Raw genomic sequence first — 93,602 nt, forward strand, 5'->3', positions numbered from 1 at the left:
CCATTAGCTCAGTTGGTAGAGCATCTGACTTTTAATCAGAGGGTCGAAGGTTCGAGTCCTTCATGGCTCACCATTTTCGCGGAAGTAGTTCAGTGGTAGAATACAACCTTGCCAAGGTTGGGGTCGCGGGTTCGAATCCCGTCTTCCGCTTAATTACTAAGGGGCCTTAGCTCAGCTGGGAGAGCGCCTGCCTTGCACGCAGGAGGTCAGCGGTTCGATCCCGCTAGGCTCCATCTAATAGAGAAAGCTTACATCATATGATGTAAGCTTTTTTTGTGTTTAAAAAGACAACTTTCATACTTGTCATTTAAAATGGAGAAAACGTGAAAATAAAGGATGGGGATAATTATGAAAGTTGTTATTGCATCTGATTCATATAAAGAAAGCTTAAAAGCTATAGAAGTATGTGAAGCTATTGAAAGAGGTTTTGGAGCAATTTTTCCTAAAGCAGAGTATGTAAAAATACCAATTGGAGACGGAGGGGAAGGAATGGTTGATTCCCTTGTTGATGCTACAAGCGGGAGGATTATATCATTTCATGTGACAGGACCGCTTAGAGAGAGCGTACAAGCCTTTTACGGTATGTCTAAAGATAAAAAGACAGCGTTTATTGAAATGGCAGCAGCATCAGGCTTACAACACGTTCCAGCTAAAAAGCGAAACCCACTTATTACGACGACGAAAGGAACAGGAGAACTTATACTACATGCGCTAGACGAAGGAGCTGAGCATATCATTTTAGGACTGGGAGGAAGTGCTACAAATGATGGAGGAGCGGGTATGTTGTCAGCTTTAGGAGTCAGGTTTATAAATGGAAAAGGAGAAGTAATAGAGCCGTCTGGTGGAACGTTACATTCGATTGTCTCTATTGATTTTTCACAAATGGATTCACGCTTAAAGCATATAAAGATAGAAGCAGCATGTGATGTAGATAATCTGTTAGTTGGAATAAGAGGAGCATCTTTCGTATTTGGGCGACAAAAGGGTGCGGATGAAGAGATGATGAAAGAGCTGGATGAGAATTTAAAGCATTATGCGCATATCCTTAAACAATACCTATTTTGCGACGTATCTAAAATACCTGGTGCAGGAGCTGCAGGAGGTATGGGAGCAGCTGTTATTGCAGTGCTGAAAGGAAGCTTGCGGAGGGGAATTGAAATTGTATTAGATTATACAAATTTTGATAAGCATATAGAAGGTGCAGATTTAATTATAACTGGCGAAGGGAGAATAGATGAACAAACAGCATATGGAAAGGCCCCAGTAGGTGTTGCGGAGCGTGCAAAGCTTTTTCATATTCCTGTCATTGCGATTGGGGGATCAGTATCTCCGAATTACTCGGCTGTTCATGAAAAAGGAATTGATGCAGTATTTAGTATTACAACAAGTCCGATGACATTAGAGGAGGCATATAAAGTAGCAGAAGAGAATATTGAAATGACAGCAAAGAATATTGCAGCAGTGTGGAAAATAGCATCAGAAAAACACTTCTAAATGCGGGAGTGTTTTTTATTATTATCTAATAATAATGATAGTAGTTGTTTCATTAAGTTAACTTTATACATAGAATAGTCTTAACATTCGGATTTTGAAGCGGATATAAGTGAATAATTTGTATATCCATACAGAAAAATGTCGAGTTGAGTCAGACTATATAAAAGATTTAAAATATTTAGTGAAGGCACAAAAGGGGGATACTATCTATGAAAAAAGAAATTTCAGTTATTGGAGTTCCAATGGATTTAGGCCAGATGCGTCGTGGAGTTGATATGGGGCCGAGCGCAATCCGTTATGCAGGTGTAATTGAAAGAATTGAAGAAATTGGATATGACGTTAAAGATATGGGAGATATATGTATAGAGAGAGAAAAAGAAGTAGATGTAAATACAAGCTTAAGAAACCTTACACAAGTTGCAACTGTATGTAACGAATTAGCAAGTAAGGTGGATCATATTATAGAAGAAGGGCGTTTTCCACTTGTATTAGGTGGCGATCATAGTATCGCTATTGGTACATTAGCTGGTGTTGCGAAACATTATAAAAACCCAGGTGTTATTTGGTATGATGCACATGGCGATTTAAATACAGAAGAAACTTCACCATCTGGAAATATTCACGGTATGTCACTTGCAGCAAGTTTAGGGTATGGACATCCGGCGCTTGTAGATTTATACGGGGCATATCCAAAGGTGAAAAAAGAGAATGTTGTAATTATCGGTGCACGTGCATTAGATGAAGGAGAAAAAGACTTTATTCGAAATGAAGGTATTAAAGTATTTTCAATGCACGAGATTGATCGTATGGGTATGACGGCTGTTATGGAAGAAACAATCGCGTATTTATCTCATACTGATGGTGTGCATTTATCATTAGATTTAGATGGTCTTGATCCTCATGATGCACCAGGAGTTGGAACACCTGTAATTGGTGGCTTATCTTATCGTGAAAGTCATTTAGCAATGGAGATGTTAGCGGAAGCTGATATTGTTACATCTGCCGAGTTTGTTGAGGTAAATACGATTTTAGATGAGCGAAATAGAACGGCAACAACAGCGGTTGCTTTAATGGGTTCTTTATTCGGTGAAAAACTAAAATAAATGTAAGAAAAGCAACTGAGAAGTTGCTTTTTTTATTTGAAAATAGGCGTATAATAATGATTTATATTATACTGTACGATAAGAATGTTTGACATCTTACCAATTTAGACTAAAGGGGGTTGTTTGTAATTGTCGTTTGTTTCATGTATGGTATAATTAACTAGTTGTTGGAAATACATACAGATAGAGCATAAAACAATATTTCAATATATGGATAGAATTGCTCGTAAGTAGGAGGAAGGGTTAGCATGCCTTTTGAAGATACGACCATTTTGAAATATCTTAGTACGGCATTAGATATTGCCGTTGTATGGTTTATTATATATAAGCTAATTCTCATAATCCGAGGGACGAAAGCTGTTCAACTTTTAAAAGGGATTACAGTTATTATTGTCGTTCGGATGATCAGTATTTTCCTTGGATTGCGAACGCTATATTGGCTAACTGAACAAGTATTAACGTGGGGATTTTTAGCCGTTATTATTATTTTCCAGCCAGAATTGCGAAGAGCGCTTGAGCAGCTAGGACGCGGGAGTTTATTTTCGCGTACTGGAACTCATGAGGATGATGAGCCTGAAATGGTTGCAACAGCGATAGCGAAAGCAACGGAATATATGGGAAAACGTAGAATTGGTGCATTAATTACCTTGTCAAAAGAGACCGGTATGGGTGATTATGTAGAAACGGGTATTCCGCTAAATGCAAACGTATCATCGGAATTACTCATTAATATTTTCATTCCAAACACACCTCTTCACGATGGAGCAGTAATTATGCAAGGAAGTACCATTAAAGCAGCAGCTTGCTATCTTCCGTTATCAGAAAGTCCATTTATCTCTAAGGAGTTAGGAACTAGGCATCGCGCTGCAATGGGAGTTAGTGAAGTTACTGATAGCATTACAGTAGTTGTGTCGGAAGAAACAGGCCAAATTTCTTTAACGAAAAATGGTAAGTTGCATCGTGATTTGAAGACAGAACAACTGAAAGATATGTTGTTAGCTGAATTTAGTGCGAACGAAAAAACGACTTCTTCGTCTTTATGGAATTGGAGGAGAAAGCGTCATGGATAAGTTAATGGAGAATCATTGGTTTTTAAAGGGGATCTCATTACTATTGGCGTGTATGCTTTTTATGTCAGCGACTTTAACTGAAAAAAATACGACATCGGGGATACTACCTTTTGCAAATGATGCGAAAGAAACATTAACTAATTATGCTATTAACGTTAAGTATGATGAAGAGAAATATATTGTAAGTGGTATTCCGGCAGAGGGCGTTAAGGTGAAGTTAGAGGGTCCAAAGGCAGCAGTTGCTACGGCAAAAGCGAAAAAACAATTTGATATACCAGTTGATTTGAGAGGTAGCGAAAAAGGAACGTATGAAGTTTCTTTGAAAACGAATGGACTTCCAGATGATGTGAAAGGAACAGTTCAGCCATCAACAATTAAAATTACTCTTCATGAAAAAGCGAGAAAATATGTTCATGTAGACTTGAAATTATCAAATGAGGATCAGATGTCAGCTGGTGCTACGCTCGAAAAATCAAACATTAAACCTGATACGGTTGAGGTAGTTGGGACGAAAGAAGAAATTGAAAGTATTTCATCTGCTAAGGCGTATGTTGATTTAAAAGGTGTTAATAAAACTGTTACAAAAACACCCGAAGTGACATTATACAATAAAGAAGGCAAACGTTTAAATGTAAGAACAAGTCCATCTAAAATTAGTGTAACGTTGAATGTGGCGACGCAAGCTACGGCCAATAATACTGAAAAAACTGTTCCTATAACATATGCGAAAAAGGGGAGTTTACCGGAAGGATTGGCCGTTACAAATGTTAGCGTTGAGCCTAGAGAAGTAACGATAGCAGGTCCAAAAGATATATTGGATAATATACAATCGATAGAGGGGGTCGAAGTAGATCTTAGTCAATTGACAGAGTCTACAACATTCGATACCTCTGTTTTATTACCAAAGGGTGTAACAAGTGCGAAGCCAAATCAAGTAAAGGTTTCAGTAGGCGTACAAAAAACAAAACAAACGAAAACAAGAACGATTGATGGTATATCAATTCAAAAAAATGGACTTTCTAAAGACGTTACGGCCCAGTTACTTTCGCCGCAAGATGGGAAGATAAGCGTTGATATTTCAGGAGAAACAAGTATAGTAGATAAAATAACAGCTGCTCAAATAACAGCAGTGATTAATCTACAAAATGTGTCTCCTGGGACGAAGGATGTTGCTATTCAAGTGAGTGGCCCTGGTAATATTTCAATAGAGCCAAAACAAAAAAGTGCTAAAGTCACAATTGTGAAGAAAGAAAATCCTGATAAAGAAGTACAGGGTAACGGTGAGCAACCAAATTCAAATAATAATAAAGATAATCAAACTGAAAAACCAAAAAATCCTGAACCTGAATCTAAGCCTGATCCAGAAAAGGAAAAGGAGAAGGAACCGGAACAAAATAAAGATAAAGAAACTAGCCAAGAGCCAACAGTAGATAATCAAAAAGAGCCAGAAAAAGGAGCGAATCATAATGGGTAAATATTTTGGTACAGATGGAGTACGCGGGGTTGCGAATCAGGAGTTAACACCTGAATTAGCGTTCAAAATTGGACGTTTTGGTGGTTATGTATTAACAAAAGATACAGACCGTCCAAAAGTAATTATCGGCCGTGATACACGTATATCAGGACATATGTTAGAAGGAGCTTTAGTAGCAGGTCTATTATCAACTGGAGCAGAAGTAATGCGTCTTGGTGTTATTTCTACACCAGGTGTTGCTTATTTAACGAAAGCGTTAGATGCACAAGCTGGTGTTATGATTTCTGCATCTCATAATCCAGTACAAGATAACGGAATTAAATTCTTCGGTTCAGACGGTTTTAAATTAACAGATGAGCAAGAAGCAGAAATCGAAGCTTTATTAGACAAAGAAGTGGATGAATTACCACGTCCAACAGGTACGAACCTTGGGCAAGTGAGTGATTATTTTGAAGGTGGACAAAAGTATTTACAATACATTAAACAAACTGTAGAGGAAGATTTCTCAGGTTTGCATATCGCTTTAGATTGTGCGCATGGTGCTACATCTTCTTTAGCTCCGTACTTATTTGCTGATTTAGAAGCTGATATTTCAACAATGGGAACTTCACCAAATGGTATGAACATTAACGATGGAGTAGGTTCTACGCATCCAGAAGTATTAGCTGAATTAGTAAAAGAAAAAGGTGCTGATATTGGTCTTGCTTTCGATGGTGATGGTGACCGTTTAATCGCTGTAGATGAAAAAGGAAACATCGTTGATGGCGATCAAATTATGTTTATTTGTGCAAAGTACATGAAAGAAACTGGTCAACTAAAGCACAATACAGTTGTTTCAACAGTTATGAGTAACTTAGGTTTCTACAAAGCACTTGAAGCTAACGGTATTACAAGTGATAAAACAGCAGTTGGTGATCGCTACGTAATGGAAGAAATGAAGCGCGGAGGTTACAACTTAGGTGGAGAACAATCAGGACATATTATCTTACTTGATTACATTACAACTGGTGATGGAATGTTAAGTGCACTTCAACTTGTAAACATTATGAAAATGACGAAAAAACCATTATCTGAGCTTGCAGGAGAAATGACAAAATTCCCGCAATTACTAGTAAACGTTCGTGTAACAGATAAAAAACTAGCACTAGAAAACGAAAAAATTAAAGAAATTATTCGTGTTGTAGAGGAAGAAATGAACGGTGATGGCCGCATTCTTGTTCGTCCATCTGGAACAGAACCACTTATTCGTGTAATGGCAGAAGCACCAACACAAGAAGTTTGTAATGCATATGTACATCGCATTGTAGAAGTTGTGAAAGCGGAAGTTGGCGCTGAATAATTTAATAAATTTATTGAAAAGGAGCACAATAAGTGCTCCTTTTTCATATGTTTTATAGATGGTGAAAAAATTTTCATTGACGGTTTATCCATGTTTGTTATAAGATGGTCTTGTTCTTTTTCTCAAAGGAAATATTGTAAATTATAGAAGCGCCAGAACTACAAGTAGTGTAGTTGACGAGGTGGGGTTTATCGAGATTTCGGCGGATGGCTCCCGGTTGTTCATCACAACCGCAAGCTTTTACTTAAATCATTAAGGTGACTTAGTGGACAAAGGTGAAAGTGTGATGAGAGAAAAGGAACGGATACAAACTAGCTGTATAAGTATATACGGACTTAAACCCAATCGAGAGGAAGGTGAAAGCCGTTACAAGCTTACAGGGCTAGCAATATGTAATCCGTTTTTTAGTATAAATAAAAATGGTATCGGACTATGTCGTTACATGTTCGCAGAGCAGTGTAAGCATTTGTAACGGCGACTAAACATGTGTGGAATCGTAGGATTTATTGGAGAGCAAGATGCAAAGGAAATTTTATTAAAAGGTTTAGAAAAGCTAGAATATCGTGGATATGATTCAGCAGGTATTGCAGTACAAGCAGAGAACGGTGTTGTTGTATACAAAGAAAAAGGCCGTATTGCAAAACTTCGCGAAATCGTAGATGAGAACGTAGCAACAAGCGTGGGAATCGGTCACACACGCTGGGCTACACATGGTGTTCCGAGCAAAGTAAACGCGCATCCGCATCAAAGTACATCAAAGCGTTTTACACTAGTTCATAACGGTGTAATTGAAAACTATGAGTTAGTGAAGAAGGAATATTTACAAGATGTAACGTTCGTAAGTGAAACGGATACAGAGGTTATCGTACAGCTTATGGAACAACAAGTGAGCACAGGACTAAGTGTAGAAGAAGCGTTCCGTAATACGCTATCTCTTTTACATGGCTCTTATGCAATCGGATTACTTGATGCTGAAAATCCAAACATGATTTATGTTGCTAAAAACAAAAGCCCGCTATTAGTAGGTGTTGGTGACAACTTTAATGTTGTGGCGAGCGACGCTATGGCGATGTTACAAGTTACAGATCAATTTATTGAATTAATGGATAAAGAAATTGTAATTGTAACGAAAGAAAGTATTACAATTAAAAACTTACAAGGTGAAACGATTGAACGTGCACCGTTTACAGCGGAATTAGACGCAAGTGATATTGAAAAAGGAACATACCCTCATTTCATGCTTAAAGAAATCGATGAGCAACCACTTGTTATCCGTAATATAATTCAAAAGTATCAAGATGAAAATGGCGAGATTGAATTAGATCAAGACATCCGCAATGCGATTTTAGATAGCGATCGTATTTATATCATTGCATGTGGAACAAGTTATCATGCAGGTCTTGTTGGAAAACAATTTATCGAGAAATTTGCAAAAATGCCAGTTGAAGTGCATGTAGCAAGTGAATTCTCTTATAACATGCCATTATTAACAGAAAGACCATTCTTCATTTACATTTCACAAAGTGGTGAAACAGCTGATAGCCGTGCAGTACTTGTACAAACAAATGAAATGGGTCATAAAGCATTAACGATTACAAACGTACCTGGTTCTACACTTTCTCGTGAAGCGGATTATACACTTCCGTTATACGCGGGACCAGAAATCGCAGTTGCATCAACGAAAGCTTACACAGCACAGCTTGCAGTACTTTCAATTTTAGCTGCAGATATTGCTAAAGCAAAAGGTGAAGTTCTTGGTTTTGACTTAACACACGAACTAGGACTTGTAGCAAATGCAATGGTACAACTTTGTGATCAAAAAGAAGAAATGGACGCATTAGCAAAACAATTTTTAGCAACAACGCGTAACTGCTTCTTCATCGGACGTAGCGTAGACTTCTACGTAGGATTAGAAGGTGCGTTAAAGCTAAAAGAAATCTCTTACATCCAAGCAGAAGGATTTGCTGGAGGAGAATTAAAACACGGTACAATCGCTTTAATCGAAAATGGTACACCAGTTATCGCACTTGCTACACAAGAGCACGTAAACCTTGGAATTCGTGGTAACGTGAAAGAAGTAGTAGCACGAGGAGCTAACCCATGTATCATCTCAATGAAAGGCTTAGAAATGGAAGGTGACAGCTTCGTATTACCAGCTGTACACGAAGCGCTAGCACCGCTAGTAGCAGTTATTCCATTACAACTTATCTCATACTACGCAGCACTTCACCGCGAGTGTGACGTTGATAAGCCACGTAACTTAGCTAAGTCTGTTACGGTTGAGTAGGAGATTAGTAGGTTAGTAAATATAGTGTTAATGAATAATAAAGTTGTTTAAATATGGAAGTTCAACATCCGTTCGCTTATAATTAAAATAAGTGAACGGATGTTTTTTGTTTTTAAGGAGTGAGAGCAGTGGAAATCACAGTAGAAAAACTAGAACTTTCTAGTATTGATAAGCGCTTGGAACACTTATCTCAAGAACAAATTATTGATCTTATGAAAAAATATTATGATGGAGAGAAAGTTGCAAATATTTTAGAAGAGTATGAGATTAAGATTAGTGCATCTCAACTATATTCAATATTTCCTCCTGTAGCTACAGAGGAAAAGTGTGTCTATTGTGGATCAGTAATGGTGCAACCATGGGAATCTAAGTCATGGTCTACATACATAAACTCACATAAGAAGTATTGTATAAAGTGTGGACATGAAGATTCTCAATACTGTTATTGTACCTATTGTAAAGAAATTAGGGAAAAGGCTCGGTTAGAAGAAATTGAAAGAAAAAAAGCAACAATATCTAGTGTTTATGATGAGAAAAAATGGGCTTTAAAAGCAGAGATTGAATTAAGCTTAGAAGACAGACTATATTTAGCTGTAATTTTAAGGAGTTCATTGTCGGAAGATACTAGATATATAGAACCTTTAAATGAAGTGATAAGTAAATTAGCTCCAATTGAAGAATTTGAAATAGAAATCATTAAAACGTTAACAGGTAGAAAAATCTTAGTTCCACACGTGATATCTGATATAAATGCTTTTGATGTGACTTATAAAGAAGATGATACTTTTGAAATTGCTTACGGAATTTATAACGTTAACTATAGAATTAATATCGAACCATATGATTTGGATTACGATGAAATGATAAAAAGACTAATGTATCCAAGTCTAGATTCAGCTGAAAATTACAAAGAATTTTGTTTCAACATGTGGAAGAAAATTGCTTTAAATGAATGCCTACAATATCTGCTATATCAAATGGAAAAGGTTGGTTACTCATTTAATCCAGGGGAAAAAACAATTAGGGTGTTTGAACATCTACTAGAACATTTTTCTGTGTCACAAATATATGGAATTATTTATAGAGCAGTTGCTAATAGTACACAAAGGTATCAAGCAGGTGAAGTTACTAGGATACATGCTCAAAATTCTGTGATAACTTCATGTGAGGGCCATGGACAAAGAGCAATAGCTCAAGGGTGGAAGCTTTCATATTATTCTAGAATTAAAGATTTACCTGAGTCTTACATTAGCCAAGTTTTATATACATCAGTTATGCAAATTGCCGAGTTAGGGTTTTCTGAAAAACCTACTATAAATTTCTGATTATTTAAAGAGGTGAGATATCAATTGTATAATTCGAAAGGAGGTATAATACTTGAAGAGAAATTTCAAACTACTACACTATGTTGGATTATTAATAGCTTTTTCACCATTATTAATTTCAATGTTTTTTATAAAACAACAACTTGATTGGAAAATTGCAGTACCATTAATTTTATTCGGTGGTACACTTATGTTAATAGCAAAAATCCAAAAAAAAGAAGGCTGAATTCAGCCTTCTTTTTTAATTAATAATACCATTTGCCTAATTCTTTATAACTTAATATCTTAGATTTACCAGATGCTACAACTTGACCATTTTTATATAATAATGTTGAAACTTTATAGCTACCATTATTATGTCTATATAGAGTTTTTACAGCATAATCCCAGGTTTGATTACCATTTAAATAACCTATAATAGACGCCCCTAAACCTAACCAAAATCCGCCAGCTAATGAGTATAAACCTATAAGTAAACTTCTCTCATTTGCTGAATTTCTAACAGTTCTATTACTTACGTATTGATTATAGCCATCTCCACCACCAGGGTTAGGATTGACATATTGAATGTCACCATCATTACCTTTATTTAAAGCGCTTTCGTAAAGTGGTGTAGAAAAATTAGTAACATCTGCATTTACTGTTTCTTTTACATTTTTTTCAACTTCACTTGCTTGTGATATTGAAGGAAAAAAAGATACTACAGAAAATGCACAAGCGGTTGCTGTAACCCCAGATAATATTTTTTTAAAGTTTGTCATTCCATTCAATACCTTTTTTTGAATTATTTTCCTTTTCAAATTAAATGTTAAATTACATTTAATGTAAACGCAATGATAAAAAGTTGATAAAAAATAAACGGAATATTCAATTTATTTAACCGGAGTAATTACTTCGTTTTTAGGTGAAAGTGCTGGCTAGGGTCTGAGGGCTAGTACCAATAAAAGGAGAATTTTGTATGCCTAAGAAAAATACAACAAAGAAAAAGAAGATTTCCTGTAAATTAAGGAATCAATCCTTTCTTTGTTGTTGTTTAATATTAAATGTAGCTTCTTCAAAACAGTACAAATCTATTTTAAATATATATAGCTTTAAAATATATATACGAATCTGTACCCCTTTAGATATGTTATCTAAAGGGGTATTTTTATGCCGAAAAAGAACATCGAAAATTGGTAAGTGGATAGAACCCTATAGATTAAATTTTCACTTTATCAGATTTGGTTTTATTTATCTGAATTTTTCGTTAATATTTTAAGTATCCGTAAACAACTTCCTTTATTATGACAAAAAGAGACGAGAGATTTATGGACATTACAAGGGGGCATATTGATGAAAGTGAGTGAAAAAACATATTTAAGTATAGAAGAGATTATTTCATTACCAACCTTATCAAGTACCAATATAAGCGATGATGGCAAAAATGTAGCATTTGTTAAGAGGACAGCTAACTGGAAAGACAATACATATAGAAATCATGTATGGATATATGAAAAAGGTAAAGGGCAAAGTTATCCATTAACAAATGGGGATATAGATAGTACATGCCCATTATGGTCTCCAAATTCTAGGGATATTGCATACCTTAGCCCTGTTGGTAATGGGAAAAGTCAAATCTTCGTTAAGTCATTAGATGGTTACGGTGGGGTACAAATTACTAATGAGGAAGAAGGGATCAGTACATTCAAATGGGATCCTACCGGTAAAGGTTTTTATTATATTACACAGTCAAAAGAATGTGAGGAAATAAAGAAACGTAAGGAGCTATATGGAGATTTTCAACATGTAGGTAAGGAACATCAGAATAATTGTTTATGCTACATTGAAATAGAAAAAGTGATACAAAATGATAAAGAGGAACGAGAGAGTAACGGTGTTTATCAATTAACGGATGGTAAGGATTTTTATATCCATGACTTTGATATTTCAAATGATGGGAAAAAGGTTGTATGTATGGCTACACCAAGCCTAAACGATCATATGAATGGTGATCTATATATATTAGATGTTGAAGCTGAGGAACTACAAAAGATGAATGTAGATAGGTTGTTGGGCGGGAGCGTTTGCTTTTCTCCTGAGGGCAGTAAAATGTGCTACGCAGCAAGCATAAGAGAGAAGGAGTATTATAGAAACCATATACAAGAGAGTACATTAGAGATATATGATATGCATACTGGAGAGGTAATTCAGCCCTTAACAAACTTTGATAGTACGGTTATGCCATTACAGTGGACAGCTAAAGGAATTTTAATTAGATGGCAGGATAAAACGAATTATCGTATTGGATTACTAGCTGAAGATAGCACTATGGAAGTATTAAGTGACAACGTAGATGGTTTTATAATGGATGCCTCTATAACAAAGGATGGAAATCATATAACCTATAGTAAGGCTATAACAAATGAAACCTTTGAAATCTATTTGGATGATAAAAAAATAACGAATGAAAATAGCTTTTTCGACGGGAAGCTTAAAAGTAACAGGGAAATCATCTCGTGGAAAAATAGTGATGGTCTTGAAATAGAGGGTATTTTATCAATCCCAGTAGAGTTTGACGCAAATAAAAAATATCCTTTATTAGTAGTAATTCATGGAGGTCCGGCTTGGGCATCCTTTCCGATATTTTCAGACTGCTTCAATGAGAAATATCCGATTGAACAGTTTGTTGAAAAAGGCTTTATCGTTTTAGAACCAAACTATAGAGGAAGTTCTGGTTACGGTAATGAGTTTTTAAAAGCAAACTATAGAAAACAAGGAATTGCTGATTATGATGATGTTATATCTGGAGTGGATGCACTAGTTGAACAAGGGATTGTAGATAAAGATAGAGTAGGAGCTATGGGATGGAGTAACGGAGGATATATATCAGCTTTCTGTTCGACATTTAGCAGTAGATTTAAAGCTATTTCAGTTGGAGGCGGAATTACGAACTGGAGTACCCATTATGTAAATACCGATATCCCTTACTTTATTAGCATGTATTTAGGAAATAATCCATGGAATGACCCAGAGATATATAAGAAGACATCACCAATGACATATATTAAATCAGCCTGTACGCCTACGTTAATTCAACACGGAGAAAAGGATGTAAGAATTCCCATTACAAATGCATATGAGCTATATGAAGGATTAAGAGAAATGGAAGTTGATACAGAATTAATGATATTTAAAGGAATGGCATATAGTTCTGATCAGCCAGGAATGAATGTAGCTATTATGAAACAGAACTTGATGTGGTTTTCACATTATATTCTTGGGGAAAGTATGGAGGGATTTCGTACTATATAATGGATATTCGTACAGGGATTTTTCGTTGTGTAATCGGGTCAGATTGTTGTAAACTGTATGCAAACCATTATGATTATAAGGAAACGTAATTCGGAGGACGAATATGATAGCGAATAAAAATGAGTTATCTGTAGAACAACGTGAAGAACTATTAAAAGCATTACAAGCTCGTTTTGAGAAAAACATGAACCGCCATGAAGGTCTTGAATGGGCTAAAGTTGAAGCGAAGATAGAAGCTAATGCTGAAAAATTATGGTCACTTAATGAAATGGAAGTAACAGGCGGTGAGCCGGATGTTGTTGGTTATGATGAAGAGAAGGACGAGTATATTTTCTGCGATTGCTCAAAGGAGAGTCCTAAAGGTCGTAGAAGCCTTTGTTATGATCTTGAAGCGTTAGAAGCAAGAAAGAAGCATAAACCGGAAAATAACGTTATTGATGTGGCAACTGCTATGGGTATTGAACTATTAACAGAAGAACAATATCGACAGTTGCAACAACTTGGGGAGTTCGATATGAAATCATCAAGCTGGGTACAAACGCCTTCAGATATTAGAGAGCTTGGTGGAGCTCTATTTTGCGATTATCGCTTTGGACACGTTTTTGTGTACCACAATGGAGCAGATTCATACTATGCTGCTAGAGGATTTCGTGGTTCGTTAAGAGTTTAAATTTGGAGTAAGTAAGAAAAGAGCCTATACTTAGGCTCTTTTCTTATTATTTCTCTGGTTTTATATATAGATAGAAAATCTCATCTTTATTTAAAACAGCATCCAGTTCTCGGTCTGTATATTGTAATTTTGAATAAATCTCTTCAGTTAAATAGATGTTCTGTTGCTCTTTTTTTCTCTTTAAGTCAATGTATTCATTTAATGCGACTCTGAAAAACCATGGACGTATGTTATCCTCGGTTAAGCTATCTAGCAATGTGTATACTTTATAGAAAGTATTTTGGATGATGTCTTCTGCGCCTTCTTTTATAGCCCCTTTCGCTAGTAATAGTTTGAACACTTCCTCCCCTAAATTGATAAGATAGGAGGTCAATATATTTTCTTTTCTCATCATTTTTCCTCCCTACACTTATACAACGGATAGGTAATAGTAAATGTATACACTTAAATGCAAATTCGTTATTAACTACGTTTTATAGTACATGATACTTCATGAATAGGAGTAATCATTTCATTTTTTGAAATATTAAATCTTTAATGTTAAAATGAAATTTGGAGATATACGGAAAGGAGACAAGGACTCAATATGTGGATGAGCTTGTAATGAGTAGAAACTAGATAGATAAATTTTTCTCTCGTAAGTGAGGGTTTATTTAGCTATCTGTAAATCATGCAAGGACCGCATATTTGGCTTGTACATCCCTTTTGTAAGGATAATGTGTAGGGAAATTCATATCTCTTATATAAAGTATGCGTCCTTTAAATTGGAGGAGTATATGATGAATCAATTAAAAAATAAAATAGCAGTCGTTACAGGTGTAAGTCGTCTAGATGGTATAGGCGCAGCGATTTGTAAAGAATTAGCTGGAGCAGGATACGATATATTTTTTACGTATTGGACAGCGTACGATAAAGAGATGCCTTGGGGCGTTGATCAAAGTGAACAAATACAATTAAAAGAAGAGTTACTAAAAAACGGTGTGAAAGTATCGAGCATGGAGTTAGATTTAACTCAGAATGATGCGCCGAAAGAGCTTATAAATAAAGTTACTGAACAACTAGGTTACCCTCATATATTAATTAATAATGCAGCGTATTCTATGAATAATGACTTCTCTAATTTGACTGCTGAAGAATTAGATAAGCACTACATGGTCAATGTTCGTGCGACTACATTGTTAAGTAGTCAATTTGCCCGAGGATTTGATAAGAAATCTGGTGGTAGAATTGTGAATATGACTTCGGGGCAATTTCAAGGACCTATGGTTGGAGAACTGGCGTATGCAACAACGAAGGGAGCTATTGATGCTCTTACTAATTCGTTGTCAGCCGAGGTAGCTCATTTAGGAATAACAGTGAATGCAATTAACCCAGGTCCAACCGATACTGGCTGGATGACTGAAGAGATAAAGCAAGGATTAAAGCCGATGTTTCCTTTTGGCAGAATTGGTGAACCAAGGGATGCAGCAAGACTCATTAAGTTTTTAGTAAGCGAAGAAGCAGAGTGGATTACGGGACAAGTTATTCATTCAGAAGGTGGATTTAAAAGATAAAAAGAAGGTATCTCACACTGGTGAGATACCTTCTTTTTTAATCTTTCTTCAATCTTCGTGCAACACCATTCCCTAAAGACTGCAATCCTTGTACGAGGATAATTAAAATAAAGACAGTTGCATACATTACTTCAGGTTCATAGCGTAAATGCCCGAAGCGATATGCTAAGTCCCCTAGTCCACCAGCACCGACAAGACCAGCCATTGCTGTTGCGCCGATTAAGCCAATCGTTGCAATTGTTAATCCAAGTACAAGGGAGGGACGAGCTTCTTTCACCATGACGTGCCAAATAATTTTTATAGTAGAAACGCCCATCGCTTGGTAAGCTTCAATCACACCACGATCGACTTCTAATAATGCGGTCTCCATCAATCTTGCGATATAGGGAGCAGTGAAGACGACAAGCGGTACGATAACACCTTGCACACCAATGGATGTTCCCATTAGAAATTTTGTAAAAGGTAGAATGAAGAATAATAGAATGATAAATGGAAGAGAGCGAATGATATTAATAATTGTATTAAGAATTGGATAAATGATTTTGTTTTCTCGCTGTCCACCAGGTCTCGTTAAAACAAGTGTGACACCAAGTGGCAGTGCAATAAGGATCGAGATGAGTAATGAAATAGATGTCATTTGAAAGGTTTGTATGGTCGCCTCCCATATAACTTTACCCCATTCATCCAAAAAGGACTTGTTTTCCATGGTCTGTTCTACCTCCTTCTACGATGATTCCTTGTTCTTGTAAAAATGATAAAGCACGGTTGATTTCATTTTGTTCCCCTTGCATATGAATGACAAGTTTCCCGTATGCCTCATGTTTTAATTGAGTAATATTACCGGATAAAATATTCGGATATACTTGGAAACGTTTTGTAGCGATAGCTAATGCTGGTTCTCCTGAAGAATTTCCTATAAAAGAAAGAGTTACAATTTCACCAGTAGTTTGAAGTTCTTTTTGTACGTCTTCTGGAATTTTTGCTGCAAATGCACTATTTACAAATTTTTTCGTCGTTATATGTTGTGGGCTTGTGAATATATCCTTCACAGTCCCACTTTCGACTACTGATCCATGTTCCATAACAGCAACCCGGTCACATATACGCTGGATAACGTTCATTTCATGTGTAATTAATAAAATTGTGATCCCGATTTCTTCATTAATCTTTAATAAGAGGTCAAGAATAGAATCAGTTGTTTCTGGATCTAAAGCACTCGTTGCTTCGTCGCTTAATAACACTTCAGGTTCATGTGATAGTGCACGTGCAATGGCAACACGTTGTTTCTGGCCACCAGAAAGTTCACTTGGATAGGCATCCTTTCGAGTAAAAAGATCGACAATGCGTAAATACTTTTCTACTCTTTTTTCAATTTCTACTTTTGGAATGCCAGCAAGACGTAACGGTAATGCGATATTTTCATAAACGGTAACAGTTTTAAGTAAATTGAATCCTTGAAAAATCATCCCGATTTTTTGTCTCGCTTTTGCTAGTTCCTTTGCTGATAAAGTTGTTAAGTCTTGGCTGTTTACAATGATATTTCCTGTCGTTGGTTTTTCTAATAAATTTACACATCGAATTAATGTACTTTTGCCAGCGCCACTATATCCAATGATTCCAAATACTTCACCCTTTTTTACTTGAAGGGAAGTAGACTTAAGAGCTTCCACATTCCCTTTTTTTGTTGTAAATACTTTGGATACATTTTTCAATTCAATCATTATCGTCAGCTCCTACCAAGACGGTAAAACAGAACCATCAAATTTTTTCTCGATAAATTCTTTTACTTCTTTAGATTGATAAGCTTTCTTTAGTTTATTTATAACAGCATCATCTTTATTTTCAGTACGAACAACGACCCAGTTCACATATGGTGAATCTTTTCCCTCGCGGAAGATAGAGTCTTTTGCAGGGCTTAATTTTGCACCTAATGCAAAGTTTGTATTAATTGCAGCTGCTTTTACTTCACTTAGTTGTGTTGGTAATTGAGATGCCTCTAATTCAACAATCTTTAAATTTTTTGGATTTTCAATTACATCTTTCGCAGTCGCTTTTTCTGTAGCTTTTGGATCCACTTTTAAAACTCCTGCTTTTTCAAATAGTTTTAAAGCTCGAAGTTCATTCGTTGGGTCATTCGGTACAGCAATTGCATCGCCCTCTTTTAATTCTTTTACATCTTTTATGTCTTTAGAATATACGCCCATAGGGAATGTTACTGTTGAAAATACTTCGGTTAATTTCATATTACGTTCCGCTTTAAATACGTCTAAATATGATTTTGTTTGATAGCTATTTACATCAAGGCTTTTTTCATCGAGGGATACGTTCGGTGCTACATAATCATTAAATACTTTTATATCAATTTCGAGACCGTCTTTCGCTGCTACTTCTTTTACCTTTTCAAAAATTTGTTCATGCGGCCCTCCTGTTACACCGACAGTAATCTTTTTCTCATCTAACGCTTTTACTTCTTTATCTGAACTCCCGCTACATGCGCTTAATAATAATACAGCCCCACTTACAATGCTTAATAATACTTTCTTCATCTATAATTCCCCCTTAAATATACGTTCCAAAATAAAAAGCACCTCTCAAAAATAAGAGAGGTGCCGAATAGACAAAATAGATTCCTCTCTTATCTTCCAAAACGAAAACTCGTTTTGCAGGAATTAGCACCTTAGCTTATACGTTATAAGCTCGGTTGCCGGGCATCATCGGGCCAGTCCCTCCGCCACTCTTGATAAGAGTATGTGTATGTAGTTTTTTGATATGGTACTAATAGTAAATCTTACAAAAAGAATTGTCAACATTATTTTCTGAATATATTTTATTTTAAGGTAATCGAAACGTTACCTTTCTTATGTCCCTTTTCCACATACATATGAGCTTCAGCAATTTCTTCTAATCGGTAAGTTCTATCAATAACAGGTTTTAAATGTTCTGTTTCAGTTAGTTTTTTTAGTAGAATCATATCCTCTTTACTTACCTTTGCCATCATTCCATTAACAGATACATATATTCCATTAGGTGTTAATACTTGTTTACAAAAGGATTTTTTATATTTTCCAACTGCATCAAATATAACATCATAGTATTCCCCTCGCTTAGTAAAATCTTCTTTCGTATAATCGATTACTTTGTCAGCTCCTAAAGATTGCACGAGTTCAAAATTTGAATGACTACAAACAGCTGTAACGGTTGCGCCAAAATATTTAGCAAGTTGTACGGCAGCTGTTCCTACTGATCCAGATGCGCCATATATTAGTACTTGTTGCCCCCTTTTTATACGAGCCTTTCTTAGGAAGTGTAGTGCCGAAGTTGCGCCAAAGGGAATAACTGCTGCTTCCTCATACGTTACATTGGTAGGTTTTAATGCTACTAATCCACTTTCATGTACACATGTATATTCTGCATAACCACCGACATTAAGCTCTGTTAATGCAAAAATTTGATCTCCTTTTTTAAATTGAGTTACATCTGTTCCTATTTCTTCGATTTCGCCGGATAACTCTACACCGAGTATAGGCTTTCTCGGTTTTCTAAAACCTAATATGATCCGCATAGGAATCCAAAATAATAGAGGGCTATTAAATCCGCGTATTCTACAATCTCCAGTCGATACACTTGTTGCATGAATTTTAACTAATACTTCGTTCTTCTTAGGGGTAGGTTTCTCTATATTTTGAAGCTGAAGAACGTTAGGTGGTCCATACTGTGTGCAAATGATTGCTTTCATAATGACCTCCTGAAATGAGTTGTTGTTATTTATATCATATTTAAAGTCTTCATTAAACATGTCGCTATATAGCGAATATAGATTAAAATTTATATAGATTTCATAGGAAGAGAGGTGATATTATTTTGGGAAAGGGGGCGACAGTGTGAAAAAAATTATTTTTATTTCAAGTTTAGTGCTTGCAATCAGTCTAGGGGTAGGGTGTAGTAATGAGAAAACAGCAAAGACGGATGAGCCGAAAAAAGAATCAGTTCAAAAAGAAAAGGAATTAAAGGCGAAGGATGTTTTCAAGAAAACGAACGAAGCTTTTAAAAATGAAGAACATGTAACGATGACATATGGTGTAGGGGTAAAAGCTGAGGGAACAGAGATGGATATATTAAAGGCTAAGATGCAATTAGAGCCAAAGACAAAGAATTCTCGTTCTGAAATGAATATTTCCGGTACAGATGTTGTAGTGTATACTGTGGATGGTAAAGTTGCTGGTGAGGTAAAAAACCCTAATACGGGAGAAGTTATAACCGTACCAGAGGAGCAATTAAACGCTGGTGGAATGAAAGCAACTCAAGATATTATAGATAAGTTAGAAGTACCGGAAGTAGTTTTAGATAAAATGAAGATGGAGAAAAGCGGAGATAAATATAAACTGAAATTTACATTAAAAGGGCAAGAAACAGAAAGTATGTTAACTAGCATGGATGAAACGCAGAAGAAAATGTTACAAGCACAAAATGCGAAGATAGAAGAAGTGGATGCAGAATATATCATTACAAAAGATTTTAAATATGAATCAGCAAAGATAGACATGATTATGAGTAGTAATGGCAAGGATAAAGCACACATTATTACGAACGCAAAATATACGTCGTATGAAAAGTTTGATCCAATACAATTGCCAGCAGCAAAGTAACAGTTTTGATGAGGAGGGACCTAAAATAAGGTCCCTCTTTTTTATATTCTTTATTCATAGGAAAATAGGTACAATATGAAGAGGAAAAGATGTAGAAGAGGAGAGTGTCATTTGAAAAAAAGAAAGATAGCGGTGGTTATGATGGCTTATACAGTGTTGCTTGTGACATCTGTAAATACATATAAGGAGTAATTAAATCATCCGATTATGAGTGATGTAGGAAAGTTACTCCCGACAAAAATAAAACGTGTTGAAAGTGCTACGGATGAGCACTCGTTAATAAAATTAGTGCAAGATGCGAATGTTTCTGGGGAGAAGATTTCTATTGCTGGTATGCAACATAGTCAGGGCGGGCAGACATATTATCCGCATGGGACGATGCTTGATATGAAAGGGTATAATAAAATATTAGAATTTGATCCAGAGAAGAAGCGCATTACAGTTCAAAGTGGTGCCACGTGGAATGACATTCAGAAGAAAGTAAATCCATATGGTCTTGCTGTTCAGGTGATGCAGTCGCAAAATATTTTTACGGTTGGTGGTTCATTAAGTGTAAATGTACATGGTCGTGATATTCGTCATGAAGCATTGATTGATACAGTAGAGTCGTTTAGATTGTTAATGGCAGATGGTACGGTGCGTAATGTAAGTAGAGAAGAGAATGCGGATTTATTTCCTTATGTCATTGGCGGTTACGGGCTATTTGGTGTCATTTTAGATGTGACCTTAAAGTTAACAAATGATGAATTATATGAAACGCACACGAAAATGCTAGATTATAAAGAATACACGTCTTATTTCAAAGAGAAAGTGAAAAAAGATGAAAATGTTCGTATGCACTTAGCTCGTATTTCTGTTGCTCCAAATTCATTTTTAAGAGAAATGTATGTGACAGATTATACATTGGCACAAAACCAAAATATGAGGGAGGAGTATAGTAAATTAAAAGAAGAAACTATTATAGCAGCGCCTAAATTTTTACTTGGATTATCACGCTATAGTGATTGGGGAAAAGATACGTTTTGGGATATACAAAGAAGTTATTTTGAACGTACAGATGGAAAGTATGAGACGCGAAATAATGTTATGAGGTCAGATAGTGCCTTTATGGAATATGAAAATCCAAATAGGACAGAGGTGTTACAAGAATATTTTGTGCCTATAGATTCTTTCACGGAATACATAGATGATTTACGTAACGTATTAAATGAGGAAGAATTTAATTTGCTCAATATTACGGTTCGTTACGTGGAAAAGAATGAAAATGCAGTTTTATCCTATGCGAAAGATGATATGTTTGCACTGGTTCTTTTAATTAATCAAGGGCGTTCTGAACACGAGATAAAGAAAACAGAGAATGTTATTCAGAAGATGATTGATGTTACGTTAAAGCATAACGGTAGTTATTATTTACCGTATTATTCTTATCCAACGAAAGAACAGTTAAGGAGAGCATATCCTCGTATAGAAGAATTTCTTCAGAAGAAAAAAGAAGCGGATCCAAAAGAGAGATTTGTGAATTTATTTTATAGGGAGTATACGAAATGACATATAGAAGATTTGTAGCTTCACAAAGCATTATTATGATGGCTGGAAGTATGGTATTTCCTTTTTACATTCTATTGCTTCGGAATGTTGGAAATAGCTTCTCACAGTTTGGCTGGGCATATGGCTTATTTGCCTTAACTTCAGCTCTAGTATATCCGTTAGTTGGAAGAATCTCTGATAGAGTAGGTGATAGAAAGTTATTAATTATATACGCCTGGTCCATGGCGATATTAATGCTTTGTTTTCCTATTGCAACAGAAGTATGGCATGTATACATTCTTCAAATTTTAATGGGTATTTTAGGGGCTGTGCAGCGTAATACGGAGAAGACTTCGTTAGCACGAAAAGTTGTACAAGAAAATGCTGGTTATGAGATTGGAAAATATCATGTGTGGACATCGATTGGAGGGGCAGTAGCAATTATTGCAACAGGATATTTAGTAGATTTCTTTACGATCGGCACGATTTTTTATATTGCATCTATCTTATATGTAGTGAGCGGAGTTGTATTAAGTAGTAAAAAAATATAACGATTCCCATTTTTACCTGAATAACCTTTATTTGTTATACTAAAGAGGAAGACAAAAGAAAAGGGGACATTGCCTTTGATGAAATTTTTAATTTTAGCTATTCTCACTTTGTTTTTGATTCCATGGACAAGAAGAAGCGGTAGTAAACTTCGAGCAGTGGATAAGAAAGGGGATGAGAAGGTTGTAAAGGGTAAGAAATCATCTATTTTAGTTATTCCAGTTTTATTTTGGATAGGTATTGCAATCTATGAATATTTTTGGCTAATTGATGATCGAGCAGATTCAATTCTTACTCATTATTCTGTTGCAGTAGCGATTTTAATTGGGCTTGTTTTATTTTCCCAAGATCAAATAGGTAAATTAGAAGGTACGTTAAAAGGACTTCTAATGCTTGTTTTACTTGCAAGTTATGGCTACTTTGGTTATTTGCACGATATAGTAATCTCGCAAAAGAAATATGATTCTGTTGTAAAGGTAGAGAAAGAGATTTCAGAGCCATTTACTGAAAATGATCAGCCATTTACAGTGCCGCCAAAGACAGCGGAGAATAAGATGAAAAAAGTATTTGGGGATATTCCGAAAGTAGCTTATTTTGAGCTAGGAGAATTAACGCCACAAATGGTAAATGGCGAGGCTTTATATGTAGCACCGATTGAAGTTTCAGGGTTTTTTAAAGCACGTAAAGCTGAGACAATTCCAGGATACGTCACGATGTCAGGTACGAATCCTGATGCAGAAGCGAAACTGCACCTTGGTTATAAAATGAAATACGTGCCAAGCATGTTTTTCGGAAATAATTTAGAGCGTGTGGTAAGGCAAGCAGAACCAAATTTAATCTTTAAAGGAAAACCTAAATTTGAAGTGGATGATAAAGGGAAACCGTATTATACAATGACGTACGGTGAATTTATTTCAGGAAGATCTGGATTTGAGGTAGAGGGCGTTGTAGTAGTAGATGCACAAACAGGCGAAGTGAAAAGATACGATAAAGGAAAGGCACCTAAATTTGTTGATGGCGTATTAAATCACGAGACTGCATCTACGTTAAATACGTACTTCGGTAAATATATTCACGGATTTTGGAATACAAAATTCTCGCAAACTGATATGAAGATCCCGACTGAGTGGGGAACGAAAGAAGGAGTTACACCGATTTTCGGTAAGGATGGAACATTATATTACTTTACTGATTTCACTTCTCCGAAAGAGGGAGTAGATTCTGCACTAGGTTATTCACTTATCGATGCGCGTACAGGTAAGTTGTATTACTATAACGGAAAAGAAGTAAAGGGAATTATGGATGGTTCGGCTGCTTCGGAAGTCGTGGATAATTCTTTTAAGAGAGAAAAGTGGCATGGAACGATGCCGGTTATTTATAACGTGTACGGTAAACCTTCTTGGATTGTACCTGTTATTGATGACGGAGGATTAGTACGTGCCCATACTGTTATCTATGCTTCTAATGCGAAAATATTTGCAACAGGTTCGACGCAAAAAGAAGCGCTTGAGAATTATAAAAATGCGCTGAGTGGAAGCGGAGATTCATTTAGACCGACTTCAAATGGAAAAGAGGCGCAAAAAGAAGGCACTGTACAACGTGTATATAAAGAAAAATCAGGTGAAAATACAATCGTGTACGTACTGTTAGAGAATGAACAAAAAGTATTTATGATACCTGTGAAGAAATTCCCATATGCTATGTTTACAGAAGTGGGAGATCCAATTCAAATCACATATTTAGATACAGGAGAGGCGATGTCTTCCGTATCTAAATTTACAAATAGTAATTTGAACAAGTAAAGCGATAGAAATTCTATCGCTTTTTTTTACAAAATTAAACAGGAAAATGCGCTATACTTGACGTATGTTTATGTTGTAACTATAATTGTTACAATTTAGTATGTATAGGAAAGGGTGAATGAAAAAAGTGAATGAAGTTAATCAGGAAATATATAAGCCTGTAAAGATGAACAGGTTATGGATGATTCTTGTATTAGGAACACTTACGGCGATTGGGCCATTATCTATTGATATGTATTTGCCTTCGTTACCGAAATTAACGGATGACTTGCAAACAGGTGCATCACTAGCCCAACTTACATTAACAGCTTGTTTGCTTGGGCTTTCAGTAGGACAATTATTTGTTGGCTCAATTAGTGATATTTACGGAAGACGCAAACCTCTTATTATTGCTCTCATTATTTATGTTGCTTCTTCTTTACTTTGTGCTGTTGCGCCATCTATTTGGACGTTAGTGTTATTACGCTTCCTACAAGGAGCTTCGGGATCAGCCGGGATTGTTATATCACGTGCAATGGTACGTGACATGTATTCAGGTTCTGAAATGACGAAGTTCTTCTCACTACTTATGTTAGTAAACGGAGCAGCGCCTATTTTGGCACCGATTATTGGGGGACAATTATTACAATTTACAACGTGGCGCGGTGTTTTCATCGTTCTTGGAGCAATAAGTGTATTCATGTTAATATCAGCTACTTTCGTATTGCGTGAAACATTACCTCCTGAAGAAAGAGAAACAGGTGGTTTGTCAGGGACGTTAGCGACGTACGGAAAACTATTAAAGGATCGTTTGTTTATGGGATATGCATTGTCACAAGGATTAGTAACAGCGGCAATGTTTGCATACATTTCGGGCTCACCATTTGTGTTGCAGAACATATACGGAGCATCACCACAGCAATTTAGTTTATTCTTTGCAATCAATGGTATTGGTATTATTATTGCTAGTCAGGTAACAGGTCGTTTAGCGGGGAAAGTGAATGAGAAGACACTATTTGTCTCTGGTATCATTATTGCAGCTGTTGGTGGTTTATCTTTACTACTGACAATCTTACTAGGAATAGGGTTAATTGGCGTTTTATGCTCGTTATTTCTTGTCGTATCAAGTGTTGGGGTTGTCTCAACAACTGGGTTCTCGTTAGCGATGAGAAATCAGAAACAAGCTGCAGGAACAGCATCAGCTTTATTAGGCTTATTACAGTTCATTTCAGGAGCACTTGTTGCACCGTTAGTAGGTATTGGGGGAAGTAACACCGCATTACCGATGGGTGTTGTAATAGCTCTTTGTGAAGTTGGTGCTGTGTTATGTTATTTGTTTATGGCCAGAAGAAGTGAGAAGCAGTTTGAACTGCAACAAAGACAAAATTTAGAGGCTTAACTTATAAAAAAGAACTGATTCAAATAATTTTTGAATCAGTTCTTTTTTCATTTCTTTGAAGTAACTAAGACAGCTTTGTAAGGTGATGCAAAAGTTATTTGCATAAAGTGACGATACTGTGACAAAAATGTAGGCATGTATATTAAGGTATCTTCTTAAGTGTAAAAAGTAGGATGTTCTCGGTATAATAACAAGTGGAGATAAAAGAAACTATAATGAGTAGTAGCTGTAGATAAAAGGAGAAGAAGAGATGAAGAAGGTTTTGGGTATTGCTGTAATGGGAAGTATGATCCTTCTAGCAGGATGTAATGGAAATAAAGATACGAAAGAACCGAAAGAAAAGGTAGAGCAATCTACCGAACAAACAGAAGAGATAAAAGAATACCTTGCAGTACATGAAAAATACGATATAAAAATAAATAAAGAGATTAATAAAGCACTACAGTTATTTGAAGTAGCAAAAGAAAAGGGCGGTAAGGAAATAACGAATGCTGCATATAAAGAAGATGTGCAAGAGGTAACGACGAGCATGTTAGAAGATATTGATCATATACGTAAAGAAATTCGTGTTCCAAAGTCGAAAGAGCAAGAACATGAAGTATATGTTGGTTTCTTGAATGAATCGGAACAAGCGATGAAAAAATTACAGAAGTTAGCGAAAGAAGAAGATTCATCGCTGATTCGTGATATAGAAATTAACTTTGCAACAGCATCGACATACTATAAACGTTTTCAAGCAGAAACGAAAAAATAACCTTGCCTGTGCAAGGTTATTTTTTCCTCCTACCATCGCCATCTTCATCCTCGGATACTAATACCTTCTGTTCTTCGTGAAATTCGGAAATAGTTTGCCCGGTAATATTATCAAAGGGGGTGTAAAAAGAGGTAATGCTTTTCTTTTTAATGAAAAGTTTATAAAATCCAATGATAACAAGTATAACGATTGTTAATGGTAATCCTATAGTTGCTAGAAGTAAGGGGTCCATCTTATAACTCCTTTCATATCTTTTTTTATTATAAGCGAAATACGACATAGATAAATGAAAGTATTAAAAACTGATTTTTCTAAATATATCCAATTTGATTGACTTTTCGTTTTTTCAGAATTATAATTCGAAATATACAATTTGAACCAAATAATAATATAGCAATTTACTTATCCAGAGAGGTAGAGGGACTGGCCCTATGACACCTCAGCAGCGGGTTCTGTAATAGGAACACCGTGCTAATTCCAGCAAGCAAGTCTTGAAAGATAAGTGATGGGCCTTTGTTTATTAAGCCTTGATCTTATTTTTTAAGATCAAGGCTTTTTGTATTTTAAAAAGAGAAAAGGGAGTACTGGAAAAAGTACGTTCATAAAACTAAGTAAATATATGTGTTTAGGGGGTTATTGGAGTGTATGTAATTAAAAAATTATCAGTTATGGTGTTCACGCTATGGGTTATTACGACGGTGACATTTCTAATTATGCATATTATTCCGGGGGATCCATTTTCATCAGATGCAAAAATCTTTCCTGAAGAAGTGATCCAAAACATGAGAGCGAAGTATCACCTTGATGAACCGTTATGGAATCAATATGTTGCTTATTTAGACGGCGTAGTTCATTTTGATTTTGGTGAATCTGTTCAATCAACCGGACAAGGTGTATCAGAAATTATAACAACTGGTTTTGGTCCATCAGCAATTATTGGTTTACAAGCACTTATTATTTCATTGCTAGTCGGAATTGCTGCAGGTACATTCGCTGCTCTCTATCATGGGAAGGTAATTGATTACGGTGTAAGTTTACTTGCCATCCTCGGTATTTCTATTCCGAGTTTTATTTTAGCACCACTATTTATACAAGTATTCGCTATTCAATTCGAGCTCTTACCAGTAGCTTCTTGGGGTACATTTGAACATACGGTATTGCCATCCTTTGCATTAGCGTTAGGACCAATCGCAGTGATTACAAGATTTGTTCGCTCTAATATGATCGAAGTACTGCAGAGTGATTATATTAAGTTAGCGAGAGCGAAAGGTATACCGATTAAGAAGATTATTATAAGACATGCTCTTCGAAATGCGATTGTTCCAGTACTTACATTTGTTGGACCATTAATGGCGGGACTTTTAACAGGTACTTTCGTTATCGAAAAGATTTTTTCAATTCCTGGTCTCGGAAAATATTTTGTAGATAGTATTTTTAATCGAGATTATCCAGTGATTATGGGAACAACCATTTTTTATAGTGCACTTTTAATTGTATGTATTTTTATTACAGATATTATTCATCGTATTGTTGATCCACGTATTCGTTCTATTACGTAAGGAGGGAGATGTTTAAATGGGGGCTTATGAAATTAATGACCAGTTATTAACAAATGAAGAGAAAAAAGAATTAACAATAAATAAAGATCAGCAAAAGATTAGCCGAAAGAAAGAAGTGTTTCGTAAGTTTATATCGAATCCAATCGCAGTTTTAGGAACAGTGACGTTATTACTCATTATTATTTTCTCATTAATTGGCGAAAGTTTAACGTCATTTACTGCGAGTGAACAAGTGAAAGAAGCAACGAATTTACCTCCTAGTAGCGAGCATTGGTTCGGAACTGATGATTTAGGAAGAGACATATGGGCACGTACTTGGGCTGGTGGAAAAATTTCATTAACAGTTGGATTAGTGGCAGCTGCTCTTGATATAGGACTTGGTGTGCTAATTGGAGGATTTAGTGGATATGTGAGAGGGCGCAATCGCCTTGGGACATTAATTGATGAGTGGATTATACGAGGAATCGAAGTGTTATACGGTATCCCATATTTATTAATTGTTATTTTACTATTAATTGTTATGAAACCAGGTCTTTTTACCATTATCATCGCCCTTGCATTAACAGGATGGATTGGTATGGCACGTCTCGTTAGGGCGCAAGTCTTATCTTTAAAACAAAGAGAGTTTGTTATTGCAGCGGAGCGATTAGGTACATCACATATGAAAATTATATACGGGCATTTAATTCCGAACTTAACAGGCATTATTATCGTAAATTTATCATTTACAATTCCAGCAGCTATTTTCTCAGAATCATTTTTAAGCTTTATCGGACTAGGAGTGCAATCACCAGCAGCAAGCTGGGGGACGATGACGAATGATGCACTTGGGACATTATTGAGTGGAGAATGGTGGCAGCTATTCTTCCCAGCAATCATGATTGCGCTCATTATGTTCGCGTTTAATGCAATTGGTGATGGCTTACAAGATGCAATTGATCCAAAAATCGTAAAACAGAATCGAAAGGAGAAAAAACATGGGACAGCTCTTATCTTTAGAAAACGTAACGTTAGCCGTTGAAAAAGAGAATAGTAAACAAGCAATTGTGAAGCATGTTTCCTTTTCTATTAGCGAAGGTGAAATCGTTGCACTTGTAGGAGAAAGTGGTTCAGGGAAAAGTGTTACAGCACAATCCATTATTGGCTTAAATCAAGAATCAATTCATATTGATGATGGAAATATATCTTTTGAATCAGAGGAATTAACGAATCTACAAGAATCAGAATGGAATCAAATTCGTGGAAAAGATATTTCGTTTATTTTCCAAGACCCTCTGTCCTCTTTAAATCCGACGATGAAGGTGGGAAGACAAATTACAGAGGTGATTTTGCAACACGAAAAGAAATCGAAAAAAGAAGCAAAAGAAATTGCGATTAACTTATTAAATGATTTAGGGATACATGAAGCAGAGAAACGCTTTGAACAGTACCCACATCAATTAAGCGGAGGCATGAGGCAACGTATTTGTTTAGCAATCGCATTTGTCTGCCACCCAAAACTCGTTATTGCGGATGAACCTACGACAGCATTAGATGTAACAATTCAAAAGCAAATTATGGAGTTATTAAAGGAAAGAAAGGAAAAGCAAAATACGAGTATTTTACTAATTACGCATGATTTAGCACTTGTACGTGAAGTAGCGGATCGAGTAGTTGTGATGTATGGAGGACGTGTTGTTGAAAAAGGAACGATAGAGGAAGTGATAGGTTCCCCTAAACATCCATACACGAAAAGCTTATTACAAGCAATTCCGAATATGGATGATTCTGAAAAAGTATTACGTGCAATAGAAGGGACGACACCTTCTATTGAGACGTTAAATAGCTTTGGTTGTCCTTTTGTCAATCGTTGTCCAGTAGCGATAAAAGAATGTATTCATCGTTTCCCAGAGAGAACAACATATTCCAAGGAGCATAGTTCACATTGCTGGCAACATGTTCTGGAGCATAATAAGGCGAAATCAAAAGAGAAGGTGAATGCCTCATGACGACAGATTTAATTACTGTAAAGCAAGTAACGAAAACATATGGAAGTAAAAATAAAGAAATCGCAGCGTTAAAAGATATATCACTTTCTATCCCGAAAGGAACAACGCTTGGCATTATTGGCGAAAGTGGTTCAGGAAAAACAACACTTGGAAAGCTCATAGCTGGGATCGAGAGCCCAACGTCTGGTGAAATTGATTATAACGGTCAAGTCGTTCACAAACTGAAGGCAGCTCATAAACGTGATTTCTTACAGAAAGTACAGTTTATTTTTCAAGATTCCACAGCAGCATTAAATCCGCGCTGGAAAGTACGCGATAGCGTAACGGAAGGCTATATTTCATTTGGTTTAGGTGATAAAGGATTGAAAGATAAAGTGGCAGGTGATGCGCTAGAGCGTGTTGGGTTAGATAGACGATATATTGATCGCTATCCGCATGAATTTAGCGGAGGACAACGCCAACGTATCGCTATTGCAAGAGCGTTATTGTGTGAGCCAGAAGTATTGATTCTTGATGAACCAATTTCAGCATTAGATGTTTCATTGCAAATTCAAATTGTACATTTACTGCAAAAGATTCAAAAAGAACAAGGCTATACATATTTATTTATCGCGCACGATTTACCGATGGTTCACTATTTATGTGAAAAAGTGGCTGTCCTATATAAAGGAGAACTTGTTGAATTTGGAAATACGGATGAAGTATTCCGTAATCCACAACATTCTTATACAAAAACATTATTAGCATCAACACCAAAAATTTCAGGTTAAAGGAGAATGTAGGATGAAGAAGTTTTTACTGTTTGTCATTATGACTGTTTTAGCAATTACTTCTGTCGCTTGCGGTAAGAAAGAGACGCAAAAGGCGAGTGCTGGTAAGGGGGAAGGAGATCGATTAGTAACGAATATTGGTAGCGATCCATATACACTTGATTCCGCTATTGCGACAGATAGTACTTCAGGTTATGTAATTGGACATTTATTCTCAAGCTTATATACGCAAGATAGTGATGGGAAATATCAAAATGAATTAGCAGAGAAAGAAGAAGTAAATGCTGATGGAACTGAGTATACAATTCATTTAAAGAAAGATATTAAATGGTCAGATGGTTCTCCTATTACAGCAAATGATTTTGAATTTGCATGGAAGCGATTATTAAATCCGAAAACGGGTTCTATGAATGCAACAGAAATGTATTTTATTAAAGGGGCAGAAGCATACAATACTGGAAAAGGTGAAGAAGGACAAGTTGGCATTCAAGTCATTGATCCTCAAACATTAAAGGTAACACTTGAGCACCCAGTGTCTTCTATTAAACAAAAATTGGCAAGCTCATTATTCATTCCATTATCTAAAAAATCAATTGATGATAATAATAAATTAAAAACAGATCCAAAAGAGTTAATTACGAACGGACCATTCACATTAAAAGAATGGAAGCACAATCAGGCTATTACAGTACAAAAAAATAAAGAATACTATGATAAAAAGGTAGCATTAAAAGAAATTGAGTTTCGTATTATTCCAGATTCTAAAACAGCGTACCAATTATACAAATCAAAAGAATTAGATTTACTAAGTGGTTTACCACAAGAGATGATTGAGAAAGAAAAAGGAAATAAAGAATACAAGCGTGTTGCAGGATTTTCATCTTATATTTATTCGTTTAATGTAGAAAAAGAGCCGTTCACAAATGCGAAAGTACGTAAAGCATTCTCATTAGCAGTTGATCGTAAGTTTATTGTTGAAAAACTGTATAAAAACAATGCACAAGAAGCAAATGCATTCGTTCCAGAAGGAGCAAAAACACAAAGTGGGCGTGATTTCCGTAAAGAAAAAGGTGGTTACGTTAAATTTGATCCAGCAGAAGCGAAAAAATTATTAGAAGAAGGCATGAAAGAACAAGGCTGGTCTACATTACCTGAAGTAACATTAAAATTTACTACAGATACACAACATAAAAAAGTAGCAGAAGCAATGCAAGAAATGTTTAAGAAAAATCTTGGCGTAGATATTAAATTAGAAAATAAAGAGTGGAAGAGTTACATCGACACATATAAGCAAAGTGATTTCCAATTAGCTTATATGGGATGGGGCGGCTCTCTATTAGACCCAATTACTAAATTAGATTTATATGCAGGTGATGGTCCAAACAATTATGCAAAATGGCATAATAAAGAATTTGATGCTTTAGTGAAGGAAGCAGAAGTTGAACAAAATGAAGATAAGCGTTTTGACTTATTGCATAAAGCGGAAGATATTATGTTTACAGATTCACCATTAATTCCAATTATATTCCCATCGGATTCCTATTTACAAAAACAAACGGTATCTGGACTTCAATATTATGTTGGATCTAAACCAGATTTAAGATATGCAAAAATAAAGAAGTAGGCAACCGCCTACTTCTTTATTTTATTTCTCTTTTATATTCTTTTTTCGTTCCATCAGAGAAGACAACTTCTAAATCAAATTTTTGATAGTCTTTATCAAGTTTGAACACGTTCACTACTTGATCGATTACTTCTTGGTCAGCAGTATCTTTATCAAATTTTAATTCTTGTAGAAGTGGGCTTAATTTTGTGATAGCCTCGTCTCCTGTTAATTTTACATCTGCTTTATGATCTTCAATTTTTGCTTCCATTTTCTTATCAGCTGCTACATTTTTATAGTCTGCTTCGTAGTCTTTCTTTGTATCTTGGTAGTCTGCTTTTAAATCGAATTCATTGAAGTTTAGTTTTAAATCTGCAGGAGCCTCGTTTTTTGCTTCTTCAGTTGTCTTTTTATTAGAAGTTGTGTCTTCTTTTGCAGGAGCTTTACATCCTGTTAATGCAGGTACTAGCATAAGAGCTAATAAAACTGATAGTAGAGTTCTCATTATAAATTCCTCCTTATGTAAATTCGTTCTATACAAGTTTTTCCCAAAATCATGTAATTATGTATGTGTTGAAAATAAATTATTATTCTGTAGTTGCAAGGGCTAATCCGCAATTTAAATCAAAAAAGATTTGTATGTATATGGTAAATTGAAGTTGTGAGGGAGGGACTAAAATGCATGAAGAATATAAAGAGATAATAAAAAAATCAATTGAATATATAGAAAATCACTTGCATGAGGAGCTTACAACAGAAAGAGTAGCATCTTACAGTGCGGTGTCGATGTACCATTTTCATCGTATTTTTCAAAGTTATATTGGTATGAGTGTAACGGATTACATTCGAAAGAGAAGATTAACTCATGCTGCACAAGCTTTAGTATCGACTGAAAGAGCAGTTATTGATATTGCAATGCAATATGTTTTTTCCTCACAAGAGGCATTTACGAGAGCTTTTAAAAGAATGTTTCAATGCAAAAAGAAGGAAAAGAGGATTGTTGACAATTATTTGAAAAGTTATATAATCTAAATGTAAGTGATCACTTGCATGAGGAAGAGAGGATTTTATGGCGCGCTCAAAGACGGCAGAAAAAATTATTCAAGCAGCGATTGAATTAGTGAAAGAAAAAGGATATAAAGCAGCGACAACGAAAGAAATTGCAATGCGTGCTGGTGTTAATGAAGTAACGATATTTCGCAATTTTAAAAGTAAGAAGGGTGTTATTGAAGCAGCGGTTGCTGAATTTTCATATGTACCGCATTTAAAAAAATTTTTGCAAACAGAGATTGTATGGGAATTAGAAACAGATTTAAAAAACTTAGCAAGGCATTATCATAATTTTTTAGATGGGGTAAAAGATATTATTGCTATCGGTATACGTGAGGCTGGAGAATTTCCTGAATTAGACGGGGAAATTGCTAAAATACCACAAGGACTAAAAGAAGAATTAAGTATCTATTTTGCAAAAATGCAGGAAAAAGGAAACATTATTGATACGAATATTGAAGCGCAAGTAATGAACTTTATCTGGATCAATTTTGGATATTTCTTATCTAAATTACGTTTTGCTGATCGCCTGACAGAAGTTGATGATGAGAAATTTATTGAAAATAATATTGTTTTATATGCTAGGGCATTAAGACCCTAGTATTTATTTAAAATAAAATGCAAGTATGTACTTGCTTGCTAAAAGGAGAGTGGGAAGATGGATACATTAAAACAGTTTTTAAAAAGACCAGGTACGTATGTAGGAATGGTAGTAGCGCTATCGTTCCAACTTATTTTCTTTTGCGTGTGGTTAACAGCATATGATGGAGTGAATGAAAGAGCAGATCAAATGCGTATCGCTATTGTGAATGAAGATGTCAATATAGGTAATAAAATAGCAGAAGGCTTACAGAGAAATTTACCATTTCAAGTGAAAGCAGAACGGTCTGTAGAAAAAGCAAACAAAGAAATGAATGACCATGTGTACGATATGATTATTGAAATTCCTGCTTCTTTTTCAAAAGATATAAATGAAACAGGAAAATCAAATTTAAACTTCCACATTAATCAAGCGAATGCCATGATGGCAAAGCAAATGATGGAAGGAGCTGCAAAACAAATTCGAGATAATGTAAATAAAGAGGTAGCAAGTTATAAGAAACAAGCGATTGTCGGAAAGCTACAAGCTGTAGGACATGAGAATGTAGAAGTGATAAAAGGGTTAACGGAAGATTCAATTGGTTTTACAGTTCATAAAGTAAATGATGCAAAAGGATTTTCAGTGAATATGGTACCGCTAATGATCGTATTAGCTTCATTTGTAGGAGCAATGATAATGAGTATGGAACTATCAAAAGTTGCAAAAGAAGTAAAGGGCGGTTGGAGTAATTTCTTATCAAGACAAATTATAAACGGTACAGCATCGATTTTACTTGCATGTATTACAATTGGTTTGATGAAAGGCTTCCAAATTGAGATGCACGAAACAGTAGGGAGTATATGGGTGTTTCAAGCAATAGTCTTCTTCGCATTTCTTTCATTAACACAAATGTTTCTAACTGTGTTTGGAAACGCAGGTATGATTTTTAATATTATCTCACTATCGTTACAACTTGTAAGTTCCGGTGTAATTGTCCCACATGAGATGCTTTCTAAAACATATCAAACAATCGGTGAACTATTTCCCGCAACATATGCAGCGAATGGCTATTATACAATAATATTTGGAGGAGTTAGTTTAGAGAGAAATATTATTTCATTATTAGTTATTGTATTGGTTACACAATCAGTAGCAGTGATGACTTTAGCTATAAAAGGAATGGTAAAGGGGAAAAGCTCTGTAGTTAAAGAAGCATAAAATAAAAAGGTATCCTCAATTGGATACCTTTTTATTAGCACTCATTATTTTGTAACTTCTGTCCACTTGTAGTTAAACTCACCACCGAAGTCAGTTTTTACAAGTCCTTTAATAAATCCGCGTTGTAAGTAAGAACGACCTTGTTGGTATAAAGGAGCGACAGCACCGTCTTGTAATAGAATTTTTTCAGCTTGCTTCATTGCTTCCCAGCGAGCTTTTTCATCACCAGCTAAATCTGTTTTTACTTTATGAATGAGCTCATCGTACTCTTTGTTAGAGTATTTATCGAAGTTATACGCACTATCTGTTGTAAATAAATCTAAGAATGTAATTGGGTCAGCGAAGTCAGGGCCCCAGCCATCAATACCGATTTCATAGTCACCACTTAATAGTAGTTTTAACTGTTGTTTACGTGGTTGTGGTTTTAAATTCACTGTTAATCCATCTAAGTTCTTTTCTAGTTCACCTTTTAAATATTCACCAGTCTTTTTAGCTAAAGCGTTATCACTTGTTAAGAGTTCAATTGTTACTTTGTCAGTACCAAGTTCTTGCTTCGCTTTTTTCCAGTTTTCTTTCGCTGTTTTCACATCATCTTTCACTAGATTTCCGTTTTCTTTACGGAAGTCGTTGCCTTCAGGGCTTTTTGCAAATTTCGCAGGAATCATTCCTTCAGCTGGAACAGCGCCGTTATTTAAAATTGTTTCTACGTATGCTTTTTTATTCATTGCGCCGTTAATAGCAAGGCGTGCGTGTTGATTTTTTAATGTTTCATTTTTTTGATTGAGTCGTAAAAATTGAATGCCAACTTCAGCACGTTCTTTGAAGTTTGGATCGCCCTTATATTTATCAACAAACTCCGCAGTTAAAGCAACGCGATCAATTTGTCCTGAATCATATAAGTTCACTTCTGTAGACTTATCTTTAACGATATTGAAGTTGATTTCTTCTAATTTTACCGTTTTAGCATCCCAATAGTTAGGGTTTTTCTTCAATTGGAAGCCTTGTTCGTGTTTCTAGTTATCTAATGTGAAAGCACCGTTGTAAATTAAATGATTTGTTTCTAAACCGTATTTATCGCCTTGAGACTTTAAGTACTCTTCATTAATTGGTAAGAATGTTGAGAATGTCGTTAAGCTTAAGAAGTAAGGAACAGGACGGTCTAGTTGTACTTCTAACGTTTTGTCATCAACAGCTTTAATACCTAATTGATCAACTGGTAATTGTTTTTGGTTTATTTGTTTCGCATTCTGTATATCGAAGAATAAGAATGCATATTCAGCTGCTGTGTCAGGGTTTACGGCACGTTGCCAAGCGAAGACGAAGTCCTTTGCTGTAACAGGAGTACCGTTTGACCATTTTGAATCACGCAGATGGAATGTATATTTTGTTTTATCGGGACTAACGTCAACCGACTCAGCAACACCAGGAATTGGTTTATTATCTTCTCCCATTGCGTATAAACCTTCAAAAACATTTCGCATTACGCTCATGGATTCCCCATCCGTTGCTTTTGCAACATCCATTGTTGGAATTTCTGAAGCGAATGATAAGTTAATTGCCTGCTTATCAGGTGCTTTATCTTTTGCTTTCGCTCAGCTTGCATGATCTTTATTTCCCCCGCAAGCAGTTAGTAATAGACTTGCCCCTAAAACAGATGCAACAACAGGTACAACTTTTTTCTTCATTGTTCGTTCCTCCCTAAATGTGTTGTTCGTAACGTCATAATGTCCATGTCTTGAAGTGTATTTATAGAAGAAGAGAAAACCTATTATAAATATGTATATGTAGGTAATCAGGTGTTCTATATGTATATACATGTTGAAATATAATGTATCGTTATATGTTTCAACATAGGAGACGTTATATTTTGATGGTGAAATATTTCGTTTCTTTGATTATTTAGAATATTAACACTGAGAAGAACTATATGTCAATAATAAAAAGTGGAGTATTAATTTTTTAAAATAATATATTAAAAAAGCGGATTTTCTCTTATTGAGAATCCGCTTTTAATACATTTTTTCAATAAAATAATTGTTGTAGATAGAAAAACTTCAATTCAGCTTGCCTTTTATTTTTCAATTTGTGCCCATTTGAAGTTTAATTGGCCTGCAAAGTCTACTTGCACAATTCCTTTCACATAAGAACGTTCTAAATAAGATTCGCCTTTTTGGTAAAGGGGAGCGATAACTGAGTCTTTAAATAATATTTTCTCAGATGCTAGTAATGCTTCCCAGCGAGCTTTTTCATCACCAGCTAAAGTCGTTTTCACTTTTTCAATTGTTTCATCGAACTCCTTATTAGAGTAATGATCCAAGTTGTAAGGGTTATTCGTTGTAAACAATTCAAGGAATGTAATTGGATCAGCAAAGTCAGGGCTCCAGCCGTCAATACCAATTTCATAGTCACCTTTTAATAAAAGTGAAACTTGTTGTTTACGTGGTTGTGGTTTCACATTTACTGTTAATCCATCTAAATTCTTTTCTAGTTGTCCTTTTAAGAACTCACCAGTTTTCTTATCAAGGTCAGCATCACTTGTTAATAATTCTAATGTTATTTTTTCAGAACCAAGCTCTTGTTTCGCCTTTTTCCATAACTCTTGTGCAGATTTTGTATCAACTTTGGTTAAATCTCCGTTTAAAGTACGGAAGTCTTTTCCATCAGGCCCTTTTGCAAAGTTTTTTGGAACGAGACCAAAGGTTGGTGTAGAGCCATCATTTAATAACGTATTTACAAAGGATTTTCGATCAATTGTTTGATCGATTGCTTGGCGTGCAGACACGTTTTGTAGTACTTTGTTTTGTTGGTTCATACGTAAAAATTGTACGCCTACGTTCGGGCGTTCTTTAAAGTTCGCATCTTTTTTATATTTATCAACGAAGTCGGATGTTAATTTTATACGGTCTAATTGTTTTGATTCGAATAGGTTTACTTCTGTTGATTTTTCTTTTACGACGTTAAAATTGATTTCCTCTAGTTTGACAGTATCTTTATCCCAATAGGTAGGGTTTTTCTTGAATTTAAAGCTTTGTTCATGCTTCCAATCGCTTAGTGTAAAAGCGCCGTTGTACAAGATTGTATTGTCTTCTAAAGCGTACTTATCACCTTGTTTTTTAAAGAATTCCTCGTTAATTGGTAGAAATGTTGGGAACGCTGTTAAGCTAATAAAATATGGAACAGGGCGTTCTAATTCTACCTCAAACGTATGGTCATCAACTGCTTTTACACCAAGTTGGTCGGCTGGAAGTTCTTTGTTGTTAATTTTTGTTGCATTTTTAATATCAAAGAATAGAAATGCATATTCAGAGGCTGTTGCTGGATCGACAGCTCTTTGCCAAGCGAAGACAAAATCTTTCGCTGTAACAGGAGTGCCGTTTGACCATTTTGAATCTCGCAGGTGGAATGTGTATTTCGTTTTATCGCCACTTACTTCATGAGATTTTGCAACACCAGGGACAGGTTTATTACCTTCACCAAGGTTATACAAACCTTCAAATACGTTTCTCATTACTTGACCAGAATCAGTATCTGTAGCACGAGCTGTATCCATTGTTCGTATTTCAGTAGGTGAAGAGAAGTTTAAAACCTGTTTACTAGGTGCCTCGTCTTTTGCATTTGCTCCGCTTGCTTCGTTTTTATAACTACCGCAACCAGTTAATAAAATACTTACTCCTACAACTGACGCAATACCGGGTACAAACTTTTTTTTCATTTGATTTTCCTCCTAAATAATTAAGTTTGGATGATGATGAGGGAAATGAAAAATAAAAAATCCCTCTTTTCATATTGAGAAAGAGGGATTTTTACGTACAAGTTATGCACCCGTATATAAACGAAGTCCCTCATTCTATCTTTCAAGCTATAAAGCTTGCAGGAAGTGGCACAGTATTCAAAAAATGAACCTGCTGCCGAGGTTTCAAAGGGCCAGTCCCTCCACCTCTCTTGATACAATGAGTAAACGAATAAACTTTATTAATTTTTGTGTTTCTTTGATAATTCAAAATCTTACACCTTGGATGATGAAGTGTCAACTGAATGAAATATAGTTTAAATTTTCAGTTTTCTTTAACAAAAAACCACTGCATATGGCAGTGGCTTTTCTACTAGAAGTTAAAGTTATCTGGATCTGGACCAACGCGACGGTCTTCATTTAAAGCTTGAATTGCTTTCATATCATCAGCACTTAATTCAAAGTCGAAGATGTTTGCATTTTCAATAATGCGATGTTCTTTAATAGATTTAGGGATTGTTACAACTTCGTTTTGTAGATCCCAGCGTAAAATAATTTGCGCAGTTGATTTATTATATTTTGTCGCAATTTCTTGCAACGTTGGATTATCTAATAGTTGTCCTTGCATTAATGGTGACCAAGCTTCAAGCTGGATATTATGTTCTTTACAGAAAGCGTGTAACTCTTCTTGTGCTAGACGTGGGTGGTATTCCACTTGATTGACCATTGGCTTAATTTCAGCAATTTCAAATACGTCTTGTAAGTGGTGAATATGGAAATTACTCACGCCAATTGCACGAACACGGCCGTCTTTATAAAGTTTTTCTAACGCTTTCCATGATTCAGTATATTTCCCTTTTACAGGCCAATGTACTAAATATAAATCTAAATACTCTAGTCCTAATTTTTCTAATGTAGTTTCAAATGCTTGAAGTGTTGTTTCATATCCTTGATCGCTATTCCATACTTTTGATGTAATAAATAATTCTTCACGTGAAACACCTGATTCACGAATTGCTTGGCCAACGCCTTCTTCATTTTGATAAATTGCTGCAGTATCTATACTGCGGTAGCCATTTTTAATTGCTGCTTTCACAGACTCAATTACTTCTGAACCATCTTCTACTTTAAAAACACCTAAGCCGAACCAAGGCATTTTTACACCGTTATGTAATGTTGTATAGTCTTTTAAACTTGTTAAACTCATATTATTTCCCCCTAGCTTTTTTGTTTGTTGCTTCTACTGCTTTTTGAATTGCCCCTGAAAAATTATATTCATATAAAGCTTTGAGACCTTCAGCTGTGGAACCACCTGGTGTTGTTACTTGTTCGCGGAGGTTAGCTGGATCTTGCGTTTGTTCGAGCATAGAGGCAGAGCCAGAAATCATTTGAATGACAAGGTGTTTGGCAGTCGCTTCATCAACTCCATAACTTTTTGTTGCTTCAATTAAGCTTTCAGCAAAGTAATAAAGGAAGGCCGGTGCACTTCCCGTAACTGCAGTAAGCTGATGAACTTCTTCCTCAGTGCAAAGTTGCGAAGTACCAATACCTCTTAAAAGCAGTTGCAAGGTTTCCTGATGTATCTCGGTTACCGATTGTCCCATTGTATATAAGGAGATAGACTTTCCGATTTCAGCAGCTGTATTTGGCATAATCCAAGCAACAGGTGTTCCCTCGGGAAGTCTTTCTTCTAAATAAGATGGGCCAATGCCAGCAGCTACCGTTACGACAAGTTGACTCGATAGTAACGGAGATAATTCCGCTAATAAACCTTCATGTGCAGAAGGCGGCATTGCTAAAACAATCGTATCAACAGATGTAACATGCTGCTTCCAATCTGTTGTAGTAGACACATTATATCGCGTTTGTAATTGTTCTAGCTTTTCTACGTTGCTTCGGTTAGAAACGATAATTTCTTCGATGTATTCTTTGCTTGTTTTCAGTAATCCGGAAAATATAGCTTCTGCCATACGACCAGCACCAATGAATAGAATTCGATGTTTAGTTAGCATATCCTCTATTCCTTTCTAGTGGAGATATGTTATAAAAAACGATACCATTTTTAAGAGAATTTTGTAAAAAGAAAAGGCTTATTGTAGATGGAATAGATAATGAAAAGTAGGAAATTAATGGTGAAAGGGAGAGTGATTCCTTATACTGGTGATAGGGAATTTATTACACATCTGGGGAGAGATGGTTATGATTAGAAGTCCGCTTTTTTTAGTCGTTTCTAGTATTATTTGCGTATTGGTTGGATTTTATATTCAATCGAGTTATATTGAAATTTTTGCATCGGTTATGGGGATTATTAATGTTTGGTTATTAGCGAGGGAAAAGGTATCTAATTTTTTGTTTGGCATGATTACGGTTGCGGTATTTATATATATTTTCATTACACAAGGTTTATATGCAATGGCAGTATTGGCAGCCTTTCAATTTATCTTTAATGTATATGGTTGGTATTATTGGATTGCACGTAGTGGGGAGGAAGAGGTAAAAGCAACAGTTCGTTTAGATTTGAAAGGTTGGATTTTCTATATAGTCTTTATTTTAGCTGCATGGATTGGTTGGGGGTATTATCAAGTCCATTACTTAGAATCAACAAGTCCATATTTAGATGCTTTAAATGCTGTATTAGGCTTAGTAGCTCAATTTATGCTAAGTCGAAAAATCTTAGAAAACTGGCATTTATGGATTTTATATAATGTAGTTAGTATTTCAATTTATATTTCCGCTGGGTTATACGTTATGCTAATATTAGCTGTTATTAATCTCTTTATATGTGTAGCTGGTTTACTAGAGTGGAAGAGCAACTATAAAAGACAAGGGCATGTCAATAATTATATTTAGAAAGTAATTGAAAGAGAAAAACCCCTGAAGCACATACGCTTCAGGGGTTTATTAATAGAATATAAGTTTATGCTTTTGTCATACCTAACAATACAGCGCCACCGATAATTAAAACACTACCTAGTGCAATAAAGATCAATTGACGTTTTGTTTTCTTTTCACCTAAGAAGACAATCGCACCGAATGTTGAGATAACGATTCCAGTTTGAGATAATGGGAAGCTTGTTGCTACTCCGACACGTGGTAGTGAAAGAAGTAAGAATAAGTTTCCAGTTCCCCATAGTAAACCAGATAAAGCATTACGGATTGCATATTTGTTAAATGGTTTATGTTTAGATGTCAGTACAACTGCACCAACAAACATACCAACTGCTTGTGGTAAAATAGCAGACCAACCATCGATGTTATACCAACGAATAATAATTACATATACAAGATAGCCAAAAGTAGAAACAATTAAAGTAAGAAGTCCTTTTTTCAATTGTCCTGGTGGCTGAGCATTTTCTTTATCATCTAATGATGTGAATACAACACCAACTACGATTAATAGGATTGCAATCGTTCCCAGAATGATCGTTGTAGTAGTAGTCCACTCGCGGAAAGCGATAACCCCAAAGATAGAAGTTGCAACAAGTTGCATACCAGTAGAAATCGTTACAGTAGTTGAAACACCTAGTTTTTCAACTGTTTTTAATTGGTTTACTTGTCCTAAAGCCCAGAATAAACCTGAAATAAAACCAACAATCAAGATTGTCATTGTTAAAGCTGGTTGAGTAAATACATACATAATTGTTGCGAAGAATAGAGCACCGATTGTCATACCTACCGTTTGGCTATATGCACCACCGCCCATTTTTACGCTTACTAATAAGATGTTTCCCCATGCAATTGCAGGAAGAAGCGCTAATAAAATGTCCATTACAAGACTCCCTTCGTTTTGCTATACCAATATAATTACATATCGTTCTAACGATCGGTAATGCCCCACTACTAGAGTAGAAGATTACCGATCGCTAAAACAGGATGAAGAATTCACGATATAAATGCGTTTTCATTTCTTCATTTTTTCAAACACCTCCATATAATAACAGGAAATTGCCTATTTTAGAAAGTAAATTCAAATAGAATGTATATTTAAATAAAAGTTAAAATTCAGTTATTTCCCGATGGTATATTTTTATTTCCTAAGAAATAAAAAAGCAGCTTCAAAAAGAGCTGCCTTAAGAGTTAGTAATTCTTTTATTAATAAGCTGAATACATAGCAAAAATAGGAGGGACATACTAATAGTGATAACGACAAGTGTCCAGGCGAGTTGCATATTACTTGCATCAATCGCCATGTAAATTGCAGTTGGGATAGTCTGTGTTTTACCAGGAATATTTCCGGCAAACATGAGTGTAGCACCAAACTCACCAAGCGCACGAACGAAGCTCAAAATCATTCCGCTTAGTAAAGCAGGAAATGCAAGCGGAAGTGTGACGTGTAGAAAAACTTGATATTCACTTGCACCAAGGTCACGAGCACTTTCTTCAATTTGTACATTCGCGATAGAAAATCCTGTTTTTGCTGATTGATACATAAGCGGAAAAGCAACAACTGTAGAAGCAATGATTGCAGCAGTAGATGTGAACATAATAGATTGCTGAAATATTGATTCTATCCACATTCCAATGGGACTGTTATTTCCAAAAATAATAATGAGAAAAAAGCCGATTACAGTTGGCGGAAGTACCATTGGTAATAAGAAAATCGTTTCTAGTATTACTTTATATCTCCATGAGGAACGTGCTAGCGCTCTTCCGATTATCGTTCCTAAAATGGTAACGATAATGGTGGCACATGCGGCTACTCGTAAAGATAGAAAGATTGGTGATAAAATAGTATCAAAGCTCATGGCAATTATGATAGGACGGTAAATCCATATTTCTTAAAGATAGATTGTGCATCTTTTGACTGCAAATACTCATAAAATGAAGTCGCCTCTTTCTTATGCTTAGATTCTTTTATAACACCTAAAGGATAGTGAATTGGCTCATGAGAAGTAGCAGCTGCTGTCTCACCAATCTTCACTTTGTCTGAAATAAGAGCATCTGTTTTGTATACAATACCAGCATCGACATTCCCTGTTTCTACATATGTTAACACTTGGCGAACATCTTTTGTAAATACGACTTTATTTTGAACATCATTCCAAAGGTTTTCGTGTGTTAGAGAAGCTTTTGCATATTTGCCAGCAGGTACAGATTCAGGTGTACCAAGTGCAATTTTTTTGATTTTCTCATCTTTTAAATCTTGAAATTTTGTAAGAGAACTATCTTTAGGGATGACTAGAACTAGTTCATTTCCAAGAAGATTTTTCCCTTCCTTTTCATTAATGAATCCTTTTTTAACAAGAGTTTGGAATTTATCTTCTGCTGCTGAGAAGAATAAATCAGCGGGTGCGCCCTGTTCGATTTGTTGTTGAAGTGCACCAGAAGCACCGAAATTAAAAGAAAGTTTAATATTAGGTTCTTTTTCTTTATATTTTGTTTCAATTTCTTTTAATGCATCTTGTAAGCTTGCAGCTGCGGATATAGTAAGTTCAACTGTTTTTTCTTCTTTAGCGGTTGATTTCTCTTTCTTATCTCCGTTTGTACATGCAACGCTAAATATAAGAAGAAAAGAAAATATAAGCGCCCCTATGGATCGTAATGTAAACTTGTTCATAAGAAAATCCCCTTTCGTTTTGACATATTTAATTATAACTAATTATAACTAAATATAACTAGTTATAACTGAATATAATTTGAAAGATGTGGTTGCTCTTAAAATATAGGAGAAATATTCTTTTCTTTGTTACAATGAAGGAAGAAAGTGAGGAATCGTCTATGGATCATCATTCCTACACAACGGAAGAAGTAGCGAAGCGATTAAAAGTATCAAAATTAACTGTATACGATCTAATTAAAAAAGGAGAACTGCCTTCTTATAGAATTGGTAGACAGATGCGCATTGATTCAGCAGATTTAGAACAATATATTAAGCAAATGAAAACAGGTAACGTACAAGTTACTCCTGTAAAGAATGACAGTAATAGTATCTCGAATACATGTATTATTAGCGGACAAGAACTAACGTTAGACATGTTGGCAAAACGTATAGAAAATCGCCTGCCAAGTTCAAATATATTAAGGGCATATCAAGGTAGTTTAACGAGTCTAGTAAAAATGTATCAAGGAGAAGGAAGTATCGTTAGCTTGCATTTGTTTGATGGCGAAACGGGTACATATAATGTTCCTTACGTAAAACGTATTTTAGTAGGACAACCATGTACGATGATTAATTTATTAGTAAGGAACGTTGGGTTTTATGTGCAAAAGGGAAATCCAAAAAATATAAAAACATGGGCTGATTTATCTCAATCATCTATACGATTTGTAAATCGAGAAAAAGGTTCTGGTATTAGGGTGTTAGTCGATGAACAATTGCGCATTCAAAAGTTAAATAAAGAACGTATTAGTGGATATGAGTGGGAAGAATCGAACCATCTTGGTGTTGCCACGCAAGTGGCGAATGGAAAAGCTGACGTCGGAGTAGGGTCAGAAAAGTTTTCGCAAATTGTAAATGTAGACTTTATTCCAATCATGAAAGAACAGTATGATTTAGTGATTTTGAAGAATAAAGAAAATGAAGAGCTGATCGAAGTTGTGAAAGACATTCTGCAATCGGAAGAATTTCATAATGAATTAAAGGCGATTGGCGGATATGATATGACGAAAACAGGTCAAATTATATATGAAATAAAGTGAAACTTTAATCAGTGGGGGGCTTCATCCCCCACTGATTATTAGTTGAACCAATCGGACTTTAATGGGCAGCCCGACCCCCACCTAACTTCTTTGCTTTCGCTGCATTTTGAGGTGGGGGTCTTACTGCCCATTAAAGCGGGACAAACTAAAAAGCTGCTTGTCTATAAGACGAGCAGCTTTTTCTCTATATAAAGGGGTTTGGGGAAACAAAGTGTTAAACAAGACTTTGAGCAAGTGAGTAAATGAAAGCTGTAAGAAGAGTCGCTCCACTTGCAAGTCCGAAAAAGTCTGATTTGTTGAAAGTAATGTTGTTCATTATAATCTCTCCTTATTTGTTTAATGTAGTTGCAACGGCTTTTGCATCGACAAGTGCGGATAGCACCATGCCCATTGTATTTAAAAATTTGTTTGATTTCATTTTGTCCATCATGCGTATCCGCTCCTTTTCGAATGGTTGTTGCCCTGCTTTATGTCTTAATTATAGGAAATATGATCGCCTGCAACTATCGAATTAGCTTACGGAAGACTTACACTTTTGTAAGAAAAAAAGACATTCGTGTAAGAATGTCTTTTAAAGCATATTAATGTGGTGGTGCTCTTCAATTGTTTTTAAAAAGCTACGCATTGAATTCGTCATATAGCTATCCTTGCGGCGTATGAAAACCGTTGAAATACTACCATATTTTTCAGGGATTGCATGACAATGTACTTTCCCTGCTTTAGAAAGATGGTGGACAGCAGACTGTGGTACGAGTGTAATTCCAAGGCCGAGTGCAACACTGTTTAATATTGTCTCTAATATATTAAATTCCATAATTCTTTTTGGAAGCAAACCTTCGTCTTTCAGCCATCGTTCTAGTTTGGAACGGTATCCACAACCTTGGTTAAAAACGAGTAGAGGCGTTGTTGTAAATTCTTCTATATGAAAAGCTTTATTTTGTGTTACAAGCATTAATTTTTCTGTACTAACATCGTATTGTTCAATAAGTGGGTGTTTTATTGGTCCTGATATAAAAGCGCCATCTAATTGATGATCGAGTACTTCTCTAATTAATTCTTCTGTTAAACCTGCTTGTAATGACAAATCGACGTTCGGATAGCTTTTATAGTAAGAAGATAAAATGGTAGGTAATGTACTTACTGTTTCGACTGTACCGATTTTTAATATGCCAGAGGGTGTCTCGCTATCTAAAAATACTTGTTTTAGCTCATCAACATCTTGCAAAATTTTGTTAACATAAACGAGCATTTTTCTTCCTTCAGCTGTTAAAGTCATACCTCGTTTATGACGATAGAAGAGCGGTGTTTTCAGCTCGTTTTCTAATTGTTTAATACGTGCAGTTACATTTGATTGTACGTAATTTAATTCCTTTGCTGCGCTACTTACACTACCTTGGTCGGCAACGCTCTGGAAGATTTGCAAGTCTCTTAATTCCATGATACTGTCCTCCTTGATGTTAACTATCATTATAAATGATAGTTAACATCATTTTGAATCATTTTACGTGATATATTTTTTCTTTTACAATTCTCTTTGTGCAAATAGAAAGAAGCGGGGGATTGTGGTGAGAAAAGGTCAAATGATAATAGGCGCTTTTACGTGTTTAATTGCAAGTATGTCATGGGGAGCAATGTTTCCAGTTGCTGATCATGCGTTAGAATACATAGATCCGTTTTATTTTTCTCTTATTCGCTATGGAGCGGTGGCGATAATGCTGATTGTATTGTTGTTAATGAAAGAAGGGAAACAGGCATTTCGTTTAGAAGGAAGAGGAAAGCTGCTCGTCTTTTTCGGAACGATGGCGTTTACTGTATATAATGTACTTATATTTTTAGGTCAAATGTTAATGGGGAAATCAGGCGTCATGGTAGCCTCCATTATGGAAGCACTTATGCCGATGATTTCTATTTGTATTCTATGGGGATATAAGCGTGTAAAACCGAAAAAGTATATGATAACGAGCATGATTATCGCTTTTATAGGAGCTGTATTTGTTATTACAAAAGGTGATATGAGTTTCTTTTTAACGTTGAAAGATAACATGTTTTCGCTAGCATGTATATTTGTTGGAGTTGTGGGCTGGGTTATTTATACGATGGGTGGTCAAACGTGTAGCGATTGGTCAACATTACGTTATTCTACGTTGACGTGTGTATTCGGTACGACCGTTACAGGAATTATAACGGTACTTATTACGTCGCTTGGATATGTTTCAGTTCCGAGTATGGGAACGATTTCTGTTGTGAAATATGATTTATTGTTTATGATGACATTACCAGGAATTGTAGCACTACTCGCTTGGAATTACGGTGTGAAAATTTTATCATCTATTAATGGTATTTTATTTATTAACTTTGTACCTATTACGACTTTAGTTATTATGATGATGCAAGGATATCAAATCACGATGTTTGATATTGTAGGGACTTTATTTGTTATTGCAGCGCTTATTCGCAATAATGTTTGTCAGAGAAAAGAAGAAAATATAAATAAGAAGATGTTACAAGAAGAGCAATTACGTCAAGCTGTTTAATAGGCAATTGGAGGATTTCATATGTTAGAAAGTTTATTGTTTTTCTTCGCCGTTGGAGTTGCTTGTGAGCTTGCAGCAATTAATCGAAATGGTCGTAAGAAGATAAAACAACAAGCTGAAATGATACAGCTTTTAAAAGAGTTAAAAGAAAAAAACATTTAAAAAGACGACCGGGCATAGACGGTCGTCTTCTTCTATATAAAGGGGAAAGGGGACACAAAGTTATACAAGCGTAGCAGCGTAAATCAAAGTAGTAAGAAGAATCGAGCCGCTAGCTAATCCTAAAAAATCTAACTTGTTAAATGTGATGTTGTTCATCATGTATTCTCCTTACTTGTTTAATGTAGAAGCAACAGCTTTTGCATCGATAAGAGCGGAAAATACCATGCCCATTGTATGTAAAAGATTGTTCGTTTTCATTTTGTTTATCATATTGATCCGCTCCTTTTCGAATGGTTGTTGTTTCTTTCTGATTTAATTGTATGAAAAATGGTGGAGAGTAACTATCGAATTAGCTTACAAGATAATTACACTTTTGTAAGAATTGAAATTTAATATTTAAACCTTAAAATTATTACCAACTCCTAAAACTTAGTGTTATAATTATGGTAAGGAAATGATTATACTTCGGATGTTCAGAAAGGAACGAAACAAATGTATAAACCAATTACATTTTTGTTGAAATATATATTTAAAACAGCTGGGAAAGTAGAAGTGCAAGGAAGAGAAAAGCTACCAGAAGGTGGCCCGTATGTTGTTGCGTGTACACATACAAGTTTTATGGATGTATTAATGTTAGCTACAGGGATGTACCCAACAGAGATTCATTACATGGCCAAAAAAGAATTATTTGAAGGGAAATTCAAAAATTGGTTCTTTAAAAATGTAAATGCATTCCCTGTAGATCGTGCAAATCCAGGACCGAGTACACTTAAAATTCCATCACGCTTATTAAAAGAAGGAAAAGTGGTAGGGATTTTCCCGAGTGGAACGAGATCGACAGAAGACGTTTCGTTAAAAGCTGGTGCTGTGACAATTGCGATGCGTTCTAACGTTCCATTAATACCGGCAGCTTATATTGGTCCATCAAGTGTAAAAGAATTAATAAAAGGAAAAAGAGCACAATTAATTTTTGGAGACCCAATTCAAATTGATGCTGAAGAACAAATAGATCGAAAAACAGCTATGAAAATGATGACAGATCAATTAAATGAGAGGTTTGAGGAGCTAAAGGAAGCTTTGCAATCAAATCAAAAGTAAGAAAAGACGACCGGGCATAGACGGTCGTCTTCTTCTATATAAAGGGGAAAGGGGACACAAAGTTATACAAGCGTAGCAGCGTAAATCAAAGTAGTAAGAAGAATCGAGCCGCTAGCTAATCCTAAAAAATCTAACTTGTTAAATGTGATGTTGTTCATCATGTATTCTCCTTACTTGTTTAATGTAGAAGCAACAGCTTTTGCATCGATAAGAGCGGAAAATACCATGCCCATTGTATGTAAAAGATTGTTCGTTTTCATCTTGTTCATCATATTGATCCGCTCCTTTTCGAATAATGGTTGCCCTGTTTCTGACTTAATTGTATGAAATATCGCAAGAAGTAACTATCGAATTAGCTTACAGGAAAATTACACTTTTGTAAGAAAAACGAATGAAGGTGTAATGATGAGAAGGTTTGACATATGTTCATGGAATTTATTAATTTAAAAGTAGAGGTGAGTGTATGGCTAATATTAAAGATATCGCCAAGATGGCTGGGGTTTCAGTTACAACTGTTTCGAGGGTGCTAAATGATCATCCATACGTAAGTGAAGAAAAAAGGAGAGTTGTTTTAGAAATAGTTGAGAAATTGAATTACTCACAAAACGCAAATGCTGTTCATTTATCAAAAGGAAAGACGAATATTGTTGGTGTAATTCTCCCTTACATTAATCACCCGAGCTTCGATGCAATGGTAGGGGGAATGATGGAGGGAGCGTTAACTCATAACTACAGGGTGCTACTTTGCCAAACAAACTATAATAAAAAAGAAGAAATGAAAAGTTTACATATGTTAAAAACGAAACAATTGGATGGCCTTATTATTTGTTCGCGTGCAAATGATTGGGAAATGATAGAACCGTATGCTTCGTACGGCACAATCATTGCTTGTGAAGACAATGATATTTCAAATATCTCAAGTGTATATACAAATCATTCGGCAGCTTTCCAGCTAGGAATGAATCACCTTATTGAAAAAGGTTATAAAAAAATTGGTTATTGCACGGGGAGAAAGCTAGGACCGAGTAGTCAAAAGCGTTTTGATGTGTATAAGCGTCAATTGCAATCTATAGATGAAGAAGTGAATGAAGAATGGATTTTCACAGAATGTTTTACGTTAGAAGATGGTGTGAGAGTGGCTCATAAATTAAAGAAGATGCAGCATCTTCCTGAAGCATTAATAGTAGCAGGAGATGAAGTTGCGATTGGGGTTATGACGGAAGTTGGGAAATTGGGTATTCAAGTTCCTGAGAATTTAGCGATTATTGGTTTGGATAACCAACCTATTTCGCAAGTGTTACAACTTACAACCATTGATCAAAATTTGAAGGGAATAGGAAAAGCGGCTTTTGAAATGTTTTATCGGCAAATAAGTGACGAGAGTTCTAAACAAGAAAAGGTGGAAATTCCATATGAACTTGTGGAGCGATCTACAGTGTAGTTTTAATCCGTTATGTGTATAAGTGCATAACGGATTATTTTTTTGAAATACCTTTGACAGGAAACGCGTTTCATACTTTATAAAGGGGTTAAACCGGTTTGTAACAATCCATGGATTCTTTTCAAGAATAGTATTTGGAGGGGAATGCATGAATGAACTTTTATTAAGTATAAAAAAGTTTTTAGGGAATGACGAAAATGTTTTAGCCTTTGTGGTGGGGGTTTTTGAGAAGGAACATTTCACGTTATGTTATCAACATGGGATTTTTGTTGCGACTACTAGACGTCTCCTGTTTTACGGGAAATTTCCTTACTATCCTTCAACATTTAAAGAATACTCATATTTGCATATAGAAAGCATAGATTTCCGTCCGTATTTTGAATTTACTTGTAATCATGAAACCATCCGAGCTAAGTATATTCAGAAGGGGAATGTGGAGCAATTTGTCCGTATAGTTAGAGCAAATGTGAATAATTAATCACCCCTCTGTTTAAACATAATATCCTGGTCTTTATGAGGAAAAATGCTGAATAAAAACAACTTCTAAACCTCTAGGAGATAGTGATACAATGTCAAATGGGGGGAGGGTATGAACTATGGTTAATCAACGTATAAAGGAAATAACACTAATTACAATTGGTTCATTATTATTCGCAATTGGTATTAATTACTTTGCAATTCCAAACCGTCTATCAGAGGGTGGAATTATTGGTTTAACGGTTGTTACGTACTATTTATTTGATTGGTCGCCGGGGATTGTGAATTTTGCTATAAATGCAATTTTACTAGCTGTTGGTTATAAATTTTTTGATAAGAAAACGATGGTTTATACAATTTTAGGGATTGTAGAAACATCTTTGTTTTTATATGTTACGGAACATATTGAGTACCATGTAAATAGTGATACGTTATTAGCGGCACTATTTGCTGGTGTATTTGTCGGTATCGGATTAGGCTGTATGTTCAAAGCTGGAGGTACATCAGGGGGATCGGCAATTTTAGCACGGTTAGCAAATCAATATTTAGGTTGGAGTGTCGGAAAAGGTGTACTTATTATTGATATCGTTGTAATTGCTGGTTCTGTATTTATAATAGGGCAAGAAAAAGCGATGTACACACTTGTTGCAGTATTCATCGGAGCGAAAGTAATTGATTTTATTGTAGAAGGAATGGACACAAAAACGGCTGTTACAATTATTTCAAATCAACCAGAGTTAATACGTGAGGCTATTACGAAAAACATGACACGCGGCGTTACTGTATTAGAAGGGCGCGGCGGATATACTGGTAAAAATAAAGAAGTTTTATATGTTGTTATTAATAAACAAGAGCTTGTTAAGTTAAAGCAAGTTATTAGTCGAGTAGATGACGATGCTTTCGTCGTTATCCATGATGTACGTGATGTACTTGGCGGAGGCTTTAAAGCGAGCTAAAAGGTGAACGAGTAAATTCGTTCACCTTTTTTTAATTCTTACAAAAATGTAAGTGTAATGTAATGAGATTCAATAGTAGATTGTATTCCTTCTTTTTAAAATGGATGTATATATATCCTGCAGAGGAGGAATGTTTATTATGAAGAAAAAAATGATCACTACTATAATAGCGATGATAGTCATAGTAATAATGTTACTACCTACGAAACTTGGACCGGTTATCGATAAATATAATCCATTTTATAAGACGAAAGAATACTATACGGTTGTGAATACAATTGGTCAGCATATTGGCGATGAGTGGTATGAATATGAATTTATTGCATTTGACGAACGTGGAAGAGAACAAAAAATAAAGAAGACTGTTAAGCATATGTTAAAGAGAGATGAAACATTAAAAGTGTACGCAAAAGGACGCTACGGCGAGTCAATTGAAGAAATTGAAGCTGTAAATATTCCCATTAATGCAAAGAGTAAACTTTTAGCGATGAGATAGCGAATTATACCCCCACCTATTTTTTGTCGAAAATAAAAATACTGGGTATGGGTATTTTGATGTGTACAAAAAAGCCTTGGTCCATATGGACTAAGGCTTTTTTTAATATATAAAGGGGAAGGGGGTACATTGTAGTAGCATGAGTGAAAGGTATAAGAAGAGTAGCTACTAGCAATGTAATTTGGTTATGTGAGTGTTCTTCTTATTTGGCTTACTTGCTAACTTTATTGTACGAGATGTCAGTAAGAGAAACTATCGAATTACATTACACATAGCTTACAAACATGTAAGTATTCTGTAATGTAATTCGATGGTTAAAAGATAGTGAATTTTATATAGTGTAATTAGAAAGTCTCACTGTATTACTTTCTGTTTGTAATATGAATGAAGAATGAAAAACCAACTACTTTTTAATAGCCTCATCTGTATGGAGATGAGGCCCTTTTTATAAACCTTACAACATTGTAAGGTTTACGTAAGTTAATTCGATAGTAAATTTGTCATATTTTTTGCATAATAGATACAAATAGATAAAAATAATTAGGGATATAGTAAGAAGGGAGAAGAGTGGGATGCGTAAAGAAGAAGTAGTGAAGTTTCCAATTAAAGATTTCTGTAGCTACTTTACTGTTGCCGTAGTATGTATTGGATTATTTGATATCATAACAAACTTAATTGTTAAATAATATAGATGACAAAACAAGAAGGGAGATCCTTTCTTGTTTTTTTTATGGGGGAATAAAGGTGAAGTGGATTGATAGTCATATACATGTTGACCAATATAAGGATGAAGAGAAAAGTAAATTACTTAAAGATGTGGAGCATAGTAAAGAGATAAAGGGGCTTATTGCAGTATCTATGAATTATCAATCAAGTAAAGAAACTTTATCCTTAGCAAAGCGATATCCTTTTGTACATCCAGCAATAGGTTTTCATCCGGAGCAACCGATTCATAAAGAAGAATGTGAGAAAATTTATAAATTAATTGAAGAGCATGTAGAGGATATAGTTGCGATTGGTGAAGTTGGCTTACCGTATTATTTAAGAAAAGAAGATGAGCGCATTGCTGTCAATTCGTATATATCAGTGTTACAACGGTTTGTTGAACTAGCTAGTAAATATGATTTACCAATTATATTGCATGCAGTGTATGAAGATGCTGATATTGTATGTGATTTATTGGAGAAATATAAAGTTTCGCGTGCACACTTTCACTGGTTTAAAGGAAGTGAAACAACAATGAAACGTATGATGAGGAACGGTTATTATATTTCTATTACACCAGATGTTTTACATAAGGATAAGATTAGAAAAATTGTTTCGTATTATCCTCTTGAATATATGATGGTAGAAACAGATGGACCGTGGGAGTTTCAAGACGATGTTATGACGCATCCGGGAATGATTAGAGAGGTACTAAAGGAAATTAGTGTTATAAAAAACATGTCTGTTGATAAGGTTATGAAAACGATATATGAAAATACGATTCAATTTTACCCCACATTAACGGGCAATAAGACTCCCACCTCAAAATTCGACTAATGCGGAGGAGTTAGGTGGGAGATCAACTGCCCGTAAAAGCCTGATTGGTTCAACTAATAACCAGTGGGGGATGGACATTAAAGTTTCACTTTATTTGAAAGGATAGGAGCGTTACTCTTATCCCTTTTATTATGGATATTTTTTCTAATGTTTTCTATAATTTATGATGTGTTTAATTTGATGAAGGAAGTAGGGAAGAGAATGGGGAGAGCATATAAAAAAATAGCTATTACAATGATGATCGGTACACTTTCACTTGCAGCGTTTGGATGTGAAGCAGAAAAAAAGGCTATCAATTCAAACGTAACACAAGAAAATAAAGAAGAACAAATTGATCCAGTAGTTGAAAAACAGATGAAAGAAAATGAGAAAAATGGCAATACGGTTGGAAACAGTTCTAATAAAGGGAAGATGGCAGAGAGTGATGGATGGGTTTACTATGCAGTAAATGGTAATGAAAATACAGGAGGCATTTATCGTACGAAAGATCAATTTCAGACTTCGGAACGTGTAGTGGAAGGTGTAAATGCTTCTTACATAAATATAAAAAACAAGGTTTTATATTTTATTCATACGGATGAAGATAAGAATGCGGGATTATCTTCTTTAATGAAGTATGATATATCTAACAAAAAGCTAGACACGTTAAAAGCGGATACAAATTATGTTTATATAAAAGACCAAACTTTATTTTATCCGAAAAAATATTCTGAGCATGGTGGTTTTGATATTGTAGGGATTGTAAAAATGGATTTGAAAACGGGACAGGAAGAAGAAGCGGCATTTAAAAATTCTGGTTGGTCTCAAACGATAGATGATAGTATTCTACATTGGAATAAAAATCGTGGAACACAAGTTACAAAAGATAATAAAACTTGGTCAAAAGCAAATTATGCAACAATATCTAGTGCTACATATGATAATGAAAAATTATATGCTGTTGTCGACTTTTCGTTACCTTTTGAAACAAATGAAGCTGAGCATGGCATATATGAAATAGACGTTCAACAAAATAATGAAAAGTTATTGGTAAAGGATGCCTTGCAGATGAATGTGAAAGGGGACACTTTTTATTATATAAAAAAGGATGGAGTATATAAGAAGAGAATGAATGGAGGAAATGAAAAAGTAATTTATAATAAAGCGGTTGAACCAACTAAATCTTATTTATATTTTGTAGCAGGAGATATGTACCTCTATACGGATAATGGCACTATCATGAATCTAGATACAAAGAAATCAAATGAAGTAAAAGATAAGAAATTAGCAGATGATGTTATGTTACAGAAAGTATGGAATGCACAGAAGGAACTTACTAATGTTCAAATGGCTGCACTAACAGGAAATCCAAAACGAGTAGGGGATTTGTCATACGGGGAATTAGTGACCCCTATTTATAATACGAAGGATAATTTAGAGACTACGCTATCTACGTATTTCTCAAAATCATTTATAGCAGAGTATATGAAGAGTAAGTATATGAAAGAGTTAAATGGAAAAATGTACTATGCTATTGGAGATCCAGGATCAAAAGCAGCAACTAAATTTACAAAAATTATTTCTGCCGAGTTAAAGGATGGAAAAATAAAAGCGCAGGTAGAAACGTATAATGACTATGATAATGTAACGGAAAAAGTGGAAGTTGAATTTATTTATTAACATAATCAATGGGTTATTAATAATATGCCGCGTTTTGGTTTTATTTTAGGATTCTAATTTTTTAGCACGTCTTAATAACAATAGAAAGACAATGATGAAGAAACCAAGTATAAGGAAGAATCCATATTGTTTTACATAATCCATTATGTCGCTTGCGCTCGTTGGTTTTTCAACGTGAATGCCATCTTTATTAGTAGTAATATGAATATCCTTCATTTTTACTTCATTTGTTTCTTTTTGTAAATCAATCCATTCTATATTTGGAATACTTTCTAGATCCTTTAGTACTTCTTTTAATGGTTTCACACCTAAGTAAGGATGATAGAATGCACCGATAATGCCGTCAGATAGTTTTGCAACAGATACAGCACGTTCTTTCATTTTAGCGATAGCATGTGGCTTATCTTCTTCAATAAATCCAACTGTTTCAGGCATTAATTTCATGCCATGTAAAAAGGATGGGGTACTTGTATAAAATGGTGAGTGCATGGATTTCCAAGTTGTATCACTTAACTGTAGTTGTCCTACATAAGTTGAAAAGTATCTTGATAGTATTTCATATCCTTTTTGAGACATCGTGTAATGAGGTGCTTCAAATGCGACAGGATATAATTTGGCATCTACAAGTTCTTGAATGCCTTTTTCAATATGATCAGTTGTATATTTTTCTTCAAATTCTTCCCCTTTTTTTACGTATGCATTATAGGCATCTATAGTAGGAAAGTCATTTTTTGATTTTGGTTGTTCATGATTTGGTTGACGAATTGGCTGGTCTGTTTTTACGTCCCAAAATTCAAAACCTTCACCGGTTTCGCTATCATAAAATTGGTGAGTATAACCATGCATAATAATTGCTGCACCATCGTCTTGCATAGAGCGTAAAAGATCGACTAGTTCGGGTTTATCTTTTAAATGTACTGTCTTTCCTGTATCAGGATCTTTATATACTGGTATGACTGTCATCATGTAGGGGATCTTTTTCTCTTTTAGTAATTCAGCAATTTCTTTTAATTGATTTATATCTGCGGCTGGATGAACGTCTTCAAGACGTAAATAAGCTTCTACTGTATTTGTCGTTGGTTTTTGTCCAAAGTAAGAAAATAGCATTTCACCGACGTAATGAGAAATCCAGTCAAAGAGATTTGGTGTTGCAACGTAGTAAGATGTTTCATGTTGAACGATTAGTGGGTTCTTGTTATTTGAGCTTAAAGCGTTAGCAAGAATAGTTCCGTTTGTATCAAAAGATTGAATCAAACGTTCTTCTTCTAGAGTGTTTTTTAATTTATTACTTGGATATTCGATTTTATTAGTTCGTATATCATTATCCTTTAGGGTAATGAATGAAAAGCGATTAGATAATTGTTCAACATTTTGCCCTAAAACTAATACTGGACCTGAGAAATTTTCTATAAGTTGTTTTGCTTCAGTAGGAAACTCTTCTTTTTGTTCACCGATATAGACAATATGTGTATAAGAAGATGAATTAGTAATTTCATGAGCCTTGTTTAAACTTTTCGTAGTTATATCGTTTGTAAAATGTCCTAATTGAGTGTTAAGAATTTGAATATTATTTGTAATTTTATCTTCTTTTGTACTATATAAAACAAGTACTTTTGGTTTTGATGACGTTTGTGCAAAGGTGTGGATAGGGATAAGAAGTAAAATACTGAACAAGAGTATTATGCACTTTTTCATTTGGTCTGCTCCTATTCTATATGTAGAGTTCAATTTACAATTATATACAAGAAATAAGTTATAGTCTATGGAAGTTACATTTTTGCACGTATTTACCAGCTGTTTTTTCACAAAATCGGTCTAAAGCATGATGATAATATGTATAGTTATTTGCTATGATAAAAGAGTAAGAGAATGATAGAATGTGGGTAATTGTAAAGGGAAGAAGGCTGAAAGGGGACAAATTTCAGCGGAGAAAGAGGTAGAGGTAGTGAAGAAATTCTTTGTAGGATTTTTAGTTGTTCTTGGAGTGTACTTATATTTCCAAGGAAAGTCTGAAGGAATGGGCAAATTAGTAAATGAGACAAGCTATGTTGACTCAGAAGAAGCAAAACAGATGAAACAAATTATTATAGAGGAAGCAAAGAAAGTCAATCTTCCAGAATGGATACCTCTTACAATTGCCGAACATGAAAGTCGATTAAATCCAAGAAGTGTTGGAGATAACGGAACTTCATTCGGATTGTTTCAATTGCATCGCGGTGGTGGACTTGCACCGGATCATTTAACTGATGACGAGCTGAAAGATCCACGTACAAATGCGCAAATTGCAATGCCGCATTTAATGAAAGGATATAAGCGCGGGGTGCAAAAAGGTTTGACGGATTTTGCATTATTAAAATATATAGCAAATACATCTGGATGGCCAGGGAATTTAGGGCCAGAGTGGACGGATAATAACATGAAGTATAACATCGGATTAGAAGATGTGTACTATCGAAATAAAGGTGTAATTAAAGAGTAGGTTTTTGATACCTACTCTATTTTTTTATGGATAATCACGTCGTTTTGTTTTGTGAAATACGCTGCTAGTTGTATTTTTACAGATTTTCCGAATAGGAAAGCCCACTACGGTGCGATAGTACCCCCTTTAGGGGTGGGATGATAGTGAGGTCAAATGCGATGTACAGATAAAATACCGAAAGTATGTTCTGTACATCAAGTATTTGAAATGGTATAATTTTCATAACAGACAAGTAAAAGTCTCTAAAACAATCTTGTTCTCTGAAAACAGAATACATATGAGGTTGGAGTAACAAATTCTTCTGCTCCGTAAAATGTATTGAGTCGTCAAGTACAAGACGCTAAAACACATTTGAGAACTCACAATCTGACTCGTTTGGTAATAGAACGAGTGCCGTATCTGCTAGATGCACTGGATACGGAGTGGTGATGGCACACCGCAATCTTGCACGTCAGCGATACTAGAAATAGACGTCGCCTTTGGTAGCAAGAATCCCATTGACGTTAGTCAGCTTGCGGCTTTAGCCGTGGGAGTGTCAAGTCTTCTAGTTTTGTGGAAACTTGCGGTATTTTATATCCTACATATAACGGTGAAACGACAAATCTAGGAACAACTTTACAAATGATTTTTTCGTTTAAGTAATAGAAGAATAAGTTATAACTACTACATCCTTTATGGAAATCTGTCAGTATGTAACGTACAGTTTGCTGAATATAATTTGCTAGTTCATCTATGCATCCAATATCTTCAATAATGATATTAAATTCAGTAAAACCGATAATGGGACGATCTGAAATGTTGAGTTCAATGTGTTCGTTCTTTTGTACAATTACTCCTTGGAAATTGTCCTGTTCTACGTTATCGAGGTAGTTTACATATTTCATTCCAATAATCTGCATGTGTGCATGATGCAAACTTCCACCTGAGAATGGACCATGATTTTTGTATAAAATTACAGATGTGAACTCTTCATTCTTCTGTAAGTTTAACCAATGTTTAATGGAGAAACGGATTAACGATCGCATATGTTCTTCTGTATATGTCGCAATATGATCTTCACAATTATCTGTTTTGATTAGCACCGTTTGAAATGTATCTTTTAATGTAGGAAATTTGTTTTTTAGCCAAATAATTGAGCCTTCAGTTGCTAAAATATCCGTTAAATTTTCTCTGTCACAAAAAGGACATGCAGCGCTTCTATTCCGGATGCTTTCTGGTTTTTGTTTGCCGATATCGTTTAAAAAGTATAGTTGTTGTGTATCCATTTGTATATATGCCCCTTTAAAATATGTGTAAAAATCCCGCTTAATACATTCGGGAAAAGAAGAGGAAAATCCTTTAGAGGGAATAGGAAAAATAAAAGACAAGATATCCTCATTAAGATAGGGTACCTTGTCTTTTATTTTTTCTTTAATAATGTGTATGGATAATATAGATCGTTTTTATTGTGCTTCTTTTTTCTATTTTTTATTGTGTAAAAGGCAATTGCTGTACTTGCGATTACAATAATGGCTTTCTTCATATTCATTTACCCCTTTTTATTGTTGGTTTAATTCTTGGCTAACTGCTTTTGCATCAACTAAAGCGTGTAAAATCATTTTTACCATGTTCATCATATTCTTTCACTCCTTTTTATAGTTCGTTTAGTTCTTTTACAACTGCTTGTCCGTTCACTAATACCTCAAAGATTGCTTTTACGATTTCCTTCATCATGATTGTTTCCTCCTTTTGGTGTCTCTTTTGTTTACATCTTTATTGTATAGGGAGGCATCTTTTCGTACTATCGCTTTCCATTACGTGAACATAACAGTTTTGTAAGATTTGATGTCATTTATCGAAATGTTTAGTCTATCTTCATTATTTTCAGAAAAATGACTATTCAAACATGGAATGGGAAAGTATAATAAAGAAGTAAGTATTAAATTCCGTACGAAAGAGGTGAATGAGATGAAACGTTCTTTAGCTGCACGTGCCAAATTTTTAGATTTTATCTATTTTTGTCGTGCGATTTTTCATGATGTAGTTGTTAACGGGATACGTCTGCCCTTTTTTAACAATTGCATAGTAGCTATAGAACGATAGAAATCTCTTCACCCATTTTTAATAAACGTGTGAAAAGGGAGCTATTTAGCTTCCTTTTTCTATGCCGAAAACCATGGGGAGTGTTTCTTCCCCATGGTTTTTTATATTGAAAGGAGTACGGAAAATGACAATTTGTAGTGTAAATAATGTAACGAAATCTTTTGGTGGAAACATCATATTTGAAAATATATCGCTTGAAATAAAGAATGGTGAACGTGTTGGATTAGTTGGTCGTAACGGTAGTGGAAAGACAACAATCTTTCAGCTTTTAACTGGAATGGAAAGTTTGGATGCAGGTGCCATTCATATAAAGAAAGGTACACGTATTGGGCATGTAGCACAAATTCCGAAATTTGATGAAAGTATGACTGTATATGAAGTATTGAGTTCCGCTTTTAAAATAGAAAAGGAATTAGAAAGAGAAATGCGTACTTTAGAAAAACATATGGCGGAAGAACAGGAATCTTCTGTTTTACAAAAATTAATGGAGAGATACGGAATCATCCAAGAAAAGTTTGCGTTTCTTGGTGGTTATGAAATCGAAGCGAACATTATGAAGGTAGCAAATGGTTTACAGGTGACAGAACTATTCCATCGATCATTTCTGGAGCTAAGTGGTGGGGAGCAAACAAAAGTAAGCCTTGCATACATGCTGTTGCAGAAACCAGATTTACTTTTATTAGATGAACCAACCAATCATTTAGATTTATTTGCAGTCGAATGGTTAGAGCAATTTTTAAAAGAATACAACGGAACAGTTATGGTTATTTCACATGATCGCTATTTTCTTGATGAAGTTGTAAAGAAGATTTTTGATTTAGAAGATGGAGAGATTCACGTGTATCATACAAACTATTCTCAGTTTGTTGAGGAAAAGGAAGAAAGGTTGCTTCAGGAGTTTCAGGCTTATCAAGAACAGCAAAAGAAAATAAAGAAAATGAAAGAAGCAATTAAGCGACTACGTGAATGGGCAAATCAGGCGAATCCTCCAAATGAAGGATTGCATAAGAGAGCAAGAAGTATGGAACGTGCACTGGAACGTATGGAAAAACTAAAGAAACCTATTTTAGAACGAAAACAAATGGGACTTCAGTTTGAAGGGCAAGAGAGAAGTGGAAAAGATGTTGTTGTAATGAAAGAAGTGAGTAAAAGATTTGCGGAACATCTTTTATTTAACGAAGCAAATTTACATGTTCGTTTTCAAGAGCGTGCAGCTATCGTTGGTCGTAATGGTACAGGAAAGACAACGCTATTAAAGTTATTATTAGAAGAAATAGAACCAGACGCTGGAGAAATTCGAATTGGAAGTAGTGTGAAAATCGGTTATTTATCCCAGCATGCGTACGGAAATATGAAGAGTAATGTATTGGAGGCTTTCAGGGAATGTGTAGCTGTAACAGAGGGAGAAGCGAGACATATATTAGCTAAGTTTTTATTTTATGGTCCAGCGGTGTTTAAGAAAGTAACGCAACTGAGCGGTGGAGAAAAAATGAGGTTAAGACTTGCGCAACTTATGTATCAAGATATCAATTTTTTAATTTTAGATGAGCCAACAAATCATCTCGACATTGAATCAAGAGAAGTTTTAGAGGAAGCTCTTGAACAATATAATGGAACGATTTTAGCTGTTTCACATGATCGTTATTTTTTAAATAAGTTATTTGAAAAGACGTATTGGATTGATGAGTGTAAATTATTTGAGTTTGCAGGGAACTATGCATGGGCGCGTCAAAAGTGGGAGGAAAAGCTCGAGACGCAAGTGATAAAGCAGCGACGCCAAGGAAGAAAAAGTATGGAAACAGTCCCTGTAAAAAAGAAAGAAGTTAGGAATATTGAGGAGATTGAAACCGAGTTAATGCATGTTGAAGAAGATATATATACGCTTGAGTGTAAGATGGAACAAGTAGTTGATGTTGAAATGCTTGAACAATTGTATGAAGAAAAAACGAAGAAAGAGTTGTTACGAGCGGAGTTATATAATGAGTTAGAGAATATTGTGGAGTGAAAAATAAAAAGCGAATCCTTTCAGTTTTACTGAAGGGGTTCGCTTTTTATACTGCTGTTTTGCTTTAAGAGATAAATAAAAGTTGTGTTTCACGTGAAACAGTAAATTTGATAAATCTTTGTTTCGTAACTTGCATAGGTTGTGAAACATAAATAGTATTAGGAGCTTTTTAGATCGGTTAATTATTTCCCGAGACATAAGTATGTGTAACAGCAAAGCATGATTGAAAACAAAAAAACAGAGTTACAGCTTTACACGCTGAACTCTGTTTTCTTGTTGTGTCGTATCTTCTCTTGTCGAAATGATAATAGCGATCCCGAGCATAATAAAAAAAGCTAAAAAGAGGACGAACTTTGGGAAGAATGGGAATAGTAATAGCGCCCCGACTATCATAATTGTTAATAATACGTAGTGCAGGACGTATTGGAATAGGTTGTCCATGTTTTCGCCCCCTTTTTGGTTATTGGTTATTAGTATTCTATGTTTCATACGGAACGAATAGAAGTGAATTTTTAATTTTTTAATAAGAAATAAAAGAGAACGGTTGACCTATTTAAAGGAAAGGAATAATCTTGAAATTAATTCATACTATTTTTATAGGAATAATGAATATAGTTGTAGAAAGGAGTCCTATGTTCCTACATCGTTAAAAATTAAGAAGGTAAAGGTGATAGTGCAATGAAAAATGTTTTTAAAGGAGCAATTGCTACATTTTTGAGTGTATCAGTATTACTAGCCGGATGTGGTCAAGAAGAAGCGAGTACAAACGAAGCTGGGAACGTACCGAAAGTAAAAGATGAATTTATTCAGGCAAGCGACAAAGCAAAAAGTCCCGTAAAAGCAAAAGAAAGAAAAGATACTTTTGTAGTTGGAATGCCGAGTCCTGGAGGGATATTCCTTCCGCACTTTATGGAGAATGGATGGGATGGTAATATAACGCAAGCTATCTTTGCACCTCTTGTTGGACTCGATAAGGAAGGAAAACCAATTCCAATTTTAGCGAAGAAGTGGGATATTTCGGAGGATCAGCTTACATACACGTTCTATTTGAAAGATGGTTTAAAGTTTAGTGATGGATCACCACTAACTGCAGATGATGTAGCATTTACATTAACGCTATTACACGATCCAACTTATAGTGGAGCGACTGATATAAGTCAAACAGCAATAAAGGGTGGGCAAGCGTATAAAGAAGGAAAGGCAACCTTTATTGAGGGAATTCAAGTCATTGATCCGAAAACAATTACGATTACGACTGAAAAGGTAAATGCCCAAACACTATCATTAATCGGTGGAGAAGTTATATCTAAAGCTTATTACGGGAAAGAGTATAAGCAAGGACACTTGGAGTACTTAAAAGAGTTGTATGGGAAGCCGGTGGGAGCAGGAGCTTATAAGTTAGATAAATATATTCCTGGTCAAGAGGTTCGATTTGTAGCTAATGAAAATTATTTTGAAGGAAAACCGAAGATTGAGCACTTTATTTATAAAATTTCAAAAGGTGATACAAAGCTACAACAATTTCAAGCCGGGGAAGTAGATTATGATGGTTTTACGACAAACACGGAGACGATTGAACAGTTAAAGGATTTAGGTTTTGCCAATATTAATGTATATACAGGAAGCTCTTACGGCTACATTAAAATGAATTATAAGAAACCATACTTTAAAGATAAGCGTGTCCGCCAAGCATTTATTTACGGATTAGAGCGTCAAAAAGTTGTTGATACGTATTTCCAAGGTTATGCTTCACTCGTTAATGTACCGATTACGCCAGTTTCTTGGGCGTATACAGAAGAAGGTATTAATAAATATGAGTATAACTTAGAGAAAGCGAAGAAATTATTGGATGAGGCTGGATGGAAAGCTGGTTCAGATGGAATCCGCGAAAAAGATGGTCAAAAATTGAAGGTAAGTTATTTTGCTTCTTCTGCAAGTAAAATAAATGATGTAATGATCCCGGTGATGAAAGAGGATTATAAAAAGCTTGGTGTAGAGTTTAACCCAGAATATATGGACTTTAATACGATGATTTCAAAAGTGATAAAAGGTGATTATGATTTAGCGATGGTATCTACGCCAATGATTGATGATCCGAGTGGAACGATTGAAGAGTTTGTTTCAACAAGTAAACGAAACTATGATGGATACCATAATCCGAAAGTAGATGAATTAGCGAAGCAGGCACTAGAAACATTAGATATTGAAAAACGAAAAGAAATTTATAAAAAGTTGTACCAGGAGTTGAGTGAAGATCCGCCTGTAATCTTCTTAAATAATAGTAAAGTTGTGTCTGCACATCATGCACGCATTCAAGGATTACAAGAAGATAACTATAACGGTATCTTGTTAAGTTTACCTAAATTAAAGATAGAACAATAATTTTGAAAAAATTCTCAAAATATTTATTTAGAAAGAATTGACAAAATATAACGGACGATATAAGCTAATAACCATAAAGTCTACCGGAAAGGTCGGAATAGGATTGTTACCCCTCAAAAACATCTATTTTTTTACGATTAAAACCGACTTTTCCGATTGGCTATAAATATGCTGTGGGAGGCATACATAAGCTAATAAGTTCAAAGGGTATCACTATTAAAAAGTTAGGGTGGGGACAATGAAGAAAAAGACAAAAAAATGGGCTGGTGTATTTTCGGTATTACTGAGTAGTTCGCTTGTGTTATCTGCTTGTGGGGGACAGGAAGAGACGGCTTCTACAGAGCCAGTTAAACAGCAGGATTTAAAAAATATAAAAATTGAAAAGATCGCTGCGACAGATAAAACGAAAGTGCCAGATAAAGCGAAGAATAGAAAAGATACGTTAGTAGTTGGGATTAACAAACCAGGAGGCGTATTTTTACCATATTTCCAACAAAATGGTTGGGACGGAAACGTAACTTCAGTTATTTTTGCATCTCTCATATCAACCGATAAACAAGGGAAACCAATTCCAGAATTAGCTGAGAAGTGGGACGTTTCTTCTGATCAGTTAACATATACATTCCATTTACGTAAAGATTTGAAATTTAGCGATGGCTCGCCATTAACAGCGGATGATGTAGCGTTTACATTGACGCTTTTACACGATAAGGCATATGAAGGCGAAGTGGACATCTCTCAATATGCAGTTAAAGGTGGTAAAGAATATAAAGAAGGAAAAGCAACTTCAATTGAAGGTATTCAAGTTGTCGATCCACAAACAATAAAAATTACGACTGAAAAGGTTAATTCACAAGCTATATTTGTTTTTGGTAACGCGGTACTATCAAAAGCTTATTACGGAAAAGATTACAAACAAAATACAAGTTTAGATTACTTAAAAGATCTATATGGTAAACCACTAGCTGCGGGTCCATATAAATTTGAAAAGTATATTCCAGGTCAAGAAGTTCGTTTTACAGCAAATGAAAATTACTATGCGGGTAAACCAAAAATTCAAAACTTCATTTATAAAATTACTTCTGGCGATACGAAGTTGCAGTTATTTCAAACAGGTGAGGTTGACCACACAGGCTTAGGTACTGGTGACGAAGTTCTTGAACAGGCTAAAGCTTTACAATTCGCAAATATCCAAATCGAAACAGCACCATCATTTAGTTATGTTTATATGAATCATAATAAGCCGTATTTAAAGGATAAAAAGGTTCGCCAAGCGCTTATCTACGGATTAGATCGTAAAAAATATGTTGATACAGCATACAAAGGATACGGTACGGTAGCGAATGTACCAATTCATCCGACTTCTTGGGCTTACACAGAAGAAGGCGTTAATAAATATGAGTATGACAAAGAAAAAGCGAAAAAGTTACTAGATGAAGCAGGGTGGAAAGTTGGTTCGGATGGAATTCGGGAAAAAGATGGTCAAAAATTAAAACTTTCGTATTTCGGTCCAAGTTCGGCTAAAGATAGTGATTTATTAATTCCAATTGCTAAAGAGAATTATAAAGAGATAGGTGTAGAATTTAACCCTGAATTCATGGACTTTAATACAATGCTTTCAAAAGTTAATAAAGGTGATTATGACTTAGCTTCTGTTTCAACACCGATTACAAGTGACCCAAGTGAAACAGCTGGTGAATATTTATCTAGTGCGAATGAGAAGAGTCTTGGTTATAAAAATGCAAAAGTAGATGAGTTAATTCAAAAAGGTATAGAAACGGTAGATATTGAAAAACGTAAACCAATCTATAAAGAACTTTATAAAGAATTAAGTGATGATCCACCAGTAATTCTCTTAAACTATCGCAGAACAATTACTGGTTATAACGGGAATATAAAAGGAATTGATCCTGAAAAATACAATAGTATTAGTGCAAACTTACCAGTATTATCATTTGAAAAATAACGAGAAGAATGTATAAGTAGAAGACATTTTTTCATTCGGTTAGTAATGTGCCGATTTGAAAAAATGTTCTTCTATTTTAAGCATTAGATTGGAGAGAAAAAGGGTGAAAACATATATCGTTCGTAGGTTGCTACAAATGATTCCTACACTGTTTGGAACATCAATTATTATCTTCTTCCTGTTCGCACTTCTTCCGGGTGATTATATTGATTCAAATCCAAAGATTACACCGGAACGAGCAGCTGAGCTTAGGGAATTGTATGGATTGAACAAACCAATTGTCGAGCGCTATTTTCATTGGTTAGGTAATGCATTGCAAGGAGACTTTGGTTTTTCGCTTCAATATCAAGAACCTGTAACATCACTATTAAATAAGTTTATTTGGAACTCGTTTAGTGTAGCAGTTATTGCATTATTTTTTATTTGGCTAATTGCACTTATTATCGGTGTATTCTCAGCAACGAAGCAACATTCTTTATTCGATAAACTTGTAACAATTGGTGTTTTTGCAGCGATGTCATTTCCTTCCTTCTTTATCGGTTTGTTTTTAATTAAAGTGTTCGCAGTTGATTTTAAATTATTACCGATAGGTGGGATGATTGATGTTGGCAGTAATTCTACTGGGTTTGCTTATGTGATAGAAGTTGCAAAACATATGATTTTACCGGTATTTATTTTGACACTTCTTGGAGTAGGTTCATTAACTCGTTATTTTAGAACAAGTATGTTAGAGGTTGTTAGACAAGATTACATACGAACAGCACGTGCGAAAGGTTTAAAGGAGAAGACTGTTATTTATAAGCATGCATTAAAAAATGCAATTTTACCGGCGATTACATTGCTTGCGTTCGAGTTACCTGGATTGTTTTCTGGAGCCATTATTATAGAACAAATTTTTAACTGGCCAGGTATCGGTAATATTCAATTAGAGGCGCTTAATTTCCGTGATTATACAGTATTGATGGCATTTACGATGTTTCTTTCTTGTTTAACGATTGTTTCAAACTTTTTCGCAGACATTGTATATGCAGTTGTTGATCCACGTATTCGGTTGAAGTAAAGGGGGGAAACGAGATGGAAACTGTTACAGCGATTGCAGAGAAGAAAGAAAAAAAGAGAAGGAAAAATGAATCATCACCGTGGCGACAAGCTCTTAAAAAGATAAAGAAAAATAAGATGGCGCTCGTAGGATTGTATGCATTAATTTTTATGTTTTTATTTTGTTTTATCGGTCCGTTCTTTTCACCATATGCATCAGGGAAAATACAAGTTGCGTTAATTAACAAGCCACCTAGTTTTTCTCATTGGCTCGGTACAGATCAATTAGGGAGAGATATTTTAACGAGGCTTATGCAAGCAGGGCGAATTTCATTAACGATTGGCCTAGCTTCTATGGTTTTATCAGTAATATTAGGAGCTGTATTAGGGGCTATTGCAGGATTTTATCGTGGCATCGTTGATAATATTATTATGCGTCTTGCCGATATTTTAATGTCGATGCCAGGATTACCATTACTTATTATAATGGGTGCGATTTTATCGGAGTGGAAAGTACCGTCTGATTATCGTCTATATGTCATTATGATTATTTTAAGTTTAGTAGGTTGGCCGGGGCTTGCACGCCTTGTAAGAGGTCAAATTTTATCACTTAGAGAGCAAGCATTTATGCAAGCTGCTGATGTGCTAGGGATAAAAGATTACCGGAAAATTATATATCACTTAATTCCTAATGTTTTACCAATATTAATTGTTGTATCCACATTAGGTGTTGCAGGTTCTATTTTAGGGGAGTCCGCACTAAGCTACTTAGGTCTCGGGGTCGTCCCGCCTACACCGTCATGGGGGAATATGATTAGTGCAGCGAACTCATTAATTGATTTCCAAAAGCGTCCGTGGTTATGGATTCCGCCTGGTTTTGCAATTTTTATAACAGTTGTATCCATTAATTTACTTGGTGATGCACTTCGTGATGCGTTAGATCCAAAGATGAGACGGTAGGTGAGGGAATATGAGTAAAGCGGTAGTAGAGTTGAAAGACTTACAAACACACTTTCAGACAGAAGAAGGAACAGTAAAAGCTGTGAATCATGTTAGTTTTACAGTTCGAGAAGGTGAAACTGTTTGTGTTGTAGGTGAATCTGGTTGCGGGAAAAGTGTAACGGCTTTATCTATTATGGGACTTATTGCTGAATCAGGCAGTGTAGTAGGTGGAGATATTTTATATGAAGGAAAAAGTCTTTTAGGAATGAAAGAGAAAGAGCTTCGTAGTTTACGAGGTAATGATATTGCGATGATTTTCCAAGAACCGATGACATCGCTAAATCCAGTATTTACTGTAGGGGAACAAATTGTAGAGACGTTAAGGGTGCATGAACTGCTTAGTAAAAATGAAGCATATAAGAAGGCGATTGAGTTAATTCGTAAAGTCGGCATAGCTCGTGCGGATGAAATCGTCCATTCTTATCCACACGAACTAAGTGGTGGTATGTTACAACGTATTATGATTGCTGTTGCACTTAGTTGTAATCCTAAGTTATTAATTGCGGATGAACCGACAACGGCTCTTGATGTTACGATTCAGGCTCAAATATTGGATCTACTAAGACAAGTGAAAGAAGAATTTAAAACGTCGATTTTATTAATTACACATGACTTAGGTGTCGTAGCGGAAATGGCTGATTATGTTGTCGTTATGTATGGCGGGAAAGTTATTGAAGAAGCCCCAGTACTAGAGATATTCAAAAATCCGAAACACCCGTATACGAAAGGTTTGTTGAAATCAAAACCAGTGATGGGTAAACGAATAGATAAACTATATTCTATTCCAGGGCAAGTTCCTAATTTAGTTGGTTTAGATGAGTTTTGCTACTTTAGTGGCCGTTGCGAGCATTGTATGGAAATATGTAAAGAAGAGGCGCCAAGTTTGAATGTACATGATGAGAATCATAAAGTTGCTTGCTGGTTATATGAGGAGCGTGCGGAACAATGAGTGAACCATTATTAGAAGTAAAGAACTTAAAAACATATTTTCCAATTAAAGGCGGCATATTTAGTAGAACGGTTGGACATGTAAAAGCAGTTGATGGGGTAAGTTTTACTATTAATAAAGGTGAAGTGTTCGGCCTCGTTGGTGAATCGGGAAGCGGAAAAACGACGATAGGAAAAACAATTTTACGTCTCGTTCAAAAAACGGAAGGGGAAGTGAAGTTTAAAGGGCAAGATGTTCACTCTTTATCTAAGGAAGAATTGAGAAAACATCGTCCTAATATGCAACTTGTTTTCCAAGATCCATTTAGCTCATTAAATCCGAGAATGAGAATTGGGGAAGCGCTTGGTGAGCCGATGTTAGCTCACGGATTAGCGACGAAAGAAAATGTTCGTGAGAAGGTGACAGAAGTATTAGAGTTATGTGGCTTAGCTCCATATCATATTGACCGGTACCCTCATGAGTTTTCTGGTGGACAACGTCAACGTATCGTTATCGCAAGAGCTATGGTATTAAATCCAGAATTTATTGTAGCTGACGAACCTGTGGCAGCACTAGATGTATCTATTCAAGCACAAATCATTAATTTATTTAGTGAGTTACAGGAGAAAAAAGGACTATCTTATTTATTCATTTCACATGATTTAAGCGTAGTAGAGCATTTATGTACGAAGATTGGAATTATGTATTTAGGAACGATTGTGGAAACAGCGCCACGTGATGAGTTATTTATAAATCCACTTCATCCGTATACAAAAGCATTGTTATCCGCTGTGCCAATACCAGATCCAACAGTGAAGCGAGAGCGAATTATACTAGAGGGTGATATTCCAAGTCCAGCGAATCCACCTTCAGGTTGTCGCTTTCATACACGTTGCCCATTTGCAACAGATATTTGTAAACAAACGGTACCGGAATTCCGTAATGTTGGTGAAGAGCACTTTGTTGCTTGTCATCATGTATAAAAGAGAAGGACCCTTTCAGAAACTGAAAGAGTCCTTTTTTTATTTACTAGATGAAGTTTGTTTCAATACAAATTGCTCGATTGCATGAGCAACACCATGTTCATTATTTGTTAATGTGACAACATCACATAGTTTTTTTACATCTTCTTCAGCATTTCCCATTGCCACTGATAAGCCAGCTACTTGTAACATTGGCACATCATTAAAGTTGTCCCCGATTGCAATAGTATCTTCAATTGGTATATTGAAATAAGCAGCCATTTCTTGTAGACCGTTCCCTTTATGACCATGCTTATCCATAATTTCTACATTAGTAGGAGCGGATGCTGTAACTGAAATATCGGTGTCTTCTTGTAACACGCTTAATAGCTGTGTACGATGCTCTGCGTTAAACGTCAAAATGAAGAATTTAGATATTTCTAATTCTGGATTATTTACAACATCTTCGATTTTTTGGAAATCAGTAATTAAGTTTGATTTCTTTTGTTTTTCTGTAATTCTTTCAAGTTCCTCAAGTGTAACATCTAGTGCATGCTTGTTCTCTTCGAACGCTTGCATGACTTGATCTTGCCATGTATATGGAGAATAAACTCCTTTATTCGTATATAGCTTATAAGGAAAACCTTCAGATTCTAGTAATTTTGCAAGCTTGTATACTTTATCGTTTTGTAAACAACGCGAGTTAATTACTTTTCCATCCACATAAACAATTGCCCCATTGCTCGCTCCAACCGGAAGAGATAGTTTATATTCTTCCAATAATTTTAAAGCATCTTCTTTTGCACGACCAGAACAAATCATGACTATATGACCAGCCTCTTTTGCAGTTTGGATAGCTTGTAAGTTCTCTTTGGAGATTTCAAGACTAGATGATAGTAGTGTTCCATCCATATCTAATGCGATTAATTTCAAAATGACCACCTCTTTGTTTTTATTATACATAGTTATATGGAGGAAACATATAAACTTATCTTGGAAAGATTGTATTTTACCTCTCATGAACTATCAGTAAGAATTTGATAGATTCCACTTTATTAATGAAAGATTTATGTTAATTTGTAACAAAAGTAGAGGTGGATATGGGGATGTTTCGTTATATGACTGTAATATTACATGAATGTTACAAATATGAAGTTAGTAGAAAATGCATTAAATCAAGGTTTTTTAGGATGTTTATAAAAAAACGTAAAAAAAGTGTAATAAAATTTACGTAATTATATTGCAACGTAACAATAGTTATGTTACATTAATGTTACAAACGTTACGTTATTAAATTTAATGTAACGTCAACATAAAAACTATGAAATAAACATTTCTTAGAAATTACATATAGATAACTTATTAAGAGGAGGATACATAATATGAAAGAGCAAGTATTACAAGTAACAAAAGGTGACTTCGTAGGATCAGCAAGTGGAGCAGTAGTATTAACAGCATTAATCGTATTTCTATCAAGCGTATTAGTATAATAGAAGTTTTGTAACAAAAGAAAACGAGAGGAGAATGCAAAATGAAAGAGCAAGTATTACAAGTAACAAAAGGTGATTTCGTAGGATCAGCAAGTGGAGCAGTAGTATTAACAGCGTTAATCGTATTTCTATCAAGCGTGTTAGTATAATAAAAGTTTTGTAACAAAAAACAAATGAAGGGAGAATGAAAGAAATGAAAGAGCAAGTATTACAAGTAACAAAAGGTGACTTCGTAGGATCAGCAAGTGGAGCAGTAGTGTTAACAGCATTAATCGTATTTCTATCAAGCGTGTTAGTATAATAAAAACTTTGTAACAAAAGAAAAATGAGAGGAGAATGAGGAATATGAACAGTGAACAAGTGTTACAAGTAACAAAAACAGATTTATTAGGATCATTAGGTGGAGCGGTAGTATTAACATCATTTATTCTATTCCTTGCAAATGTATTAGTATGAGACATATAAATACAATTATTCAAAAAAAATAAAGACTCTAGCATATTAGTAAGTAATTAATATGTTGGGGTCCTTTTTATTTTTCTTCTATATATCCCTTCAAGTATGAATAGTCCCCTTTATTTTAAAGAGAAAAAAGTCGAATTTTATATGTAAGAAAAAAAGAGGAATTTGACAGAAAAGATAGAAAATTTTAAAGGTCAGAATTTGTTAGCTTGCTAACTAATTTCTATTAATTGATGTTGGAAGCGTTTTCGGTTGGTTTTAAGTATGGACCATTTAATCTATTTACAGGGGGATGAGGATTTTATGAAACAAAAATCTATGGATACGCTAGCTGCACAAATGGAGGACTTTTTTCCAGTACGTGATGTAGATCATTTGGAATTTTACGTAGGAAATGCAAAGCAATCAAGCTATTACCTTGCGAGAGCATTCGGATTCAAAATTGTGGCTTACTCTGGATTAGAAACTGGTAATCGTGAAAAAGTATCTTATGTTCTTGTGCAAAAAAATATGCGTTTCGTTGTGTCTGGGGCTTTAAGTAGCGACAATCGTATTGCAGAATTTGTAAAGACTCATGGTGATGGCGTGAAAGATGTGGCGTTACTTGTTGACGATGTTGATAAAGCATACTCGGAAGCGGTGAAACGTGGTGCCGTCGCAATTGCTCCACCTGTAGAGTTAACAGACGAGAACGGTACATTGAAAAAAGCAGTTATTGGTACGTATGGTGATACAATTCATACGCTTGTAGAGCGTAAAAATTATAAAGGAACATTTATGCCAGGATTCCAAAAGGCTGAGTTTGATATTCCATTTGAAGAGTCAGGTTTAATTGCTGTAGACCATGTAGTTGGTAATGTTGAAAAGATGGAAGAGTGGGTTAGTTATTACGAGAACGTTATGGGCTTTAAACAAATGATCCATTTTGATGATGATGATATTAGTACAGAGTATTCAGCATTAATGTCGAAGGTTATGACAAATGGAAGTCGTATTAAGTTCCCTATTAACGAACCAGCAGATGGAAAGCGAAAATCACAAATTCAAGAATATCTAGAATTCTACAATGGAGCAGGTGTACAGCATCTTGCTTTACTAACAAATGACATTGTTAAAACAGTAGAAGCGCTTCGTGCAAATGGTGTGGAGTTTTTAGATACACCAGATACTTATTATGATGAATTAACTGCACGAGTTGGAAAAATTGATGAAGAAATTGATAAGTTAAAAGAATTAAAGATCTTAGTAGATCGCGATGATGAAGGCTATTTACTACAAATTTTTACGAAACCAATTGTAGATCGTCCAACTTTATTTATTGAAATCATTCAGCGTAAAGGGTCTCGTGGATTTGGAGAAGGAAACTTTAAAGCGTTATTTGAATCAATTGAAAGAGAACAAGAGCGTCGCGGAAATTTATAAAATTTATATCCACCAGCAGGGATTCTTTTGCTGGTGGAAATTTCATTTTCATAAGGAGGAATCATGATGAAATTTGTTACATTTCGTCTTCCTTCAAAAGAAATGCGAGCTGGATGGCTTGAAGGTGACAAAGTAATCGATATGAATCTTGCTAGTGGTGGAAAATTACCTTCTTCTATGTTCGCCTTTTTAGAGAAAGTGGATGAGTATGTAGAAGTGTTGCGTAATATTAACAAGCCGGAAAAGGGCATATATTCTTTAGAGGAAGTGCAATTAGTAGCAGCGATTCCTAATCCGAGTAGTATTAGGGATTTTTATGCATTTGAACAGCACGTAAAAACGGCACGTGGCCGAAGAGGGTTAGATGTTGTACCTGAATGGTACGATATCCCGGTTTTTTATTTTACAAACCATCGTGCTGTAATTGGTCCAGATGATGTTGTAATTAGTCCGAAGAAATCTAAAAAACTTGATTATGAGTTAGAGATTGCTTGCGTAATTGGGAAAGAAGGAAGAAATATTTCTCGTGAGCAAGCAGAGGAATACATTTTTGGTTATTGTATTATGAATGATTGGAGTGCAAGGGACTTACAAGCAACAGAAATGAAGGTAGGACTTGGTCCAGCGAAAGGAAAAGATTTTGCAACTTCATTAGGAGCGTACCTTGTTACGAAAGAGGAACTAGATATTTATCGTAATGGTGACCGTTATGAGTTAGAGATGACTGCTCATGTAAATGGAAAGCTATTATCAAAAGGGAACTTCCGAGATATTTACTATACATTTGCTGAAATGATTGAACGTGCTTCGGAAGACGTTACGTTATATCCAGGCGATGTGATTGGTTCTGGAACAGTAGGAACAGGTTGCATTTTAGAACTAGGCACAGAAGAGTGGCTACAAGATGGTGATGTGGTAGAACTTACGATTACTGGTTTAGGTACATTACGTAATACGGTCAAAATAGAAAGGGAAGCAGGTGATGGGCATGTTTTATCGTCACATGGGGGAGCTACCTCATAAACGACATGTACAATTCCGTAAAAAAGACGGGTCGCTTTATCGTGAGCAGGTAATGGGAACAAAAGGTTTTTCTGGTACGCAATCTATTTTGTACCATCATTATATGCCAACGGAAGTAGGGCATGCGGCATTATCTCATTCTTGTCAGTTGCAGTATGAAGAAGATGTTGCTCTTTCTCATCGTCACTTTCGCACGAAAGAAAATAAAAAAAGTGGTGATGCAGTAAGCGGGAGAAACTTTATACTTGGGAATGAGGATTTATTAATCGGAGTAGTGAGCCCAACAGAAAAAATGGACTATTTCTACCGTAATGGTGATGGCGATGAAATGTTGTTTGTCCATTACGGAACAGGAAAAATTGAAACGATGTTTGGAACGGTTCATTATAGAAAAGGCGATTATGTAACAATTCCAATTGGAACGATTTATCGTGTTATTCCAGATGAAGGAGAGACTAAGTTTCTTGTTGTAGAGGCAAATAGTCAAATTACAACACCGCGTCGCTATCGTAATGAATATGGACAATTGTTAGAGCATAGCCCGTTTTGTGAGAGAGATATTCGTGGTCCTGAAAAATTAGAGACGTATGATGAAAAAGGTGAGTTTGTCGTAATGACAAAGTCGAGGGGATATATGCATAAACATGTTTTAGGACATCATCCGTTAGATGTTGTTGGTTGGGATGGCTATTTATATCCGTGGGTCTTTAATGTAGAGGATTTTGAACCAATTACAGGTCGTATTCATCAGCCACCTCCAGTACATCAAACGTTCGAAGGTCACAATTTCGTTATTTGTTCTTTCGTACCACGTTTATATGACTATCATCCAGAATCTATTCCGGCACCGTATTATCATAGTAACGTGAATAGTGATGAAGTACTGTACTATGTAGAAGGTAACTTTATGAGCCGAAAAGGTGTGGAGGAAGGGTCTATTACACTTCATCCGAGCGGCATTCCTCACGGGCCACATCCTGGGAAAACAGAGGCGAGTATAGGGAAAAAAGAAACGCTTGAATTAGCTGTTATGATAGATACATTCCGTCCGCTTCGTATTGTAAAACAAGCACATGAAACAGAAGATGAAAAATATATGTATAGCTGGATTGAAGAGGGATCATATACTGTGAAATAAGTAAGAAAAAGGCATGCTCAATAACAGAGCATGCCTTTTTCATGGAATCGACATGTATAATAATACCAAAAAAAATTATAGAAAGATATATAGAAAGAATGATAAAAATCGTGCATATTCATAAGAGTTTCTACTTATTTCGACAAAAGTATTGACTGGGAAAAGTGCTATGAGTAAAATAAAAAAGCGAATTAAAAATTTTCAGAAAATTTAAAACTTGGAGGAGCATGCTATGAAGCAAATTTTTCAAAAGAAGCCTATTGCAAAGTTAATGCAAGAGAGTAAACAAAAGACGTTAGCAAGAACATTGGGCGCACTAGATTTAACGATGCTTGGAATCGGGGCAATTGTTGGAACGGGTATTTTTGTTCTAACGGGCGTGGTAGCAGCGAAACATTCTGGACCAGCTATTATATTATCATTTGCGATAGCCGCGTTAGCATGTGCCTTTGCTGCATTTTGTTATGCTGAATTTGCTTCTTCAGTTCCTGTCTCAGGCAGTGTGTACACGTACACATATGCGACGATGGGAGAAGTATTCGCATTTTTAATTGGATGGGACTTAATGCTTGAGTATTTACTTGCTACATCTGCTGTGGCAAATGGTTGGTCCGCGTACTTCCAATCTTTATTAAAGGGATTTGGAATTCATATTCCTACCATTCTTTCCTCAGCCCCTGGTACAGGAAAGGGTGGAATAATTGATTTGCCAGCAGTTCTCATTATTTTAGTGATGACAGTTCTTTTATCTAGAGGTGTTCGTGAAAGTGCACGTGTAAATAATATTATGGTATTTATTAAACTAGCGGTTGTTCTTATTTTTATCTTTGCTGGTTTTAATTATGTGAAACCTGAAAACTGGACGCCTTTTATGCCATTTGGCTTAGATGGTGTAATGGCTGGAGCTGCTACAGTGTTCTTTGCATTCATAGGGTTTGATGCAGTTTCAACGGCAGCAGAAGAAGTGAAACGTCCACAACGTGATTTACCAATTGGTATTATTGCATCTTTATTAATTTGTACGGCTCTTTATATTATTGTTTCGCTTATTTTGACAGGAATTGTTCCATACGGACAGTTGAATATATCAGATCCAGTCGCTTTTGCACTTCAATTTATTGGACAAGATAGTTTAGCGGGGGTAATTTCAGTAGGCGCAATTACAGGGATCACAACAGTAATGTTAGTTATGATGTATGGGCAAGTACGAGTTTCATATGCAATGAGTAGAGACGGATTGTTGCCGAAACGTCTTGCTAAAGTTCACCCGAAATTTAAAACACCGTTTTTAAATACGTGGACAACGGGAATTATTGCAGCACTTATTTCAGGATTAATAGATTTAAATGTGTTAGCGCATCTTGTAAATATGGGGACTTTATCAGCCTTTGCACTTGTAGCTGTTGCTGTTATTGTAATGAGAAGAACGCATCCTGATTTACCAAGAGCATTTAAGGCGCCGCTTGTACCGTTTTTACCAGCGTTAACGGTAATTTTTTGTTTATACTTAATGCTTCAATTATCTGGGACGGCTTGGATTAGTTTTGGTGTATGGATGATTATCGGTATTGCGGTTTACTTCTTATATAGCCGAAAACATAGTGCTTTAAATAATAGTAAAGAAGAAGACGACGCAGCCAATTTATAAGTAGAAAAATCCATTCTAATTCTGTTAGAATGGATTTTTAATTTTGAAAATTTACATTCTTCTGAACTTGTTATAAGATAATTATTGGTGAACAAAAGGGGTGAAATAATGAAAAATACGTGGCGTGAGTTAAGGGAGATGGACCGTAACGTATGGATTCGGTTTATTGGTGAGACGTTAAATGGAATTGCAATGATGATGTTGATGCCTTTTTTTGCATTATATTTAAAAGATAAGGTAGATTCATTATTACAGGTCGGAGTGATTATGGCACTGTCTCCAATTGCTGCAAGCTTTGGATCAATTATAGGGGGAAGAATTGCTGATATATATGGAAGAAAACCGATTATGATATTTTCGATGGCGAGCAATGCGGTATTCATGCTCGGTTTTTTATTTATAGAAGGATTTATTCCATATGCGATTTTATCTATTTTTTTAGGATTAAGTAATTCGTTATTTCATCCAGCTGCATCAGCGATGGTTGCGGATGTAACGGCGCCAGAAAAAAGAACAGAAGCATATGGTTTATTGCGAATGGGACACAATATAGGTGCTGCAATTGGTCCGATAATGGGGGCTTCAGTAGTTATGTTATCGAAGAACCTTGTGTTTATTATTGCCGCATCTACGATGTTATTTTATGCATTACTTGTATTCGTCCTTATTCAAGAGACAATGCCAAAGAGTACGAATAAAGAAGGTGATACAGAAAAAGAATCAGGAGCAGTGTGGAAAATTGTATTGCGAGATAAGGCACTCATGATTTATTTATTAGCAGGTATCATTATTTCGATGGGATTTTCTCAAACAGAAGGCATGTTGCCGCTGCACTTTGACAATGAAATGAAAGATATTTTTGGAACTAACAATCCATATCCATATTTAATGGCTTTAAATGGACTATTAGTTGTGTTGTTCCAATTTCAAATTTCAAAATGGGTCACAGATAAACCTGTTGGAAAGACGATGTTATATGGTGCATGTTTGTTTGGGATTGGGTTATTTTTCATAGGGTGGTTACCGAAGTGGTTTGGAGGACTTGATACAAATGCTACGATTATTTTAATAACTTTACTGTTTGTATATGCCATATATACGTTAGGTGAGATGATTATGTCGCCTGTACAGATGACGTTTGTAGCGAATTTGGCCCCTGAGCATTTGAGGGGGACTTATATGGGAGCTGCAAGTTTGCAGTGGATTACAGGAAGTGCATTCGGCCCACTTCTTGGAGGTTTTTTATTAGAGCGATTACTTGGCCACTTTCTATTTACAATTTTAGCTGTAGGTTGTGTAGTTGCAGGTATTGTATATATTTCTTTAGACCGCCTTGTTGAACAAAGGCAAAAAAGCACACTAACCAAACAATCTTCTTAATAATTAGATGACATACACAAAAAGGGGATTTCTACATATTTTAGGTACATAACTAGATTGAGTTGCAATTTTATATATCTATGAAGAAATTTAAGTGGAAAAAGTATAGAAAACCAATAAGTGGTGTCATTTAATTATTTGTGGAAGTTGCACTTTATTTCAAATAGGAACTACCTATTTTTATAAAAAGTGCTAAAATAGAAAAATGAAAACAATTGGTTAGGGTGATTTCAGTGACAAAAATTAAATTAGGTTTATTATATGGTGGAAAATCAGCTGAGCATCAAGTTTCGCTACAAACGGCTCTTGCTGCTATTAAAGCATTAAATCAAGATAAATTCGAGATTCATCCAATTTATATTACAGAACAAGGTCAATGGGTACGCGGTGAGCGTATTGAAGGTGAAGTAACAGATGTTGAAGTTCTAAAAATGAGCGGTGCAGAAAATGCGATTTCTCCGTTATCATTAAGCACAGAAATCATTCCATCTACAAATGCTGAGGAAAATGCTATCGATGTTATTTTCCCATTACTACATGGACCAAATGGTGAAGATGGAACGGTGCAAGGATTATTAGAATTAATGAATATTCCGTATGTAGGAAATGGTGTTCTAGCATCTGCTGCTGGTATGGATAAAGTTGTTATGAAAAACATCTTTGCAGAAGCTGGATTGAAACAAGCAAAATATGCATCATTTATTCGTAGTGCATGGGAAAAAGATCGTGAAACAGCATATGAAAAAGTAGAAGAAGTATTAGGATACCCTTGCTTCGTAAAACCAGCAAACCTTGGTTCAAGTGTTGGGATTAATAAGTGTAAAAATCGTGAAGAACTTGAGAATGCATTTGAAGAAGCATTCCAATTTGACCGTAAAATTATTGTGGAAGAAAATATCGTTGGACGTGAAGTAGAAGTTGGTGTACTAGGTAATGATGAACCGAAATGTTCAGTTGTAGGTGAAATCGTACCTAAAAAAGACTTCTATGATTATAAGTCGAAATACATCGATGGTGATACAGCGTTAATTATTCCAGCTGAAATGACAGAAGAAGAGTCTAATGTTATTAAACGAGATGCGATTGTTGCATTCCAATCGTTAGATGGTGCTGGCTTAACGCGAGCTGATTTCTTCTTAACGAAAGATGGAGAAGTATATATTAACGAAGTGAATACGATGCCAGGATTTACGCCGTTTAGTATGTTCCCTCTACTATGGCAACATACTGGATTACCGTATCCGGAATTAATTGAAGAGCTAATTCGTTTAGCAATGGAGCGTCACGAAGAAAAACAAAAAATTAAATATACAATCTAACAAAAAAAGGAGGAGGCACTATTCGAAGGAATAGTGCTTCCTCTATGTAAGGAGTGTTTTTATGATAAATCGAACGTTAAAACAAGTAGAACAAATGACAAATGGTACGGGATTAGCAGAGCAGTATGAGGGAATTACTATACAAGGAGTGTCTATTGATACGAGAAAAATCGAAAAAGGAAACTTATATGTTCCGATTCAAGGTGAACGTTTCGATGGACATGCTTTTGTAGATAAAGCTGTTGAAAATGGAGCTGTGGCGACATTATGGATGAAAGATGTAGCAAATCCACCTGAGAATCTTCCGGTTATTTTTGTAGAAGACACGCTATCAGCATTACAAATGTTAGCAAAAAACTATCGCGACCAATTGGATGTTAAAGTGATTGGTGTGACAGGTAGTAACGGTAAAACATCTACAAAAGATATTGTAACAAGTCTTCTTGCGACTAAATTCAAAGTTCAAAAAACAGAAGGAAACTTCAATAATCATATCGGGCTACCTCTTACTATTTTAAACTTAGAAGAAAATACAGAAGTAGCTGTATTAGAAATGGGAATGTCAAGCCGCGGGGAAATTGAATTCTTATCTAAGTTAGCTCGTCCAAATGCAGCTATCATTACGAACATTGGTGAAGCGCATTTAATGGACTTAGGATCTCGTGAGGCAATTGCTGAAGCGAAATTAGAAATTGTGACAGGATTACAAGAAGGTGGAGTGTTCGTATATAACGGAGATGAGCCGTTATTAACGAATCGTGTTCCTGAAATGAATTTAATAGCTGAAACAGTTACGTTTGGTGATGCTAGAGCAAATGATTACTATCCAACGACTGTAACGTTACAAGCAACTGGGACACACTTTAAAATGAATAGAGAAGAAAACATTTCATTCTATCTACCGGTATTAGGGAAACACAATGTGTATAATACGCTTGCTTCTATGGCAATTGCGAAACATTTTGGTGTAACGTGGGAAGAGATGAAAGAAGGTTTAGTAACACTTCAAATGACAGGCATGCGTATGGAAATTGTAAAAACAAATAGTGGATTAACAATTATCAACGATGCTTATAATGCAAGTCCAACAGCTATGGAAGCAGCATTCCACCTAATGAATGGTTTAGATGGATTCTCTAAAAAAATTGTTGTTCTCGGCGATATGTTAGAGCTTGGAGATCAAGAAGTACAGTTTCATTATGAGGTAGGTAAATTAATCGATCCAGCAAAAATCTCCTATGTGTTCACATATGGTAAATTAGGGGCTCAAATTGCTGAAGGAGCGAAAATTAATTTCCCTAACGAACGTGTAAAGGCTTATGATAATAAAGAAGAGTTAGTAAAAGAGTTGCAAGCAGTAGTCGATGCAAAAGATGTTGTATTAATAAAAGCATCTCGCGGTATGAAATTGGAAGAAGTAATTACGATGTTGAAATAATTGGTGTATATAAATAGGGATGATAGCAACGAAAAAAGAAGAAACTTATAATAAGCGCTTACAGTAAATATAAAAAAATAAAAGTGAAGAAAAAACCTCTGAATATGAAAATAAGGTAACAGTTGGGTTTGCTTTTTACACATACAAAACTTATAATTGATAAAGTGTAATAACGTTTAGAAGTATTTTCGTGAAGAATATACGCCCGTTTATATACGTGAGCATTCAGGAAAAGGGCTTTTCCGCAAATTCGGAAAACGCCTTTTTTTAAATGATAAGTATAGGATAGAAAAGGAGAAGTAACATTGACAACATTTCGAGAATTAGGATTAAGTGATTCTTTACTGCAATCTGTTGAAAGTATGGGCTTTGAAGAGGCTACGCCAATTCAAGCTGAAACAATTCCACATGCATTGCAAGGTAAGGATATTATTGGGCAAGCACAAACAGGTACAGGGAAAACAGCAGCATTCGGATTACCACTATTAGATAAAGTGGATACACATAAAGAATCGGTTCAAGGTATTGTTATCGCGCCAACGCGTGAATTAGCAATTCAAGTTGGAGAAGAGCTATACAAAATTGGTAAACATAAACGCGTTCGTATCTTACCAATTTACGGTGGTCAAGATATTAACCGCCAAATTCGTGCTCTAAAAAAACACCCACACATTATTGTTGGTACGCCGGGTCGTATTTTAGATCATATTAACCGTAAAACACTTCGCTTACAAAACGTAGAGACAGTTGTTCTTGACGAAGCGGACGAAATGTTAAACATGGGCTTCATTGAAGATATTGAAGCAATTTTAACAGATGTGCCAGAAACACACCAAACATTACTATTCTCAGCGACAATGCCGGATCCAATCCGTCGTATTGCTGAGCGTTTCATGACTGAGCCTCAACACATTAAAGTAAAAGCAAAAGAAGTAACAATGCCAAACATTCAGCAGTTCTATTTAGAAGTGCAAGAAAAGAAAAAGTTTGATGTATTGACACGCTTATTAGACATTCAATCTCCAGAGCTTGCGATTGTATTCGGTCGTACAAAGCGTCGTGTTGATGAATTATCAGAAGCATTAAATTTACGTGGTTATGCTGCGGAAGGTATCCACGGTGATTTAACTCAGGCGAAACGTATGTCTGTATTACGTAAGTTCAAAGAAGGTTCTATTGAAGTTCTTGTTGCAACAGACGTTGCTGCGCGTGGTCTTGATATTTCAGGTGTAACACACGTATACAACTTCGATATTCCACAAGATCCAGAATCATACGTTCACCGTATTGGCCGTACTGGTCGTGCAGGTAAAAAAGGTATTGCAATGCTATTTGTAACACCACGTGAATCTGGACAATTAAAAAATATCGAGCGCACAACAAAACGTAAAATGGACCGCATGGATGCACCAACACTTGACGAGGCACTAGAAGGTCAACAACGTTTAATTGCTGAAAAACTTCAAAACACAATTGAAAATGAAAACTTAGCATACTACAAGCGTATTGCGGAAGAAATGTTAGAAGAGAACGACTCTGTAACAGTAGTAGCTGCTGCTTTAAAAATGATGACAAAAGAGCCAGATACAACTCCAATCGCTTTAACATCAGAACCACCAGTTGTTGCAAGAGGTGGCGGTTCTAAAAAACGCGGCGGTAACGGAGGTGGATACCGTGATGGTAACCGTAATCGTAGTCGTGATGGACGCGGTGGCGATGGTCGTAACCGTGACCGCAATCGTGATGGTCGTAATCGTGACGGTAACCGTGATCGCAATCGTGATGGCGGCAACCGTGGTCGTCGTGGAGAAGGTCAAGGTCGCCCAGGATCTTCAAACGGACGGCGGTGAAAGAAAACATCATAGCCGTAAGCCACAAGCTTAATAGTAAAAAAGAGAATGCCCTTTTCCGGCATTCTCTTTTTTTATTTCTGTAATTGTACATACTACATAATAACTTGTGTAGAAATGAGGTGCTACATGCTTGTAAGACTTGGGTATGTTGCGATGAGTGTACATTTGAAAAACGCATCTCCATCTCAAACGATGACGTACGCGCAGTTTCAAAAAATAGATGATCGGGAAGCGGCGATTCGTAAACTTGAAAGAATTGCTAATTCGAATTTGGAAAATTGCTTACGGTTATTAAAACATAACAAAGGCCATGATATATCCTTTTTTCGACTTAGTTCCAAGTTGATTCCTTTAGCGAATCATGAGGAGTTGTTAGAGTGGAACTACATTCGTCCCTTAAAAGAAAATTTAAAAGTGTTAGGTGATTACGCTATTCGAATGAATATGCGTATTGATTTTCATCCAGATCATTTTGTTGTACTTAATTCACCCGAGGAGAATATTTTTAAACAATCTGTCAAGACATTACAAATGCATAGAAAATTATTAAAAGGTATGGGAATTGAACATAAGCAACGATGTGTAATGCATGTTGGGGGCGGATATAAAGATAAAGAGCTCGCATTAGAGCGTTTTATAGAGAATTGGTCTAACGTCCCAAGAGGTATTCAGGAAATGATTATGTTAGAAAATGATGATACAACTTTTACGCTCGAGGACACATTATATTTAGGAGAAAAGTTGGACATTCCCGTTGTATTTGATTTACATCATCATATGATGAATCATGATCGAGAAGATTGGCATGAAGATTGGGCGCGTGTTGTACATACGTGGGAATCGTCTTTGTTACCGGTGAAAATGCACATTTCTAGTCCTAGAGAGGGAAAAGACCCAAGGGCACATGCGGACTTTATTAATGTAGATACTTTTTTATCTTTTTTAAAAAAGATAAAAGGAAGTGTTCCGCAAATTGATTGTATGATTGAAGCGAAGAAGAAGGATGAGTCTTTATTTCAACTCATGAGAGATTTAAGTGAACAAACAGATGTGGAAATTGTCGATGGTGCGAGCTTTTATATTAAATGAGCTCTGCACCATCGAGTTTTTTTATTAATAGAGGAGTGCAAATACCACCAATGATCAATCCTGTTAAATGGCTGATAGGGTTGGCAGAGGGATTGAAGAAAGTGAATAGTAGCAATATACATATCATAATTGAAAAAATAGCGATGTCTCTTGGATTGGAAGAACGATATCGGCTATACAATAGAAATAACTGTGCGCCTAGCAATCCGAAAATGCCACCAGATGCCCCGGCATGAATATATTCATGAGGCATAATAAGATAAGAGGACATATTTCCGAGAATGCCAGAAAGGAAAAAAATAATGATGAAAGACAAGTGCCCTAGTTGTTTTTCAATAGAAGAGCCAAGCACGAATAAACAAATACTATTAAAAAGAAAATGTTGTAAGTCTACATGTACGAGCAGGGAAGTTAGGAGACGCCACCATTCTCCTTTAGCGATATATTCATTAGAAGCTGCCATAGGAAAGAGGGGAAAATCACCTAATATAATCATGATTAATTGTATGAGAAGTAAAGCGATGGTGATTGGTTGTAAGGAAATGCGGGCGGATGGTATTAGCATGTTGTGAGTATCACTCCTTTTGCATCAGAAAGATTCTCTGTTATTCTTACAATATGAAAAAAGAAAGCTAAATAGAAGAAGGGGATTTTGAAATGATTGTAGGGATTGGAATCGATATTATTGAATTGAATCGAATTGAAAAAATGATAGATGGAAAGCTTAAATTTATGGAACGTATTTTAACTGAAAGTGAACGTAATGTTGCTAAGGGGCTGAAGGGAAGTCGCCTTACAGAGTTTGTAGCTGGAAGATTTGCAGCGAAAGAGGCGTATTCCAAAGCGGTAGGGACTGGTATCGGGAAAGAAGTGAGTTTTTTAGATATTGAAGTAAGAAATGATGATAGAGGTAAGCCGATTCTTATTACAAGTACAGAGCATATTGTTCATTTATCAATTAGTCATAGTAAGGAATTTGCTGTTGCTCAAGTTGTTTTAGAAAGCTCGTCACGCTAGTCTGCATATTTTATATCTTTGTCTCATATATTTGTGGTAGCGATAAGGAAGGTACATCTTCCATTCATTTATAGGGGCAAAGGGGCTGAAGTGATGAAAAGGCGTCTGTTTTTAGTTCTTGTCGGTTTATTAACCGTTTTTGTGTTGGCCGGTTGTATGGAAAAGAAACAAGATGATGTTGTGAGAGATTTAGAGGCGAAAGTAAAAGGGTTGAAAAGCTATCAAGCTGAAGCGAAATTATCTATTAAAACAGGGAATGAGCCTCAGGAGTATAAGGTAGAAATATGGCATAAGGAACCTTCTTTTTATCGTGTGAATTTGCAGAATGCGAAAAAAGATCAAAGTCAAATTATTTTAAGGAATGAAGAAGGTGTATTTGTATTAACACCAGCGCTTAATAAGAGTTTCCGTTTCCAAAGTGATTGGCCGCAAAATAGTAGCCAGGCTTATTTATACGAATCCCTTGTGAGGGATATTTTGCAGGATAAGAAAAACCTTACTTTTGAAAAAACAGATAAGTATTATATCTTTAAAACAAAAACAAATTATCAACACCAAAACATGTTGCCGAAACAAGAGATTACATTGAAGAAAAGTGATTTAACACCAGTTTCGGTGAAGTTAATGGATAATGATCAAAATGTTCTTGTGAAAGTAGATTTCTCTAAAGTGAAATTTGATGCGAAATTTGATAAAGGTGCATTTGATACGAAACAAAATATGTCTAGAGCGCAAGTAGATGTTCAAACGACAGCGAAAGAAGACAAACCATTTGCTATTTTGTATCCGCGTGATACGCCGCAAGGTATGACTTTGAAAGATGAAAAAGAGTTGAAGACAGACAGTGGCAAGCGTGCGATACTCACATACACTGGAAGTAAGAAATCCTTTACTTTAATACAAGAAAAGGCAAAAGTTGCAGAGGCTTCGTCAGCGATAAGTGTGAGCGGAGAATTGGTTGATCTTGGCTTTACAATTGGAGCATTGACGAAAGACTCTTTAACGTGGTCGCATAACGGAGTAGAATATATGCTCGTGTCTAAAGGTTTAGAGCCGAAGGAGCTGTTAATGGTTGCTCGTTCAGTTACAGAGAAGCAAGTGAAGTAAACTTCTTAGACGTGGTGATATATGTGCACCACGTCTTTTCTTAGTTTGAAGGGTGGATTTCATAAAAGAAGCATATAAAAGAATAAGCTTCGCATATCGTGTATAAGGAAGTGTGTTTATGGAAGAAGCGCCATTTTACCGTGACACTTGGGTGGAAGTGGATTTAGATGCGATTTATAACAATGTTACACATATTAAAGAATTTATCCCAAGTGATGTAGAAATTTTTGCCGTAGTTAAAGGGAATGCATATGGGCACGATTATGTACCGGTGGCTAAAACAGCATTAGAAGCGGGGGCGACAAGGTTAGCAGTTGCGTTCTTAGATGAAGCTTTAGTGCTTCGAAGAGCTGGTATTACTGCGCCGATTTTAGTGTTAGGTCCTTCTCCTCCTCGTGATATAAATGTAGCTGCTGAAAATGATGTAGCATTAACTGTTTTTCAAAAGGAATGGGTAGATGAAGCAATCAAACTTTGGGATGGTTCGTCTACGATGAAATACCATATTAATTTCGATAGTGGTATGGGGAGAATTGGAATACGTGAACGTAAAGAATTAAAAGGATTTTTAAAAAGTTTAGAAGGTGCACCATTCTTAGAATTGGAAGGAGTTTATACGCATTTTGCAACGGCAGATGAGGTGGAGACTTCTTACTTTGATAAGCAATATAACACATTTTTGGAGCAGTTAAGTTGGTTGAAAGAATTCGGAGTGGATCCTAAGTTTGTTCATACAGCTAATAGTGCTGCAACGCTACGTTTTCAAGGGATTACATTTAATGCAGTACGAATTGGCATTGCGATGTATGGGTTATCTCCATCTGTAGAAATACGCCCTTTTTTACCGTTTAAATTAGAACCAGCGCTATCATTGCATACGAAAGTTGCTCATATTAAACAGGTGATTAAAGGGGATGGAATTAGTTATAACGTCACTTATCGAACGAAAACTGAAGAATGGATTGCGACTGTTGCAATTGGTTATGCAGATGGCTGGCTTAGAAGATTACAAGGATTTGAAGTGCTTGTAAATGGTAAAAGGGTACGGATTGTAGGGCGAGTAACAATGGATCAATTCATGATTCACCTTCCTTGTGAAGTGCCACTTGGCACGAAAGTTACACTCATTGGAAGGCAAGGAGATGAATATATTAGCGCTACAGAGGTTGCGGAATATTCAGGGACTATTAATTATGAAATTATTACAACGATTAGTTTCCGTGTGCCGAGAATATTTATACGGAACGGTAAAGTTGTGGAAGTAATCAATTATTTGAATGATATATAGAATGTAGTATGATTTGCTTCTTGTCATGTGAGAGGACTTTTCGGTGGCTAAGAATAAGTTCGTTTTTTGACGAGAAGCTTTTTACTTATCATTACTTTTAACATAATTTAACGTGGAAACTCTTCCGTTTCTTGTTGTAATGAGATAAAAAATAAAAGAATATGAATGTTTTGTTTGTGAATTGGAAAACATAAGCAAGGAATAAGGAAGTCTTTGCAACAGGCTCCATACAATGGTATTATTACAATAGGTGTCATATATATATTTGGGTGTGTAGTTGACGGTGGAGGTGTATTTTTGTGTCCGAATCAAGTGTAACTACTGAAATCGTGGTTCGGTTGCCAAAGCAAATGGTAACGGAATTGGACGGAATTGGAAAACAAGAGAATAAGAATCGCCATGAACTAATTTGCCAGGCAACACAACTGTTATTGCGTCAACATAAGACGAAGAAACGCTACCAACATGAATCAATGCGACGTGGGTACATTGAAATGGGAAAAATTAATCTTGGTATTGCATCTGAAGCTTTCTTAGCAGAGTATGAAGCAGCTCATACAGTAGAACGCTTAGTTAGCGGGGGGTAATATTTTGATTGTAAAACGCGGCGACGTGTATTTTGCAGACCTTTCCCCAGTTGTTGGTTCTGAGCAAGGAGGCGTTCGTCCAGTTCTTGTCATTCAAAATGACATCGGAAATCGTTTTAGTCCAACGGTGATTGTAGCGGCTATTACTGCACAGATTCAAAAAGCGAAATTACCCACTCATGTGGAAATTGATGCGAAAAAGTACGGTTTTGAGAGAGATTCTGTTATTTTACTTGAGCAGATTCGAACAATCGATAAGCAGCGCTTAACGGACAAAATCACTCACTTAGATGAAGTGATGATGATTCGTGTAGATGAAGCGCTACAAATTAGTTTAGGACTAATAGATTTTTAAATCGGCAGTTTAAGTTGCTCTCTTTGAAGGGCAACTTTTTTTATTATAGAGGAGGTTGCGGTTGTATATGGAAATGGTAGATAATCGACAAGCGTTAATGAAAATGTTAGTGAAGGAATTAGGCTTTACCGAAAAGCAAGTTCGTCATGTTATTCAATTAACAGAAGAAGGTAACACAGTTCCATTTATTGCTCGTTACCGAAAAGAATGGACAGGCTCTTTAGATGAGGTGCAAATTCGTACGATTTTAGAGAGATGGCAATATATGATGCAGCTTGAAGATAGGAAAGAAGAGGTTCTTCGTCTTATTGATGAGAAGGGGAAACTGACAGGAGAATTACGTCAGCAAATTGTGAAAGCTACAAAGTTGCAAGAAGTAGAAGATTTATATCGTCCGTATAAAGAGAAGAGAAGAACGAAAGCAACGATTGCAAAAGAAAAAGGATTAGAGCCATTAGCTGAATGGTTATTGTTATATACGAAAGAAGATCCGAATCAGAAGGCAATAGAGTTTATAAATGCCGAGAAAGAAGTGCAATCTGCAGAAGAAGCATTGCAAGGTGCTCAAGACATTATTGCAGAAATCGTTTCAGATGAAGCGGTATATCGTAGTTGGATTCGGAACGTGACTTTTAGAAAAGGTGTTATGTCTTCGGCTGTAAAAGATGAAGAGAAAGATGAAAAAAATATATATGAAATGTATTACAGCTATGAAGAACCGTTGCAGAAAGTCGTGCCGCATCGCGTATTAGCGATGAATCGAGGTGAGAAAGAAGATATATTGAGAGTTTCTGTTGTTCCACCAGTAGATGAGATAGTAACTTTCTTATATAAGAAAGTAATTCGTGATAACGATTCAAAAAGTGCACAGTATGTAAAATTAGCAATAGAGGATGGTTATAAACGATTAATTCAACCCTCTATTGAAAGGGAGATTCGAAAAGAATTAACAGAAACAGCTGAGGAACAAGCGATACATATTTTCTCTGAGAACTTACGTAATTTATTATTACAGCCTCCAATGAAAGGAAAGGTTGTGTTAGCTGTAGACCCTGCATATAGAACGGGTTGTAAATTAGCTATCGTAGACGATACGGGGAAAGTTCTATATATTGATGTTATTTATCCGCATCCACCAGTGCGTAAATATGAAGATGCAAAAGCGAAAGTTCTTTCTATTATAGATAAATATCGAGTTGAAATGATTGCGATTGGGAATGGTACAGCTTCTAGAGAATCGGAAGAATTTATAGTTGATGTATTACAAAATGTGAAACGAGAAGTCTTCTATATTATTGTAAACGAAGCTGGTGCGAGTGTGTATTCGGCTTCTGATTTAGCACGTGAGGAATTCCCAGATTTACAGGTTGAAGAAAGAAGTGCGGTTTCTATCGGTAGACGTCTGCAAGATCCACTTGCTGAACTTGTAAAGATTGATCCGAAATCAGTTGGGGTTGGACAATACCAACATGATGTATCTCAAAAAAGATTAAATGAATCATTAACGTTTGTAGTAGAGACGGCAGTTAACCAAGTCGGTGTGAATGTAAATACAGCTTCAGTTGCGTTGTTGCAATATGTTTCGGGTTTATCAAAAACTGTTGCGAAAAATATTGTAGCAAAGCGTGAAGAAGAAGGGAAATTTACAAAACGAACAGACTTAAAGAAAATACCACGTCTAGGCGCGAAGACATATGAACAATGTATAGGTTTCTTACGTATATTAGAAGGGGCAAATCCGTTAGATCGTACAGGTATTCATCCAGAACAATATAAAAATGTTGAATTGTTATTGAAGAGTCTAGGATTATCAAAAGATGACGTAGGGCAACCGCAATTACAAAAGAGTTTAGAAGAAGTAGAGATTTCTAAGTTGTCGCAAGAAACGGGAGTTGGAGAACCAACATTAGTTGATATTATAGATGCACTCATTAGTCCAGAGCGAGACATGAGGGATGAGTTGCCTAAACCGCTTCTGAAAAAAGGGATTTTGAAATTAGAAGATTTAAAACGTGGTATGGAACTGGAAGGAACAGTTCGTAACGTTGTTGATTTCGGTGCTTTTGTTGATGTAGGTGTGAAACAAGATGGTTTAGTACATATTTCTAAACTAAGCAAACAATACGTGAAGCATCCGTTAGATGTTGTATCTGTCGGACAAATCGTCAAAGTATGGGTAGATGATATTGATACGAAAAAAGGTCGCGTTGCATTATCTATGTTGCCGATTGAATAGTAAGAGAAGAGAGCAGATGAAACTGCTCTTTTTTTATAGGATAAAACGTGTAATGGATTAGGAACTTTGATGGATTTTGCTATAATAAAACCAGCATTCATTTAGTAATTTAATTTGATACCGGTTTTTTTCAAAATATGCGCGTTGCATTTGTTTTTTGAGCCATGTAGGCATAGGAATCCCTCCTTGTTTAATCCTACTCTCATAAATGTAAAGTACTATTGATGAGAGGTTGGTGAGTGGATTTCTATTTTTGCTATGTTTTTAGAAACCACGCTTCTTGAATGAGGATGGGTATATGTACTATTTAATATATGTATAAGAGAGGAGAAAAGTGTAAAAATATTTTTTTGTTTAGGAGGAATGAAAATGGATGAGCAAGAAATACAGCGGCTAGTGGAAGAAGTATCGCTACAATATTTCGGAATGCCGTTTTTACATAAGGCACTGTTTAATAGTAGGTTGCGTACAACTGGTGGACGTTATCTATTGAATACACACAATATTGAACTGAATTATCGATATTACGAAATGTATGGGAAAGAAGAATTAGTTGGAATTGTTAAACATGAACTTTGTCATTATCACTTACATATTACAGGAAGAGGGTATAAGCACCGGGATAAGGATTTTCGCGAACTGTTAAAGGCAGTTGATGCGCCGCGGTTTTGTAAACGAATGATGAATGAAGAGAAGGAAAAAAAGGTTTATATGTATGAATGTATGGGATGCTCACTTCAATATGTAAGAAGACGTCAAATTAATACAAAAAGATATGTCTGCGGAAAGTGTAAAGGGAAACTAATCTTGATAAAGAAAACATCTTGACAGTGAAAACGCAATCCAGTATATTATAAACATGTCACGTTTGTACAAGATGTTGTGAAAAAACTTCTTGACTTACGATGAGAATTTTTATAAGATACAAATTGTCTTTATTATTCCGCAGTAGCTCAGTGGTAGAGCTATCGGCTGTTAACCGATCGGTCGTAGGTTCGAGTCCTACCTGCGGAGCCATACAGAGAAGTACCCAAGTGGCTCAAGGGGCTCCCCTGCTAAGGGAGTAGATCGCGAACGCGGTGCGAGGGTTCGAATCCCTTCTTCTCTGCCATTCATATTGGCCCGTTGGTCAAGTGGTTAAGACACCGCCCTTTCACGGCGGTAACACGGGTTCGAATCCCGTACGGGTCACCACTTTTGGAGGATTAGCTCAGCTGGGAGAGCACCTGCCTTACAAGCAGGGGGTCGGCGGTTCGATCCCGTCATCCTCCACCATAATATTATAATGAAAAGTAAAATGACATTAATGTAAAGATTAAATGGTCCCGTGGTGTAGTGGTTAACATGCCTGCCTGTCACGCAGGAGATCGCCGGTTCGACCCCGGTCGGGACCGCCATTTTAACTTCTGCTAATTGGCAGTTGTTTTTTATTGGTCATTATGGTACAATAACATTTGTCTTTGAAAATAAGATAAGTATTTCGATGGGCTATAGCCAAGCGGTAAGGCAACGGACTTTGACTCCGTCATGCGCTGGTTCGAATCCAGCTAGCCCAGCCATTTACGAGCCATTAGCTCAGTTGGTAGAGCATCTGACTTTTAATCAGAGGGTCGAAGGTTCGAGTCCTTCATGGCTCACTTTTGTTTTTTCCGCGCGGTCGTGGCGGAACGGCAGACGCGCTAGGTTGAGGGCCTAGTGGGGGAAACCCCGTGGAGGTTCAAGTCCTCTCGGCCGCATCAAAAATCTTTTTAAAAAAGTACTTGCATTTGAAAATGTAGTATGATAAGATAATTGAGTCGCCAAAATACAACGACGAAAAAACATCATGAATAAGCGCCCGTAGCTCAATTGGATAGAGCGTTTGACTACGGATCAAGAGGTTAGGGGTTCGACTCCTCTCGGGCGCGCCAATTACGGGAAGTGGCTCAGCTTGGTAGAGCACCTGGTTTGGGACCAGGGGGTCGCAGGTTCAAATCCTGTCTTCCCGACCACGCGGGTGTAGTTTAGTGGTAAAACAAGAGCCTTCCAAGCTCTGGTCGAGAGTTCGATTCTCTTCACCCGCTTTTAGTTCTTTGAAAACTGAACGAAACAAACAACGTGAAACGTCAATTTTTATTTTAGATGCTAGACAAACTAACTTTA

At 35.7% G+C, this 93,602-nt stretch carries 88 protein-coding genes, 13 tRNA genes, 4 pseudogenes and 3 riboswitches; of the genes and pseudogenes, 79 read left to right on the forward strand and 26 right to left on the reverse strand.

Features of this window, described 5'->3' with window-relative positions; translation table 11 throughout:
• The first annotated feature begins 78 nt into the window (after positions 1-78).
• The 11 genes from PDQ68_RS18985 to PDQ68_RS19035 all read left to right on the forward strand — a co-directional run bounded on the left by PDQ68_RS18985 (position 79) and on the right by PDQ68_RS19035 (position 10,318).
• Positions 79-150 (forward strand) — tRNA-Gly (locus tag PDQ68_RS18985).
• Between the two features lie 10 nt (positions 151-160).
• Positions 161-233: transfer RNA gene (locus tag PDQ68_RS18990), tRNA-Ala, on the forward strand.
• Between the two features lie 115 nt (positions 234-348).
• Positions 349-1,494, forward strand: a complete 1,146-nt coding sequence (locus PDQ68_RS18995; protein ID WP_270786915.1) for a glycerate kinase — start codon at positions 349-351, stop codon at positions 1,492-1,494.
• A 209-nt stretch (positions 1,495-1,703) separates the two neighbouring features.
• Positions 1,704-2,597: an arginase gene (rocF, locus tag PDQ68_RS19000; RefSeq protein ID WP_270786916.1), complete on the forward strand. Its 894-nt coding sequence runs from the start codon at positions 1,704-1,706 to the stop codon at positions 2,595-2,597.
• Between the two features lie 248 nt (positions 2,598-2,845).
• Positions 2,846-3,667, forward strand: coding sequence for a diadenylate cyclase CdaA (gene cdaA / locus PDQ68_RS19005; protein WP_001115703.1), 822 nt, complete (start codon positions 2,846-2,848; stop codon positions 3,665-3,667).
• Entirely contained in the window at positions 3,660-5,141 is a 1,482-nt protein-coding gene (locus tag PDQ68_RS19010) for a CdaR family protein (protein ID WP_061183014.1), read from the forward strand. Before cdaA ends, PDQ68_RS19010 begins: the two co-directional genes overlap by 8 nt.
• Positions 5,134-6,480, forward strand: a complete 1,347-nt coding sequence (glmM, locus tag PDQ68_RS19015) for a phosphoglucosamine mutase (protein WP_061183015.1) — start codon at positions 5,134-5,136, stop codon at positions 6,478-6,480. The genes PDQ68_RS19010 and glmM overlap by 8 nt, the downstream gene beginning before the upstream one ends.
• 286 nt (positions 6,481-6,766) lie before the next feature.
• Positions 6,767-6,952, forward strand: coding sequence for a hypothetical protein (locus tag PDQ68_RS19020; protein ID WP_001208183.1), 186 nt, complete (start codon positions 6,767-6,769; stop codon positions 6,950-6,952).
• A gap of 12 nt (positions 6,953-6,964) precedes the next feature.
• Positions 6,965-8,767 carry a glutamine--fructose-6-phosphate transaminase (isomerizing) gene (gene glmS, locus PDQ68_RS19025; RefSeq protein WP_000334168.1) on the forward strand — a complete coding sequence of 601 codons (1,803 nt, stop codon included), beginning with the start codon at positions 6,965-6,967 and terminating at the stop codon, positions 8,765-8,767.
• 128 nt (positions 8,768-8,895) lie between these two features.
• Positions 8,896-10,092, forward strand: a complete 1,197-nt coding sequence (locus PDQ68_RS19030) for a hypothetical protein (RefSeq protein ID WP_080444105.1) — start codon at positions 8,896-8,898, stop codon at positions 10,090-10,092.
• Positions 10,093-10,144: 52 nt separating this feature from the next.
• Positions 10,145-10,318 carry a hypothetical protein gene (locus tag PDQ68_RS19035; protein ID WP_016716253.1) on the forward strand — a complete coding sequence of 58 codons (174 nt, stop codon included), beginning with the start codon at positions 10,145-10,147 and terminating at the stop codon, positions 10,316-10,318.
• A 19-nt stretch (positions 10,319-10,337) separates the two neighbouring features.
• Here PDQ68_RS19035 and PDQ68_RS19040 read toward each other — a convergent pair whose 3' ends face one another.
• The gene (locus PDQ68_RS19040; protein ID WP_016716254.1) at positions 10,338-10,853 is read right to left on the reverse strand and encodes a hypothetical protein; all 516 of its coding nucleotides are present in this window, start codon (positions 10,851-10,853) and stop codon (positions 10,338-10,340) included.
• 571 nt (positions 10,854-11,424) lie between these two features.
• Between PDQ68_RS19040 and PDQ68_RS19045 the strand changes: the two genes are divergently transcribed.
• Together PDQ68_RS19045 and PDQ68_RS19050 are read left to right on the forward strand one after the other, a co-directional pair.
• Complete coding sequence (locus PDQ68_RS19045; RefSeq protein ID WP_016716255.1) at positions 11,425-13,383, forward strand: S9 family peptidase; 1,959 nt, start codon at positions 11,425-11,427, stop codon at positions 13,381-13,383.
• Between the two features lie 103 nt (positions 13,384-13,486).
• Positions 13,487-14,053, forward strand: coding sequence for a DUF4256 domain-containing protein (locus tag PDQ68_RS19050; RefSeq protein ID WP_061183016.1), 567 nt, complete (start codon positions 13,487-13,489; stop codon positions 14,051-14,053).
• Between the two features lie 67 nt (positions 14,054-14,120).
• Here the strand turns inward: PDQ68_RS19050 and PDQ68_RS19055 are convergent.
• Positions 14,121-14,444 (reverse strand): annotated as a pseudogene (locus PDQ68_RS19055) (sigma factor); the annotation flags it as partial.
• Positions 14,445-14,829: 385 nt separating this feature from the next.
• Between PDQ68_RS19055 and PDQ68_RS19060 the strand changes: the two are divergent.
• Positions 14,830-15,606 (forward strand): SDR family oxidoreductase, encoded by a 777-nt coding sequence (locus PDQ68_RS19060; protein WP_061183018.1) that lies wholly within the window; start codon positions 14,830-14,832, stop codon positions 15,604-15,606.
• Between the two features lie 37 nt (positions 15,607-15,643).
• Here the strand turns inward: PDQ68_RS19060 and PDQ68_RS19065 are convergent, their stop codons facing one another.
• From PDQ68_RS19065 to PDQ68_RS19080, 4 genes are all read right to left on the reverse strand, one after another.
• Positions 15,644-16,312 carry a methionine ABC transporter permease gene (locus PDQ68_RS19065; protein ID WP_016716259.1) on the reverse strand — a complete coding sequence of 223 codons (669 nt, stop codon included), beginning with the start codon at positions 16,310-16,312 and terminating at the stop codon, positions 15,644-15,646.
• Entirely contained in the window at positions 16,287-17,327 is a 1,041-nt protein-coding gene (locus PDQ68_RS19070; protein ID WP_061183019.1) for a methionine ABC transporter ATP-binding protein, read from the reverse strand. Before PDQ68_RS19070 ends, PDQ68_RS19065 begins: the two co-directional genes overlap by 26 nt.
• Positions 17,328-17,339: 12 nt before the next feature.
• The gene (locus PDQ68_RS19075; RefSeq protein ID WP_061183020.1) at positions 17,340-18,152 is read right to left on the reverse strand and encodes a MetQ/NlpA family ABC transporter substrate-binding protein; all 813 of its coding nucleotides are present in this window, start codon (positions 18,150-18,152) and stop codon (positions 17,340-17,342) included.
• A gap of 86 nt (positions 18,153-18,238) precedes the next feature.
• Positions 18,239-18,353, reverse strand: a riboswitch (SAM riboswitch).
• A gap of 80 nt (positions 18,354-18,433) precedes the next feature.
• Positions 18,434-19,342: an NAD(P)-dependent alcohol dehydrogenase gene (locus PDQ68_RS19080; protein ID WP_061183021.1), complete on the reverse strand. Its 909-nt coding sequence runs from the start codon at positions 19,340-19,342 to the stop codon at positions 18,434-18,436.
• A 145-nt stretch (positions 19,343-19,487) separates the two neighbouring features.
• Between PDQ68_RS19080 and PDQ68_RS19085 the strand changes: the two genes are divergently transcribed.
• The 6 genes from PDQ68_RS19085 (at position 19,488) to PDQ68_RS19110 (ending at position 26,262) form a co-directional block, all read left to right on the forward strand.
• Entirely contained in the window at positions 19,488-20,252 is a 765-nt protein-coding gene (locus PDQ68_RS19085; protein WP_016716263.1) for a DUF6612 family protein, read from the forward strand.
• A gap of 204 nt (positions 20,253-20,456) precedes the next feature.
• Positions 20,457-21,800, forward strand: coding sequence for an FAD-binding oxidoreductase (locus PDQ68_RS19090; protein WP_235590129.1), 1,344 nt, complete (start codon positions 20,457-20,459; stop codon positions 21,798-21,800).
• Complete coding sequence (locus PDQ68_RS19095) at positions 21,797-22,330, forward strand: MFS transporter (RefSeq protein WP_000222369.1); 534 nt, start codon at positions 21,797-21,799, stop codon at positions 22,328-22,330. The genes PDQ68_RS19090 and PDQ68_RS19095 overlap by 4 nt, the downstream gene beginning before the upstream one ends.
• A gap of 78 nt (positions 22,331-22,408) precedes the next feature.
• Positions 22,409-24,130: a DUF3981 domain-containing protein gene (locus PDQ68_RS19100; RefSeq protein WP_061183022.1), complete on the forward strand. Its 1,722-nt coding sequence runs from the start codon at positions 22,409-22,411 to the stop codon at positions 24,128-24,130.
• Positions 24,131-24,248: 118 nt separating this feature from the next.
• Complete coding sequence (locus PDQ68_RS19105) at positions 24,249-25,508, forward strand: multidrug effflux MFS transporter (RefSeq protein WP_016716265.1); 1,260 nt, start codon at positions 24,249-24,251, stop codon at positions 25,506-25,508.
• Positions 25,509-25,758: 250 nt separating this feature from the next.
• Complete coding sequence (locus tag PDQ68_RS19110) at positions 25,759-26,262, forward strand: hypothetical protein (protein ID WP_061183023.1); 504 nt, start codon at positions 25,759-25,761, stop codon at positions 26,260-26,262.
• 16 nt (positions 26,263-26,278) lie between these two features.
• On the opposite strand, the gene PDQ68_RS19115 is transcribed toward PDQ68_RS19110, so the two are convergent.
• Positions 26,279-26,494, reverse strand: a complete 216-nt coding sequence (locus PDQ68_RS19115; protein WP_061183024.1) for a DUF3951 domain-containing protein — start codon at positions 26,492-26,494, stop codon at positions 26,279-26,281.
• A gap of 167 nt (positions 26,495-26,661) precedes the next feature.
• Positions 26,662-26,767: riboswitch (SAM riboswitch) on the forward strand.
• Positions 26,768-26,903: 136 nt separating this feature from the next.
• Between PDQ68_RS19115 and PDQ68_RS19120 the strand changes: the two genes are divergently transcribed.
• The 5 genes from PDQ68_RS19120 to PDQ68_RS19140 are packed head-to-tail and all read left to right on the forward strand — an operon-like array spanning position 26,904 to position 32,203.
• A complete protein-coding gene (locus tag PDQ68_RS19120; protein ID WP_000289310.1) occupies positions 26,904-27,821 on the forward strand; it encodes an ABC transporter permease in 918 nt (305 codons plus the stop codon).
• A gap of 16 nt (positions 27,822-27,837) precedes the next feature.
• Entirely contained in the window at positions 27,838-28,842 is a 1,005-nt protein-coding gene (locus PDQ68_RS19125) for an ABC transporter permease (protein ID WP_000501518.1), read from the forward strand.
• Positions 28,799-29,809, forward strand: a complete 1,011-nt coding sequence (locus PDQ68_RS19130) for an ABC transporter ATP-binding protein (RefSeq protein ID WP_061183025.1) — start codon at positions 28,799-28,801, stop codon at positions 29,807-29,809. Before PDQ68_RS19125 ends, PDQ68_RS19130 begins: the two co-directional genes overlap by 44 nt.
• On the forward strand, positions 29,806-30,579 hold the full coding sequence (locus PDQ68_RS19135) for an ABC transporter ATP-binding protein (protein ID WP_000205672.1): 774 nt from the start codon (positions 29,806-29,808) through the stop codon (positions 30,577-30,579). Before PDQ68_RS19130 ends, PDQ68_RS19135 begins: the two co-directional genes overlap by 4 nt.
• Before the next feature lie 13 nt (positions 30,580-30,592).
• Positions 30,593-32,203 (forward strand): peptide ABC transporter substrate-binding protein, encoded by a 1,611-nt coding sequence (locus PDQ68_RS19140; RefSeq protein ID WP_061183026.1) that lies wholly within the window; start codon positions 30,593-30,595, stop codon positions 32,201-32,203.
• 16 nt (positions 32,204-32,219) lie between these two features.
• Here PDQ68_RS19140 and PDQ68_RS19145 read toward each other — a convergent pair whose 3' ends face one another.
• On the reverse strand, positions 32,220-32,687 hold the full coding sequence (locus tag PDQ68_RS19145; protein WP_001259643.1) for a YusW family protein: 468 nt from the start codon (positions 32,685-32,687) through the stop codon (positions 32,220-32,222).
• Positions 32,688-32,860: 173 nt separating this feature from the next.
• On the opposite strand from PDQ68_RS19145, the pseudogene PDQ68_RS19150 reads away from it, so the two are divergent.
• The 3 genes and pseudogenes from PDQ68_RS19150 to PDQ68_RS19160 form a co-directional block, all read left to right on the forward strand.
• A pseudogene (locus PDQ68_RS19150) lies at positions 32,861-33,211 on the forward strand (helix-turn-helix domain-containing protein); the annotation flags it as partial.
• Between the two features lie 40 nt (positions 33,212-33,251).
• A complete protein-coding gene (locus PDQ68_RS19155) occupies positions 33,252-33,833 on the forward strand; it encodes a TetR/AcrR family transcriptional regulator (RefSeq protein ID WP_016716269.1) in 582 nt (193 codons plus the stop codon).
• A 57-nt stretch (positions 33,834-33,890) separates the two neighbouring features.
• Entirely contained in the window at positions 33,891-35,030 is a 1,140-nt protein-coding gene (locus PDQ68_RS19160; RefSeq protein WP_061183027.1) for a YhgE/Pip domain-containing protein, read from the forward strand.
• Positions 35,031-35,074: 44 nt separating this feature from the next.
• Here PDQ68_RS19160 and PDQ68_RS19165 read toward each other — a convergent pair.
• The 4 genes and pseudogenes from PDQ68_RS19165 to proC all read right to left on the reverse strand — a co-directional run bounded on the left by PDQ68_RS19165 (position 35,075) and on the right by proC (position 40,772).
• A pseudogene (locus tag PDQ68_RS19165) lies at positions 35,075-36,586 on the reverse strand (peptide ABC transporter substrate-binding protein).
• A 515-nt stretch (positions 36,587-37,101) separates the two neighbouring features.
• Positions 37,102-38,742, reverse strand: a complete 1,641-nt coding sequence (locus PDQ68_RS19170; protein WP_016716272.1) for a peptide ABC transporter substrate-binding protein — start codon at positions 38,740-38,742, stop codon at positions 37,102-37,104.
• A gap of 132 nt (positions 38,743-38,874) precedes the next feature.
• Positions 38,875-38,982: riboswitch (SAM riboswitch) on the reverse strand.
• A gap of 151 nt (positions 38,983-39,133) precedes the next feature.
• Positions 39,134-39,967, reverse strand: a complete 834-nt coding sequence (locus PDQ68_RS19175) for an aldo/keto reductase (protein WP_000060176.1) — start codon at positions 39,965-39,967, stop codon at positions 39,134-39,136.
• 1 nt (position 39,968) lies between these two features.
• The gene (proC, locus tag PDQ68_RS19180; RefSeq protein WP_061183224.1) at positions 39,969-40,772 is read right to left on the reverse strand and encodes a pyrroline-5-carboxylate reductase; all 804 of its coding nucleotides are present in this window, start codon (positions 40,770-40,772) and stop codon (positions 39,969-39,971) included.
• Positions 40,773-40,959: 187 nt separating this feature from the next.
• Between proC and pnuC the strand changes: the two genes are divergently transcribed.
• Positions 40,960-41,610 (forward strand): nicotinamide riboside transporter PnuC, encoded by a 651-nt coding sequence (gene pnuC / locus PDQ68_RS19185; RefSeq protein WP_061183222.1) that lies wholly within the window; start codon positions 40,960-40,962, stop codon positions 41,608-41,610.
• Positions 41,611-41,677: 67 nt separating this feature from the next.
• Here the strand turns inward: pnuC and PDQ68_RS19190 are convergent, their stop codons facing one another.
• From PDQ68_RS19190 to modA, 3 genes are all read right to left on the reverse strand, one after another.
• Positions 41,678-42,529 (reverse strand): GRP family sugar transporter, encoded by an 852-nt coding sequence (locus tag PDQ68_RS19190; protein WP_000353544.1) that lies wholly within the window; start codon positions 42,527-42,529, stop codon positions 41,678-41,680.
• A 301-nt stretch (positions 42,530-42,830) separates the two neighbouring features.
• On the reverse strand, positions 42,831-43,505 hold the full coding sequence (modB, locus tag PDQ68_RS19195; protein ID WP_016716275.1) for a molybdate ABC transporter permease subunit: 675 nt from the start codon (positions 43,503-43,505) through the stop codon (positions 42,831-42,833).
• 5 nt (positions 43,506-43,510) lie between these two features.
• A complete protein-coding gene (gene modA / locus PDQ68_RS19200; protein WP_016716276.1) occupies positions 43,511-44,317 on the reverse strand; it encodes a molybdate ABC transporter substrate-binding protein in 807 nt (268 codons plus the stop codon).
• A gap of 134 nt (positions 44,318-44,451) precedes the next feature.
• Here modA and PDQ68_RS19205 point away from each other — a divergent pair, with 134 nt between their 5' ends.
• Entirely contained in the window at positions 44,452-45,399 is a 948-nt protein-coding gene (locus tag PDQ68_RS19205; protein ID WP_016716277.1) for a helix-turn-helix transcriptional regulator, read from the forward strand.
• A gap of 214 nt (positions 45,400-45,613) precedes the next feature.
• Here PDQ68_RS19205 and PDQ68_RS19210 read toward each other — a convergent pair whose 3' ends face one another.
• Positions 45,614-45,715, reverse strand: a complete 102-nt coding sequence (locus tag PDQ68_RS19210) for a DUF3948 family protein (RefSeq protein ID WP_001060012.1) — start codon at positions 45,713-45,715, stop codon at positions 45,614-45,616.
• A gap of 255 nt (positions 45,716-45,970) precedes the next feature.
• On the reverse strand, positions 45,971-46,837 hold the full coding sequence (locus PDQ68_RS19215) for a LysR family transcriptional regulator (RefSeq protein WP_000423054.1): 867 nt from the start codon (positions 46,835-46,837) through the stop codon (positions 45,971-45,973).
• Between the two features lie 127 nt (positions 46,838-46,964).
• On the opposite strand from PDQ68_RS19215, the gene PDQ68_RS19220 reads away from it, so the two are divergent.
• Together PDQ68_RS19220 and PDQ68_RS19225 are read left to right on the forward strand one after the other, a co-directional pair.
• On the forward strand, positions 46,965-47,933 hold the full coding sequence (locus PDQ68_RS19220; RefSeq protein WP_061183221.1) for a DMT family transporter: 969 nt from the start codon (positions 46,965-46,967) through the stop codon (positions 47,931-47,933).
• 21 nt (positions 47,934-47,954) lie between these two features.
• Positions 47,955-48,095: a YrzO family protein gene (locus PDQ68_RS19225; protein WP_000894067.1), complete on the forward strand. Its 141-nt coding sequence runs from the start codon at positions 47,955-47,957 to the stop codon at positions 48,093-48,095.
• 60 nt (positions 48,096-48,155) lie between these two features.
• On the opposite strand, the gene PDQ68_RS19230 is transcribed toward PDQ68_RS19225, so the two are convergent.
• Entirely contained in the window at positions 48,156-48,251 is a 96-nt protein-coding gene (locus PDQ68_RS19230) for a DUF3948 family protein (RefSeq protein ID WP_001060004.1), read from the reverse strand.
• Between the two features lie 336 nt (positions 48,252-48,587).
• On the opposite strand from PDQ68_RS19230, the gene PDQ68_RS19235 reads away from it, so the two are divergent.
• Positions 48,588-49,193 carry a lysophospholipid acyltransferase family protein gene (locus PDQ68_RS19235; protein WP_000277773.1) on the forward strand — a complete coding sequence of 202 codons (606 nt, stop codon included), beginning with the start codon at positions 48,588-48,590 and terminating at the stop codon, positions 49,191-49,193.
• A 62-nt stretch (positions 49,194-49,255) separates the two neighbouring features.
• Here the strand turns inward: PDQ68_RS19235 and PDQ68_RS19240 are convergent, their stop codons facing one another.
• Positions 49,256-49,351, reverse strand: coding sequence for a DUF3948 family protein (locus PDQ68_RS19240; RefSeq protein ID WP_001060004.1), 96 nt, complete (start codon positions 49,349-49,351; stop codon positions 49,256-49,258).
• Positions 49,352-49,656: 305 nt separating this feature from the next.
• Here PDQ68_RS19240 and PDQ68_RS19245 point away from each other — a divergent pair, with 305 nt between their 5' ends.
• The 6 genes from PDQ68_RS19245 (at position 49,657) to PDQ68_RS19270 (ending at position 55,764) form a co-directional block, all read left to right on the forward strand.
• Complete coding sequence (locus PDQ68_RS19245) at positions 49,657-50,634, forward strand: LacI family DNA-binding transcriptional regulator (protein WP_001273929.1); 978 nt, start codon at positions 49,657-49,659, stop codon at positions 50,632-50,634.
• A gap of 148 nt (positions 50,635-50,782) precedes the next feature.
• Positions 50,783-51,112 carry a PH domain-containing protein gene (locus PDQ68_RS19250; protein ID WP_061183219.1) on the forward strand — a complete coding sequence of 110 codons (330 nt, stop codon included), beginning with the start codon at positions 50,783-50,785 and terminating at the stop codon, positions 51,110-51,112.
• A gap of 118 nt (positions 51,113-51,230) precedes the next feature.
• The gene (locus tag PDQ68_RS19255; protein ID WP_000248047.1) at positions 51,231-52,067 is read left to right on the forward strand and encodes a YitT family protein; all 837 of its coding nucleotides are present in this window, start codon (positions 51,231-51,233) and stop codon (positions 52,065-52,067) included.
• Between the two features lie 139 nt (positions 52,068-52,206).
• On the forward strand, positions 52,207-52,563 hold the full coding sequence (locus tag PDQ68_RS19260; protein ID WP_000728419.1) for a YxeA family protein: 357 nt from the start codon (positions 52,207-52,209) through the stop codon (positions 52,561-52,563).
• A 744-nt stretch (positions 52,564-53,307) separates the two neighbouring features.
• The gene (locus tag PDQ68_RS19265; protein WP_061183218.1) at positions 53,308-54,105 is read left to right on the forward strand and encodes a TatD family hydrolase; all 798 of its coding nucleotides are present in this window, start codon (positions 53,308-53,310) and stop codon (positions 54,103-54,105) included.
• Between the two features lie 201 nt (positions 54,106-54,306).
• Positions 54,307-55,764, forward strand: a complete 1,458-nt coding sequence (locus tag PDQ68_RS19270; protein WP_270786917.1) for a DL-endopeptidase inhibitor IseA family protein — start codon at positions 54,307-54,309, stop codon at positions 55,762-55,764.
• A 45-nt stretch (positions 55,765-55,809) separates the two neighbouring features.
• On the opposite strand, the gene PDQ68_RS19275 is transcribed toward PDQ68_RS19270, so the two are convergent.
• Positions 55,810-57,459, reverse strand: a complete 1,650-nt coding sequence (locus tag PDQ68_RS19275) for a DUF2334 domain-containing protein (protein ID WP_061183216.1) — start codon at positions 57,457-57,459, stop codon at positions 55,810-55,812.
• A 250-nt stretch (positions 57,460-57,709) separates the two neighbouring features.
• Here PDQ68_RS19275 and PDQ68_RS19280 point away from each other — a divergent pair, with 250 nt between their 5' ends.
• A complete protein-coding gene (locus PDQ68_RS19280; protein WP_000713259.1) occupies positions 57,710-58,243 on the forward strand; it encodes a transglycosylase SLT domain-containing protein in 534 nt (177 codons plus the stop codon).
• A gap of 503 nt (positions 58,244-58,746) precedes the next feature.
• Here PDQ68_RS19280 and PDQ68_RS19285 read toward each other — a convergent pair.
• Positions 58,747-59,508: a DUF4931 domain-containing protein gene (locus PDQ68_RS19285; RefSeq protein ID WP_016716285.1), complete on the reverse strand. Its 762-nt coding sequence runs from the start codon at positions 59,506-59,508 to the stop codon at positions 58,747-58,749.
• A gap of 134 nt (positions 59,509-59,642) precedes the next feature.
• Entirely contained in the window at positions 59,643-59,771 is a 129-nt protein-coding gene (locus tag PDQ68_RS19290; protein ID WP_003266122.1) for a hypothetical protein, read from the reverse strand.
• Positions 59,772-60,190: 419 nt separating this feature from the next.
• Between PDQ68_RS19290 and PDQ68_RS19295 the strand changes: the two genes are divergently transcribed.
• Both PDQ68_RS19295 and abc-f read left to right on the forward strand, forming a co-directional pair.
• Entirely contained in the window at positions 60,191-60,325 is a 135-nt protein-coding gene (locus tag PDQ68_RS19295; protein ID WP_000830641.1) for an RAxF-45 family protein, read from the forward strand.
• Positions 60,326-60,449: 124 nt separating this feature from the next.
• The gene (gene abc-f / locus PDQ68_RS19300; RefSeq protein WP_016716286.1) at positions 60,450-62,330 is read left to right on the forward strand and encodes a ribosomal protection-like ABC-F family protein; all 1,881 of its coding nucleotides are present in this window, start codon (positions 60,450-60,452) and stop codon (positions 62,328-62,330) included.
• A gap of 243 nt (positions 62,331-62,573) precedes the next feature.
• Here abc-f and PDQ68_RS19305 read toward each other — a convergent pair whose 3' ends face one another.
• Positions 62,574-62,771 carry a hypothetical protein gene (locus PDQ68_RS19305; RefSeq protein WP_016716287.1) on the reverse strand — a complete coding sequence of 66 codons (198 nt, stop codon included), beginning with the start codon at positions 62,769-62,771 and terminating at the stop codon, positions 62,574-62,576.
• A gap of 237 nt (positions 62,772-63,008) precedes the next feature.
• On the opposite strand from PDQ68_RS19305, the gene PDQ68_RS19310 reads away from it, so the two are divergent.
• The 6 genes from PDQ68_RS19310 (at position 63,009) to PDQ68_RS19335 (ending at position 70,629) form a co-directional block, all read left to right on the forward strand.
• Positions 63,009-64,712, forward strand: coding sequence for an ABC transporter substrate-binding protein (locus PDQ68_RS19310; RefSeq protein ID WP_061183215.1), 1,704 nt, complete (start codon positions 63,009-63,011; stop codon positions 64,710-64,712).
• Positions 64,713-64,950: 238 nt separating this feature from the next.
• Entirely contained in the window at positions 64,951-66,678 is a 1,728-nt protein-coding gene (locus tag PDQ68_RS19315) for an ABC transporter substrate-binding protein (protein WP_061183214.1), read from the forward strand.
• Between the two features lie 103 nt (positions 66,679-66,781).
• Entirely contained in the window at positions 66,782-67,738 is a 957-nt protein-coding gene (locus PDQ68_RS19320; RefSeq protein WP_000860737.1) for an ABC transporter permease, read from the forward strand.
• Between the two features lie 14 nt (positions 67,739-67,752).
• Positions 67,753-68,676: an oligopeptide ABC transporter permease gene (gene opp4C / locus PDQ68_RS19325; protein WP_061183213.1), complete on the forward strand. Its 924-nt coding sequence runs from the start codon at positions 67,753-67,755 to the stop codon at positions 68,674-68,676.
• A gap of 10 nt (positions 68,677-68,686) precedes the next feature.
• Complete coding sequence (locus tag PDQ68_RS19330; protein ID WP_061183212.1) at positions 68,687-69,667, forward strand: ABC transporter ATP-binding protein; 981 nt, start codon at positions 68,687-68,689, stop codon at positions 69,665-69,667.
• The gene (locus PDQ68_RS19335) at positions 69,664-70,629 is read left to right on the forward strand and encodes an ABC transporter ATP-binding protein (protein ID WP_001294511.1); all 966 of its coding nucleotides are present in this window, start codon (positions 69,664-69,666) and stop codon (positions 70,627-70,629) included. The genes PDQ68_RS19330 and PDQ68_RS19335 overlap by 4 nt, the downstream gene beginning before the upstream one ends.
• 39 nt (positions 70,630-70,668) lie before the next feature.
• Here PDQ68_RS19335 and PDQ68_RS19340 read toward each other — a convergent pair whose 3' ends face one another.
• Positions 70,669-71,541 (reverse strand): Cof-type HAD-IIB family hydrolase, encoded by an 873-nt coding sequence (locus PDQ68_RS19340; RefSeq protein ID WP_029141034.1) that lies wholly within the window; start codon positions 71,539-71,541, stop codon positions 70,669-70,671.
• A 449-nt stretch (positions 71,542-71,990) separates the two neighbouring features.
• On the opposite strand from PDQ68_RS19340, the gene PDQ68_RS19345 reads away from it, so the two are divergent.
• The 13 genes and pseudogenes from PDQ68_RS19345 (at position 71,991) to uvsE (ending at position 84,870) form a co-directional block, all read left to right on the forward strand.
• Positions 71,991-72,098, forward strand: coding sequence for a DUF3948 family protein (locus PDQ68_RS19345; RefSeq protein ID WP_000664237.1), 108 nt, complete (start codon positions 71,991-71,993; stop codon positions 72,096-72,098).
• A 41-nt stretch (positions 72,099-72,139) separates the two neighbouring features.
• Positions 72,140-72,247, forward strand: a complete 108-nt coding sequence (locus PDQ68_RS19350; protein ID WP_000664237.1) for a DUF3948 family protein — start codon at positions 72,140-72,142, stop codon at positions 72,245-72,247.
• A 44-nt stretch (positions 72,248-72,291) separates the two neighbouring features.
• Positions 72,292-72,399, forward strand: coding sequence for a DUF3948 family protein (locus tag PDQ68_RS19355; RefSeq protein ID WP_000664237.1), 108 nt, complete (start codon positions 72,292-72,294; stop codon positions 72,397-72,399).
• Between the two features lie 44 nt (positions 72,400-72,443).
• Complete coding sequence (locus PDQ68_RS19360) at positions 72,444-72,554, forward strand: DUF3948 family protein (protein ID WP_001083700.1); 111 nt, start codon at positions 72,444-72,446, stop codon at positions 72,552-72,554.
• Positions 72,555-72,863: 309 nt separating this feature from the next.
• The gene (gene hppD, locus PDQ68_RS19365; RefSeq protein ID WP_000810913.1) at positions 72,864-73,982 is read left to right on the forward strand and encodes a 4-hydroxyphenylpyruvate dioxygenase; all 1,119 of its coding nucleotides are present in this window, start codon (positions 72,864-72,866) and stop codon (positions 73,980-73,982) included.
• Between the two features lie 66 nt (positions 73,983-74,048).
• On the forward strand, positions 74,049-75,005 hold the full coding sequence (locus PDQ68_RS19370; protein WP_016716296.1) for a fumarylacetoacetate hydrolase family protein: 957 nt from the start codon (positions 74,049-74,051) through the stop codon (positions 75,003-75,005).
• Positions 74,971-76,143, forward strand: a complete 1,173-nt coding sequence (locus PDQ68_RS19375) for a homogentisate 1,2-dioxygenase (protein ID WP_000499917.1) — start codon at positions 74,971-74,973, stop codon at positions 76,141-76,143. Before PDQ68_RS19370 ends, PDQ68_RS19375 begins: the two co-directional genes overlap by 35 nt.
• 232 nt (positions 76,144-76,375) lie before the next feature.
• Complete coding sequence (locus tag PDQ68_RS19380) at positions 76,376-77,791, forward strand: branched-chain amino acid transporter BcaP (protein WP_000809368.1); 1,416 nt, start codon at positions 76,376-76,378, stop codon at positions 77,789-77,791.
• Between the two features lie 108 nt (positions 77,792-77,899).
• The gene (locus tag PDQ68_RS19385) at positions 77,900-79,171 is read left to right on the forward strand and encodes an MDR family MFS transporter (protein WP_270786918.1); all 1,272 of its coding nucleotides are present in this window, start codon (positions 77,900-77,902) and stop codon (positions 79,169-79,171) included.
• Positions 79,172-79,404: 233 nt separating this feature from the next.
• Positions 79,405-80,490 (forward strand): D-alanine--D-alanine ligase, encoded by a 1,086-nt coding sequence (locus tag PDQ68_RS19390; protein ID WP_000161446.1) that lies wholly within the window; start codon positions 79,405-79,407, stop codon positions 80,488-80,490.
• A gap of 61 nt (positions 80,491-80,551) precedes the next feature.
• Positions 80,552-81,928 (forward strand): UDP-N-acetylmuramoyl-tripeptide--D-alanyl-D-alanine ligase, encoded by a 1,377-nt coding sequence (gene murF / locus PDQ68_RS19395; RefSeq protein ID WP_000610682.1) that lies wholly within the window; start codon positions 80,552-80,554, stop codon positions 81,926-81,928.
• Between the two features lie 305 nt (positions 81,929-82,233).
• Positions 82,234-83,812: pseudogene (gene cshA, locus PDQ68_RS19400) on the forward strand (degradosome RNA helicase CshA).
• 95 nt (positions 83,813-83,907) lie between these two features.
• Complete coding sequence (gene uvsE / locus PDQ68_RS19405; RefSeq protein ID WP_000961156.1) at positions 83,908-84,870, forward strand: UV DNA damage repair endonuclease UvsE; 963 nt, start codon at positions 83,908-83,910, stop codon at positions 84,868-84,870.
• Here the strand turns inward: uvsE and PDQ68_RS19410 are convergent.
• Positions 84,863-85,435: a rhomboid family intramembrane serine protease gene (locus tag PDQ68_RS19410; protein ID WP_016716299.1), complete on the reverse strand. Its 573-nt coding sequence runs from the start codon at positions 85,433-85,435 to the stop codon at positions 84,863-84,865. The genes uvsE and PDQ68_RS19410 overlap by 8 nt on opposite strands.
• 92 nt (positions 85,436-85,527) lie before the next feature.
• Here PDQ68_RS19410 and acpS point away from each other — a divergent pair, with 92 nt between their 5' ends.
• The 6 genes from acpS to PDQ68_RS19440 all read left to right on the forward strand — a co-directional run bounded on the left by acpS (position 85,528) and on the right by PDQ68_RS19440 (position 91,460).
• Positions 85,528-85,887: a holo-ACP synthase gene (acpS, locus tag PDQ68_RS19415; RefSeq protein WP_000635037.1), complete on the forward strand. Its 360-nt coding sequence runs from the start codon at positions 85,528-85,530 to the stop codon at positions 85,885-85,887.
• Between the two features lie 156 nt (positions 85,888-86,043).
• Entirely contained in the window at positions 86,044-86,994 is a 951-nt protein-coding gene (locus tag PDQ68_RS19420; protein ID WP_029141035.1) for a LolA family protein, read from the forward strand.
• Between the two features lie 118 nt (positions 86,995-87,112).
• The gene (gene alr / locus PDQ68_RS19425; protein ID WP_061183210.1) at positions 87,113-88,282 is read left to right on the forward strand and encodes an alanine racemase; all 1,170 of its coding nucleotides are present in this window, start codon (positions 87,113-87,115) and stop codon (positions 88,280-88,282) included.
• Positions 88,283-88,581: 299 nt separating this feature from the next.
• Positions 88,582-88,869 (forward strand): antitoxin EndoAI, encoded by a 288-nt coding sequence (locus PDQ68_RS19430; RefSeq protein ID WP_000004570.1) that lies wholly within the window; start codon positions 88,582-88,584, stop codon positions 88,867-88,869.
• A gap of 4 nt (positions 88,870-88,873) precedes the next feature.
• On the forward strand, positions 88,874-89,224 hold the full coding sequence (ndoA, locus tag PDQ68_RS19435) for a type II toxin-antitoxin system endoribonuclease NdoA (RefSeq protein ID WP_000635963.1): 351 nt from the start codon (positions 88,874-88,876) through the stop codon (positions 89,222-89,224).
• Between the two features lie 67 nt (positions 89,225-89,291).
• A complete protein-coding gene (locus tag PDQ68_RS19440; protein WP_061183209.1) occupies positions 89,292-91,460 on the forward strand; it encodes a Tex family protein in 2,169 nt (722 codons plus the stop codon).
• A 57-nt stretch (positions 91,461-91,517) separates the two neighbouring features.
• Here the strand turns inward: PDQ68_RS19440 and cmpA are convergent, their stop codons facing one another.
• Positions 91,518-91,634, reverse strand: a complete 117-nt coding sequence (gene cmpA / locus PDQ68_RS19445) for a cortex morphogenetic protein CmpA (protein ID WP_001143642.1) — start codon at positions 91,632-91,634, stop codon at positions 91,518-91,520.
• Between the two features lie 195 nt (positions 91,635-91,829).
• Here cmpA and PDQ68_RS19450 point away from each other — a divergent pair, with 195 nt between their 5' ends.
• The 12 genes from PDQ68_RS19450 to PDQ68_RS19505 all read left to right on the forward strand — a co-directional run bounded on the left by PDQ68_RS19450 (position 91,830) and on the right by PDQ68_RS19505 (position 93,523).
• Positions 91,830-92,288 carry a SprT family protein gene (locus PDQ68_RS19450; protein WP_000344243.1) on the forward strand — a complete coding sequence of 153 codons (459 nt, stop codon included), beginning with the start codon at positions 91,830-91,832 and terminating at the stop codon, positions 92,286-92,288.
• A 114-nt stretch (positions 92,289-92,402) separates the two neighbouring features.
• A tRNA-Asn gene (locus tag PDQ68_RS19455) sits at positions 92,403-92,477 on the forward strand.
• Positions 92,478-92,480: 3 nt separating this feature from the next.
• Positions 92,481-92,571: transfer RNA gene (locus PDQ68_RS19460), tRNA-Ser, on the forward strand.
• 8 nt (positions 92,572-92,579) lie between these two features.
• Positions 92,580-92,654 (forward strand) — tRNA-Glu (locus tag PDQ68_RS19465).
• A 5-nt stretch (positions 92,655-92,659) separates the two neighbouring features.
• A tRNA-Val gene (locus tag PDQ68_RS19470) sits at positions 92,660-92,735 on the forward strand.
• Positions 92,736-92,781: 46 nt separating this feature from the next.
• Positions 92,782-92,857: transfer RNA gene (locus tag PDQ68_RS19475), tRNA-Asp, on the forward strand.
• Positions 92,858-92,944: 87 nt separating this feature from the next.
• Positions 92,945-93,019 (forward strand) — tRNA-Gln (locus PDQ68_RS19480).
• 5 nt (positions 93,020-93,024) lie between these two features.
• Positions 93,025-93,097 (forward strand) — tRNA-Lys (locus tag PDQ68_RS19485).
• A gap of 16 nt (positions 93,098-93,113) precedes the next feature.
• A tRNA-Leu gene (locus PDQ68_RS19490) sits at positions 93,114-93,196 on the forward strand.
• A gap of 97 nt (positions 93,197-93,293) precedes the next feature.
• A tRNA-Arg gene (locus tag PDQ68_RS19495) sits at positions 93,294-93,370 on the forward strand.
• A 4-nt stretch (positions 93,371-93,374) separates the two neighbouring features.
• Positions 93,375-93,451, forward strand: a tRNA-Pro gene (locus PDQ68_RS19500).
• A 1-nt stretch (position 93,452) separates the two neighbouring features.
• Positions 93,453-93,523, forward strand: a tRNA-Gly gene (locus PDQ68_RS19505).
• The last annotated feature ends 79 nt before the right edge of the window (positions 93,524-93,602 follow it).

Origin of the sequence: Bacillus cereus group sp. Bc010 (assembly GCF_027716745.1) — a bacterium.
GTDB classification, from domain to species: Bacteria; Bacillota; Bacilli; order Bacillales; family Bacillaceae_G; genus Bacillus_A; species Bacillus_A pacificus.

Bases quoted from the DNA above. Each gene is read 5' to 3' on its own strand.
- PDQ68_RS19050 (WP_061183016.1), top strand. From the start codon at position 13,487: ATGATAGCGAATAAAAATGAGTTATCTGTAGAACAACGTGAAGAACTA.
- modA (WP_016716276.1), bottom strand. From the start codon at position 44,317: ATGAACAAGTTTACATTACGATCCATAGGGGCGCTTATATTTTCTTTT.
- PDQ68_RS19065 (WP_016716259.1), bottom strand. From the start codon at position 16,312: ATGGAAAACAAGTCCTTTTTGGATGAATGGGGTAAAGTTATATGGGAG.
- pnuC (WP_061183222.1), top strand. From the start codon at position 40,960: ATGATTAGAAGTCCGCTTTTTTTAGTCGTTTCTAGTATTATTTGCGTA.
- PDQ68_RS19310 (WP_061183215.1), top strand. From the start codon at position 63,009: ATGAAAAATGTTTTTAAAGGAGCAATTGCTACATTTTTGAGTGTATCA.
- hppD (WP_000810913.1), top strand. From the start codon at position 72,864: ATGAAACAAAAATCTATGGATACGCTAGCTGCACAAATGGAGGACTTT.
- PDQ68_RS19285 (WP_016716285.1), bottom strand. From the start codon at position 59,508: ATGGATACACAACAACTATACTTTTTAAACGATATCGGCAAACAAAAA.
- PDQ68_RS19380 (WP_000809368.1), top strand. From the start codon at position 76,376: ATGAAGCAAATTTTTCAAAAGAAGCCTATTGCAAAGTTAATGCAAGAG.
- PDQ68_RS19155 (WP_016716269.1), top strand. From the start codon at position 33,252: ATGGCGCGCTCAAAGACGGCAGAAAAAATTATTCAAGCAGCGATTGAA.
- murF (WP_000610682.1), top strand. From the start codon at position 80,552: ATGATAAATCGAACGTTAAAACAAGTAGAACAAATGACAAATGGTACG.
- PDQ68_RS19115 (WP_061183024.1), bottom strand. From the start codon at position 26,494: ATGGACCCCTTACTTCTAGCAACTATAGGATTACCATTAACAATCGTT.
- PDQ68_RS19270 (WP_270786917.1), top strand. From the start codon at position 54,307: ATGGGGAGAGCATATAAAAAAATAGCTATTACAATGATGATCGGTACA.
- PDQ68_RS19345 (WP_000664237.1), top strand. From the start codon at position 71,991: ATGAAAGAGCAAGTATTACAAGTAACAAAAGGTGACTTCGTAGGATCA.
- alr (WP_061183210.1), top strand. From the start codon at position 87,113: ATGGAAGAAGCGCCATTTTACCGTGACACTTGGGTGGAAGTGGATTTA.
- PDQ68_RS18995 (WP_270786915.1), top strand. From the start codon at position 349: ATGAAAGTTGTTATTGCATCTGATTCATATAAAGAAAGCTTAAAAGCT.
- PDQ68_RS19440 (WP_061183209.1), top strand. From the start codon at position 89,292: ATGGAAATGGTAGATAATCGACAAGCGTTAATGAAAATGTTAGTGAAG.
- proC (WP_061183224.1), bottom strand. From the start codon at position 40,772: ATGCTAACTAAACATCGAATTCTATTCATTGGTGCTGGTCGTATGGCA.
- PDQ68_RS19295 (WP_000830641.1), top strand. From the start codon at position 60,191: ATGAAACGTTCTTTAGCTGCACGTGCCAAATTTTTAGATTTTATCTAT.
- PDQ68_RS19095 (WP_000222369.1), top strand. From the start codon at position 21,797: ATGACATATAGAAGATTTGTAGCTTCACAAAGCATTATTATGATGGCT.
- PDQ68_RS19210 (WP_001060012.1), bottom strand. From the start codon at position 45,715: ATGAACAACATTACTTTCAACAAATCAGACTTTTTCGGACTTGCAAGT.
- PDQ68_RS19145 (WP_001259643.1), bottom strand. From the start codon at position 32,687: ATGAGAACTCTACTATCAGTTTTATTAGCTCTTATGCTAGTACCTGCA.
- PDQ68_RS19290 (WP_003266122.1), bottom strand. From the start codon at position 59,771: ATGAATATGAAGAAAGCCATTATTGTAATCGCAAGTACAGCAATTGCC.
- PDQ68_RS19105 (WP_016716265.1), top strand. From the start codon at position 24,249: ATGAAAAAAGTGAATGAAGTTAATCAGGAAATATATAAGCCTGTAAAG.
- PDQ68_RS19235 (WP_000277773.1), top strand. From the start codon at position 48,588: ATGTATAAACCAATTACATTTTTGTTGAAATATATATTTAAAACAGCT.
- PDQ68_RS19100 (WP_061183022.1), top strand. From the start codon at position 22,409: ATGAAATTTTTAATTTTAGCTATTCTCACTTTGTTTTTGATTCCATGG.
- PDQ68_RS19410 (WP_016716299.1), bottom strand. From the start codon at position 85,435: ATGCTAATACCATCCGCCCGCATTTCCTTACAACCAATCACCATCGCT.
- PDQ68_RS19255 (WP_000248047.1), top strand. From the start codon at position 51,231: ATGGTTAATCAACGTATAAAGGAAATAACACTAATTACAATTGGTTCA.
- PDQ68_RS19010 (WP_061183014.1), top strand. From the start codon at position 3,660: ATGGATAAGTTAATGGAGAATCATTGGTTTTTAAAGGGGATCTCATTA.
- PDQ68_RS19070 (WP_061183019.1), bottom strand. From the start codon at position 17,327: ATGATTGAATTGAAAAATGTATCCAAAGTATTTACAACAAAAAAAGGG.
- PDQ68_RS19160 (WP_061183027.1), top strand. From the start codon at position 33,891: ATGGATACATTAAAACAGTTTTTAAAAAGACCAGGTACGTATGTAGGA.
- PDQ68_RS19225 (WP_000894067.1), top strand. From the start codon at position 47,955: ATGTTAGAAAGTTTATTGTTTTTCTTCGCCGTTGGAGTTGCTTGTGAG.
- PDQ68_RS19305 (WP_016716287.1), bottom strand. From the start codon at position 62,771: ATGGACAACCTATTCCAATACGTCCTGCACTACGTATTATTAACAATT.
- acpS (WP_000635037.1), top strand. From the start codon at position 85,528: ATGATTGTAGGGATTGGAATCGATATTATTGAATTGAATCGAATTGAA.
- PDQ68_RS19420 (WP_029141035.1), top strand. From the start codon at position 86,044: ATGGAAAAGAAACAAGATGATGTTGTGAGAGATTTAGAGGCGAAAGTA.
- PDQ68_RS19355 (WP_000664237.1), top strand. From the start codon at position 72,292: ATGAAAGAGCAAGTATTACAAGTAACAAAAGGTGACTTCGTAGGATCA.
- PDQ68_RS19450 (WP_000344243.1), top strand. From the start codon at position 91,830: ATGGATGAGCAAGAAATACAGCGGCTAGTGGAAGAAGTATCGCTACAA.
- PDQ68_RS19045 (WP_016716255.1), top strand. From the start codon at position 11,425: ATGAAAGTGAGTGAAAAAACATATTTAAGTATAGAAGAGATTATTTCA.
- glmS (WP_000334168.1), top strand. From the start codon at position 6,965: ATGTGTGGAATCGTAGGATTTATTGGAGAGCAAGATGCAAAGGAAATT.
- PDQ68_RS19175 (WP_000060176.1), bottom strand. From the start codon at position 39,967: ATGAGTTTAACAAGTTTAAAAGACTATACAACATTACATAACGGTGTA.
- PDQ68_RS19375 (WP_000499917.1), top strand. From the start codon at position 74,971: ATGTTTTATCGTCACATGGGGGAGCTACCTCATAAACGACATGTACAA.
- PDQ68_RS19075 (WP_061183020.1), bottom strand. From the start codon at position 18,152: ATGAAGAAAGTATTATTAAGCATTGTAAGTGGGGCTGTATTATTATTA.
- PDQ68_RS19215 (WP_000423054.1), bottom strand. From the start codon at position 46,837: ATGGAATTAAGAGACTTGCAAATCTTCCAGAGCGTTGCCGACCAAGGT.
- PDQ68_RS19335 (WP_001294511.1), top strand. From the start codon at position 69,664: ATGAGTGAACCATTATTAGAAGTAAAGAACTTAAAAACATATTTTCCA.
- abc-f (WP_016716286.1), top strand. From the start codon at position 60,450: ATGACAATTTGTAGTGTAAATAATGTAACGAAATCTTTTGGTGGAAAC.
- PDQ68_RS19135 (WP_000205672.1), top strand. From the start codon at position 29,806: ATGACGACAGATTTAATTACTGTAAAGCAAGTAACGAAAACATATGGA.
- PDQ68_RS19060 (WP_061183018.1), top strand. From the start codon at position 14,830: ATGATGAATCAATTAAAAAATAAAATAGCAGTCGTTACAGGTGTAAGT.
- glmM (WP_061183015.1), top strand. From the start codon at position 5,134: ATGGGTAAATATTTTGGTACAGATGGAGTACGCGGGGTTGCGAATCAG.
- PDQ68_RS19040 (WP_016716254.1), bottom strand. From the start codon at position 10,853: ATGACAAACTTTAAAAAAATATTATCTGGGGTTACAGCAACCGCTTGT.
- rocF (WP_270786916.1), top strand. From the start codon at position 1,704: ATGAAAAAAGAAATTTCAGTTATTGGAGTTCCAATGGATTTAGGCCAG.
- PDQ68_RS19205 (WP_016716277.1), top strand. From the start codon at position 44,452: ATGAAGGAAGAAAGTGAGGAATCGTCTATGGATCATCATTCCTACACA.
- PDQ68_RS19250 (WP_061183219.1), top strand. From the start codon at position 50,783: ATGAATGAACTTTTATTAAGTATAAAAAAGTTTTTAGGGAATGACGAA.
- PDQ68_RS19385 (WP_270786918.1), top strand. From the start codon at position 77,900: ATGAAAAATACGTGGCGTGAGTTAAGGGAGATGGACCGTAACGTATGG.
- PDQ68_RS19245 (WP_001273929.1), top strand. From the start codon at position 49,657: ATGGCTAATATTAAAGATATCGCCAAGATGGCTGGGGTTTCAGTTACA.
- PDQ68_RS19370 (WP_016716296.1), top strand. From the start codon at position 74,049: ATGAAATTTGTTACATTTCGTCTTCCTTCAAAAGAAATGCGAGCTGGA.
- PDQ68_RS19110 (WP_061183023.1), top strand. From the start codon at position 25,759: ATGAAGAAGGTTTTGGGTATTGCTGTAATGGGAAGTATGATCCTTCTA.
- PDQ68_RS19240 (WP_001060004.1), bottom strand. From the start codon at position 49,351: ATGAACAACATCACATTTAACAAGTTAGATTTTTTAGGATTAGCTAGC.
- PDQ68_RS19170 (WP_016716272.1), bottom strand. From the start codon at position 38,742: ATGAAAAAAAAGTTTGTACCCGGTATTGCGTCAGTTGTAGGAGTAAGT.
- PDQ68_RS19330 (WP_061183212.1), top strand. From the start codon at position 68,687: ATGAGTAAAGCGGTAGTAGAGTTGAAAGACTTACAAACACACTTTCAG.
- cdaA (WP_001115703.1), top strand. From the start codon at position 2,846: ATGCCTTTTGAAGATACGACCATTTTGAAATATCTTAGTACGGCATTA.
- PDQ68_RS19350 (WP_000664237.1), top strand. From the start codon at position 72,140: ATGAAAGAGCAAGTATTACAAGTAACAAAAGGTGATTTCGTAGGATCA.
- modB (WP_016716275.1), bottom strand. From the start codon at position 43,505: ATGAGCTTTGATACTATTTTATCACCAATCTTTCTATCTTTACGAGTA.
- PDQ68_RS19190 (WP_000353544.1), bottom strand. From the start codon at position 42,529: ATGGACATTTTATTAGCGCTTCTTCCTGCAATTGCATGGGGAAACATC.
- PDQ68_RS19315 (WP_061183214.1), top strand. From the start codon at position 64,951: ATGAAGAAAAAGACAAAAAAATGGGCTGGTGTATTTTCGGTATTACTG.
- PDQ68_RS19020 (WP_001208183.1), top strand. From the start codon at position 6,767: ATGAGAGAAAAGGAACGGATACAAACTAGCTGTATAAGTATATACGGA.
- PDQ68_RS19140 (WP_061183026.1), top strand. From the start codon at position 30,593: ATGAAGAAGTTTTTACTGTTTGTCATTATGACTGTTTTAGCAATTACT.
- PDQ68_RS19125 (WP_000501518.1), top strand. From the start codon at position 27,838: ATGGGGGCTTATGAAATTAATGACCAGTTATTAACAAATGAAGAGAAA.
- cmpA (WP_001143642.1), bottom strand. From the start codon at position 91,634: ATGCCTACATGGCTCAAAAAACAAATGCAACGCGCATATTTTGAAAAA.
- PDQ68_RS19230 (WP_001060004.1), bottom strand. From the start codon at position 48,251: ATGAACAACATCACATTTAACAAGTTAGATTTTTTAGGATTAGCTAGC.
- uvsE (WP_000961156.1), top strand. From the start codon at position 83,908: ATGCTTGTAAGACTTGGGTATGTTGCGATGAGTGTACATTTGAAAAAC.
- PDQ68_RS19275 (WP_061183216.1), bottom strand. From the start codon at position 57,459: ATGAAAAAGTGCATAATACTCTTGTTCAGTATTTTACTTCTTATCCCT.
- PDQ68_RS19080 (WP_061183021.1), bottom strand. From the start codon at position 19,342: ATGAAAGCAATCATTTGCACACAGTATGGACCACCTAACGTTCTTCAG.
- PDQ68_RS19260 (WP_000728419.1), top strand. From the start codon at position 52,207: ATGAAGAAAAAAATGATCACTACTATAATAGCGATGATAGTCATAGTA.
- opp4C (WP_061183213.1), top strand. From the start codon at position 67,753: ATGGAAACTGTTACAGCGATTGCAGAGAAGAAAGAAAAAAAGAGAAGG.
- PDQ68_RS19130 (WP_061183025.1), top strand. From the start codon at position 28,799: ATGGGACAGCTCTTATCTTTAGAAAACGTAACGTTAGCCGTTGAAAAA.
- PDQ68_RS19360 (WP_001083700.1), top strand. From the start codon at position 72,444: ATGAACAGTGAACAAGTGTTACAAGTAACAAAAACAGATTTATTAGGA.